Annotated in this window: 71 protein-coding genes; 47 read left to right on the top strand and 24 right to left on the bottom strand. The window is 35.7% G+C overall.

The window, feature by feature from the left end; genetic code table 11:
• The 25 genes from GQR60_RS20160 to GQR60_RS18365 all read left to right on the top strand — a co-directional run.
• Window positions 1–383, top strand: a 383-nt coding sequence (locus GQR60_RS20160; protein WP_225441456.1) for a hypothetical protein, incomplete at its 5' end; no start/stop codon positions are given.
• Between the two features lie 587 nt (window positions 384–970).
• Window positions 971–2923: a polysaccharide biosynthesis protein gene (locus tag GQR60_RS18480; protein ID WP_124994358.1), complete on the top strand. Its 1953-nt coding sequence runs from the start codon at window positions 971–973 to the stop codon at window positions 2921–2923.
• A gap of 313 nt (window positions 2924–3236) precedes the next feature.
• Entirely contained in the window at window positions 3237–5663 is a 2427-nt protein-coding gene (locus GQR60_RS18475) for an SLBB domain-containing protein (protein WP_124994357.1), read from the top strand.
• Window positions 5664–5809: 146 nt separating this feature from the next.
• Window positions 5810–6106: a GIY-YIG nuclease family protein gene (locus GQR60_RS18470; protein WP_124994356.1), complete on the top strand. Its 297-nt coding sequence runs from the start codon at window positions 5810–5812 to the stop codon at window positions 6104–6106.
• A gap of 268 nt (window positions 6107–6374) precedes the next feature.
• Window positions 6375–6776, top strand: a complete 402-nt coding sequence (locus tag GQR60_RS18465; protein ID WP_124994355.1) for a nucleotidyltransferase substrate binding protein — start codon at window positions 6375–6377, stop codon at window positions 6774–6776.
• 145 nt (window positions 6777–6921) lie between these two features.
• Window positions 6922–7191, top strand: coding sequence for a nucleotidyltransferase domain-containing protein (locus tag GQR60_RS18460; protein WP_225441455.1), 270 nt, complete (start codon window positions 6922–6924; stop codon window positions 7189–7191).
• Between the two features lie 68 nt (window positions 7192–7259).
• On the top strand, window positions 7260–7655 hold the full coding sequence (locus tag GQR60_RS18455) for a GxxExxY protein (RefSeq protein WP_124994353.1): 396 nt from the start codon (window positions 7260–7262) through the stop codon (window positions 7653–7655).
• A gap of 196 nt (window positions 7656–7851) precedes the next feature.
• Entirely contained in the window at window positions 7852–9033 is a 1182-nt protein-coding gene (locus GQR60_RS18450) for a GNVR domain-containing protein (protein ID WP_124994352.1), read from the top strand.
• A gap of 243 nt (window positions 9034–9276) precedes the next feature.
• On the top strand, window positions 9277–10701 hold the full coding sequence (locus GQR60_RS18445; RefSeq protein WP_124994351.1) for a UDP-glucose 6-dehydrogenase: 1425 nt from the start codon (window positions 9277–9279) through the stop codon (window positions 10699–10701).
• Between the two features lie 45 nt (window positions 10702–10746).
• Entirely contained in the window at window positions 10747–12027 is a 1281-nt protein-coding gene (locus GQR60_RS18440) for an oligosaccharide flippase family protein (protein ID WP_124994350.1), read from the top strand.
• Window positions 12028–12030: 3 nt separating this feature from the next.
• Window positions 12031–13296 carry an O-antigen polymerase gene (locus GQR60_RS18435; protein ID WP_124994349.1) on the top strand — a complete coding sequence of 422 codons (1266 nt, stop codon included), beginning with the start codon at window positions 12031–12033 and terminating at the stop codon, window positions 13294–13296.
• On the top strand, window positions 13281–14207 hold the full coding sequence (locus tag GQR60_RS18430; RefSeq protein WP_124994348.1) for a glycosyltransferase family 2 protein: 927 nt from the start codon (window positions 13281–13283) through the stop codon (window positions 14205–14207). The genes GQR60_RS18435 and GQR60_RS18430 overlap by 16 nt, the downstream gene beginning before the upstream one ends.
• 1 nt (window position 14208) lies before the next feature.
• On the top strand, window positions 14209–15366 hold the full coding sequence (locus GQR60_RS18425; RefSeq protein WP_124994347.1) for a glycosyltransferase family 4 protein: 1158 nt from the start codon (window positions 14209–14211) through the stop codon (window positions 15364–15366).
• A 2-nt stretch (window positions 15367–15368) separates the two neighbouring features.
• The gene (locus GQR60_RS18420; protein ID WP_124994346.1) at window positions 15369–16136 is read left to right on the top strand and encodes a glycosyltransferase family 2 protein; all 768 of its coding nucleotides are present in this window, start codon (window positions 15369–15371) and stop codon (window positions 16134–16136) included.
• A 229-nt stretch (window positions 16137–16365) separates the two neighbouring features.
• Complete coding sequence (locus GQR60_RS18415; RefSeq protein WP_317163669.1) at window positions 16366–17493, top strand: GHMP family kinase ATP-binding protein; 1128 nt, start codon at window positions 16366–16368, stop codon at window positions 17491–17493.
• A 2-nt stretch (window positions 17494–17495) separates the two neighbouring features.
• A complete protein-coding gene (locus tag GQR60_RS18410; RefSeq protein ID WP_124994345.1) occupies window positions 17496–18080 on the top strand; it encodes a D-sedoheptulose-7-phosphate isomerase in 585 nt (194 codons plus the stop codon).
• Between the two features lie 8 nt (window positions 18081–18088).
• A complete protein-coding gene (locus GQR60_RS18405; protein ID WP_124994344.1) occupies window positions 18089–18787 on the top strand; it encodes a nucleotidyltransferase family protein in 699 nt (232 codons plus the stop codon).
• A complete protein-coding gene (locus tag GQR60_RS18400; protein ID WP_124994343.1) occupies window positions 18784–19278 on the top strand; it encodes a D-glycero-alpha-D-manno-heptose-1,7-bisphosphate 7-phosphatase in 495 nt (164 codons plus the stop codon). The genes GQR60_RS18405 and GQR60_RS18400 overlap by 4 nt, the downstream gene beginning before the upstream one ends.
• 14 nt (window positions 19279–19292) lie before the next feature.
• On the top strand, window positions 19293–20171 hold the full coding sequence (gene rfbA / locus GQR60_RS18395) for a glucose-1-phosphate thymidylyltransferase RfbA (protein WP_124994342.1): 879 nt from the start codon (window positions 19293–19295) through the stop codon (window positions 20169–20171).
• An 87-nt stretch (window positions 20172–20258) separates the two neighbouring features.
• Window positions 20259–20807, top strand: a complete 549-nt coding sequence (gene rfbC / locus GQR60_RS18390) for a dTDP-4-dehydrorhamnose 3,5-epimerase (protein WP_124994341.1) — start codon at window positions 20259–20261, stop codon at window positions 20805–20807.
• 39 nt (window positions 20808–20846) lie between these two features.
• On the top strand, window positions 20847–21224 hold the full coding sequence (locus GQR60_RS18385; RefSeq protein ID WP_124994340.1) for a GxxExxY protein: 378 nt from the start codon (window positions 20847–20849) through the stop codon (window positions 21222–21224).
• A gap of 39 nt (window positions 21225–21263) precedes the next feature.
• Window positions 21264–22142 carry a dTDP-4-dehydrorhamnose reductase gene (gene rfbD / locus GQR60_RS18380; RefSeq protein WP_124994339.1) on the top strand — a complete coding sequence of 293 codons (879 nt, stop codon included), beginning with the start codon at window positions 21264–21266 and terminating at the stop codon, window positions 22140–22142.
• A gap of 241 nt (window positions 22143–22383) precedes the next feature.
• The gene (gene rfbB / locus GQR60_RS18375; protein WP_124994338.1) at window positions 22384–23433 is read left to right on the top strand and encodes a dTDP-glucose 4,6-dehydratase; all 1050 of its coding nucleotides are present in this window, start codon (window positions 22384–22386) and stop codon (window positions 23431–23433) included.
• A gap of 86 nt (window positions 23434–23519) precedes the next feature.
• On the top strand, window positions 23520–24497 hold the full coding sequence (locus GQR60_RS18370) for an MraY family glycosyltransferase (RefSeq protein ID WP_124994337.1): 978 nt from the start codon (window positions 23520–23522) through the stop codon (window positions 24495–24497).
• Window positions 24498–24590: 93 nt separating this feature from the next.
• The gene (locus GQR60_RS18365) at window positions 24591–25064 is read left to right on the top strand and encodes a WbuC family cupin fold metalloprotein (protein WP_124994336.1); all 474 of its coding nucleotides are present in this window, start codon (window positions 24591–24593) and stop codon (window positions 25062–25064) included.
• Window positions 25065–25818: 754 nt separating this feature from the next.
• On the opposite strand, the gene GQR60_RS18360 is transcribed toward GQR60_RS18365, so the two are convergent.
• Together GQR60_RS18360 and GQR60_RS18355 are read right to left on the bottom strand one after the other, a co-directional pair.
• The gene (locus GQR60_RS18360) at window positions 25819–26733 is read right to left on the bottom strand and encodes a carboxypeptidase-like regulatory domain-containing protein (RefSeq protein WP_124994335.1); all 915 of its coding nucleotides are present in this window, start codon (window positions 26731–26733) and stop codon (window positions 25819–25821) included.
• Between the two features lie 2129 nt (window positions 26734–28862).
• Complete coding sequence (locus GQR60_RS18355; RefSeq protein ID WP_154675814.1) at window positions 28863–29000, bottom strand: hypothetical protein; 138 nt, start codon at window positions 28998–29000, stop codon at window positions 28863–28865.
• A gap of 903 nt (window positions 29001–29903) precedes the next feature.
• On the opposite strand from GQR60_RS18355, the gene GQR60_RS18350 reads away from it, so the two are divergent.
• Window positions 29904–31073 (top strand): hybrid sensor histidine kinase/response regulator, encoded by a 1170-nt coding sequence (locus tag GQR60_RS18350; protein WP_160463523.1) that lies wholly within the window; start codon window positions 29904–29906, stop codon window positions 31071–31073.
• A gap of 135 nt (window positions 31074–31208) precedes the next feature.
• Here GQR60_RS18350 and GQR60_RS18345 read toward each other — a convergent pair whose 3' ends face one another.
• The 4 genes from GQR60_RS18345 to GQR60_RS18330 form a co-directional block, all read right to left on the bottom strand.
• Window positions 31209–31562, bottom strand: coding sequence for a four helix bundle protein (locus GQR60_RS18345; RefSeq protein ID WP_124994333.1), 354 nt, complete (start codon window positions 31560–31562; stop codon window positions 31209–31211).
• 125 nt (window positions 31563–31687) lie between these two features.
• The gene (locus GQR60_RS18340) at window positions 31688–33616 is read right to left on the bottom strand and encodes a DUF3857 domain-containing protein (RefSeq protein WP_124994332.1); all 1929 of its coding nucleotides are present in this window, start codon (window positions 33614–33616) and stop codon (window positions 31688–31690) included.
• Between the two features lie 433 nt (window positions 33617–34049).
• Window positions 34050–34712, bottom strand: coding sequence for a DUF2461 domain-containing protein (locus GQR60_RS18335; protein WP_124994331.1), 663 nt, complete (start codon window positions 34710–34712; stop codon window positions 34050–34052).
• 9 nt (window positions 34713–34721) lie between these two features.
• Complete coding sequence (locus tag GQR60_RS18330; protein ID WP_124994330.1) at window positions 34722–35072, bottom strand: DsrE family protein; 351 nt, start codon at window positions 35070–35072, stop codon at window positions 34722–34724.
• Window positions 35073–35374: 302 nt separating this feature from the next.
• On the opposite strand from GQR60_RS18330, the gene GQR60_RS18325 reads away from it, so the two are divergent.
• The 4 genes from GQR60_RS18325 (at window position 35375) to GQR60_RS18310 (ending at window position 40767) form a co-directional block, all read left to right on the top strand.
• Window positions 35375–36547 (top strand): hypothetical protein, encoded by a 1173-nt coding sequence (locus tag GQR60_RS18325; protein ID WP_124994329.1) that lies wholly within the window; start codon window positions 35375–35377, stop codon window positions 36545–36547.
• Between the two features lie 98 nt (window positions 36548–36645).
• Entirely contained in the window at window positions 36646–37935 is a 1290-nt protein-coding gene (locus tag GQR60_RS18320) for a YaiO family outer membrane beta-barrel protein (protein ID WP_124994328.1), read from the top strand.
• Window positions 37936–38131: 196 nt separating this feature from the next.
• Window positions 38132–39325: a HEAT repeat domain-containing protein gene (locus GQR60_RS18315; protein ID WP_124994327.1), complete on the top strand. Its 1194-nt coding sequence runs from the start codon at window positions 38132–38134 to the stop codon at window positions 39323–39325.
• Window positions 39322–40767 (top strand): glycosyltransferase family 2 protein, encoded by a 1446-nt coding sequence (locus GQR60_RS18310; RefSeq protein ID WP_124994326.1) that lies wholly within the window; start codon window positions 39322–39324, stop codon window positions 40765–40767. Before GQR60_RS18315 ends, GQR60_RS18310 begins: the two co-directional genes overlap by 4 nt.
• A 204-nt stretch (window positions 40768–40971) precedes the next feature.
• Here the strand turns inward: GQR60_RS18310 and GQR60_RS18305 are convergent, their stop codons facing one another.
• The 4 genes from GQR60_RS18305 to GQR60_RS18290 form a co-directional block, all read right to left on the bottom strand.
• Window positions 40972–43632, bottom strand: a complete 2661-nt coding sequence (locus GQR60_RS18305; RefSeq protein WP_124994325.1) for an ABC transporter substrate-binding protein — start codon at window positions 43630–43632, stop codon at window positions 40972–40974.
• A gap of 164 nt (window positions 43633–43796) precedes the next feature.
• Window positions 43797–44378, bottom strand: coding sequence for a DUF3332 domain-containing protein (locus GQR60_RS18300; protein WP_124994324.1), 582 nt, complete (start codon window positions 44376–44378; stop codon window positions 43797–43799).
• 171 nt (window positions 44379–44549) lie between these two features.
• The gene (locus GQR60_RS18295; protein WP_124994323.1) at window positions 44550–45791 is read right to left on the bottom strand and encodes an ammonium transporter; all 1242 of its coding nucleotides are present in this window, start codon (window positions 45789–45791) and stop codon (window positions 44550–44552) included.
• 35 nt (window positions 45792–45826) lie between these two features.
• Window positions 45827–46174 carry a P-II family nitrogen regulator gene (locus GQR60_RS18290; RefSeq protein ID WP_101308369.1) on the bottom strand — a complete coding sequence of 116 codons (348 nt, stop codon included), beginning with the start codon at window positions 46172–46174 and terminating at the stop codon, window positions 45827–45829.
• Between the two features lie 816 nt (window positions 46175–46990).
• Between GQR60_RS18290 and hisG the strand changes: the two genes are divergently transcribed.
• From hisG to hisIE, 8 genes are all read left to right on the top strand, one after another.
• A complete protein-coding gene (hisG, locus tag GQR60_RS18285) occupies window positions 46991–47851 on the top strand; it encodes an ATP phosphoribosyltransferase (RefSeq protein WP_124994322.1) in 861 nt (286 codons plus the stop codon).
• A gap of 17 nt (window positions 47852–47868) precedes the next feature.
• Window positions 47869–49161, top strand: coding sequence for a histidinol dehydrogenase (hisD, locus tag GQR60_RS18280; RefSeq protein ID WP_124994321.1), 1293 nt, complete (start codon window positions 47869–47871; stop codon window positions 49159–49161).
• Window positions 49161–50225, top strand: coding sequence for a histidinol-phosphate transaminase (hisC, locus tag GQR60_RS18275; protein WP_124994360.1), 1065 nt, complete (start codon window positions 49161–49163; stop codon window positions 50223–50225). The genes hisD and hisC overlap by 1 nt, the downstream gene beginning before the upstream one ends.
• Window positions 50222–51376 (top strand): bifunctional histidinol-phosphatase/imidazoleglycerol-phosphate dehydratase HisB, encoded by a 1155-nt coding sequence (gene hisB / locus GQR60_RS18270; RefSeq protein WP_124994320.1) that lies wholly within the window; start codon window positions 50222–50224, stop codon window positions 51374–51376. The genes hisC and hisB overlap by 4 nt, the downstream gene beginning before the upstream one ends.
• A gap of 76 nt (window positions 51377–51452) precedes the next feature.
• On the top strand, window positions 51453–52043 hold the full coding sequence (hisH, locus tag GQR60_RS18265) for an imidazole glycerol phosphate synthase subunit HisH (RefSeq protein ID WP_124994319.1): 591 nt from the start codon (window positions 51453–51455) through the stop codon (window positions 52041–52043).
• Between the two features lie 90 nt (window positions 52044–52133).
• Window positions 52134–52865 carry a 1-(5-phosphoribosyl)-5-[(5-phosphoribosylamino)methylideneamino]imidazole-4-carboxamide isomerase gene (gene hisA / locus GQR60_RS18260; RefSeq protein WP_191991651.1) on the top strand — a complete coding sequence of 244 codons (732 nt, stop codon included), beginning with the start codon at window positions 52134–52136 and terminating at the stop codon, window positions 52863–52865.
• A gap of 2 nt (window positions 52866–52867) precedes the next feature.
• The gene (hisF, locus tag GQR60_RS18255) at window positions 52868–53623 is read left to right on the top strand and encodes an imidazole glycerol phosphate synthase subunit HisF (RefSeq protein WP_124994318.1); all 756 of its coding nucleotides are present in this window, start codon (window positions 52868–52870) and stop codon (window positions 53621–53623) included.
• Between the two features lie 20 nt (window positions 53624–53643).
• Window positions 53644–54264 carry a bifunctional phosphoribosyl-AMP cyclohydrolase/phosphoribosyl-ATP diphosphatase HisIE gene (gene hisIE / locus GQR60_RS18250; protein ID WP_124994317.1) on the top strand — a complete coding sequence of 207 codons (621 nt, stop codon included), beginning with the start codon at window positions 53644–53646 and terminating at the stop codon, window positions 54262–54264.
• A gap of 131 nt (window positions 54265–54395) precedes the next feature.
• Here the strand turns inward: hisIE and GQR60_RS18245 are convergent, their stop codons facing one another.
• Window positions 54396–54914 (bottom strand): nitroreductase family protein, encoded by a 519-nt coding sequence (locus GQR60_RS18245; protein ID WP_124994316.1) that lies wholly within the window; start codon window positions 54912–54914, stop codon window positions 54396–54398.
• A gap of 219 nt (window positions 54915–55133) precedes the next feature.
• Between GQR60_RS18245 and GQR60_RS18240 the strand changes: the two genes are divergently transcribed.
• From GQR60_RS18240 to GQR60_RS18205, 8 genes are all read left to right on the top strand, one after another.
• On the top strand, window positions 55134–56165 hold the full coding sequence (locus GQR60_RS18240) for a carbohydrate-binding family 9-like protein (protein WP_124994315.1): 1032 nt from the start codon (window positions 55134–55136) through the stop codon (window positions 56163–56165).
• A gap of 108 nt (window positions 56166–56273) precedes the next feature.
• On the top strand, window positions 56274–57971 hold the full coding sequence (ggt, locus tag GQR60_RS18235) for a gamma-glutamyltransferase (RefSeq protein WP_124994314.1): 1698 nt from the start codon (window positions 56274–56276) through the stop codon (window positions 57969–57971).
• Window positions 57972–58354: 383 nt separating this feature from the next.
• On the top strand, window positions 58355–58894 hold the full coding sequence (locus GQR60_RS18230; protein ID WP_124994313.1) for an NUDIX hydrolase: 540 nt from the start codon (window positions 58355–58357) through the stop codon (window positions 58892–58894).
• Window positions 58884–60368 (top strand): capsule assembly Wzi family protein, encoded by a 1485-nt coding sequence (locus GQR60_RS18225; protein ID WP_124994312.1) that lies wholly within the window; start codon window positions 58884–58886, stop codon window positions 60366–60368. The genes GQR60_RS18230 and GQR60_RS18225 overlap by 11 nt, the downstream gene beginning before the upstream one ends.
• A gap of 20 nt (window positions 60369–60388) precedes the next feature.
• Window positions 60389–62224, top strand: coding sequence for a CDP-glycerol glycerophosphotransferase family protein (locus tag GQR60_RS18220; protein WP_124994311.1), 1836 nt, complete (start codon window positions 60389–60391; stop codon window positions 62222–62224).
• Window positions 62225–62511: 287 nt separating this feature from the next.
• Entirely contained in the window at window positions 62512–62688 is a 177-nt protein-coding gene (locus GQR60_RS20005; protein WP_191991650.1) for a hypothetical protein, read from the top strand.
• Between the two features lie 8 nt (window positions 62689–62696).
• Window positions 62697–63656 (top strand): glycosyltransferase, encoded by a 960-nt coding sequence (locus tag GQR60_RS18210; RefSeq protein ID WP_124994310.1) that lies wholly within the window; start codon window positions 62697–62699, stop codon window positions 63654–63656.
• Between the two features lie 24 nt (window positions 63657–63680).
• Window positions 63681–64475, top strand: coding sequence for a glycosyltransferase family 2 protein (locus GQR60_RS18205; RefSeq protein WP_124994309.1), 795 nt, complete (start codon window positions 63681–63683; stop codon window positions 64473–64475).
• 33 nt (window positions 64476–64508) lie between these two features.
• Here GQR60_RS18205 and GQR60_RS18200 read toward each other — a convergent pair whose 3' ends face one another.
• The 3 genes from GQR60_RS18200 to GQR60_RS18190 all read right to left on the bottom strand — a co-directional run bounded on the left by GQR60_RS18200 (window position 64509) and on the right by GQR60_RS18190 (window position 67418).
• A complete protein-coding gene (locus tag GQR60_RS18200) occupies window positions 64509–65231 on the bottom strand; it encodes an IspD/TarI family cytidylyltransferase (protein ID WP_124994308.1) in 723 nt (240 codons plus the stop codon).
• Window positions 65232–65461: 230 nt separating this feature from the next.
• Window positions 65462–66241: a type I methionyl aminopeptidase gene (gene map, locus GQR60_RS18195; protein WP_124994307.1), complete on the bottom strand. Its 780-nt coding sequence runs from the start codon at window positions 66239–66241 to the stop codon at window positions 65462–65464.
• A 319-nt stretch (window positions 66242–66560) separates the two neighbouring features.
• Window positions 66561–67418 carry a PPK2 family polyphosphate kinase gene (locus tag GQR60_RS18190; RefSeq protein ID WP_124994306.1) on the bottom strand — a complete coding sequence of 286 codons (858 nt, stop codon included), beginning with the start codon at window positions 67416–67418 and terminating at the stop codon, window positions 66561–66563.
• 208 nt (window positions 67419–67626) lie between these two features.
• On the opposite strand from GQR60_RS18190, the gene GQR60_RS18185 reads away from it, so the two are divergent.
• Window positions 67627–70668 (top strand): hypothetical protein, encoded by a 3042-nt coding sequence (locus GQR60_RS18185; protein WP_124994305.1) that lies wholly within the window; start codon window positions 67627–67629, stop codon window positions 70666–70668.
• A 75-nt stretch (window positions 70669–70743) separates the two neighbouring features.
• On the opposite strand, the gene GQR60_RS18180 is transcribed toward GQR60_RS18185, so the two are convergent.
• The 10 genes from GQR60_RS18180 to GQR60_RS18130 all read right to left on the bottom strand — a co-directional run bounded on the left by GQR60_RS18180 (window position 70744) and on the right by GQR60_RS18130 (window position 84170).
• On the bottom strand, window positions 70744–71466 hold the full coding sequence (locus GQR60_RS18180; RefSeq protein WP_124994304.1) for a hypothetical protein: 723 nt from the start codon (window positions 71464–71466) through the stop codon (window positions 70744–70746).
• 139 nt (window positions 71467–71605) lie between these two features.
• Window positions 71606–72709, bottom strand: a complete 1104-nt coding sequence (locus tag GQR60_RS18175; RefSeq protein WP_124994303.1) for a lipid II:glycine glycyltransferase FemX — start codon at window positions 72707–72709, stop codon at window positions 71606–71608.
• A gap of 164 nt (window positions 72710–72873) precedes the next feature.
• Window positions 72874–73443, bottom strand: coding sequence for a hypothetical protein (locus GQR60_RS18170; RefSeq protein WP_124994302.1), 570 nt, complete (start codon window positions 73441–73443; stop codon window positions 72874–72876).
• Between the two features lie 710 nt (window positions 73444–74153).
• Window positions 74154–75776, bottom strand: a complete 1623-nt coding sequence (locus tag GQR60_RS18165) for an alpha-L-fucosidase (RefSeq protein WP_124994301.1) — start codon at window positions 75774–75776, stop codon at window positions 74154–74156.
• A 676-nt stretch (window positions 75777–76452) separates the two neighbouring features.
• The gene (locus GQR60_RS18160) at window positions 76453–76968 is read right to left on the bottom strand and encodes a DUF3124 domain-containing protein (RefSeq protein WP_124994300.1); all 516 of its coding nucleotides are present in this window, start codon (window positions 76966–76968) and stop codon (window positions 76453–76455) included.
• A 483-nt stretch (window positions 76969–77451) separates the two neighbouring features.
• Window positions 77452–78678, bottom strand: a complete 1227-nt coding sequence (locus GQR60_RS18155) for an alpha/beta hydrolase-fold protein (protein WP_124994299.1) — start codon at window positions 78676–78678, stop codon at window positions 77452–77454.
• Between the two features lie 507 nt (window positions 78679–79185).
• A complete protein-coding gene (locus GQR60_RS18150; RefSeq protein WP_124994298.1) occupies window positions 79186–79809 on the bottom strand; it encodes a helix-turn-helix domain-containing protein in 624 nt (207 codons plus the stop codon).
• A gap of 549 nt (window positions 79810–80358) precedes the next feature.
• Window positions 80359–81078: a YARHG domain-containing protein gene (locus tag GQR60_RS18140; protein ID WP_160463521.1), complete on the bottom strand. Its 720-nt coding sequence runs from the start codon at window positions 81076–81078 to the stop codon at window positions 80359–80361.
• 329 nt (window positions 81079–81407) lie between these two features.
• Window positions 81408–82022, bottom strand: coding sequence for a hypothetical protein (locus GQR60_RS18135; RefSeq protein WP_124994296.1), 615 nt, complete (start codon window positions 82020–82022; stop codon window positions 81408–81410).
• Between the two features lie 594 nt (window positions 82023–82616).
• Window positions 82617–84170 carry a hypothetical protein gene (locus tag GQR60_RS18130; RefSeq protein ID WP_124994295.1) on the bottom strand — a complete coding sequence of 518 codons (1554 nt, stop codon included), beginning with the start codon at window positions 84168–84170 and terminating at the stop codon, window positions 82617–82619.
• Window positions 84171–84357 lie beyond the last annotated feature (187 nt).

The raw sequence follows: 84357 nt of genomic DNA, 5'->3' as shown, positions 1-84357 counted from the left end.
GTCAAAGAGTCCAAAGAGTGAAATTTGATTTAAATGCCATGTGGCTTTATGGTTTTGTGAATAGATGTATTGCCAACTGCTTTAGCTGTTGTGAGAAAAAGGTCAATTGTAACAATTCTCCCATTTTCAGGAGAGATCCCGACAGGGAGAGGGGTGTTTGGGGATCGAAAGTTTGGAAGAGTCTGGAAAAGTCCAAAAGTCGAAAGGTCGAAGAGTCGAAAAGTCAAAGAGTCCAAAGAGTGAAATTTGATTTAAATGCCATGTGGCTTTATGGTTTTGTGAATAGATGTATTGCCAACTGCTTTAGCTGTTGTGAGAAAAAGGTCAATTGTAACAATTCTCCCATTTTGAGGGGAGATCCCGACAGGGAGAGGGGTGCTTGAAGATGAAATGTCTGGAAGGGTCTTGAATAGTCGAAAAGTCAAAGAGCCCAAAGAGTCCAAAAAGTGAAATCTGATTTAAATGCCAAGTGGCTTTAACTTATGATTTGGAAAAGAGATGTGTTTTGTGAATCGATGTGTTGCCAACAGCTTTAGTTGTGAGAAAAAGGTCAATTGTAACAATTCTCCCATTTTGAGGGGAAATCCCGACAGGGAGAGGGCTGTCTGAAGATGAAATGTCTGGAAGGGTCTTGAAAAGTCGAAAAGTTGAAGAGTCCAAAAAGTGAAATCTGATTTAGTTGCCATGTGGCTTTAGCTCATGATTTGGAAAAGAAATGTGTATTGCATTAACTTGCTCGAAATGAATACAATGTATTTTTTTTTGAAACTTTCACGCAACCCTTTGCGTTTTATATAATCATATAGTTTTGAGCACCTTTGGATTAAGAGGTCATAATTGTATGTGAATAGGTTATAAAAAACGATAAAAAGTAAAAATGGCAACTTTGACAGTTGCTTTTAGTAAAATAAGAAGGTATTTTTGTACTTTGTATTTATTGTACACACTACTACATATAAAACCAATATCTATGAATTTATCTAAAATTAGTGTCTTCGATCACAATACACCTCGTTGGATCGTTTTTCTAATTGATTTGCTTATTGGGCTGGCTTCAATTTCTGCGGCTTACTTATTGCGCTTCAACTTTAATTTGGAAAGCGTTAATCTGAGTTCCGCGAAGTTTGTTATTCCTCTGGTTTTGTTGGTGAGAGCTATTAGTTTCCTGATTGGGGGAACCTATGCAGGAATTGTTCGGTACACAAGTGCTAAAGATGCCGAACGTATTTTCATGGTGATTTCTATGGGATCTTTACTGTTTGTTCTTACAAACGGATTGAGCTACTATTTTCTGAACGGCGTTTACCTGCTTCCGTTTTCTATTCTGATTATAGAATACATATCAATGGTTTTTTTGATGACCAGCAGTCGTATTATTTTTAAGGCTCTTTATTTTAGGTATTTAACTTATTCTAAAATTCGGGAAAATATACTGATTTATGGAAGTGATGAGTTTGGTATCATGGCAAAGCATGCCTTGGACAGTGGTAAAGAGGTAAATAGTACCATTGTTGGATTTATAGATCACAACAATAGGAAAGTAGGAAGTAAGTTAGAGAATATAAAGATATATAGTCCCAATGATTTGGAGAAATTGTTGGAAAAGCAGGAAATCGATAAGGTTATTATCGCCAAAAAAGATTTAAGTGTTGAGGAACGTCAGGATGTTATTGAAAAATGCCTGAATAAAAATGTGAAGGTTTGGGAGGTTCCTAAATTTGAAAGCTGGGTGAATGGCGAGTTGAGTGTGAAGCAGATCCGGGCCATTAAAATTGAGGATTTGTTGGAGCGGGAACCCATAAAATTAGACTGGGATGAAATCGACAGTCAGGTGAGAGGTAAAACGGTTCTGGTTACCGGTGCTGCCGGATCTATTGGGAGTGAAATGGTGCGTCAGGTAGCACGTTTTCGTCCCAAGAGCATTATTTTGTTCGATCAGGCAGAATCGCCCTTATACGATATTGAATTGTCATTAAAGGAAGAGTTCAATTTTTATGATTTTGAGATTGTAATTGGAGATGTGCGTGATTTGGAACGAACGCGTAAAATGTTTGAGATTTTTAAACCTCAATTGGTGTATCATGCTGCTGCTTATAAGCACGTGCCAATGATGGAAAACAATCCTTCCGAGGCCATAAAAACAAATGTGTTTGGAACCAGGAATATTGCGGATTTATCATTGGAATATGGTGTGGAGCGCTTTGTAATGGTTTCGACCGATAAGGCTGTGAACCCAACTAATGTAATGGGGGCATCAAAAAGAATTGCTGAGATTTATACGCAAAGCATGAATTTCCCGGGCGGGCAAACTCATTTTATTACAACAAGATTTGGAAATGTGCTGGGCTCAAATGGCTCTGTAATTCCCCGGTTTAAGTCTCAGATTGAGAAAGGTGGCCCTATTACGGTTACTCATCCTGATATTACCAGATATTTTATGACGATTCCTGAAGCTTGTCAGTTGGTGATGCAGGCTGGTGCAATCGGTAAAGGGGGGAAAATCTTTATTTTTGATATGGGACGTTCTGTGAAAATTGTTGACTTGGCCTACAAGATGATCAAATTAAGTGGGCTGAAGGTAGGTGTCGATGTGAATGTTCAGTTTACAGGTTTACGTCCGGGCGAAAAATTATATGAGGAATTGTTGAATGTGAAAGAAAATACAGTACCTACCAAACATCCCAGAATTATGATTGCAAAAGTCCGGGCTTATGAACGGGAAGAGGTTGAACTATTGATTAACCATTTTTGTGAATTGCTTGATGAAAATGATAATTTTAAGATTGTTGCGCATATGAAGGCTATTGTGCCTGAATTTAAATCAATGAATTCAATCTATGAACAGTTGGATGCAAAAATTATCCGCAGGAAAGAGCAGATTGGATTGATTGATTTGGCCGAAATCAAAGAAATGCTGCGATAATTATCCGGAGAAATGGAAGTTGTTATAAGGAGACCGTATCTAATTTATTGACACGGTTTTTTTATTTGGCAGGTTTGACAGGCAAATAAATGATTGAGAAATTGTATTATTGCGGGGAATTGCAGTTCTGTAGGCAATGTGTTCATAAAATAAGGGAAGTAAAATGCTCGGAAATTAGGGAATTGTGTATTCGTTCCTTATTTTTGTGCTGCAAAAATAAATCTTTCGTCTTATTGAAATAGGGTTTTGTCACAACAAAACGGATATAGAGGATAGGAATAAAGGTACATACTATATAAATGTTATTGAAATTATGATTTGGTCGGTAAAAAAAATGTTTCTGGTTTGTTTGTTTGCGGTTTTATTCATCGGGACAGCAAACGCTCAAAACACAAATATCAATCCAGCGAGTGTAAATGTGGAAGCCTTGAGTGATGCTCAGATTGAAAAGCTGATTTCCGAAATGGAAAAAAACGGCATGAGTCTGGAAGAGGCAATGGCACTGGCACGGGCCAGAGGAGCTTCTCAGTTGCAGATCGATCAAATGGTGAAAAAAATCAACGAGTACAAAAGCGGTAAACGAAACGGGGAAACTCAGGAGAAAGACCTGAAGGAAGGTTTAAAAGTTCCAAAGGAGGAAGAGTTCACTGAGAAAGAGGAATTTAAAGCCACAGAAAAAAACAAAGAGATTTTTGGGTTTCAGTTTTTCAACTCAAAAAATTTAAGTTTCGAGCCGGCAATAGATGTGCCTGTGTCAGAATCTTACTCATTGGGAATAGGAGACGAGGTGAATATATCTGTTTATGGTGCTTCTCAGCAAAATTATCAGTTAACAGTTCAAAAAAACGGAGCCATAACCATTCCAGATTTAGGGCCGGTTCACGTGTATGGCATTTCGTTTGCCAAAGCACAGGAAAAAATTAAAAGCAGATTGCTTTCCATTTACAACGGCATGGGTGGCGAGCGGCCCAATACCTTTGCTGATGTAAGTATGGGAAGCTTAAAAGGGATTAAAGTGAATGTGATTGGGGAGGTGAATTTACCGGGCACCTATTCTTTACCGGCAACAGCTTCGGCTTTTAATGCCTTATACCTTGCAGGGGGACCCAATGAAAATGGATCTTTCCGAAGTATCGACGTGCAGCGCGATGGTAAATTGGTGTGCAGTATAGATGTTTACGCTTATTTAATCGATGGAAAAACGCAAAACAACATACAGTTGCGCGATCAGGATGTGGTTTTGGTGCGTCCTTACGCAAAAAGAGTGAAAGTAGCAGGAGAATTTAAACGGACCGGATTGTTTGAGGCTCAAAAAGAGGAAACAGTAGCTGATCTGCTGCGCTTTGCAGGTGGCTTTACAGATAAAGCCTATACTCATCGTTTGGAATTGTATCGAAACAATTCCAGGACTCTTAGTTTTAAAGGCGTTTCAGCAGATCAATACGATCAGGTTCAACTGATGAACGGCGACTCTTTGGTAGCAGGAATGCTCACCGAACGTTTCGAAAACCGGGTAAGTATAGATGGCGCGGTGTACCGTCCGGGCAATTATGAATTGACAGAAGGTCTGCAGTTGTCCCAATTGATTAAAAATGCGGAAGGACTCAAGGAAGAGGCTTTCATGGAGCGTGGGGTGATTACCCGAAAATTGGAAGATATGAGCTTGAAAGCCGTTTCCTTTTCGGTTCGTGATGTTGTGAATGGAAAAATAGATTTTGAGCTTCAGAAAGAAGACCGGATTCAGATTTCATCCATATTTGATATGCGCGAAGCCAGAACGGTTGAGATTGTTGGGGAAGTTCAGTTCGAAGGAACTTATGCCTGGGCAGAAAATTTACGCATAGGAGATCTGATTTTTCAGGCAGGAGGTTTCAAAGAGGATGCTGAGGTGGCAGGATTGGAAGTGAGCCGCGTGTTGGATTACAAGGAGACCAGTGAATTGACAAAATCACTGCTGCATACCTTTCAGTTTTCGTTGGATCGAAATCTGAAATTGAATGCGGAAGATGAAGCCTTTTTATTGAAACCTTTCGATAAAGTGTATGTGCGCCGCGCTCCGGGGTTTCGTCCTCAGGGAGCCGCCAACATTCAGGGAGAAGTTAAATATTCCGGGGATTACGGGATTACTCATAAGAACGAAAAAATATCAGATATCATCCGAAGAGCAGGGGGGATCACTTCAGAGGCTTATGTGAAAGGGGCTTCTTTGCGCCGGAGAATAGAATTGAGTGAAGCAGAATATCAGGCCAAAGTGGCCATTGCGGCTCAGGATACCACCATGACCGAAGCGGATATTGAAAAGGTAGCCTATCGGATTGTTGGAATCGATTTGACTGCCATTTTAGGTCATCCTGGCGGTGTGGAAGATTTGCAGGTAAAAGCTGGAGATCAGATTTTGGTTCCTTCTAAATTAGAGACGGTAATGGTATCCGGTTCTGTATTGAGTCCGGTGGCTCATACTTTTACAAAAAAGAAAAAATTAAAAGATTACGTGTACAGCAGTGGTGGTTTTGCCGAACGGGCAAAAAAAGGAAAAGTATATGTCCTGTATGCCAATGGAACCACTCAGGCAACAAAAGGAGGATTGTTTGGCCGTCGTTTTCCGAAAGTAGAACCGGGTTGCGAGATTATTGTTCCTGAAAAACCAGAGGTAGACAAAGCCGGACAGGCAAGCAAATGGTTGGCCATTGCATCTACTTTTGCAACATTAATTACTGCCATTGCGGTGGCTACGCGTTAGGAAGAGGGATTATACGGATGTCATCCCGAGCTTGTCGAAGGATCTAATTATATAAGTGAACAGATTCTTCACTCCGTTCAGAATGACAGCTTTATTTTGCATGTCATCCCGAGCTTGTCGAGGGATCTAAACATTAAAAAGAGAATGTGAAAATATATTACGTCTACATATTGACAAATAAAAACAAAACTGTTTTATATGTGGGTGTTACAAATAATTTACAAAGAAGATTGAGTGAGCATGTGAGTCATGCAGACCACATAAATGCTTTTACAAAACGATATAATTGTCATCATTTGATCTATTTTGAAGAACACGATGATGTGAATTTGGCGATCGGGAGAGAAAAGAAACTAAAAGGATGGCGACGAGAGAAAAAGAATATCTTAATTTCGGAATTCAATCCGGAATGGAAGTTTTTAGAGGATGAGTTCTTTGTTTGAACAGATCCTTACAGTTGAACGTCATCCCGATCCAGATAGCTATCGGGATGTCGAGGGATCTCATTCAAATAGAGAAGAGGCGTAAATGAACAGATCCTTCACTACGTTCCTCCGTTCAGGATGACTTTCAGTTGAACTGTCATCCCGAGCTTGTCGAGGGATCTAATTATATAAGTGAACAGATTCTTCACTTCGTTCAGAATGACAGCTTTAAATGAAAATAAAGTGAGTTGTTAAAAATAGTTGTAACAGTTTATTAGAATTGACGATGAATCAGGAAAAAGACATACGATGGAGGCAGCGTTTTCAGAATTTTGAAAAAGCGTATACGGTGCTGGATAAAACCATGAAGATTATTTCTCCTTCTGAAATTGAAATTATGGCTGTTATTCAGGCGTTCGAATTGAGTTTTGAATTGGCATGGAAGGTGATGAAAGATTATTTGGAGTCGGAAGGTTTTGACCCAAAGACTCCCCGCGAAACAATAAAACATGCTTTTCAGGTAAAGCTTGTTGAGGATGGTCATGTTTGGATGGATGCTTTAAAAGATAGAAATTTAACTGTGCATACTTACGATGAGGCTTTTGCAAAGGAGATGGGACTAAAAATAAAAAACAACTATTATCCGGCCATTAAATGCTTGTATGTAAAAATGAAAGAGTGGCTGTAGTTCACTGGAAGATGTCATCCCGATCCCGAGAATCGGGAGAGGGATCTCAACAAAAAGGATTGTCCTTCCGAAAGTTCGGAAGAGGATATTTAAAGTGAAATGTAATTGGCAAATAAATTGTATGTACGGACTAACACAACAGGATATGATATGGATTCAAGAAGCAATAAAGAAATTGCCCGAAATTCAAGAAACAATTTTGTTTGGTTCCCGTGCAATGGGAAATTATAAAACAGCTTCTGATGTGGATCTGTGCATAAAAGGGGAGAAGATAAATAGTCAAATCGTTTTATCTTTGCGGGAATTGCTGGAGGAAGAGTATTCATTGCCCTATTTTTTTGATGTAGTTCATTATGAGCAAATCACAAATGAAGAACTGAGAAGGCACATTGATGAAAAGGGAAAGAGGTTGTAAATAGTCAATGGTCAGTGGTGAAGCAATCTCTTAATTATGAATTGCACGAATTTAAACTAATTACGCGAATGGTTGACTTGTTACATAAGGATAAGTGTTATGCAATTGTTGGGGCTTGTATGAATGTTCATAGTCAATTAGGATCTGGCTTTTTGGAAAGTGTTTATGCAGAGGCGTTGGGTAAAGAGTTTAAGAAGAGAAATATACCATTTGTTAAAGAGAAGAAACTGGAACTTTATTACGATGGTGAAAAAATGAATAAATACTTCAAAGCAGACTTTATCTGTTTTGATTCAATAATAGTAGAGTTAAAAAGTAAATCTTGTTTGTTGAAAATAGATGAACAGCAAACAGTGAATTATTTAAAAGCGACAAACTACCAATTAGGGCTGTTGGTCAATTTTGGTGAGAAGTCGTTGAGATATAAAAGATTTGTTAATACCGATAGGAAAGAATTCCGCTAATTTTAAGAAGGAATTTCGCTAATGGCAAAGGCTTACTATTATGAAGATGGGCTTGTCCCACTGGTGTAATTAGTTATAATTATTGAGAATTAAAATATAAAAGAATATCACAATAGCTGATAAAGTGCAAATGGACGCATTAGCGTAATTCGCCTTAATTAGCGTAATAAGCTTCTAGCGTAATCAGAATGTAATAATGAGCACAATACAAGAATCCAAACATACAGAAACAACTAGTGCCAACCATGAGGATGAAATCGATTTGATTCAATTGGCAAAGACCCTGTGGAACGGCCGACGTACCGTAATTCGCACCACGCTTATTTTTATGGTGCTGGGTTTATTCATTGCAATCTTCTCTGCCAAGGAATATACGGCAACAACCACCATGGTGCCACAATCTGCCGAAGGTGGATTAAAACTGGGTGGCTTAGGCGGACTAGCCGCCATGGCAGGAATCAATTTGGGAAGTATGGGTGGTGGATCAGATATTCCTCCTTCATTGTATCCAAAAATAATCAGCAGCATTCCCTTCCAAAAAGAATTGATGCAAACCCCTTTGGACATTGAAGGACAAAAGAAACAAGTGACATTCACATATTTTTATGAAGAAATTTACAGCCCAGGTTTATTGGGCAATATGGTAAAATACAGCATCGGCTTACCTGGAGTAATCATCAGGGCGATCCGTCGCGAAGAAGAGACTTTGAGCCCAGATCCTTCCAGCTTGATTTCTATTAATGAAGATGAGAAAAAACTTATCGAAATTATTCAGGAACAATTGTCTATTGAATTCAACGACAAAGACGGCTACGTTACTATATCTGCTCGCATGCCCGAGGCCAAAGCAGCCGCTCAATTGGCAAAAAAGGCTCAGGAGCTTTTGCAGCAGGCCATTACAGCTTTTAAAATACAGAAGGCACAAGATCAATTGGCCTTTGTAGAGGAACGCTATGCCGAAAAGGAAGCCGTTTTTAACGCAGTACAGGATAAATTGGCCCGCTTTCGGGATCAGAACAAAAACGTTAGCACGGCAGTGGCTCAAACTCAATTGGAGCGCCTGCAATCCGATTTTTCCATGGCTTCGTCGGTGTACACCGAACTGGCCAAACAGTTGGAAACTCAAAAAATACAAGTAAAGGAAGATACGCCGGTTTTCACGATTATCGAACCGGTATTCATTCCTATGGAAAAATCAAAACCCAAACGCCCAATGATATTGGTGATCTGGACTTTCCTGGGGGGTATTGTTGGTGTAGGGATGGTATTTGGAAAGGAATTCTTTGCAAGTATAAAGGATAAGTGGAGAGAGGATGAAACTGCTTCTCAGGAATTGTCATCCCGATCCCGAGAATCGGGAGAGGGATCTCAACAATAAAGTGGACAGATCCTTCACTGCGTTCCTCCGTTCAGGATGACGGCAATGAATGAGCAGATGTCATCCCGAGCTTGCCGAGGGATCTAATGCAGGAAGGAATAGATTCTTCACTCCGTTCAGAATGACACTACTCATTGAGCAGTCATTAAAAAAAGGATTGTCATCCTGAGGAACGAAGGATCTCAAACAATTAGTGAATTAGTAAAGGAAATATAGAAACACAACATACAATACAAACTAGAAATGACCAAAGCAAAACAAATAACAAATATCTGCTGCATAGGTGCCGGTTACGTAGGTGGCCCAACCATGGCAGTGATCGCTCAAAAATGTCCGTACATAAAGGTGACAGTGGTGGATGTAAATGAGCAACGCATTGCAGATTGGAACGATACGGATTTAAATAAATTACCCATATATGAGCCAGGATTAGCCGATGTGGTCGCAGAAGCCCGTGGTCGAAATTTGTTTTTCTCTACGGATGTGGATGAAGCCATTAATGAAGCGCAAATGATCTTCATTTCGGTAAACACACCGACCAAAACATACGGGGTAGGGAAAGGAATGGCAGCAGATTTAAAATACATTGAATTGTGTGCCCGTCAAATTGCCAAAGTTTCTAAAGATGATAAAATTATTGTTGAAAAATCAACATTACCTGTTCGTACGGCTGAAGCACTGAGTACGATTTTAAATTCAACGGGTAACGGAGTCAATTTTGACATTTTGTCGAGTCCTGAATTTTTAGCCGAGGGGACTGCTATCAGCGATTTGCATAAACCCGACAGAATATTGATCGGTGGTGAAGAAACTGAAAAAGGGCAAGATGCTATAGAAGCTTTAGTTGCTGTTTATGAGAACTGGGTACCTCGTGAAAACATCATCACCACTCGGGTTTGGTCTTCCGAATTGTCAAAATTGACTGCTAATGCATTTTTGGCGCAACGGGTTTCTTCTATCAATGCCATATCTGCACTTTGTGAAAAAACAGGAGCTGATGTGGATGAGATTTCTCGTGCCATTGGTGCAGATTCTCGTATTGGAGCTAAGTTCTTAAAAGCCTCCGTTGGTTTTGGAGGCTCTTGTTTTCAAAAAGACATCTTAAACTTGGTCTATTTGTGTAGGCAATTTAATTTGCCAGAGGTGGCCGATTACTGGGAACAGGTGATTAAAATGAACGACTACCAAAAGCATCGTTTTGCAAAGAACATTATTGATAGCTTATTCAATACCGTTTCCGGTAAAAAGATTGCTTTTCTGGGCTGGGCTTTCAAGAAAGACACCAACGACACCCGTGAATCTGCTGCAATTTATGTGGCTGACGAATTGTTACAAGACCGTGCAGAAATTCATATCTACGATCCAAAGGTGACAGAGGAGCAAATCTTTTCTGACCTTAAAAGTGTATGTCATCCTGAGGGAAGCGAAGCGACGAAGGATCTGTTGAAAAATGTAATCATCCACACCGATCCTTACTCAGCAATGCAATCCGCTCACGCCATAGCCATCCTCACCGAATGGGACGAATTCAAAACCTACAATTGGCAAAAGGTGTATGAGGAGATGTTGAAGCCCGCTTTCGTGTTTGATGGTAGAAATATTGTTGATAAAAAGCAGTTGACAGAAATTGGATTTGAGGTATATAATATAGGGAAAGGCTTAAATTAGTGTAATGATGAATTGGTTAATAAAGATTATTAAAGCAAAAAAAAATTGAATTATATTATTGTTCGGTTAAAGGATAGAATTCATCGAAATAAAGGTGTTTTGAGGAACTTTAGTTATTTGTCACTATTGCAGGTGTTTAACTTGTTTTTACCTTTAATTACTTACCCTTATTTGATTAGAGTATTAGGTAAAGAGATTTATGGAATTGTAATTTTTGCTCAAGCCATAGTAGGATATCTTATGATCCTAGTAGGATTTGGTTTTAATATTTCCGCAACAAAAGATGTAAGTTTGCATCGTAATAATCGAGATAAGTTAAGTGAAATTGTAAGTAGTGTATTCTTAATTAAAGGATTTCTACTTATTTTGGCAATTCTTATTTTAAGTATTTTAGTAATGGTTATCCCCCAATCAAATGGTTATGAAATGCTGTTCTTTTTGACTCTTTGGATGTGTCTTTATGATGTTATTTTTCCTATTTGGTATTTTCAAGGTATTGAAGAAATGAAATATATTACTTATATCACTTTAATTAGTCGTTTAACGTTTTTATTCCTAATATTTGTTTTCATTCATTCTCCTAAAGACTATTTGTATTTGCCAATTATAAATGGTTTCGGTGCTATTTTAGCTGGAGTTTCTTCTCTAGTTATAGTGTTTAAGAAACATAAAATAAAATTTAAATTTGTTTCGTTCTCTTGTTTAAAGAGCTATTTTATAGATACTTTCCCATTCTTTGTTTCTAATATTTCAACGACCTTATATATGACAACAAGTAAAGTAGTATTGGGAGCATTTGTTGGTATGAAAGAAGTGGCCTATTATGATTTGGCAGAAAAATTATCAACAGTCTTAAAAACTCCTATTCAAATAATAGGACAGGCAATCTATCCTAGTATCGCTAAAAACAGAGATTTGGTTTTTGTAAGAAAGTCTTTTAATTACACCTTGTCTATTGCAATATTGATTATGATTGTTGGAATTGGCTTTAGTGGATACGCCGTAAAGTTGATAGGTGGAATTGAAATGATATATTCGGTGCCCATTTTTCAAATTTTATTAATTAGTATTATTCCTGTCACTATTAGTTTGTTCTTTGCAAATTTAGTACTTGTTTCATGGGGATTTAATAAAGATTTTTTAAGACTTAGGCTATATACCAATGGGTTTTATATGTGTTCAATTTTAATTCTTTATTTAGTTAATTATCTAAATTTGTATTCTCTTGCTATTCTAGCCTTAATCATTGAGTTTTTTGCTGCTTTCCTTGCATTCTTTTTCGCTAAAAAAAGGAATGTTAATTTTTGCTTATGTCCAATAATATAGTATATGGCGGTAATTATAATATTATTCTTTACTACTCTTCTTTATTTGAGTTATTTAGCTTTTTGTAAACGTTTCACCATGATATTAGTAGTGATAGTAGTATGGATGATAAGTTCTTTTTTGATGGAACTTGATTTAATGAATATAGATAGTGTTAACCCTACAACATATTTAATTATTTTCATAGGATTCTTTTCTATGTTTTGTGGTTTTATTGCAAGTAGATCTGTAAGAGTTAATTACAATAGTAATGCGAATGCCATACTCACAAGTGAGGTTTTTTATAGACTAATATTCTTGTTGTCAACTTCAGTTGTACTTATAAATGCTACATTAATGATTTTGAAATATGGAGGTGTTGCATTTATAATATCTAACGCAAATGCATTATATGGAGATAGGATTGCAGGGGAATATCGTTTAGCAATACCATTTTTAGGATCATTAGATTTAATTGTTTGTGCTTTAGGAGGATTTCATCTTGTAAATACTAAGAAAACTATTGGTTCAATATTGTACTTCTGTTTACTTCCCTTATTTATTATTATTCTTGATTCAGCAATTAATTTAGGACGAGCTACAATTTTGATTGGATTTTTTGTTTATGGATCTTCATTTTTTTATAGTTCTTATAAGAAGGGAAATTTTAAATTAAGAATTAATGTTAGGCAAGTTTTAATATTTTCAATTGTATTAATGGGAATATGGTTTTTATTGATAGTCATTAGAGATGTGCGGGGTGGATATGAAAATTATAGATTTAAAAAAGAATTACCTGTTATTCAAGAGCTTGATGAGTTGGGATTGTTCCGACCTTCCATTTATTTGTATTTTGTTTCACCTATTGCAGTTCTAGATAATTCAATTGATTATGATTTTGATGATAGGGTATGGATACCATTTAAGGAAACCTTTGCTCCAATTGTAAGAATCCTTGCCAAACCATTTGGCATAGAAGTTGAAAGATATGAAGCTGATGTTGATATTGGAATTAGAAAAGTTAATACAGGTACTATGTTGAAGGATTTTTATATGGATCTTCACTTACCTGGGGTTATAGTACTGTGTTTTATGTTAGGTTTCATTTTTCACAGATTAACCAAATTATGGATAGTTAAAGATTCTTATATTGTTGAGCTATCTTTAATCTCGGCCTATTTACTTATGTCGATTTTTGTTAATTTATTCCGGTCTGGTCAGTTTTTATTTCCTCTTGTGTTTTTTTTAGTAATCAGAAATATTTTTAAATATAAATGGAAACTACTTTAATCTTTGTATCCTACAATAATTATTTAATTCTTAAAGAATGTTTAGAGAGTGCTATGAAATATGGGATACTTTCTAAAAATATTATTGTTGCGGATAATGGATCTACGGATAAATCTGAAGAGCTAATACCAGAGCAGTTCCCTGGTGTGAAATTTTTAAATTTAGGAAGTAATTTCGGATATGGAGGAGCCGTAAATCGTGCTATTAAAGAGGTAAATACAAAATTTGTTTGTGTTTTAAATACAGACATGGTATTTCTAAGTAATCCTTTCCCATATATTGAATTATTTTTTTATGATAATAAAAATGTTGGAGTGGTAGGAATTCAACAAGTGTATCCGAATATTTCATGGCAATCAAGTTACGGTAACTTTGTAGGGATTAAGCAAATTTTATTTGATTTATTGTATATTACATTTCTGAAAAGGTTTATTACTAAACAGCTTTTTTGTTTTAACTGGACTTTCGTAAAAAAAGTAGAATATATTGATGGGGCATTTATGGTTTTTGAGACACAAACATTGGTTTCATTAAATGGTTTTGATGAAGAGAATTTTTTCTTCTATTATGAGGATACTGATATTGCATATAGGTTGAAACAAGATGGATACAATAATTATTTTATCCCGGAATTAAATATTATTCACTATCGGGGATATAGCTCAACTCAAAATTTTAGTGATCCTTCTGAGTTTTCATTAAACCAATTTTCTATTGGACTAATTAATTATTTGAATAAACATTATAGTTTGCTATATAAGCGTTGTTATATTTTTTTGTTAAAAGTTCATTGTAAAAAGCAATTATTATTTTCTTTCTTATTAGGTTTTTTGCTTGGTAAGGAGAAAATTTTATTTAAACAAAAGAGATACGAAACAATTCTTGAATATGTTGATAAAATGAATAAATAATATGGAAAAAATAAAATATGTCTATTTAATTGATCCTTTTGGTTATGGTACAGACTATAATATTTGTTTAACGAAGAGTTTAAATAAATATGCTTCGCAAAAATTAAAATTTATATATATAACTTCTGAAATTAATAATAGTACTAGTTTTAAATATCAAGTTTCTCCATTTTTCCGTATAACACAAAAGCTTAGACAACGATTTCCTAAAATACAGGTTATGTTCAAGATTCTAGGGATTTTGGAATACTATTATTGTTACTTTAATATTATTTACAGAGCGAAAAAGAAATCTGGAGCTATTCATACTATTTGGATTAAATCTCCTATTGTAGATATTCCTTTGTTTTTATTAATGAAGATTTTAAATATTCCAGTATATCATACAATGCATAATGCATTTCCGCATGATAAAGAATCTTTTTTCACACGTATCATATATTTATATTTCTATAGAATACCAGATAAGCTTATTGTTTTGTCTAATTCTGAAAGAGAAAAGGTGTGCCGTTATAATAATAGACTTGACCAAAAGATTGTGTGTATTCCTCATGGTTTGATGTCAGAAGAAATACCTTGTTTAACCAAATCATCTGCAAGAGGAAATTTAAAGATCGATTATAAAGGATCAATCTTGCTATTTTTAGGCTTAATTCGACCATATAAAGGTATATTTAATCTAATTGAAGCTTGTGCCTTGCTGAAGGATAGGGGTGTTAGTTTTAGATTGATCATAGCTGGGAAGAATAATTTGCATAAAGCAGATTTTAATAGATTTAGTACTTATGTAAAAAAAATGGACTGGATATATTACTTTGAAGGTTATCATTCAAAATTGAAAATGAGAGATTTCATATGTTCTTCAGATTTAGTTGTTCTTCCATATAGCTCGGGAACACAGAGTGGAATTTCTTATACGGCCTTAAGATATTGTGTACCAATTCTACCAACAAGTGTGGGTAATTTATTAGAGACAGTTCCAGATAGATATAAAACGTTATCTCCTCCTCCTCAAGATATTGATTCATTGGCAAATTCTATTTCTGCCTATTTGGATATATCTGACTTTAAAAGTTATTTCAAAGATTTGGATACTTTAAAGAAATATCATTCTTGGGAGAATATTGCAAAATCGCATTTAAAAATGATATATAAATAGTTATGAATCAACCATTAGTTTCTATTATTACTCCAACATATAATTCGGAAAGATTTCTTTGTGAAACGATAGACTCAATATTAAACCAAACATATGAAAATTGGGAATTGTTGGTTACTGATGATTGCTCTACAGATTCGACATGGGTGATTTTGGAAAATTATGCTCGATGTGATTGCCGTATTAAAATATTTCGTTTGAGTAAAAATAGAGGTGCTGGTATTGCACGTAACTCTTCTATTGAAAAAGCAATTGGAAGGTATATTGCTTTTTGTGATAGTGATGATCAATGGACTTCTGTTAAACTTGAGAAACAAGTTCAATTCATGTTCGAGAATAACTATGCCTTATCTTTCTCAAGTTATAGAATTATTGACGAAGTTGGAACTAGTTTAGGATTTGTAAAAGCAAAACATACTGTTGATTATAAAACAATGCTTAAGAATAATTACATAGGATGTTTAACAGCAATATATGATGTGAAGCAACTTGGTAAGTTTTTTATGCCAGAAATAAGAAAAAGACAAGATTGGGCATTATGGTTGTCGATTCTTAAAAAAAATGAATATGCCTACGGTATAAATGAATCGTTAGCAATTTATCGTGATAGGAGAGACTCCATATCTGCGAATAAATTTAGTTTAATTAAGTATAATTGGGCTATTTATAGAAATGTAGAAAAGTTTTCTTTGGTTTTATCTACTTTTTTATTGTTTCAATTTATTTTTTATTATGTGGTAAAAAAAAGGATGCGTTGTTGCTTGAAATAATTTTAATTTGTGGATTTATTAAACACTTTGATTAATATGCACTTATAAATCGGGCCTTTATCTTAAAGTAATAGTTAAAGCAATAAAGTTGAGTATATACGGAATTTTATTTAAACTGAAATTGAAACATGGTTTGAAATACAAACTTAATAATTGAAATGATATAGTTTTCACAAAGTTATAGTTATGTGAGGTAGTTTCAGTTTGTTGCTTAGCTGATAATATATCAGTGGAAGGTGATAAGCTGGTAAATTTATTTTTATTAAATATGATAATAAGATCAAAAGCACCTTTGCGACTTGGTTTAGCAGGTGGGGGTACAGACGTAAGTCCATATAGTGATACTTATGGCGGTGCAATTTTAAATGTAACTATTGATATGTATGCCTATTGTACCATCGATACAAATTGTGATAGTATAATTTCTTTTAATGCTAAAGATCGAAATGAGTATTTTAAGTCTAAACGAACTAATAATTTGATTCTAGATGGTTTGTTAGATCTTCATAAAGGTGTATACAATAGAATAATAAAGGATTTTAATAATGGTCAACCGTTATCATTTTCTATGACAACCTATTCTGATGCTCCAGCAGGAAGTGGATTAGGTTCATCTTCAACTCTTGTTGTAGCGATGGTTAAAGCTTTTGTTGAATGGTTGAATCTGCCATTAGGTGAATATGATATAGCTATGTTGGCTTTCGAGATTGAACGTGAAGATGTTTGTTTAAGTGGAGGAAAACAAGATCAATATGCCGCAACATTTGGGGGATTTAACTATATGGAATTTTATAGTGACAAGAAGGTGATTGTTAATCCTTTACGAGTTAAAAATTGGATCAAGGATGAATTGGAAAGCTCGATGATTCTTTATTATACAGGGGCATCACGTTCATCAGCAGCAATAATTGACGAACAAAAAAAGAATACTACTGAGAAAGTTGATAAAACAATAGCGGCTATGCATGAACTTAAGAAAAGTTCTGTTGAAATGAAGGAGGCTATTCTAAAAGGTGATATTAATGAATTTGCTCAAATCCTTGGAAGATCATGGATTGAGAAGAAAAAAACAGCAAATTCCATATCAAATAAAATGATTGATGATATTTACAAAATAGCTATTAAGGCAGGAGCTAAAGCAGGTAAAGTTTCTGGTGCTGGTGGTGGCGGATTTATGATTTTTGTTGTTGATCCAATTAAAAAACTAGATGTTATTAAAGCATTAAATGAATTTGAAGGAAAAGTGATGAATTTTCATTTTTCGGAAGGTGGTTGTCATGGTTGGAAAATCTTCAAAAATGAAAAAATAAAAAAGGCGGAAATTGAAAATAATCTTATAAGAACTTATAATAACTAAGAATGGAGAATTTTATTAAAGAACAAATAGTAGAATCAATAAATGTTAAGAATAAAATATTAAATAACGAGGAACTAGTAGCATTAATTAAAGAAGTTTCAAAATTATGTGTTGAAATTTATAAGAAAGGTGGAAAAACATTGTTAGCAGGTAATGGTGGTAGTGCCGCAGATGCTCAACATATAGCAGGGGAGTTTGTTAGTCGTTTCTATTTTGATCGCCCAGGATTACCATCTATAGCCCTTACTACAGATACATCAATTCTTACCGCAATTGGTAATGATTATGGATATGAAAAAGTATTTAGTCGTCAGATACAAGCTCAAGGTAGTGAAGGTGATGTTTTTTTCGCTATTTCAACATCAGGTAATTCTAAGAATCTTATAGAAGCGGTTAAAGAAGCAAAAATTAAAAACATGGTAACTATTGGATTAACAGGCTTGACGGGTGGAGAAATGGGTGGTTTGTGTGATTATTGTATAAAAGTTCCATCAAAGGAAACTCCAAGAATTCAAGAGGCTCATATTTTGATAGGTCATACTATTTGTGCTATCGTTGAAGAAGAAATATTTGGAAATCTAAAATAATAGTAATAATGGAAGCTATCATTCTTGCTGGAGGTTTTGGTACAAGATTAAAAGAAATGGTAATTGATGTACCAAAGCCAATGGCTGATATTAATGGAAAGCCTTTTTTGAAATATCTTTTTGATTGGCTATTAAATAATGGGATTGATCATTTGATTCTTGCTGTTGGATATAAAGCAGATGTTATTCAAGATTATTTTAGTGAAAATTATCAAGGAATTCATTTGAGTTATTCTTTTGAAGTTGAACCTCTTGGGACAGGAGGGGCAATAAAAAAAGCTTATGATAAAGTTAAAAATAAAAATAGACCAGTATTTGTTATAAATGGTGATACTTTTTTCAATGTTAATTTGAAAGAGTTCTATGATTTTCATAATAAACAGAATAATCCTTTTTCTATCGTTGTGAAAAAGATGTTTGATTTTGAGAGATATGGCTCTGTAAAAACTAACGATAATTTTGTAGAAGATTTTATTGAAAAAAGATATTGTAAGCAAGGCTTTATTAATGGCGGTATTTATCTTATGAATTCAGTCTGTATGGGAATGATGCCTAAAGATGAAAAATTTTCTTTTGAAAAAACATTTCTCGAAAAGTATGTTAAGTCTGTTTCGTTTGGTGCATTTAAATCTGATGGATATTTTATTGACATTGGAATTCCTGTAGATTATACGAAAGCTAAAATTGAATTACCTTTTAAAATATGAAGAAAGCTTTGTTTTTAGATCGAGATGGAGTAATTAATCACGAATATAATTATGTGCATAAGATTGAGAGTTTTGATTTTATTCCAGGAATATTTGAATTTTGTAAATTTTTTCTGAACCAAGGCTATTTGATTGTAATAATTACAAATCAAGCAGGAATAGCTAGAGGCTATTATACTGAAAAGGAGTTCTGGAAATTGACAAAGTGGATGCTTGCAGAATTTGAAATTAAGGGCATTGAAATTACAAAGGCCTATTGTTGTCCACATCACCCTGAATTCACGGGAGCATGTAATTGTCGTAAACCTAACCCAGGTATGCTTTTAAAAGCCTCTAAGGATTTTGGAATAGATTTAGAGTCTTCAATGTTGGTTGGGGATAAAGAAAGTGATCTAAATGCAGGTATAAACGCTGGTTTATTGAAGGAGAAATGTTATTTGTTTAATGGGTCTTATAAGGATATCATTACAAAATGTAAATTGACGAATTAATACATTTATTTTTTATGAAAGGAATAATCTTAGCAGGAGGCAGCGGAACCCGTTTGTATCCAATTACCAAAGGAGTTTCGAAGCAGCTATTGCCTGTTTACGACAAGCCCATGATATATTATCCACTATCAGTTTTGATGCTGGCAGGGATTCAGGAGATACTTATTATTTCCACTCCTGAGGATCTACCTAATTTTGAGAAATTATTAGGTTCGGGTGAGGATTTGGGATTAAAATTATCTTATAAAGAGCAACCTAGTCCTGATGGTTTGGCGCAGGCTTTCATTCTTGGGGATGAGTTTATTGGAGATGATTCCGTTTGCTTGGTACTAGGTGATAATATTTTCTACGGACACAATCTTACAGGCATGTTGAAAAATGCACGTAAAAATGTAGAGGACGAAGGCAAAGCAACCGTTTTCGGATACTATGTAAGTGATCCAGAACGTTATGGTGTTGCTGCTTTCGATGAAGAGGGAACAGTAACTTCCATTGAGGAGAAACCAGAGAAGCCTGCATCCAATTATGCAGTGGTTGGTTTGTATTTTTATTCAAATGATGTGGTGCAGGTAGCTAAAAATGTGAAGCCATCTCATCGTGGAGAGTTAGAAATTACTACAGTAAATCAGGAGTATTTAAAGCAAGGCCGTCTGAAAGTGGAGTTAATGGGACGGGGTTATGCCTGGTTGGATACGGGAACTCACGAATCTTTATTGGCTGCTGGAAGCTTTATTGAAACCATTGAAACCCGACAGGGATTGAAAGTGGCCTGTTTGGAGGAAATTGCTTACTCAAAAGGTTATATTACTGCCGAACAGGTGAAAAAATTGGCGGAGCCATTAAAAAAGAATGGTTATGGTCAATACCTGTTAAATCTTGTAAAAGAAGCATAAGGGATAATATTTATTAGAATGAAAAAGGGTAAGGTAAAAGTTTTAGTACTTTGAACTTTATCCTTTTATCTTTTAACTTGTGAAACAATGGAATTTATAAAAACAGAAATACCAGAAGTAGTCATTATTGAACCTAAAGTATTTGGGGATGATAGGGGCTATTTTTTTGAATCTTTCAATCAAAAAGAATTTGAAGAAAACATAGGGGTAGTTAATTTTGTTCAGGACAATGAGTCGAAGTCATCAAGAGGGGTACTGCGTGGTTTGCACTTTCAAAAACCACCTTTTAATCAGGCCAAATTGGTACGTTGTATTGAAGGTGAAGTTTTGGATGTGGCTGTAGATCTTCGAAAAGATTCAGCAACTTATAAAAAATATGTAGCGGTGAAATTAAACGGGGAAAACAAACGTCAATTGTTTGTTCCGCGTGGATTTGCACATGGCTTTGTAGTATTGAGTGAGGAAGCAACTTTTGCCTATAAAGTTGATAACTGGTATGCTCCAAGTCATGATGCAGGAATCATCTGGAATGATGAAGAGATTGCTGTCGATTGGCAAATTGCTGCCGAAGAAGTTCAATTGTCGGGAAAAGACAAACTATTGAAGCCATTGGCCGAAACAGAAAATCCTTTTTAGAAAATTTAATGTCCACAAATTACTCAAATGACACAAATTATGAATGAAAAATATCTTTTTAAAAAAGAATGTTATGAAATCATAGGCTGTTGCATGGAAGTACACTCAGAGTTAGGCTGTGGTTTTCTTGAGGCTATCTATCAGGAGGCATTAGAGCTATCGTTTATGGATACTGGAATGCCTTTTGAAAGAGAAGTACAACTTGATGTTTTTTATAAGGGACGTGAGCTTAATAAGAAGTATTTTGCTGATTTTATTTGTTTTGATGAAGTAATTGTGGAGTTAAAGGCGGTGAATGCACTTACTGATGTTCATTATGCCCAAGTTTTGAACTATTTAAAAGCGACAGGAAAACGTGTTGGTTTGCTTGTTAATTTTGGCGCAAAAAGTTTACAGTATAAACGTGTTATTCTTTAATTTGTGTCATTTGAGTAATTTGTGGAAAAAAATAAGGAAATGAAAATATTAATAACAGGAGCAAACGGTCAATTGGGTTCAGAAATAAATGAGCTTAGTGCATCATTTTCAAATTTGGAATTTGTTTTTTCCGATCTACCGGAATTAGACATTTGCAATCGAGAGATGCTTGCACAGTTTGCAAGCGATCATCAAATTAAAGGAATCATCAATTGTGCGGCATATACTGCGGTTGACAAGGCCGAAGAAGATTCCAAAACTGCTGAATTGGTAAACGCCACTGCTGTTGGAAATTTGGTGGCTGTTGCTGAAGCACAGAATTTGAAACTGATTCACATCTCTACTGATTACGTATTTGATGGAACGGCTCATCTTCCTTATTCGGAAGAGTTTGAAGTATCTCCTTTGGGAGTGTATGGAGCTACCAAACGAAAAGGCGAGGAGTTTGTTTTAAATTCTTACTCTGAATCCATCGTGATTCGTACGTCTTGGTTGTATTCCTCCTTTGGGAACAATTTTGTGAAAACCATGCTTCGTTTGGGTAAGGAAAGAGAAGAATTGGGTGTGATTTTTGATCAGGTAGGAACTCCTACCTATGCAAGAGATTTGGCTCAAACCTGTCTTGAAATTCTTTCGAAATCTGATAAGTTGGATACATCTGGAAAATTGTATCATTTTTCCAATGAAGGTGTTGCGTCCTGGTTCGATTTTGCAAAAGCCATCATGGAAATGGGAAATGTAGATTGTATTGTAAATCCAATCGAAACCAAAGATTATCCTACGCCAGCAAAGCGCCCTCACTATTCAGTACTAAACAAAGCGAAGATCAAAGCTGATTATGGAATTGAAATTCCATATTGGAGAGATTCTTTAAAAGAATGTATTCAAAGGTTAAAGGAGTTAAAGGAACAAGTGTAAAGGGTAAAGTACAAAGGTTAAAGTTCAAAAGAGAAAGGGTAAAGGATGAAGAGTAAAGGATGATGTGAAAATTATAAAGGTGATGAAGTACAAGCTTTTTTAACCTTTAATCTTGTTTTACTTTAACCTTTAACCTTGTTAATACTTTAACCTTTATCCTTGTCAGACTTTTACCTTGATTTTACTTTACCCTTGTGCAGAATATCAATAAATAGTAAAAAAACTTAAATAACATACTACAATGAAATCAATCTTAGTTACCGGAGGTGCTGGCTTTATTGGCTCTCACTTGGTTCGTTTGTTGGTCAATAAATATCCTGAGTACCGAATCGTAAATATGGATGTCTTGACTTATGCAGGGAATTTAGCCAACTTAAAAGATATTGAAGACAAAGAAAATTATGAATTCGTAAAATGCGACATTTGTGATTTTGAGAAGGTTCAAAAAGTATTTATAGATTATCAGATCGAAAGTGTCATTCATTTGGCTGCAGAATCTCATGTTGATCGTTCGATTAAAGATCCATTTTCCTTTGCTCAAACAAATGTAATGGGAACCTTGAGTTTATTGCAAGCAGCTAAGTTCGCTTGGGAGGGAAATTACGAAGGGAAATTGTTTTATCATGTTTCTACAGATGAAGTGTATGGTTCACTGGGGGAAGAAGGCTTCTTTTTGGAAACTACGGCTTACGATCCTCATTCCCCTTACTCGGCTTCCAAAGCTTCTTCGGATCATTTCGTGAGAGCTTTTCAGGATACCTTTGGATTGCCAACCGTAATTTCGAACTGTTCGAATAATTATGGTTCTTATCAGTTTCCTGAAAAATTAATTCCTTTGTTCATCAACAATATTTGCAACAACAAAGCTCTTCCGGTTTATGGAAAAGGAGAAAATGTTAGAGACTGGTTGTATGTAGAAGATCACGCAAGAGCGATTGATGTAATTTTTCATGAAGGAAAAGTTGGAGATACCTACAACATCGGTGGATTTAACGAGTGGACGAATATTGATCTGATCAAAGTGATGATTAAAACCGTTGACAGATTATTGGGTCGTGAAGAAGGAGAATCAGAGAAACTGATTACCTATGTTACCGATCGTGCCGGTCATGATTTGCGTTATGCGATTGACTCTACAAAACTAAAGAATGAATTGGGCTGGGAACCATCACTTCAATTTGAAGAGGGAATTGAGAAAACTGTAAAGTGGTACCTCGAAAATAAGGAATGGATGGAGAACATCACCAGCGGGGAATACGAAAAATATTACAAAGAAATGTATTCCAAATAAAAAATAATTGTTTGATTTAAAGCTGTTTTTATCTTTTACAAAGATAAAAAACAGCTTTAAGTTCATAAACCGTAATTGAATCTCAAATGTCTTTTTATCAAATTATTTTCCTAACTGCATGCCTGTTTATAGTAATCAATCTTTACTTCCTACTCGCCGATCGTTTTAATATTATCGACAAGCCAAACCTGCGAAGCTCTCACACATCCATAACACTGCGTGGAGGAGGAATCATCTTTTATTTTGGAGCCTTTGCCTTCTTTGTTTATTCCGGTTTTTCTTACCCATGGTTTTTTCTGGGATTAACACTAATCACTTTAATCAGTTTTCTGGATGATGTATTCACGCTCTCCAATAAGTTGCGCCTTGGCATTCATCTGCTGGCTATGGGCTTGCTGTTCTATCAGTTAAATTTGTTTGAATTGCAGTGGGTTTGGATTGCTGTGGCTTTGGTTCTGTTTATTGGTATTACCAATGCCTGGAATTTTATGGATGGGATCAATGGCATAACGGGAGGCTATAGTTTGGCTGTTCTTTCCGGTTTGTGCTTGATTAATAACTATCATGTAACTTTTATCGAGAATGATTTGATTTATTGCACGGCTTTAGGACTTTTGGTCTTTAATTTTTACAATTTTAGAAAAAAAGCAAAATGTTTTGCCGGAGACGTGGGGGCCATTTCTATTGCTTTTATTCTCCTGTTTATGATCGGGAAATTGATCTTGGCTGAACCTTCCTTTGTTGTGGTCTTGCTTTTGGCTGTATATGGTGTGGATTCTGTGCTTACTATCGTTCACCGATTGATTCTAAAGGAGAATATTTTTGAGGCACATCGTAAACATGTTTATCAGATTTTAGCCAATGAGGCAAAAGTACCGCACTTGATTGTTGCTGCAGGCTATACTTTGGTTCAGATTGGGATTAATTTTATCGCATTGTATTTGTTAGAATCCGATTTTTCTATCGTCTCATTAAGTCTATTTGTTATTGGAATTCTTTTGGTACTGGCATTTGTATATGTTGCAGTGAAACGAAAGTACTTTCACTTGCACCAATTGACCTAGAAGAATTGTTTTGCGGATAAAATTACAGAAGGAGGGATGGGAAGGAATCTTCGGCTCGTCCAATGATTAATTGGTTTTATATCTGATTTTAGAATGAAATACATCAATACCGAATTACTGAACAGAGTAACAGGTGAGGCAAAAAACAGTCCCCGCAAACGCATGAATTACAATTTCCATGAAAATGGAGAAGAGTTGTTGCAAAGAATGTTGAATGCTCTTGAACCTGAAACTTACTTGCCGCCCCACAGGCATACCGAGAATGTAGAGATTTTCCTTTTGTTGCGGGGAAGGATTACTGTAATCCTTTTTGATGATCAGGGAAATATTGTAGAGTCAAAAAAATTAGCTCCCGAAGAGGGTGAATATGGGGTTGAAATTCCAGCAGGAGTTTGGCATACCATTTTAGCAGAGGAGTCGGGATCGGTAATTTACGAGATAAAGGAAGGACCTTACGTACCAAATGCAGGTATGGAGTTTGCTTCGTGGACACCGGATCCATTAAAAGAAAATGTTTGTGAGTTGTATCTTGCGGGTTTAAGAGAAAAAATACTCAATTTGCAGTGAAAAGTAAAAACTTCGGCGTACCATCTCGCAAGAATCTGTTGTTCTTGCGGGGCCGAAGGAAAAAACCCAAAGAAATTGAATTCTTTGGGCTTTTTTTAATGGTTGCACTTTTAATTGTTCGCATTTGGTTTTACTCGGGTATATACAAAAACTCCCTCACCTTCAGGAGAGGGTTGGGGTGAGGTATTTTGATTGAGGAAAGGCAGGGGTGAGGTGTTTTTAACAAGCACTGATGAAAAGCCAAAATGGATGAGATCCTTCACTGCGTTCCTCCCCCGCGATAGCTATCGTGGCAGGATGACCAAAAGTGCAGTACTTCCATTTGGTCTAAACTATTTATGAGGAATTAACAGGATAAACAAAAACAAAGAAAATGAACTCTTTGGGCTATTTTAAGGGATACACTTTTAATTGTTTGCATTTGGTTTTACTAAGGGTTTATCCAAAAAACTCCCTCACCTTCAGGAGAGGGCTGGGGTGAGGTATTTTGATTGAGGAAAGGCAGAAGAGAGGTGTTTCAACAAGCACTGACGAAAAGCCAAAATGGATGAGATCCTTCACTGCGTTCCTCCCCCGCGATAGCTATCGGGGCAGGATGACGATATGCGCAGTATTTCCATTTCGGTGCTAACTCCCTCGCCTTCAGGAGAGGGTTGGGGTGAGGTGTTTAATAGAGGAAAGACTGGGGTGAGTTTTTTTTAACAAATACGGTATAAAACTCAGGCCTGCGGCACTTCTGCCACAGGCCGTTTGTTCATTGCCCGTTCTCAGTTTCCATTTCCACCTGAAGCACATTGGTTTCACCGTAACGGTGCACCAATTCCATGCTAATGGTTTTATAGGTTACGGCTTTAATTTGAATTTGATAGGTGCCCGGGTTCAGTTTATCAATTCGGAATCCTCCTTTTTTACTGGTACACAAATGGTCAATTCCCGCTTCAGGAATCAGGATGTGCGCCTGAAGAACCGCTAGTTTGCTTACCTTATCGGTAATGCTTCCGGATACAGCAGTTTTTCGATGGCCAACTTTCACCATATTTGTAGCTTCCAGATAACTTTGATACAATTCGGGATCGGAACCGGCAAAGAGAGATTGCATCACATTGTCCAGTCTGGTTTTGTTGATGTTGAGAATTTCTGCCCCCACATCTTTCAGTTCCTGATTCGAAATTTTTGTATTGCTCTTTATTTCCCTGGGTCTTGGAGCCAGATCGATATAGCTCGAACGCAGCACCTTAAGATCTGCTAATTCTTCTGTACTCACAGCTGTTTCGGCCAGTTGATCGCCCAAGTTGTCACCAAATCTGCAGGTAAAGTCCAGTTTGCTGATGAATTTTTCATCGGACAGGCTCAGGTAAAACGAAACACTGCCCTTTAAATTGGGAAGATCTTCCAGTTTGTTGCTTTTCAGGCAATAATTGTAGAAAAGAAGATTAATGCGGTTCAGATAATTGGCTGCCAATGCCTTTGTGTTGCGTTTGGTGATGGTGGTACCACTGTAATTCGTTTGGGTAAGCTCCCACAGAACATCGAACCGATCCATTTTATCGATCTGCAGATCAATGATTTCTTTCACAACAGGGACTGCATCCAGTTTAACTTGATTATCACTTATAAAACCTCGAAATGTTCTTTGCATTTCTTTTTGAGTTTCTAATAATTTTTGCATGATTTTTTGTTTTAAATGTTAGAAAACAGGAACAGGACTCCGGGCACTTGAGCGAAGTACAGCTCAAAAATGAAACAAGGCTTGATTCAATGAAAAAACAAAGTGCTTCCTGAACTTCACCAGGTGATCAAATGAAAATACAATGTGATTCCCGGATTTCACCAAGTGATTCCAGAACTTCATCAACTGATCAAATGAAAAAACAAAGTGCTTTTTGAACTTCAGCGGGTCATCAAATGAAAATACAATGTGATTCCTGAACTTCACCGAGTGATTCTTAAACTTCATCAACTGATCAAATGAAAATACAAAGCCGTTCTTAAACTTCATCAGGTCATCAAATGATGCCGGAATTTGCTTTTGTTAATTCACTGATTAGAAATAGAGCCACAGAGAAACATTATTCCTTGTGAGACATTCATTCTTAACCGGAGCACTTCCGTTCCTGTAATCTAACAATGATTTATAAAGAATTTTTAACTGAAAATAAATGAAACGAAGCTGTTTTAATTGTTGAAAAAATAGTTTTGAGTGTTTAATGATAAAGACAATTGCTGAAAGTAAGTCATTTGCAGAAAAAGCTTCGTGCAGATGATGCGGGTTGATTTGCACAAATTAGTTGGCAAATAACTCAGAGAATAATTGGGTCTTGTATCGGGAGACATCCGATTGAGTCCTGATTTTCCATGCTGATCAGGAGACGCTGGTTGTCCGGATTTATACCGGAAAGCTTTTCTTTCGATACGGCATTACATTCAAATTGATATTTTTCTTTGACATATCAATCTGCAAACATAGAATTAAAACAGCTGCAACATAATTGTAAAATAAATGTAAATAAAATTATTTATATAATCCCGTCCAATGTTTAATAAAAAACCAAAACAAATGTGAATAATCGTTAAAAATCACTTATTTGTCAGGATAATTGATCTGTTCATCCATTGTTGGTGTGGTCGAAAGTCGAAAAAGTCGAAAGTCTTGAAGGGTCAAACAGAGGAAAGTCCAAAAGTCTTGAAAGGTCTTGAACAGTCGAAATATTCATTAATTTTGTTCTTTATGGATGTAAGGCTGATTTGTCTGAGCTTAAAGAGGTGGTGAATTCATTGCCACTTGGCTTAAGCCTGTGGATTCAAAGTCGAAATGCCTCATGTAATAATTCTCCCTTTTTTAAGGGGAGATCCCGACAGGGAGAGGGGTGTTTGAAGGTGAAAGGTCTGGAAAGGTCTTGAAAGTCTTGAAAAGTCCAAAAGTCTTGAAAAGTCGAAATATTCATTATTTTGTTTTTTGGATGTAAGGCTGATTTGTCTGAGACTGAAGGACTCAAATATGAATAGCCCTGGGTAAATGAGCGAAGCGAATGTCACCCCGGGATAAGAATGAGGCATTACAAATTGGCGCAGGTGAATAGGTTTCTTTAAAAAGAGCATCATCTTCTGCGCTGCAGGAACCAATAGTCTAAAAAAGAGAATCTTGAATTTCGACATGTTTAGTTTAGTCCATGGTATAAATAGCGATGGATTTGTTTTGCCACTTGGCTTAAGCCTGTGGATTCAAAGTCGAAATGCCTCATGTAATAATTCTCCCTTTTTAAAGGGGAGATCCCGACAGGGAGAGGGGTGTTTGAAGGTGAAAGGTCTGGAAAGGTCTTGAAAGTCTTGAAAAGTCCAAAAGTCTTGAAAAGTCCAAAAGTCTTGAAAAGTCGAAATATTCATGATTTTGTTTTTTATGGATGTAAGTCTGATTTGTCTGAGCCGGAAGGACTCAAATATGAATAGCCCGGGGTAAATGAGCGAAGCGAATGTCACCCCGGGATAAGAATGGGACATTACAAATTGGCGCAGGTGAATAGGTTTCTTTAAAAAGAGCATCTTCTTCTGCGCCGCAGGAATCAATAGTCTAAAAAAGAGAAATTTTGAATTTCGACATATTTAGTCCATGGTATAAATAGAGATGGATTTGTTTTGCCACTTGGCTTCAGCCAGTGGATTAAAGATAGAAAGACAAAAGTCTTGAAGAGTCTTGAAAGATGCAAAAGTCCCCTTCAGGGGATTTAGGGGTAGTAAAAGCATAAATGCAAAAGCTCCAAAAGAAATAATCTTTTGGAGCTTTTTGCATGTCGTGGATTCTTAAATGCAAAAATCCAATACTTTAGCGGCATTTTCCTGATCTCCTTTTTCCAAAAGGCGGGTTGCTATTTTAATCAGTTGGTTTTCTTCCATGCCATTTTTAATCGCATCGGCGATTTCCTTTGGTAAATTGTCCATTGGTAAAAAATTTGTAGTAGTGTATAATTTCGCTGTAAAATTAAACAAAAAAATGAAAAGCCAAGCTGTCAAACTTGTCAAGTTAATTTGTTTGTCTTTATTTCACGAGCTTTGAATATGGATTTGGCTTCGTTCGTGGAATGAGAGGGGGGGGGTGATAAAAGGTCTTGAAGAGTCTGGAAAAGTCAAAGAGTCCAAAAGTCCATTGTAATCAAAAGAGGTAGAGGATTGGATTACCATGTGACTTTGTCCCATGGTATAGAATAAGGATAACTTTACTTTGCCACTTGGCTTCAGCCAGTGGATTCAAAGCCGAATGCCTAATGTAATAATTCTCCCATTTTAAGGGGAGATGCCGACAGGCAGAGGGGTGTTTGATAAAAAGTCTTGAAGAGTCTGGAAAAGTCAAAGAGTCTAAAAGTCCATTGTAATCAAAAGAGGTAGAGGATTGGATTGCCACCTGACTTCAGCCAGTGGATTCAAAGTCGAAATATTCATTAATTTTGTTCTTTATCGATGTAAGGCTGATTTGTCTGAGCTTAAAGAGATGGTGAATTCATTGCCACTTGGCTTTAGCCAGTGAATTAACAGTTGAAAGGGACAAAAGTCTGGAAGTGTCTTTAAAAAGTAAACCTTCTTCTGTGCCACAAGATCCAATAGTCAAAAAAGGTATTTGTTTTGGCCATTCAACCTTTCCAGACTTTTAGACTTTCTACATTTAGAATGTTCGATGATCCAATCTAATAAACAAGCATTCAAAAAAAAACAGTTTTTAGGTTTCTATGTAAAGAATTATGTGTTATATTTATGCGTTAATATTGTGAGGGTATGTGAATGTTAAATATTCTGATTCTTACATTTTCTGTTTCAATGACTACTGACTACTTATATAATTTACCGGAAATGAAGAAATACCAGATTTTAATCGTTGATGATATACCAGATAACATTAAAGTATTACAATCCATTCTTTCCGACGACTCCTACGAAATTAGTTACGCATTAAATGGCAAAGATGCCATAATGCTGTGTGTTGCAAAAAGTTTTGATTTGATTTTGCTGGACATCATGATGCCTGAGATGGATGGTTATGAGGTTTGTGAGTATTTTAAATCAAAAGAAAAAACAAAAGATATACCTGTAATTTTCCTTACTGCCAGAGTTGATGAAGAATCCATAATTAAAGGTTTTGAAGCAGGGGCTCAGGATTATGTCACCAAACCATTCAACCCTCAGGAATTAGTTGCCAGAGTGAATACGCATCTTGATTTAAAAAGTAAAAATCAGAAGCTGAAAATGATGAATCTGGAATTGGAGGAGAGGGTTGCTGCCCGAACCATGGAGTTGGTTGAGTCAAACCAAAGTCTTGAGCATGCAAACCATCAGCTTTCAACTCTCGAGGATGCTAAAAACGATTTTCTGTCACTCATGTCAACAGAACTGAGAGAGCCGCTAAATGGTATTGTGGGGTTTGCTGAAATGTTGGAATTTTCCATTAAAAATAAAACCAATTTAAAATATGTGCGATACATTATTCAGGCTTGTGAAAAACTGACTGGTGTTTCGGATATGGCCTTACTTCTTTCTGCTTTGCGTTTCGATCGTTACGAAATGAAAATTTTGGGAATTTCTGTTTACGAGGTGGTCAAAGACAGCATCGAAAAATTGAAACCATTGATCGCTGAACGAAAGATTAAAGTAAAGGTAGAGATCCCTAAGAATTATATTATTCGTGGTGATGAGAAATTGTTTGGCATCAGCATGGAGAAAGTTATTGAAAATGCTGTTACCAATGCACCTTCGCGTTCCGAAGTTTTGGTTGGCGCTTCGTTGGAAGGTCAAAGTGTCAAGGTTTTTGTTCAGGATTTAGGAGTGCAATTTACTCCATCGGAAGTGAATTACACATTCCACTTTTTTGAACTAAACAAAGAAGACCGAAGACAGGATTTTAAACGTTTTACCGCTGGTTTGGTAGTTGTGAAATTGGTTATGGATTTGCACAAGGCCATTGTTGATGTGGAGAACCTTAGCGAAGGCGGTGTTCGGGTTTCATTTCAGCTTCCGGTGTACTGATTTGAAAGTCTGGAAAAGTATCGAAGAGTCTGGAAGGGTCTGGAAGGGTCTTGAAAAGTCGAAGTGTCAAACAGTTTTGAACAGTCCAAAGGTCGAAAGGTTAAAATAGTATGGAAGTGGCTTATGATTGACTGATTAGGATTTTAAGCTGTTAATTAAATTCTGAATACTACCTGATATCAGCCTGCAGTCTTTCCGTAAATTTTCAGCTGTATTATTATTAAGATAATGGAGATCTTCGGTTAGATAAAGCATACTTCGAACCTCACCGCATGATGCTTTCGAAATGTCCAAAAAACGTCTGAATTCAGTGTCTGAATATCTTTCAAAACCTTCGGCAATATTATTCATGATAGAAACTGAAGCTCGTTGAATTTGGTCTTTGAATCCAAAATCTTTAATCCCATTCATTTCTTTGTATATCTCATTAATCAATTTCCGGGCATTTTGCCAAATCACCAGTTCTTCAAATTTTTTAATTGTACTCATATAATTATTTCGTATTTTTTTTACTCTTTTAAACTTCTGGATTTTTCCAACCTCTTGTACTAGTCTACCTTTTAGATTTTTCCAGAGCCTTCGACATTTCAAGACTCTTCAAGACTTTTTCGACCTTAAGACTTCGTAATCTTTTTTAGTACCAAACTTGCTTTATCAGCTTTTGTGAGTTCTTTCCTAAATGACCGAAACTCTTCGTAGCGGGATGCATTGAATGTGTTTTTATTTTTGCGGAAAATTCGTGTGTAGTAAACTTTATTGCCAACCAATTCAGCATTGCTTTGATAGTATCCGAAGTCCGATTCAATAATTTTTTCCTCAGGAAGGCTTTCTATTTTGTAACCTTCCGGCAGGATAAAACAGATGCTGTCTTTATCTTCAGTTGATCTGATATAGCGAATATCGGTGAGCCTGTTTTCCAATTTGGGAGGAATGTAAGTAATTCTGTTGATTTTATTTAAAGGGATGAATAAACGATCCCCTGTTTGCGAAGCATAGTTTCTTACATCAAGGGTTACGCTTAAAACTGACGATGGAATTTGTTTTTTATCTTCCTGAAAATGATAATCATTAATTGTAAAATCGGGTAGGTTGATGTGTTCTTCGTAAAGGAATTTCTTTTGATCGTCCACACTGCTTCTATGGTAAAGAGTTTCAATGTTTTCATATTGAATTCCAGTAAAAATAGTTGATATTTCAGCATGGGCGTCCCCATTTTTCAATAGGGTAAAAGTACCGTTTTGAATCTGCTGGTTTTGTTCTATGGTATATACAGGAGTATGGCAAAGTTCTCCGCCATCATCATTTACACACAATACATCGCGGTCGTCGGTAAAGGTTCCCAGATAGCCAAAAGGCATCTTCTGACTTGTGCATTCGAGCCAAATGGTGTCCTTCTGCAGCGGAACCCGTAAAATAACATGATTAAAATAGCTGTGCACAAAATCTGTGTACTGCAAATTATTGCTTTCCCCTGCTTTCACTAAAGTGTAATTGGATGGAATATGAACGACTTTAAGCAGGGATTTCATATAGTTCGACAATGCTTTGCAATCACCGTAACCTTTTTCTGAAACCATTTCGGCCGGAAAACTTTGCCAGCCACCTATTCCCAATTGTATGCCAACATAACGTGTTTTCGATTGCATGTATTCATACAATATTTTTACTTTTTCAATATCTGTCTGGCAGTCTTTGGTAAGTTCTATAATATGAGCCTGTTCTTCTTCAGGAATTTGATCGCGTCCTTGATTTAAAACAGCCGACCATTTCCCCAAGCTATTCCAGCTTTCTAAACTGCCTGGGTAATTATCCATTTCAAAATCGAGAGGAGCCAAAAGAATTTGAGGTGATTGCGAGAGCACACCGGTAGAATAGGGCTCACTTTTTAAGGCAGGTAAACTATCGATACCCCATTGGTAGATATTTTGATCATTTATGGTTGTAGTACTGATCGAATCTTTAAAATTAATGCATTTGTATCGTAATTTTTCCTCCGAAGGAATAATGACTTTCATGATGGATTTTTCAACACCTACAAGATAACCGGGATAGGCTTTCCAGCTTGGATAAACAAAAAGACCTTTGTAGTCTGATACCGATTTGTATTCAATAGTATATGGATATTGCTTTTGAACAGGTTCGTAAATTTTGAAACGTGAATCTCCGATCAGTTCACCTGCAGAACTATAGCTGTAATCTTTAATTTCTGATTCTTTTACTTTTTTAATCACTAAGCCAAGCGAATTATAGATGGTGATTTTTAAACTCTCTAAAGTTTCAAATTTGCTGTATCCAAATGGAATTGATGCGTAAACTTCTCCCTTTTTATTTAGAATTGTAATCACCATTTTTTGTGTCAGGCTGGAGCTTTTTCTTGAGTGTACTGTAAATTCGGCTTCATCCAAACGAACTACGGCATTGGCATTTTTTTTAAGTTCGGCAGGGATGGTAAATGCAGGATATTTAAATGTTTCTTTTTTTGCAAAGACAGGTGTAAGAAGTAAAAAGTAAGCAATTAGACTTAGTAGTGTAATTTGTTTCATATGATTATAATTTTAAGTTTTTGCCATATAGCCTGTCCCGAACTTGTTTCGGGAGAACTTACCATGCTGGAATAATCATCCCCCTGTGTGTTAGAATATCTATGGCATGAACGTTTCATTTTGTTCGTTTTTGATCCAATAAGTGTGGCAGGCTGTAAATTTTCAATCTCAATTGGACTTAATCATGTAAATTTTTCTACAGCTCATCTAATATAGTAAACGAACATAAAAGAATGAATCTAAATCTCCGCATGCTTGGTTTTATCAACTTAAATTGAACAGGTAATTTAAATTGTATCGACAGTAATTAATGAAAAAGCCTTTTCTTTTAGGAGACTAAGAGTGGTCTGCTCCGACTAAGAAAAGGTTTTGCTTTGTGGTTTCCCCCGCTAATATTAGTAAGGAAATTTCATCATAAAAAGAGAATTTCGTTTTATAAATCTGCCAGTATTTCGTTTAAATATGCATTAAGCGTTCGCAAACTGGCGAAGCATTCTAAAATCTCATCAGAAAATTGCTCTGATAACACGATTCGATCCGGCACCATTTTCCCTACCGCATAATTCTTGAAATTTAGCAGGTCGATGTATTCAAAATCTTTAGGATAACCACGTGGAGCAGTTTTTAGTTTTTCACCGTACATTTCAGGAAAATGAGATGAGAATTCTTTATTCGTGATGATTTCTTTAAATTCCAGTGGGTTGTGAAATATTTCTTCACGAATGGCTTTAAGAACATTTGGTGCAGGCATGTAGCAGCCACCACCCAAAAAGCTTCCTTCGGGTTCAATATGGATGTAATAACCTCCGTATTTGCTTTTCCGGCCATTTTTTGACAGAAAAGCTCCAAAATGTGTTTTGTAGGGTTGTTTGTTTTCAGAAAACCGAACATCCCGGAATATTCTAAAAATGCAGTCTTTGGCATTTAGTCCTGATAGATCCGGATCAATAACTTTGATTTGTTCGATACTTAGTTCAACGAAAAGTTCAAAGTCCTTTTTGGCCTTATCGTATTTTTTCTTATTCGCATGAAACCAATCCCTGTTGTTATTCTCTCTTAGTTCGAGTAAAAACTCGTAAATACTATTGCTTAGCATGTTGTAATGTTAAAAGGTAATTACTTTATAGTCTTTTTGAAGGTATTCGCTTAGTGGTTCACCCATGAATTTGACATCAATATTTAATTTTTCAAGTTGAGGAGAAACATCATACATATCAGCGCAGGCTTTGCATGCAAAAATAGATATTCCTTCTTGCTGCATTTTTTCAATGTATTCTTGAAGCTCTGCATCTTCACATAACAGTTTTGAGGATGGTCCCCAAACAATAAGGTTAATTTCGTCCCACCAGCCCATTTTCTTAGCATTGTAGGTGTACATAAATACCATTTTAAGGGCCACATCCCGGTCTCCGCTTGTCCAGATGACTGCTAATTTTTGTTTTCTGTTATGGTTCATATCTTGTTCATGAGTATTGGTGATTTGACAATAAGAATCCGTTGAATTGAAACAGATTTCCTGAAAGCGGAAAATGTTACGGCAAGAATATTTCTTATGGAAAAATACTTTTAATTAATAAATGAATATCAGGTTTTTAGCCAAGAAATTTGTATTTTTTATAAAAAGGATGAAATCAGTCAAGTAAAAAAAAGAGCCTTACGTCCTTAAATAAAAATTACTTATCAAAAAAAAGAAACTTAATATTGACTAAGTCCGTTATAAAGATGAATATTGCAGGTAATTTAAAATAAAAAGAGCGAATGTGGAAATTACTACGAATAATAATTCTCTTATTTCTGATGATTCCTGTTATTTCCTGGATCTGTTGGAAGTTTAAAGATAAAGTACAAATGAACCTGTTAGTTGTTGATAAAACAGTTCCAAACGGCAATTATTCTGAGCATCTGTCTTTTTTTTGGGTTGCCAATCAAAAGCGCTGGGTAAAACCGAATGGAGAGGAATATAACTTTGCGGAGGATTTTTACGGCTTTCATCCCGGAGATGATGGCAGGTATGTAATAAAGGATCTGCGCATTTTTGAAAAACAGGGGTTGTCTGCACTTGCTGATTCTTTGGATCTCGCTTTTTTTGCCGATACATATGGAATTTATAATTCCAACTGGAAAGATCATCCGGATTATGGAAAGGATACAATATCCTTATTTTATGGCGGATTACAACCGGCAGAGTTCAACCTGATAAGAGAGATGAAGAGAAAAGGCAAAACGATCATTGCAGAGTTTAATTTTATTGCAGCACCTACTTCGGAATTGGTTAGAAATCAAACAGAACAATTGCTGGGACTAAAATGGAGTGGTTGGGTTGGTAAATATTATCATACTTTGGATACAGTGCTTGATCCGGAAATTCCTCGCTGGTTGCCGGATTTGTATAAAAAGAATTATAAGAAGGAGTATGATTTTAAAAATGCCGGAATCGTTTTGGTTGATAATAAAGAGAGAATAGTTATTCTGGATGCTAAAAAACATTTAAACAGATATTTTCCCATTTTGGAAAGTGAATTGAGTACACAATTGCAATATAATGTACCTGAATCGATATATTATCCATTTTGGTTTGACGTCAATTCAACCGATTCACGCAATCATGTTTTGGCGTGGTTTAATTTAGATGTGAATGAAGAAGGAAAGGCTTTGTTGGATCAGTTTAATTTGCCAAAAAAGTTTCCGGCAATTTTGGAACACGATCAGGATTATCGGTTTATTTATTTTGCCTGTGATTTTTCAAATAACGAAATGGGAATTTATTCTTCCTACTTTAATGGAATTAATAGATTGAGTGGTGCATTTTACAATGCGAATCAGGTTAAAGATAGGAGAATGTTTTTTTGGAAGTATTATCGACCGTTCATGGGGACTGTAATGGATAGTGTATCAGCAAGAAAGGATCGAAAGGTGATGTATGTGGATTAAACTTAAACTAATTTGATATTGTCAAGTATAAATTGGACATTTGTGCTTTGTTTTTCTTTAATTGATTATTTTAAATAAACATAAACAATGTATTTTGGATGGTGAAATTTTTATCTCTCTTAACACTTTTATTATTTTGCATGATTGGGCAAGGTTTTGCTCAGGAAACTTCTGTGCCTAAGAAAAATAGTTTGGATGAATTTAATCGGGCGAGAGAATTGGCTTTTGCAGGGAATCGTGAAGAAGCCAGAAGTATCTGTTATGAAATTTTGAATCAAAATCCAAAGTTTTTTGATGCGAGAATACTGATTGGGAGAACTTATGGCTGGGATAAAAATTTTCAACCGGGAAGAGTGGAGTTGCAGCTGGTTTTGGATGAGGATTTTGATAATAGTGATGCCATTTTTGCTATGATTGATATAGAAAAATGGGCAGGAGATCCTAATAAGGCAATTTTTTATTGTGAGTATGGTTTGTCGTTTTTTCCTAACGAAGAGGCCTTTTTAGTTCAGAAAGTTGAGTTACTGCAGGATGTTGGTGAGGAAAGTAAATCGTTACTTGTTCTTGATGAATTGTTAGAGTTGAATCCTGGCAGTGAAGAGGGATTGGCTCTACTGAAAAAATATAGATCATCCAAAATGGTTTATAAAGCGGTTTATCAGCATGATTATGAGTATTTCAAAGAGCCTTACAATAGAAAGTGGCATTTAAGTTCGTTTCAGTTGGCTCGACGCAATAGTTGGGGTACTGTTATAGGGAAGATAAATTTGGGTGATTTAATTTCTGATGGTGAAAGTTTTTGGTCCAGGGGGGTGGCGAAACAATTTGAAATGGATGCCTATCCGCGGGTGACTAAAATGAGTTATGCTTATTTAAATTATGGATATTCTCCCGATAATTTGTTTCCTAAACATCGTGCAGGCGCGGAATTGTATCATAAATTACCAGAGGAATTTGGTGTGTCCGCAGGCATGCGGTTTCTTCAGTTTAATTCTGATGCAGGGAATAAGAATATTTTCATTTACACAGCTTCGCTGGAAAAATATTACAGGAAATACTGGTTTTCTTTTCGAACATACCTGACCCCTGAAAATGGTAATGTCTCACAAGTGTATTGGTTGGAAGCAAGAAGGTATTTAAGAGATTCGAAGAATTATATAGGTCTTGAATTAGCCACAGGCATTTCGCCTGATGAACCCAGAGGGAATTTTTCGTCACCGGATGTCTACAAATACAAAAGTAGAAAATTAAGATTGTCTTATCAGGACCGATTAGGAACCGATCGTTTGCTTTATCTCCTGAAATTTGGTTATGAACGGGAAGAGTATCGAGTTAATGAAAAGAGGAAAGCATTTTCTTTCTCGGTGAAGTTATCTTATCAATTTTAAATCTTAGGAATAGATTATTCCAGTTAATAATTCATTAAAATGTATACCAACAAAAAGTTCGGGACAAATATTCATTCAGCGATTGGGAATGTGGAGAATTTTGGAGCTTATGTTTCTGGACAGGGATCATTTATTGCGTAACAAATAGAGGCTGTGAAAAAAGAATTGGAAATTAAGAAGGAGAGCAAGAAGTAGGATGCAGATAAAGTTTATATATATAATTTTAATTGAGCTGTTAGAATATGCTGGTCATGTTCAGGGGGTATTACTCGTGTTTGTTGATTTTTTAAAGACATTTATAGAGAAAACTCAGTCAATTGTAAATTATGCATTTGAACGGCTGCCATACAATGCACTGAATGGATTGATCATTTACATGATCATTGTTTTCTTTGTTGTATTGGTTTTTCTTCTTCCATCAATTCTTTTTTCTAAATTATACCTTTCTTATCTAAAGAGGAAAACAGAATTGCTGCATCGAAAGTATTCTAAAATCATTGTTCGGTTTTTGATCGATGATTTGTCGGAGAAAGAATTGTCAGATTTAAAAAATGTCAAGTCTAAATTTCATAGAAAGATATTGACAGCGGTTTTAATTTCAATTGATACGGCAGAGAGTAAGCTGGTAAGCAGTGAAATTAGAAAGTTGTATCTGGATATGAAATTAAATGAGGATTCTGTAAGAAAGCTTAGTAAGGGATGGCACCATAAAATTAGAGGGATTCGTGAACTCAGTCACATGAGAGTGAAGAGTGAGAACAAAAACATTATGGAGTTTCTTAAAAGACCAAATGAAATTCTTCGAATTGAATCTCAGATGGGATTAATTAAGTTGCTGCCTTTTGTACCCTTTGCTTTTCTGGATTCTCAGGAAAAACCATTCACCGTTTGGGAGCAGATTAATGTTTTCGATTTAATTCGCAAAAAGAGAATTGAAATACCAGAATTTCATTTGTGGCTTGATCACTGGAATGACTCTGTGGTAATGTTTTGTTTGGACATGATACGCATTTTAAAACAAAGGGAAGCAGCTCCAAAAGTGATGGAGTTACTATATCATGACAATGATTTGGTGAAAGGAAAGGCTATTAAAACTCTGGTTGATTTGGAGAGTGAGGAGGCTGTTGTTAAATTGAAAAAGCTTTTTTTATTGGAGGAGCTTCCTAATCAGATTAATATCATAAGATCGATTGGTCAGTTGCGTTTGGAGAGTGAGATGAATTTCCTTATTGAAAATATCAACAATGAAGAGTTTAAGATTAGAATGGAATGCTGTAAGTCTCTGGCACTTGTTGGTGTGCCCGGTATTGTGAAGCTGCAATCACTTTCCGAAAACGGGGATGAAGAATTGAAGAGGATAATCAGTCATGTTTTAGATCCAAGAATATGAATTACGATGAGTTTATAAGATTTATAAGTTATTTTTTGGATGGGATTTTTATCTCCTATGCATTTCTTTTGATCTTTAGTTATACTACACTGAGTATTATTTCCGGAGTTGCTTTGAATTATTATTTGAAGAAGAATAGCTTTGTAGATTACAATGTAATTCTTGATTCTCCTTTGGTTCCTTCTGTTTCGGTGCTTGTGCCGGCATTTAATGAGTCCAAAACTATTGTAGATAATGTTGAGTCTATTTATACGATTCATTATAATAATTTTGATGTTATCGTTATTAATGATGGGAGTACGGATTCGACATTTGAGGATTTGCAAACTGCATTTAAATTAGAGAAGGTTGATTTTGCAGTTAATATGGAGATTCCAACTAAAGAGGTGAGAGGAGTGTACAAATCGATTCTTTCTACCTATTCCAATTTAGTGGTTATCGACAAAGAAAACGGAGGGAAAGCAGATGCCTTGAATGCAGGAATTAATGTATCAGATAAAGCTTTATTTATGGCGATTGATGCTGATTCTATTTTGGAGCCGGATGCCGTTTTGAAATTAGTTAAGCCATTCCTGGAAAGAACCGACAGAAGGGTAATTGCTGCCGGGGGCGTTGTGCGGATAGCCAACTCGTGTTTGGTTGAAAACGGACGAATAACCAATGTGAAAGTTCCTCGGAATATTTTAGCCAGAATGCAGGTTTTGGAATATACACGTTCATTTCTAATGGGCAGAATGGCTTGGGCTCAGCTCGATGGACTGATTATTATTTCAGGTGCAATGGGAATGTTCGACAGGGAAGTGGTGGTTCAAAGTGGTGGTTATGCACATTCGATTGGTGAGGATATGGAATTGGTTGTTCGAATTCGAAGATACATGTCCGAGAATCGCGAGAAGTATAAGATCGAATATGTTCCTGATCCTTTGTGCTGGACAGAAGCTCCTGTAAGTTTGAAGGTGTTTGGCAGACAGAGGAGTAGGTGGACCCGTGGTACGATTGAAACACTCACTGATCATTCAAAAATATTTCTTTCACCACAATATGGTGCAATGGGTTTGTTAGGTTATCCTTTCTGGTTTTTATTTGAGTGGTTGGCACCTCTGGTAGAAGTGGTGGGTATAATCTATATGATTGTGTTGTTTTTTACAGATAATTTAAGTGTGAGCTTTATACTGGTTACGTCTTTGTTTGTATATACTTTTGCGGTGTTTTTTTCTACGTGGGCAATTTTGTACGAGGAATTAACTTTTCATCGTTACGAACGAAAAATGGACGTTTTCCGCTTGTGGATTGCGGCCTTGTTAGAGCCATTTATTCTTCATCCAATAAGTTTATTTTTCGCAGTTAAAGGAAATATAGAATATTTAATGGGAAACAGAAGTTGGGGTAAAATGGAGCGAAAAGGATTTCTTCACCAAAAGGGAAAAATTAAAAAAGAATAGATTCAAGTCCTAAATTATACCAATTTAATTTCAAAACAGACTTTAATTAAAATGAATTAATTTTTAGCTGTATCGAGGCAAAAAAGTAAAGCACAGCCATGTTACGATGCATCTTTTTTAACGAAGATATAGCTGAAAAGAAACATTTTATAAGGCATGTTTTGATGTTAATTTGGTATTAGTTTGTGTTTTCTACTTCCAAGGCTAATTTTTTGTCATCTTCTTTTTTTTGTTGATAGGGATGTAAAATTCGAATTTTGAGCCAATTCCGACATTGGATTCGAAAAATATTTCACCACCTAAAAGTTCGATTAAGCCTTTCGAAATAGGTAGGCCGAGGCCGGCACCACCAAATTGACGGGTGTAGGTGTTTTCTACCTGACCGAAACGTTCAAAAATTATATCCTGTTTTTCCTTGGGGATGCCAATCCCGCTGTCTTCAACAGTGATGTAAAGCAAGGATTTTTCAATTCTTGATGATATGGCTATTGTTCCCTTTTCGGTAAATTTTAAAGCATTGTTTATTAAGTTGATGAGTATCTGATTGATTTTTTCATAGTCAGAACTTATTTGATCATGTTCAACGGAGACTGTATTGTTGAAACGAATTTCCAAATGATCTTTTTTGTATCTGTTTTTATCAACAGAAAAAAAAAGCTGCAGATTATCGAATAATTGTTGAATCGAAAAAGCAGAAGAATTTATTTTAAGTTGGTTTACTTCCAGATAAGAAATATCAATAATGTTGTCGATAATCACTAAAAGCTGTTTCCCGTTTTGTGTTAGTATATCAATGTATCTTTCTTTTTTTTCCTGACTTAGATCCTCTTTTAGCAGTAGTTGACTAAATCCCAAAATCCCATTCATAGGAGTTCTTATTTCATGACTCATATTGGCTAGGAATGCAGATTTTAAACGGTCGCTTTCTTCTGCATGTTTTAATGCCAGGGTTAATTTGTTCTCTGCTTCTTTTATTGCTGAAATATCGACAATAAAAGCTAAAAATTCCTGATTGATTAATTGAACAGCACTGATGTATACCGGAATGTTTTTGCCGGATGTTGTTTGAATGAATATTTCGCCTTGAGTTTTTCCTTTGTTTAAAAGCTGATTGAAGAGTTTTTTATTTTGTTGAAGATGTGTGGGAGCAAAAAAATCAGTAATACAAATATCATCTAATTTGGATTCAGAAATTTCCATAAGGTCTTTAAACGCCTGATTAGCAAAATTCACCTTTGTGTTTGAATTGAAAATAACCAAACCGTTTGGAGATTCTTCAATATAAGTTCTGAGTTTATTTTCGCTGGAGATTAAATCATTTTCAGTTTTTAATCTTTCTGTTATATCATTTATCAGCCAAATTTCCTTGTTGTCAAACTTGTAGGCATGAAATTCAATATGCCTGCGATCACCATTTTTACATGTTATGCTTGAGATCGATGCATTCTTAAAGTTGTTGATTTTATTTTCCAAATACAATTGAATGTTTTCTCCCCTGTTCTTTGGATAAAGGGTTGAAAACCATGAGTTGATATCTGGCAGTTCGGAATTGGTATAACCGGTAATTTCAAATGCTTTTTTATTGGAGAACAAACTTTCATCTTCTTCTACTAAAATAGCTCCTGAGGGCAGATTTTCAATCATCTCTCGAAATCTCTTTTCAGATTGCTTTAGTGCAGCTACAGTTTTTATTCTTTCTGATATTTCATTTTGCAATTCGATGTTTTTTTGGCGTAGGTTTGATGTTTGTTTCGAAACGGCTTTTTGCAATTGTTTGTTAAAGAAATACAGATAATAAGATATGGCAATTACGATAGCACTAAGTGATATGGCAATTCCCAGTACCCATTTTAGCCATGCAGGAGTGTTGTATGTTTCTTGTTGGTATATAAAACCGTTTAAGTCGTAGTTTTTTGAGATCATTCCCATCTTAGAGCATGTTTCGGCAATGTTTTCCCATCTGCCGGGGTTGATATGACCAATCTCAACATACTCATTCAGAATTAGCTTTTGAATTTCATTTGCTTCAAATTCTAAATGCTCCCGGGTTTTATTTACTGAATATTTTTCAAGAATTAAATCGATAATTTCATCTTGATTCTTTAGCGCGTATTCCCAGCCTTTTTTGCTTGCCTCTAGAAATGCCTTAACTCTTTTTGGGTGATTTTTGATTTCTTTTTCGCTTGTGAACAGGCAGTCACCATAAAAATCGATACCGTAGGTTTTGGGTGATATTATAGTGTATGGAATGTTTTTTTCCTCCAGATAAAAGGCCTCGTTGGTAGAGTACGCATTTAATGCATCAGTTTTTCCATCAATCAAATCATTAATATTGTAGGTTGTGCTAATCCGGTTGATGTTATTTATTTGAATCCCTTCCTTATAAAAAATGGCCATTAGTTCCGGGTCTCTGTATTCATCCAACAACATTATTCTTTTGTTGATAAGATCATGCGCCGTATGAATGTTTGATTCTTTCAGGCAGATAAATATGGAAGGAGAGCTTTGGAATATGGAGGCTAATAAAACTATTGGTTTGTTGTTAAGTCGTTCTATTAGTAAATCATTAGCAGCGATGCCGTAATCAGCCTCACCGTTTAATACCTTACTTATTGAGTTTATTGTACCCCCTTCAATTAATTCAACTGTTAATCCTGCATCTTCATAAAATCCTTTGTGAAGAGCGGCATAATAGCCCGCAAATTGAAATTGATGAAAGTATTTAAGTTGTAGGGTGATTTTTTTGTTTTCGGGAGATTTACTGAGAGGTAAACTAAAAGAGTATAAATGTGATAAAAGTAAAAGAAAGATAAAAAAATACCTTGAAAAAGCACTTTTGATATGTTCAGTTACTTTTGCGTTCATATTGTCCTAAAGTTGAATCATTACCAAATAAAGTTACATCTATCAGTTCAAGGAAAAAATTTTTAGACTATATAATTTTAGTGTTGAGGCCAATGTAATTGAAGGAAACCCCAAAAGTCAGACACAACAATTGGGGTTTCATTCGTTTTGGCTGGGTTTATCGTTTATTTTCGAGCCCAGTTTACTGATTCTGTTTTTAGTTGGGCTTCAATAGATGCCATATTATTTGTATTCTGATCAAAAGTTACAGTCTGACCATCAGGTTTGTAGATGTGAATCAGATTCGCTTCAACATTTAAATCAACAAGTTTCTGAAGTTCTTTATTGCCATCTTTTAAACTCCATGAGTTATTCTCAGGATTGAAGATTAATTCTGCTGTATCACCTTTGTTGTCACCTTGAAGTTGTTCTATATGAAATTTATTTTGCGTGGCTGTGATACGGTATTTATTACCGTCTTTTTTTACAATTTGAATATCTTTATCATTTTCGCCCATTGTAACAGGATTATCTCCGGTCCAAAATTCAATGGTATTTAGTACAACGCCGTCAACAAAAACAGCAACTTCGTAAACAGGAATTACAATAAAAGCAAAAAATACCAGTGCGTTAATGAATTTGTCACCTACAGTGCCATTCCATTCGTGCAAATTTTTTGTTAGGCGGAATGGTCCGTAACAACCGGATTGTCCAATGCTTAGCACTAGAAAAAAACAGGCTAATAAAAATACATTTACTTTCTTCATTTGATTTAATTTTATTTGGTTAAAAACTTGTGATTATTCATTCTAATCTAACGCAGAATTTCACATGAAATTACAAAGTATCTAGCAATAAAACATGGCTAAGCAAAAAAAAATGGCAAGGAACAAATATTGTACCTTACCATTTATGAGAAACAAGTTTATGAGAAAGTGTTAGTGATATGCTTTTTCTCCATGTTCGTAGATGTCAAGACCTTCTTCTTCGATACGGGCAGATACTCTTAGTCCAACAGTTACTTTTAGTACTTTAAAAATAATATATGCTGTTCCCAGGGCCCATGCTGCAACAGCAACAACACCTAAAACCTGAACTCCCAGTAAACCGAAACCACCTCCGTAGAATACACCGCCTTCTTTGGCGAAAAATCCTACTAATATTGTTCCCAGGGCACCATTAATTCCGTGTACGGTTACAGCGCCTACCGGATCGTCAATCCGTAAAACTTTGTCAATAAATTCAACGCCAAATACAAGTGCTGTACCAGCAATTAAACCAATAATAATAGCAGATTCAGGTGATACAATATCACAACCGGCAGTAATTGCTACCAAGCCGGCTAATGAGCCGTTCAGACTCAATGAAAGAGTAGGACGTTTATAGCGAATCCAGCTAATTAGCAGTGCGGCTAATGTACCTGCAGCTGCAGATAGGTTGGTTGTCAGGAATATATGAGATATTGCTACAGTATTTGCTGTTCCGTTAGCAGCTAATTGAGAGCCCGCATTAAAACCGAACCACCCAAACCAAAGAATAAATACACCAAGTGCTGCAAAGGTAAGGTTGTGACCGGGAATTGCATTGACTTTACCATTATATTTTCCTATTCTGGGGCCAATTATAGCTGCTCCTACAAGTCCCATCCATGCTCCAACGGAGTGAACAACAGTTGATCCGGCAAAATCGTGAAAGCCAAGTTCGCTTAGCCATCCACCACCCCAAATCCAGTGTCCTGATATTGGGTAAACAATAGCTGTAGTTACAATACTAAAAAGTATATAGGCTTTAAATTCGGTTCGTTCAGCTACGGCGCCGGATACAATGGTAGCTGCTGTTGCCGCAAAAACGGTTTGGAACATTAAAAATGACAGGTCAATATCTGGTCTGACATCTTCCATAAAAGGCAGTTTTCCAATCAATCCTCCTATATCTGTTCCAAACATCAGGGCGTATCCAATTAGGAAAAATGCAATGGATCCAACAGCAAAATCAACAAGATTTTTCATTAGGATATTGGCTGTGTTTTTTGATCTTGTAAAACCAGCTTCAGCCATGGCAAATCCTGGTTGCATAAACATAACAAGTGCTGTTGCTATTAAAACCCAAACAATATCAATTGAGTGTCCCGTTTCGGTAACGGCTGCTTGTAAAGTATTTAAAGTAAGTGTTTCTTCCATGATAGGTAATTTAAATAGTGAAAAATGTTTGTTGATTACTCTTCGTCGTATAAGGAACGATCACCCGAATCTCCTGTTCGAATTCGGTAAGCATCCTCAACATTGTAAACGAAAATTCTACCGTCTCCAATTTCTCCTGTGAAAGCATTTTCACGAATGCTTACAATACAGTTATCAACATATTTATCCCGCACAATGAAAGAAATTAATGTTCTTTCAATGCTGCTGGTGTCATAGATTACACCTCGATAAACTCTCTCTTCTACTGATTTTCCAACACCTCTTACATCCCAGAATGACAAGTAATCAATTCCGATATTGTGCAGGCCTTTTTTTACTTCTTCAAATTTTGTTTTGCGAATAATTGCTTCGATCTTTTTCATGAGCTAATTGTTTTAATAGTTTCTCAAATCATACTCTTTCATTTTTGGCTAATTGAAACACCGAGATTCCCCGGATTAAGGAATCTCGGGTTTCGGGTTTAGACCAAGCGTAAATTCGACCGTTGTCGAAAATTTGAAGAAAGGGATTGCTCTTTTTTATCTTCGGAATGCAATGTGGCTTTGTTTCGAAGAGCTAAATAATGTTTTTGCATGTGGTAAAAATTTAGGTTTTCTATAATAGTTAGTAAAAATGGTTTATTTCAATCAGACTATTCGTAATGTGGGGGTGTTGGTTTGTAAAATGTGGTTTTTTTTAATGTAACCCCTATATTTAATAGTTTGATTTTGTAAAAGTATTAAAAAAATCAAAACTACAACAGAAAAACAGGGGGTAATTTATAAAAAATGATGTTTTTAGCATTTATAACGATTACGATAAGGGGTATAAGGAAGAAAAATTGTTTTTTTTTGAGATGACCCCCATATAAGGTTTGGTTTTGCATCGTAAAATGTCATGTAATTTATTACATGCAGCCTAAATCAGGTGTTGTTAATTTAAGTTTATATTATTGTAATTCTTTGAGTCTGAATTTGGATGCTTAAAATATTTTACTAATCTTTGTGGCATATCAAAAAAGAAAAAATGAAATTTACTGCAATTCATCATCATCATCATTATACTTACCAACCGGTGAGCTGAGGATGTTATGCAGTATTTCTAAAGATATTTTAACTAACATTTAAACGCCCGCTGGTAACAGTCGGGCGTTTTTTTATGCCTGAAACAGATACCGTAAGGCACCAAAAATTTTAACCATGGGAGAAAAATTAACAATTGCAGTACAGAAATCAGGAAGACTGCAGGAAGATTCATTGCGGATTTTGAAAGAGTGTGGTATTTCCATCGATAATGGAAAAGATCAGTTAAAAGCAAATGCCTCCAACTTTCCGCTCGAAGTTTTATACCTAAGAAATTCTGATATTCCTCAGTATGTTCAGGATGGGGTTGCGGATATTGCTATCGTAGGAGAGAATGTAATTATCGAAAAACAAAAGGAACTTGAGGTTCTGCAGAAACTGGGATTTTCGAAATGCCGGTTGGCAATGGCTTTACCGAAAGATGTGGAGTATACCGGATTGGAATATTTTAACGGAAAAAAAATAGCCACTTCCTATCCAAATTCCTTGCAGCAGTTTTTAGATGCCAATAATTTAGATTGTGAAATTCACGTAATTTCCGGTTCTGTTGAAATTGCGCCTAATATTGGTTTAGCCGATGGAATCTGCGATTTGGTGAGTTCCGGCAGTACATTGTTCAAGAATGGATTGGTTGAGGTGGAAGAGGTTTTGGTTTCGGAGGCCTGTTTGGTTGCGAATAAAAATATCAGCAATCTGAAGAGTGCAATATTGGAACGATTACTGTTTCGGATGAGATCGGTACTAGCCGCAAAAAACAACAAATATATTTTGCTGAATGCTCCTAATGATAAAGTGGAGGATATCATTAAGGTGCTGCCTGGAATGAAAAGCCCGACTGTATTGCCTTTGGCACAGGAAGGATGGAGTTCTATTCACTCTGTTATAAACGAGAATGATTTTTGGGGAGTCATTGATCAGTTAAAATTGAATGGCGCAGAAGGAATATTGATTATTCCAATTCAAAAAATGGTGTTGTAAGTTTAATTCCTACGAAAATGCAAGTAATAAAGTACCCGGCGAAAGAATCTTGGAATAGTGTATTAACCCGTCCTATCTTTAATGTGGATGAGTTAGAGGATGCCGTAAATCTGGTTTTTGCAGAAATAAAACGGGATGGCGATAAAGCGTTGTTTAAATATACCCTTCAGTATGATGGTGTAAATATTAATAAAACGGAAGTTAACCGAGCTGATATCGATGCATCGGAGAGTATGCTCGATGGTGAATTAAAACAAGCTTTGGTAATTGCAGCAAAGAATATCCGGACATTTCATGAGGCTCAATTTCAGGATTCTGAGGTGATTGAGACAAGTGAAGGAGTTCGTTGCTGGAGGAAATCAACAGCAATCGAAGAGGTTGGTTTGTATGTGCCGGGTGGAAGCGCTCCTTTGTTTTCAACGGTGTTAATGTTAGGCATTCCGGCAAAATTGGCTGGTTGTGGTGAGGTTGTTCTTTGTACACCTCCCGGTAAGAATGGAAAAATTAATCCGGCCATTCTATATGCCTGCAAGTTGGTTGGAATCGATCGGGTTTTTCAGGTTGGCGGCATTCAGGCAATTGGAGGAATGGCATATGGAACCGAATCGATACCAAAAGTTCATAAAATATTCGGACCGGGAAATCAGTATGTGACTGCTGCCAAACAGCGGGCAAATAGAATAGGAGTGGCAATTGATATGCCGGCGGGACCTTCGGAGGTAATGATTTTGGCTGATGAAACAGCAGAATCGGAATTTGTTGCCGCAGATTTATTGTCTCAGGCAGAGCATGGTGCTGATAGTCAGGTGGTATTAGTGACTTGGGCTGAGCAGCTGATAGAAGGAGTTGAACAAGAACTCGAAAAACAATTGCAGGCTCTTTCGAGAAGAGATGTTGCTGCCAAAGCATTGGAGAACTCGAAAATTGTTTTGGTGAAATCAAAGGAAGAAGCTCTTGAATTAAGCAATTCGTATGCGCCGGAACATCTTATTGTATCAGTAAAAGATGAAGATTTGTTGATTGATGGAATCAAAAATGCCGGATCTGTTTTTTTAGGAAATTATACTCCGGAAAGTGCAGGCGATTATGCATCTGGAACCAATCACACCTTACCAACAAACGGAGCCGCAAAGGCGTATTCCGGTGTGAGTCTTGACTCTTTTATGAAGAGTATCAGTTTCCAAAAAATAAGTGAGAAGGGCTTGCTGAATCTGGGGCCTGTAATTGAAATCATGGCGAAAGCCGAACAATTGGATGCTCACAGTAATGCAGTAACGGTTCGTTTGAATAAGATAAAATTAAATTCATGATGGGAGCAAAAATAAAATCAAGCATAGACTTGAATAAATTGGTTCGGGAGAATGTGAAAAGACTGGTGCCGTATTCTTCTGCAAGAGATGAATTTTCAGGAAAGGGATCTGTCTTTTTGGATGCCAACGAAAATCCGTATGAAAATGGAGTAAATCGCTATCCGGATCCTATGCAAAGAACATTAAAATCACGTTTGGGAGAGTTGAAAGCTGTGAATCCTGAAAATATGATTCTTGGAAATGGCAGTGATGAGGTTATTGATCTTTTGTTTAGAGCATTTTGTGAGCCGAATATCGATAATGTAATTATTTGTACGCCAACCTATGGGATGTATGAAGTTGCAGCAGGAATCAATGCGATTGAGAATCGTGAAGTGCCGCTTGATAAGGATTTTCAGCCGGAAGTAAATGCTGTTCTTTCAGTTGCCGATCAGAATTCGAAAATGTTATTTCTATGTTCGCCGAATAATCCAACAGCTAATTTGTTGGATGAGAGTAAGGTTGTTGAATTGCTTGAGAGTTTTCCAGGGCTTGTAATTGTTGATGAAGCGTATATCGATTTTTCTCCGGGTAAAAGTCTGTCGGACAGGTTGGAGAGTTATCCTAATTTAGTGATACTGCAAACATTGTCAAAAGCATGGGGAATGGCAGGAATTCGTTTGGGTATTGGTTTGGCTTCCAAGGAAATCATCAATGTCTTGAATAGAATAAAGCCGCCTTATAACGTGAATTGTCTGACTCAGACCAAAGCTCTTGAATTATTGGAAACTGTTGATTTGTATGACGAGCAAGTGAAGAATATCATCACAGAAAGAGAAGGTTTGATCACATTTTTGAATGGTTTGCCTTTTATTGAGAAAGTATATCCTACTGATGCTAATTTTATTTTGATTCGTGTGAATGATGCAAGAGGCTTATATGATTATTTGCTTACCGATGAAATCATTATTCGGGACCGGTCAAAAATTCAAAGTCTGGGAAACTGTGTTCGCATTAGTATTGGTACAAGTGAGGAAAATGCGATTTTGAAAAATACATTAACAAAATTTGAATTGAAATCATGAAGGATACAACTGCAAAAAAGAAAGTTCTGTTTATTGATAGAGATGGAACATTGATTCTGGAGCCTCCTGTTGATTATCAGGTGGATAGTCTGGAGAAATTAGAGTATTATCCTGGTGTTTTTAATGGACTGGCGAAAATTGTAAAGCAACTTGATTTTGAACTGGTGATGGTTACCAATCAGGATGGTTTGGGAACCGGTTCATATCCTGAGGATACCTTTTGGCCGGCTCAGAATAAAATGATGCAGGCATTTTCCAGTGAAGGAATTGAATTCGCAGATGTATGCATTGATAAAACTTTTCCTCATGAAAATGCACCAACAAGAAAACCCGGTACCGCTTTGTTGACAAAGTATTTTTCGGAAGAGTATGATTTGGAAAATTCGTTTGTGATTGGTGATCGTTGGACTGATGTTGAATTGGCTAAGAATTTGAATGCAAAAGCAATTTTTATTTCATCAAGTGGAAATATTGGTGATGATGAGTTGTCGGAATCGAAACAGGAACTGGAAGCTTGTATTGAATTGCGCACAGAATCGTGGGAGAAAATATATGAGTTTTTGCGCTTAAGTGAACGAACCGCAACGGTTGAAAGGAATACGAACGAAACAAAGATTAAAATTGTTTTGGATCTGGATGGTGAAGGAAAAGGCTCGTTTAATACAGGAATCGGATTTTTTGATCACATGCTCGATCAGATTGCCAAACACTCCGGAGTTAATTTGAGCGTTACCGTAAAAGGAGATTTGGAAGTTGATGAACACCACACCATAGAAGATACTGCAATTGCTTTGGGAGAAGCATTTAAGTTAGCTCTTGGCAATAAATTGGGATTGGATCGTTATGGTTTTTGTTTGCCGATGGATGACTGTTTGGCGCAGGTTGCTATTGATTTTGGAGGTAGAAACTGGTTGGTTTGGGAAGCTGAATTCAATCGCGAAATGATAGGAGGAATGCCAACTGAAATGTTTTTTCACTTTTTTAAGTCATTCTCCGATGGAGCTTTATGCAATCTGAATATCAAGGCCGAAGGACAAAATGAGCATCATAAAATAGAAGGCATTTTTAAAGCTTTGGGCAGAGCCATCCGCATGGCGATTAGAAGAGACGCAAATTGTTTGCAATTGCCATCTACGAAGGGGAAGCTTTAAAAGTTTAAATAAATGTGTAAGGGAAGTGATTTATCTAATCCCGGGAATTCGGGACTCTCATCTTAGTCTAAATAAAATGAAAGATCAGAAAATTGTTATCATCGATTATGATGCAGGAAATATTCAATCGGTAAAATATGCTTTTGAGCGATTGGGAATTACTCCTGTTGTTTCAAATGATGAAGAAGTGATTCGCAGTGCAGATAAAGTGATATTTCCCGGAGTTGGTGAAGCCGCCTGGGCCATGAATTCGCTTCGGAAGAATGGCTTGGATCAATTGATTCCTCAATTGACACAACCTGTGTTAGGTATTTGTTTGGGAATGCAGCTGATGTGCGAAAGCTCCGAAGAAAGTGATACAAAAGGATTGGGTATTTTCCCTCTGCAGGTAAAACGCTTTACCAATGAACGTAAAGTGCCGCATATGGGATGGAATGAGTTGGATGAGCTGAAAGGAAGTTTGTTTGATGGTGTGCAGGAAAAAGAGTATGCTTATTTTGTACATTCTTACTATGTGCCAAGTTCTTCGGAGACTGTTGCATCTTGTAACTATATATTGAATTTCAGTGCTTCACTTCAGAAAGATAATTTCTATGCCTGTCAGTTTCATCCTGAAAAATCGGGAGAAGTAGGAGTTAGGATACTCGAAAATTTTATCAATCTGTAAAAGGAATTGGAATTTATTGTGAGAAAATAGGAGGATGTGCGCTAATCTCGTATATCAAATCTCACATCTCATGTCTTATATCTAAAAAAAATGACTAAAATAAAAATAATACCAGCCATCGATACCATAAAAGGGAGATGTGTTCGACTAACAAAAGGAGATTATGATACCGAAAAAGTATATAGTGAAGATCCGTTACAGGTAGCAAAAGGCTTTGAAGAATTAGGAATTACCCGTCTGCATTTGGTTGATTTGGAAGGTGCTAAATCAGGACATATTTGCAATTCGGAAGTGTTGCGGAGAGTGGCTTCCGGAACCAATTTGAAAATCGATTTTGGTGGAGGAGTGAAATCTGATGAAGATATCGAATTGGCTTTTCAGTGCGGAGCGAATCAGGTTACAGGTGGCAGTATTGCCGTTTCGAATCCTGAGATGTTCGAAAAATGGATGAGTAAATACGGATCTGAAAAAATGATTTTGGGAGCCGATGTTCGAAACGAAATGGTTTCAATTTCCGGATGGAAAGAAGATTCTGATTATCATCTTTTCAAATTTTTGGAGAATTATCAGAAAAAAGGAGTGAAAACTGTAATCTGTACCGATATTTCGAAAGATGGGATGCTGCAGGGACCAGCTGTTGAGTTGTATCAATCGGTAATGAAAGAATTTCCCAATTTAGAACTGGTTGCAAGCGGAGGAGTTGGTAACATCGAAGATATTCGCATTTTGAATGAGATTGGCTGTTGGGGCGTGATTATCGGCAAAGCGATTTACGAAAAGAGAATTGATATGAACGAATTGGTTAACGAATTTATCCTGTAAATATGCTGTCGAAACGAATAATACCCTGTTTGGATGTAAAAGACGGAAGAACGGTTAAAGGAGTTAATTTTGTCGATTTACGAGACGCCGGTGATGCTGTTGAATTGGCTGCGTATTATGCAGAGCAAGGAGCGGACGAATTGGTCTTTTTAGACATTACAGCCACTCATGAAAAGAGGAAAACACTTGTTGATTTGGTGCAGAAAGTAGCAAAAGAACTAAATATACCTTTCACTGTTGGTGGAGGAATTTCTACACCGGAGGATGTTGGCATTCTGTTGAATGCCGGAGCCGATAAGGTGTCCATAAATTCTTCGGCTGTCCGAAATCCAAAGTTAATATCAGATTTGGCTTCCCGATTCGGCAGTCAGTGTGTTGTTGTTGCCGTAGATGCCCGCTTTGCCGACGGCAAATGGGAAGTCTATTTAAATGGCGGAAGATTAGCTGCCGGAATTGATTTGTTCGATTGGATTCTGGAAGCAGAGAGATTGGGTGCAGGAGAAATCTTGTTTACGTCAATGAATCACGATGGAACCAAGAATGGATTTGCGAATGAAACTTTGGCGAAACTATCCGAGATGATAAATATTCCAATTATAGCTTCGGGCGGAGCTGGAAATATGGAACATTTTGCAGATACATTTACCGAAGGGAAGGCTGATGCCGCTTTGGCAGCCAGTGTTTTTCATTTTAAGGAAATAGAAATTCCCAATTTGAAAACATATCTAAAAAGTAAGAATATACCAGTAAGAATATAAACGAACCACAATTATAAAAGATGAATTTTAAAGATCTGACAAACCAAATTGATTTCGAAAAAGGAGAAGGACTTGTGCCTGCAATTATTCAAGATGTTAAAACACAAAAGGTGTTGATGCTGGGATACATGAATAAGGAATCGTACGAAAAAACAATCGAGACTGGAAAAGTGACTTTCTATAGCAGAAGTAAAAAAAGACTTTGGACCAAAGGAGAAGAAAGTGGTAATTTTCTTGAATTGAAAGATTTAAGTTTAGATTGTGATAATGATACTTTGCTGATTAAAGTGGATCCTGTTGGACCGGTTTGTCACAAAGGAACAGATACTTGCTGGCAGGAAGAGAACAAAGCGTCTTCCATTGATTTTTTACTGCAGCTGCAGCAGGTAATTACCGAAAGAAAGAAGAATTTGTCTGAGAAATCTTATACCGCAAGTCTTTTTAATAAAGGAATTAATAAGATTGCCCAAAAGGTAGGAGAAGAGGCTGTTGAGCTGGTGATTGAAGCCAAAGATGACAATAAAGATTTATTTATGGGTGAAGCTGCTGATTTGATGTTTCATTACCTGGTGCTCCTTGCAGCTAAAGATTACAAGTTGGAAGAAGTCGTTAGCCTTTTGGTAGAACGCCACAGCAAATAAAAATTTATTTGAAAGAAAGAAAAGAGGGTGTCTAAAAAATTTTGTTCTATTGTCATTCTGATCCCAATGAATCGGTTAACATGACAATCCATTACAAAATATTCCTTTTTGGACACCTTCTTAGTCGTATTTTAAAATGTGTTCATATGAATTTTTTCTTTTTTGAGAAAAGTTTCATCGCGACCTGCTTTCTCGCCATCTTTATAGCCGATAGCAATAATTGCCAGTATTTTTATGTTGGCAGGCATATTTAAAATCTCATGAATATAGGATTCTGCTGATTGCTCATCCTTGTATTCTCTTTCTCGTATCTGAATCCAACAGGTTCCCAATCCCTCCTTTTCCGCTTGTAACTGAATAAAAGTGGCTGCAATAGCACAATCTTCTATCCAAACATCACTTTTATCAGCATCGCCTGCTACTACAATAGAACAAGCTGCATTTTTTAGGAATCCAGCTCCAAGTGGTTTGCAAACTGAAAGTTTTTCATTGATTTCCTTTTGGTCAACAATTACAAATTCACATGGATATGAACTTTTTGATGAAGGAGCCAATAAGGCAGCTTGCATAATGCGCTCAAGTTTTGCTGCTTCGATAGGTTTGTCGGTAAATTTTCGAATGCTTCGTCGTTTGTAAAATAATTCTAACATGAGTTTGATTTTTAGCTTCGTTCCAAAAGTAGGAATAAATGTTTTTTTTTCATCCTGCTAAACCAGATTAGTACTGATGATGTAGCGGAATTCCATTTTAAACTCCCGTAAATGTTGCAAAGTCCGGATTTTAATGCTGAAAATTATCCTTAGATTTGAAATTAGTTAAACACTTATTTTATTACTTAATTTTAAATAAAAATAAATACACTGCTTGATATGAGAACAACATTGCTAATCGTTTTGATGCTAACTGTTATTGCTTTGGGAAAGGCTCAGGATCAGGCGAGATCATATATGTGCTATAAAACTTCTAATCCAATAAATATAGATGGAGTTTTAAGTGATTCGGAGTGGGGAGATGTAGATTGGTCAGAATATTTTGTGGATATAGAAGGAGATAAAAAACCTTTGCCTACCTATAAAACTCATGTTAAAATGGCATGGGATGAGGATTATTTTTATGTGGCTGCAGAATTGGAAGAACCACATGTTTGGGCAAAGTTAAAACAACGCGATACAGTAATATTTTACGATAATGATTTCGAGGTGTTTATTGATCCTCAGGGGGATAATCATAGGTATTATGAGTTTGAAATGAATGCTTTAAATACCATTTGGGATTTGATGTTGGCAAAACCATATCGTGATGGTGCTCCTGCAATTAATGCATGGGATATAAAAGGATTAAAATCGGCAACAGCCATTTACGGAACAATAAATGATTCTTCGGACAAGGATGAGAAGTGGACATTGGAAATTGCTTTCCCTTGGGAAGTATTGAAGGAGTGTGCTCCTGAACAACGAAAGCCGAAAAACGGAGAACAATGGCGGGTCAATTTTTCTCGGGTAAATTGGGATGTGAAAGCAGATAAAGGAACGTACTTAAAATGTATTGATCCAGAAACTGGAAAAACTTTCCCGGAACACAATTGGGTATGGTCTCCACAAGGAGTTATTGCAATGCATCAGCCTGAAACATGGGGATATGTACAGTTTTCAACAACAAAGGCAGGCGAGGGAAGTGTTGTGTTTAAAATGGATGAAGATTATCCTTTAAAAAGGGAACTGATTAAATTGTATAAGCAGCAGAAGCAGTATTGCAGCGAGAAAGGATCTTATCAAAAAGAACTGAAATCACCTTTCGCAATTCAGGTGGAAGTAACGAAAAAGCAATTTATAATTTATGCCAAAGGAAAAACGGGGAAAACTTGGTATATCGATCACGAAAGTAAGATATGGAGTGAATAAGAAAATTTGAGGGTGTCCGAAAAGGGCACCTTTTTTTTTGTATTAAGTGTATGGTACTGAATAAATCCTATTTATCTTTAGAATTCTGAATCATTTAGCAAATTTAACATGAGCAAAACAAAATTAACTTCAATCCTTTTAGCCTTTATTCTTTTGGGTTTTTCATGTAATGTTCCTCTTGAATCAAAATCCTATAAAAACGGGGTCGTGGTAACAGCTCATTATTTGGCTTCTGAAGTTGGGAAGGATATATTACAAAAAGGTGGAAATGCTTTTGATGCGGCTGTTGCCGTACAATTTGCGTTGGCAGTTGTCTACTCACGAGCCGGAAATATTGCCGGAGGAGGTTTTGCCGTTATCAGAACTTCTGGCGGAGATTATAATTCTCTTGATTTTCGGGAAACAGCACCAAAAGCTGCATATGAACAGATGTATTGTGATGAGGATGGAAGAGTTAATTCTGATTTGAGTAAAAATGGGGATTTGGCTGTTGGAGTTCCGGGTACCGTAGATGGAATGGTAAAGTTGCATCAGAAGTATGGGAAAATGGATTGGAAGGCATTGTTAGAACCAGCAATTAAACTGGCTGAGAATGGTGTTGCTTTAAGTTTGTTGGAAGCAAATAAATTAAATGATTACCACGATCAAATACAAAATCAAAACAAAGGGAAGAGTTTAGTTCCTTATTTAAGGGAAGGTCTTTTTAGAGAGGGAGATACCTTGAGAAATATTGCATTGTCAAGAACATTATCACGAATAAAAGCAAGTGGGCGCAATGGATTTTATGAAGGGGAAACTGCAGGATTGATTGTTTCAGAGATGGAAAAACATGGCGGTATTATTACAGCTAAAGATTTACAGGATTATCAATCTATCTGGAGAAAGCCATTGTTAGGTGAATATCGGGGACATAAAATCATTTCAATGCCTCCGCCATCAAGTGGAGGTGTGGCATTGGTTCAGTTGCTTAAAGGAGCCGGGATGTATAAAATGAATAAGTATAGTTTTGGATCTTTTGAGCACATTCATTTAATGGTCGAATTAGAGCGAAGAGTGTATGCTGATCGAGCTGCATGGCTTGGCGATCCCGATTATTACGAAGTTCCTGTTAATCGATTAGTTGACGATGAGTATTTAGAGAATCGATTTGCTGGTATTGAAATGAATAAGAAAACAAATTCGCAGGATATAAAAGCAGGAAGTGTTGAGCTGATAGAGAGTTTTGAAACCACTCATTTTTCAATCGCCGATTCGGAAGGTAATGCAATTGCTGTAACCACTACGCTAAATGGGAATTACGGTAGTAAAGTGATGGTTGAAGGAGGCGGTTTTTTTCTAAACAATGAAATGGATGACTTTAGCAGCAAACCCGGTTTTCCAAATCAGTTCGGATTGGTTGGCGGTGAAGCCAATTCAATTCAGCCCGGGAAACGAATGCTGAGCAGTATGACACCAACAATTATTGAGAAGGATGGGAAGCTGTTTATGGTGTTGGGTTCTCCCGGAGGATCTACAATAATAACCTCAGTCTTTCAAAATATCATTAATAAAATCGATTTTAAGATGAACCCACAGCAGGTTGTTGATGCGCCTCGCATTCATTCGCAATGGTTACCCGATGAAATATATGTAGAAACGGATTTTCCATCGAAGGAAGTTGTAGATAAACTTAAAGATCTGAAACATATAGTGAAACCTCAATCGAAAATTGGAACGATGGCCGATATTTTTGTTTCGGACTCGGGAGAATACATTGGTGTTGCAGATACTAAAAGACATAAGGACAGCCGGGCGTCTGGTTATTAGTAAAAAAGGCAAATTTCATTTGAAATTTGCCTTTTTTGAACTTATGGTAATTGGGTTAGAAATTTATTCCTGTTTAAACAGCAAAAAAAATGGGAGGCCTGAATATCTTTTCTTAATCAGTAATAGCGACTTAATGAAACATGAAAAAGATAAACCTCAAAAAGTGTCAGGATAGAAACGAGTTTGGCTCGTCCCATTAATAATTTGCTTCGTTTTAAAAGTAATAACTTTTTCAAAATATCAAACAGCTAGATAGGAATCACAGGCTTATTTTTTGTCAATCCAAATAAATGCAATACCAATATTCAGTTAAAAATGTCGTTTGATTATTGTGAAACAAATTTCATTCCAGTAGATTTGCTGTTCATAAAAAAAAGTAGAAGATGAGTCCAACATTCCCTCAAAAAGTAATTAAATATTGTCCCAAATGTGGTGGAGCAGAGTTTCTTTACAAAAGTGATAATTCATTTTTGTGTGAGAACTGCCATTTTCATTTGTATGTAAATGCCTCTGCTGCAGTCGCTGCTTTAATAGTTAACGAAAAAGGAGAGTTGTTACTTGCCAAACGAGCTGTTGAGCCCCAGAAAGGGATGCTCGATTTACCAGGAGGCTTTGTGGATGTAATGGAAACAGCAGAACAGGCACTCTGTCGTGAAATTAAAGAAGAGTTGAATTTAGAAGTTGCAGAATTGTCCTATTTTATGTCTTATCCAAACGAATATGTTTTTGGTGGATTATCTGTATTTACCTTAGATTTGGCCTATATTTGCAAAATAAAATCTTTTAAAGAAATTGATGCAAATGATGATATTTCTGGATTTAAGTTTTATGAGACAGAATCTATTCCTTATCAGGAAATAGGATCTGTTTCAATGAAGGAAATTGTTAAATCTTTTGTAAAAAAATACAAGCATGATATTTAAATATTTTAAAAACGTTTTTGTTCTTTCCATATTGTTACTTGGTGTTGTTTCCTCTTATAGTCAAAAAAGAGAGATAACTTATGAAGCTCAAGTGATGAGCCAGTTTTCCGATAAGGGCACCATGCCTTTTTGGTTGGTTAGTAATAAGTATGGTATTATACCAAATGAAAATAGTGGTGTTGTAAATTTGCGAATTTACAGTGATTCACATGTAAATAAACAAGGACTGAAATTTAATTATGGGACATCAATTATAGGAAGTCAAGGTGGAGAATCGGAGGTTTTTATTGATGAACTGTACGCTTCAGCAATATGGAATGGAGTAAGTGTTGATTTAGGAATGCAACATCGGGATGTCCAATTTGATGGTTTGTCTGTAACTAATAATGATTTGCTTTATTCAGGTAATGCCAGAATGTATCCGGAATTAAAATTTCAGTTAAAAGATTTTATCTCTGTTCCATTTACGAATAATTTGTTGTGGGTGAAGGGTAGTTTTTCTAATGGAATTATGCTGGATGATAGATATGTTGACAAAACTAATGTCCATCACAAGAATGCGTTTTTAAGAATTGGTAAAAAGGAAGGATTGTCATTTACGATTGGGTTGGATCACTATGCTCAATGGGGAGGAACCTCTCCTAAATGGGGTAGTTTAGGAGGTTTTGATGCGTTTGCAGATGCTGTTTTCGTAAGAGGAGGTAAAGTGTTAGTTGACGAAAACGGGAATCAATCAATAAACGAGAGTTACAACAAATCAGGAAATCATATCGGACAAAATATGTTTGAGTTTTCATATTCGACTTCGAAAATAGAATCGGTGTTGAGTTTTAAAAATATGTACGAGGATAAGTCAGGTGATTTTAAGCATATCAATAAGGTGAAGGATTGGAATATGAGTTTCTTTCTTAAATTCAAAGAATCAAAATTGATTTCATCCTTTATTTATGAGTATTATTATACCAAAGACCAAGGGGGCTACAGCATTCGTCCAAATCATCCAATTGAACCGGTAATTGGGTTTGATGGGTACTTCTCTAATGGTATTTTTCAATCAGGTTGGACAAATCATCAACGAATTATTGGTTTGCCTTTGTTTACACCATCTCTTGCAAATGGTGAGGTGAATGGCATTACAAATAATGCTATTGTGGCTCATCATTTAGGAATTACAGGTTTTATAGGGAAATTGAAGTACAAAACCCTGCTTACTTTTTCAGAGAACTATGGACGGGCATTGCTTGTAAATGATGGGCAGGGGAATCAGGAAGAAAACTATTCAAAAAGTTATACCTATCCTGATGGTCTTGCTCAGCAATCTTATTTAATGGAGGTAATTTTTCCAAGATGGAAAGCAGTACCATTTGAAGTATTAGCAAGTATTGCCATTGATCGCGGTAAATATTTAGACAATAATATTGGTTTTCAAATAAAGTTGGTTAAAAAAGGGATTTTGACCGGAAAAAGATATTAACTATTAAATGATACCAGAGAATGGTTTTGACATATTATGTTGTAAAATTCCCTTATAAAATAGTCTGGAATTTTCTTAATTTACTAAAGCGAAGAACAGAAATTGTATTCTATTGTGCCAATGAATTGGATTTAGAGATTTTTAAGAACGTACAAAGACATCTGAAACCAATTACTATCGTTGCAAAGAATCGCAGCCTACAAAAGAAATTGCTTGAAAAAGGAATAAAAGCAAGGGTGATGCCCGTATTTCCCAAGGCAGTGATAATGTGCCGTCAGGCATGTTATTTATTTCCGGAATCAAAAATTATTAGAATTGGGATTGCGCATGGAGCATATCATTTTAAACCTTTTGCCAATGTAAATGGACACAATATGTTTAATCAATTTCATTTTACCAGTTCAAAAGAGGTGGAGGAAGCCCGATTGATTGGAATTACATCTGGGGTTGGCTTAGGTTTCCCAAAAATGGATGATGCTTTTAATGGTACTTACTCTGAAGAGGTTCTTGGTAAGTTGAAGGAGGAATTAAATATTGATCCTAATAAAAAGACTGTTTTGTTTTCAGCTACTTGGGATGGCTCGCAAATGTCAGCAGTTCACGAATGGTACAATAAATTATCCAATTTCACTAATGAATACAATGTTTTGGTTACTCTTCACGTTTGGACTTCAAAAAAATATAAAAGTGTGATCAAGAATACTCCGGAAGTCATTTATATTGAGTCGCAGGATATTACGCCGTATATCATGATTTCGGATATTTGTGTTGGAGATACAAGTTCAATATTATCAGAAATGAGTGCTTTATACAAACCAATAGTTTCTTTTAAAGTCCCGTCTGTAAAAAGAACTGTTCCTGAAGTCCGGGAAATTATTAAATCGATTAGTTTTCAGATTGAGAAAGTTAGCGAATTGGATGAAATGTTAGAATATGCCTACCAAAATATAAACCAAAAGAAAATTGATCAGGAGGTAGCAAATAAACGAATGTTTGAAACATTAGATGGACGGGCGGGAGAACGTGTGGCAAATAAAATTATTGAGTTATTGCCTGAACTTGACAAAAAAGAGGGACGGAAGATTTCGGAACTAAAAATACGTTGCAAAGTAAATAATGATTATTCGTTTCTGTCAGATTTTGTTAAGGATTTGCCATATATTTTTGAAAAACAGGGGACTTGTATTTATGAAGGGCGAAATACAATCAAAACTTTTAATTGTGGAGGGCTCTTGGTTAATGTAAAATCTTTTAAAATTCCACATTTAATTAATAAAATTGCCTATGCATGGCTGAGAGGTTCAAAAGCCAAACATTCCTATTTGTATGCAATGAAATTGATTAAAAAGGGAACCAGTACTCCAGAGCCGGTTGCTTGTGTAGAAGTGTTGAAAAATGGATTATTTAACCGCAGTTTTTATGTGAGTATTCACCAAAAATACGATTTTACAATTCGTGATTTAATTGGATTTGAATTTCCAGATAAAGAAAATATTCTTAGACAATTTGCAGTCTTTACTTATGAGAAATTACATAAGAATGGTGTTCATCATCTGGATTATTCAAGAGGGAATATATTAATAAACCGATTGGCTGATTCTAAATATAAATTTAGTATTGTCGATATTAACAGAATGAGATTTGAAGAAATGGGCTATCAAAAAGGTCTTCAAAACTTTTCTCAGATTTGGGCAAACGAAGATGAATTGGAAATTGTTGCTCGGGAATATGCAAGAATAAATGGTATGAATGAAGATGAAGCAGTAAGACTCTTAATTGAATTTGATGAAAGTCACAAGACAAAAATTAAGCGGAAGAATGCTATTAAAGCAAAGTTTAAAGGACTTTTTTATTGAAAGACCTGATCATTGTAGATGAAAATATTTATCAAGGAATCCTCATTGGAGAATATAATTAATTGAAGACGTACTGGAAGGTGTTGAGGTTAGATCTGATATTAACTTTGTTGAGAACAAAGAAGAACTTGGTGTTCTGGGAGAGAAAATATTATATACTGGTAAAATTGATGAATTTCTTGATTGTTAACTAGGTAAGCTGGAATATAGAAGTTTTAATTTTGAGTTTGGGTCTCAGAATAAAACTGTTGTAACAAAAGAATATCTGCATGAATTTGGTAGGGATAATGAGCCTTACTATCCTATTTAATGATGATAGGAATAATAAATTACTGAAAGAATATCAGAAATTGGCGAAAGCTTCATACGAAAAGTATATTTTTGGTGGGCGTTTAGCTGACTATAAATATTACGATATGAACGATACTATTGAAGCAGCCTTATTACTTGAAAAAAAAATCTAAAATATAACATGAATATATTATTGGTTTGTGATCAAAAAATTCCAGCCTTACTTTATGGAGGTACAGAGCGTATTGTTTGGTGGCTAGGAGAAGAACTAAATAAAAGAGGACATAAGATAAGCTTTTTAGCAAAGTCAGGTTCCACTTGTCATTTTGCCAAAGTATATACTTATGATCCTGATAAGATGATAGGAGAGCAAATACCTGAAGGCATTGATATGGTTCATGTTCATTTTCCTATTGAGGAAGAGTTGTCTATACCCTATATTTCGACTTTACATGGAAATAGCAAGCCTAGCCAAGAGTACGATCTCAATACTGTATTTATATCTAAAAATCATGCAGAGAGGCATGGAAGTTCTGCATTTGTATATAATGGATTAGACTTTGATGAATATGGTTCTGTAAAATGGAAAATGAAAAGGGATCATTTCTTGTTTTTAGGGAAAGCGAGCCGTAGTAAGAAAAACTTAAAGGGTTGTGTAAAGATTGCAAAGGCCTTAAATGAAAAATTAGCAGTAATTGGAGGGAGAGGCTTACCTCTTTCTAAAACGGTACGTTATAAAGGATTTATTGGAGGAGAGAAAAAAAGCAGGGTAATTAATCAGTCAAAAGCACTTCTATTTCCTGTAATTTGGCATGAACCATTTGGTTTAGCAATTGTAGAAAGTTTATATTTTGGAGCACCTGTATTTGGTAGTACTTATGGTTCATTACCAGAATTAATACCTTCAGAGGTTGGGGTAACATCAAATTCATATTCGAAATTAATTGATGCAGCGAGAAATTATGAAGAATATAATGCAAAATATTGTCATGAATATGTTTGCGATAGTTTTTCTGTTAAGCTAATGTGTGATGGTTATCTGAAAATGTACGATAAAGTATTGAATGGTCATACTATAAACATGAGTATACCAATACATCAAGAGAGTGTTGATATAAGGCATTACTCAATGGATGATTAAATAAATAGATTTTCAAGGAAGCATATGGAATTTACAGTTACGTTACTAATTACCACCTATAATAATCCTAAGTTTTTAGATTTAGTTTTTCGCAGTATTTTAAAACAGACTGTGATGCCTAACGAGATTGTTGTAGGAGATGATGGCTCGAAAGAAGAAACAAAGCAGGTTATTGATCAGTATAGATCCATGTTTCAATGTAATGTAAAACACATCTGGCATGAAGACAATGGTTTTCAGAAATGTAAAATTTTAAATAAGACCATTGCTCAAGTTAGTTCTGATTATATAATTCAAATAGATGGGGATATAATGATTCATCCCAGATTTATTGAGGATCATATATCTGTAGCAAGCTCAAGACAATTAATTTGTGGTAATAGAAGCTTTGTACGTAAAAAAAGAACGATGAGATTACTTGATAATCCATCGAGTAATAATTTGAATCTGATAGATATTAAAAAGAGAAAGAGATTCTTCAGAATTCCAAAACTATCTCTGCTGTATCGCAACAAAAGGAGTGATACCTCAAGAAAAGGGTCTTTAGGTTGTAATTTTGCTTATTGGAAAGAAGATATTGTAAAAATAAATGGCTACAATGAAGATTTTACAGGATGGGGTTATGAGGACATAGAAATGGTAGAGCGATTAATGAACTCAGGTGTAAGAAAAACAACCTTATTGTTTATGGCTGTTGAATATCATTTATATCACCCTAAGAGTGACAGGGCAAGTTCTGAAAAGAATAAAAGGATGTATTATGATTGTGTTGATGGTGATATTGCATTCTGTGTTAATGGAATAGATAAGTATTTGTAGTTGAGTATAACGTAGTAAAGTATAAGTGATATTTCAAGGGTTAAATTTATAAGAGTTTGCCCTTTTTTTTTTCATAATCTGCTCCCCCAACACCAAATCTCCTTCAAAAGTAATTTTGATGTTGGATTCATCACCTTCAACAATGTAGATAGCTTCTCTTGGTAGATATTTCAATACAACACCACAATCATCTGTTGCCACAAAATCAGGATCTTTTAAAGCAATTTCATAAGCTGATTTAATTGCATTGTAAGGGAAGGCCTGTGGCGTTTGTGCTCTTCTTAAAAAACTTCTTTGTGGAACAGAAACAATTTTGTTTTTCTCGTCAACTTCAAAAATGGTATCAACAGTTGTTATGGCAACAGCAACTGATTTTCCAGCATTAAGTTCTCGAATTACATTAGAAATAATTTCGCTGGAAACAAAGGGGCGTACAGCATCATGAAAGATTAAGTTGATATTTTGTTCTTCTTGATAGGCATGAATAGCGGCGAGACTTGAATCACTTCTTTCTTTACCTCCCGGCAAAATGTATCTCACTTTTTTGAAGTTATTCTCTTTCACAATGCATTCAACTTCATGAATAAAATCGGCATGAATAATTATGCAGATTTCGTCGGTTTGAGGATGATTTTCAAACGCTTCAATAGAATGCTGAATGATTGGTTTCTCTCCAAGAATCAGGAATTGTTTAGGTAATGATCCTCCCATACGTTTTCCGCTTCCTCCGGCCAATATAACAGCAATATTTTTCATCTGTTTATAATTTTTATTCAGTTGTCAGATGGAACTTACCCTTTGCAAATAATTATTTACTTACGGACGTTTCGTTTTTCTGATTTAAATTAATGTATCGAAATTACAATTAAATCGGCGTTTTAAAAAGCAAAAAAGAACCGCTCCAAATGGAAGCGGTTTGTTTTTTTTAGTAGAGCAGGAGAATTGTATTTTACTGGAAGTGCCCTTTAATGTCTCATTTCTAAAGTCTATTTAAAAATATCGTATTCTCCAACATCCGAAAGAATTTCATATCCATCTTCAGTTACTAAAACGGTATGTTCAAATTGAGCGGATAATTTCTTGTCAATCGTGCGTGCTGTCCATCCATCTTTTTCATCAACAACGGCTCTTGGTTTTCCGAGATTAATCATTGGTTCAATGGTGAAAATCATGCCTGCTTTCATTTTTGGTCCGGAATTTTTGGGAGCGATATGCTCAACCTGAGGTGCTTCGTGAAAGTCGATACCAACACCATGACCACAAAATTCGTAAACAACACTATATTTTTTTCCTTTCGCAAATCTTCCGATCATAAATCCGATATTGCCAAAGTAGTTGCCCGGTTTCACTTGCTCAATTCCCAAATACAAAGCATGTTCGGTATCTTCAACTAATTTTGCTGCTTCCTGCGAAACCTCACCAATTGTAAACATGGTACTGGTATCACCATAGTAACCATCCAGAATTGTAGTTACATCAATATTCAAAATATCACCATTTTTAAGAATGGTTTTTTCATCCGGAATACCGTGGCAGATCACATCATTTAAAGAAATACAACATGATTTTGGAAAACCATGATAATTCAACGGAGCTGGTATTGCACCATTGTTTCGAATGTAGTCTTCAATCAACTGATTTAAGTATTCTGTGCTAACTCCTTCTTTAACGAAATCGCTAATATATTTTAGAGTATTTCCGGCTAGCTGAGCACTTTTTCGAATCCCCTCAATTTGCTCCGGAGTTTTAATAATAATTTTACTCATAATTTTGTGTTCGCAACAACCTGATTGTTTTGCATATTTAGAAAGGCAAAGGTCTGCATAGAAATCGAATTATGCAAATCAAATAAGACTCAAATTTCAGGTGATTTGTTAATCCGACCGAGTTGGATATCTGATGGAGTTAACGCTGCCAGGAGCTTCGAACTCATATCACTTAAATCAATCATTAGGTTTGACATGACTTCAGTTTTTAGTTAACTGACTACTAAGTACCGGTTACTAATTACTTTTTAGATTAATGAACTAAATAAAAATAGAAGAGTTTAGATTGTTCAAAGAGGTAGTAAGCGAATTCGGCTTATTAATCGTTTTTGAGTTGCTTTTTAAATTCATCTAAATGAGATAAAGTTTCTTCGTCGAGGCTTGGTTCCACCATGTCTTTGTAAGATTGCAGGTTTTGAAGTATTGTTTCAGCTACAATCAATCTGGCAGTTGCTTTATCGTCTGCAGGAACAACGTACCAGGGAGCAAAGTCTTTCGATGTACGATTAATAGCATCTTCGTAACATTCCTGATAAGCACTCCACGATTTTCGTTCTTTTAAATCATCTTTGGAAAACTTCCAGTTTTTTTCTTTTCGGCGAAGTCTTCGAAACAATCTCTTTTTCTGTTCGTCTTTTGAGAGGTGTAAAAAGAATTTTAAAATAATGGTACCACTCTCGGCAATGTGCTCTTCAAAATTTATTATCCGTTCCATGCGCTTGTGATAAAAGGCATCGTCCAAATCGTTAAGACTGGTCACCGAAGGAATGTTTTCACCCAAAATATATTCCGGGTGTACCCGTGTAACCAAAACATTTTCGTAATGGGTGCGGTTAAAAACACAAATTTTGCCCCTTTGCGGCAACGCAATGTAATGCCGCCATAAAAAATCATGTTTTAATTCTGCAGAAGTAGGAGCTTTAAAACTATGTACCACAACACCTCTGGCGTTTACATCTTTAAACACTTCTCTCACCAAACTATCCTTTCCGGATGTGTCCATTCCCTGCAGGCAAATAAGCATATTGTATTTTCCATGCGCATACATAGTGTCCTGCAATTCGCTGATTTTTCTGCGGATGTGTTTTAGCTTTTCTTTAGCACCTTCAATTTCTTTGAACGTGTCTGTTTGTGCTAAGCTTATTTTTTTTGAGATTTTATATTGATCGATATTCATAGGGAAGTTTATATTCAATTAAAAATAAGTATTTTTAGTGGCTTATAAAATTAATATTTATTTGGAATTGTGAGCTTACATGTACTGTTTTGGTGGTGTTCAGTTTAATTGTTATTCTTTGTGCATGAGGTTTTGTTCCTATGGATCAATATTATAAATTTTCCCAATACTATTTTAAAAGTACAATCAATATTATTACTCTTTTGATATGATGAAATTTGTTAGAATATGTTTTGTTTTCTTTTGTTTGATAACAACTTACAGCCTTGCCAAGGGGCAATATTTTAGTACGGGACAAGACCCTGCTTCCATAAACTGGAAACAAATTAATACGAAGGATTTTCAAATTATATTTCCTGAAGGTTACGAACAAAAGGCCGGATATATGGCAGCCATTTTTCAGGATTTACTCTTAAAGGGAGGGAAGGATCTCCAACATCAACCTAAAAAGTTTTCTGTTGTAGTGCATACCCAAAGTGCAACCACAAATGGTATGGTAGCTTGGGCTCCGAAGCGAATGGATGTTTATAATACTTCTGCACCCGATAATGATGCTCAGGTTTGGATTGATCATGTAACCACTCATGAATTCCGGCATGTTATTCAGATGGATAAATTAGAACAAGGATTTACGCGCTTTTTGAACTATGTATTTGGTCAGCAATCTACCGTAGTTGTGGTTGGGCTGTATTTGCCTCCCTGGTTTTTGGAAGGCGATGCGGTTTGTACTGAAACTGCTTTAAGCGAATCGGGGCGGGGACGCCTGCCGTTTTTCGAGCAGGAACTGCGGGCTCAATTGATTGAAAAAGGAAATTATTCTTACGATAAGGCAATCAACGGATCGTATCAGGATTATGCAACCGATCGTTACAAATTGGGTTACTATTTGGTGGGTAAAGCAAGAATACATTACGGAGATGAATTGTGGGAAAAAACACTGAATAGAGTTGGGCGAAGACCTATAGGGATTACCAGTTTTGCTGATGGAATTAAGCAGGGAATGAATGGGAAACGGGATGCTGTATTCGATTCGTTATCAGAAAAACAAAAAGAGATTTTTGCCAAAGGAATAAAGGTAGAGGATATTGATTGGGAACAGGTAAAAGAGAAAAATACCCGGGCCGACGGCAAGCTGATGTTGTATTACGATACCATGAAGGAATTGCAATGGGAATGGGAAGTGCAGGATGCTCAATTGAATTTGACTGATTTTGTGCCATTGGCAAATCGTGAGGGAATATATACCAACAAACGCTTTCCCCATGTTAACGAATCGGGTGAAGTAATTGTACTGAAAGAAGGTTTGGCTGATGCTGCTTATTTTGAGAAAATCAGTAAAGAAGGAAAACAAGAGAAATTGTTCGTGCCCGGATACGATTTTAATACAGGGTTTGACTACAAAAACGGAAAACTGATTTGGTCGGAACGGAAAGAGCATTTGCGTTGGGAAAAAGCCGATAAAAGTGTTTTGGTAATTTATGATACCAAATCAAAAAAGAGAAGCAAAATTAACAACAAAAACTCTTTGTTTGCACCGGCTTTTTCAAAGGATGGGAAGCAGATTGCTGCAGTTGAAACAGATGAATTGGGTGATAATCATCTGGTAATAATCGATGCTGAAAGTAAGCTGATCGAACAACGAATTGATGCTGGAAAAGGTGAGTTTATTTTATCACCAAAGTGGGATGGGAACCAATCGATAGTATGCATTTTGTTGAATAAAAAAGGAAAGAAATTGGTATCTCTCGATGTAAATACAGGAAACAGAACCTGCTTGTTTTCTTCAGGGAAACAGGAAATATCTCAGCTAGAGGTAAGTCATGATCATATCTTTTTCACTGCAAGTTTCACGGGAATCGATAATGTGTTTGTTTTTGATAAATCGAGTAGAAAAGTTTATCAGGTAACATCATCAAGGTTTGGTGCACGCGATCTGCATGCGAATGGTAATCAACTTTACTATTCCGATTACACATCCGATGGCTATTTGCCTGTAAAGACAGATTACCGGGTTAGTAATTGGAAAGAGTGGGAGAGTGATTATTCGTCATTCGAATTGGCAGAAAGTCTATCTGAGCAATTGAGCGAAAAATTAGCTCCTGATACAACAAATTTGGGCCGTTTCGAGGTGAAGAACTATTCGAAATTGGGCCATTTGTTTAATTTTCATTCCTGGGCACCTCTGTTTATCGATGGACTGGAACAGGAATCTGATATTGGCGTATCTGTGGCTTCTCAAAATAAGTTGAGTACTTTGTTGACTACCGTAGGGTATAAGAAAGAACAGGGCTATAAAAACGGGCAGTTTTATGTGAACATGTCTTATCAGGGATGGTTTCCAATTATCGACTCAAAACTGACTGTGGGGAATAAGGAAGCGCAGTTTGCGATGGAGGCAAATAGAATATCACCTCTTCAGAAAGACACAATCTTAGTGTATCGCACATTAAAACAATGGGGATGGGAGAATAGTATCAAGTTGCCGTTCGATCTTTCAGGAGGAAAATATTCCACACGCATTATCCCTAAGGTAACCTACAATTTGGCAAAGCTGGCCAATATAAAATATACTCCTTTGGCTACTACCCAAACGAATTCATTAGGATTAGGGGAGTATGATTTTGGCGGTAAAAATATTACTCAGGAGATCATGGAGTATCAGATTTTTGCCTATAACATTTCAAAAACGGCTCCGCGCGATGTGCAGTATCAATGGGCACAAGTATTGGAACTGAACTATCGTCACACACCATTTGGCGATTCAAAACTGGGTGAAACCTGGTCGGCCGAAGGGCACTTGTATTTCCCTGGATTTGTGAAGCATCATGGTATTAAATTGTATGGCGGATACCAAAACCGTTCCAGCTACAATTCCCGTTTTTCAAATATGATTAAAAGTCCGCGAGGAATGACTGATATTTATGGTAAGGATATTTTTTCGACAGGCTTTGATTATGCATTGCCTCTGTTTTATCCAGACTGGAATATGGGACCATTGGCTTATTTTAAACGAATAAAGATGAACGCTTTTGTAGATTACGGATATCAGAAAGGAAAAGTATCAGATGTAAATCAGAATCTATTTGCCTATAATGATGCATTCACATCTTTTGGTGCTGAGCTAAGTACCGATTTGCATGTACTTCGCTTTTCGGCTCCTGTCGATTTGGGTATTCGTGTCGGATATGAGGATCAAACGGGTAGCATGTTTGCTAATTTGTTGATATCCTTTTCGTTGAGTGCGTTTTAGCAGAGGGTGATCCGGAATGGTTGAACTTGAATAAGCGTATGCAAATACGGCTGTAAATGTGAGTAATTGTTCCGGTCAATACCAATCAATAGTTTGCTTGAAACAAACTGTATCCGATTGGTTTCCAACAGGCAAAATTATTTGTATTTGACTTGCCTTTGTTTCAATTGGGAAAAGTATTTTGCCACCAATTGTCTTATTGGGAGGCAAGGTTGTTTTCAGCAATGCCTTGTTCTCCAAAAAATCAATATTCGCAGCAATTGATTTTAATTCACTTTCCTTTTCTTTGTTCCAGGCAAGCTCTTTCTCTTCCCAGGTTTCATAGTTTTCATCATCTGTATCGATCCCAAAAATAAGATTAATTGAGCCTTCAATTAATCCATCGGTTAGTATATCTCCAATACTCTTATCTTTTAAGCTATATGGATTTTTTGCAGCGATTAAGTTTGTCTTGTTTTCCCGCATTTGTTCAAGTGCTGCATCCGGATTGACACATTGCACATGTATTTGATCTGTAGAAACGTAATTTTTTGGATAAACAGGACAATATGTAAATTGTGAGGGATCAATAATCAGGCTATCTGCTGAGGTGTTTTTGAATTGCACATCGAACACCATTTGCCGTTGAAACATTCCATCGGGAGTCATTTGTAATTCGTACGAATCACTTTGCAGTATAGTTCTTCTCAATTCCTTGTTTATGGGCTTTACGTTTAATTGTTTGATGTTATAGACTCCCTGATGAGCACATCCCGTTAGCAGAAAGAACAGGATGAGGGCAAGGCTGTTTGTATTCATTGTGATTTGGTTTAATGTAGATGTCGTAAGCATGTTAATCTTTACTTTCATATCTTACGACAATTATCTGCACGCTCACACGTACTATGCTTGGCAACTATTCTTAGTATCCATAGCTGAGAAAATACATAAACACAAATTATTTTTTGATCTCTTGTACCCGATATAAATTATACAACTTTTTATTGTACGGATAATCCCAACATCCCATTCTATGGTATATATTTCCACCAAATCCTTTCTTGTAAATATGAACTCCATGTAAAGGATGAGCCTGATTTAAGTTAGGAGCAGAACCAAACATATCATATTCAGAACATCCCCATTCTTTTGCAATTCGTATCGACTCCCATTGCAAAGAATAGCTTGCCATTAAGTTATTTTTACAGGATGTAGATGCTCCATATAAATATGTTCCCCGTTTTTTTGATAAAACCAAAAACATTGATGAAAGAAAACTACCGCCAAAATCAGCCATTAACATTTTAACGCTTACTCCTTTTTTACTGTTGTCCTGATTTTTTAATATGGCCGCAAAGTATTCTTGATTTTGCAACGGCATGTTATGACGCATAGCTGTTTCTTGATACAATTTATACCATTGTCCCATATGGTCAATACCATATTCAAGTACTCTGATTCCTTTCTTATTTGCTTTTTTTACGTTATACCTAGTATTGTATCTCATATTATTGAGCAAATCCTGGTCTTTTAAAGTCAAATCAAGAAAAAAGGTATTTTTTGGCAAATTGTCCTCTATGCTTTTGTGTAAATTCCAATTAGCCGTATTAAAATTTAGTCGGTATTCCTGAGTTGCACTTGGTGGTGGTCCTATCCAATTTCCATGATTGTCAAAATACTCCTCTTCAAGTGCCCACTGATTCTCCCAAATCAAATCGTAACGAATAAAAATGCAGTTTGGTGGAAGAAATGGTTTTATAGATTCAGATAATTGTTCTAAAAATAATCCTTGATTTTCAAATGCAGGTTCTAATTTTGGCCCGTATGGGATGTATGCAAAACAATTAACATTATCTACGTACTTGATTAAAACCAATAAATCTTCACTTTTTTTTTCCAAAGAGTTAGCTGTGCTAAATAATAAATCCTTTGAGATTGTCAACTCAAATCCCTTTGGAATAAATCCTTGATTTCTTTTTACGCGTGCCCAGAAAGGAGTTTGAGGTAATATATTTGTAGTCTTAAATTCTTCTATATCTTTCTTCTCTAAATTACAAATCATCCTTTTTTTGTTACAAAATTAAATAATAAAATACTTAATATGAAACGCCCGTGACAGGAATTTGTGACACACACAGGAGGATGATTATTCCAGTATGGTAATCCCGAAAGCTTTCGAAACCATATCACCACTCATTTTAAGTTTGTGATTTATTCAATTCTTTATCAATCCTGAAATTTTATCTTGTATTTGCAACTATCATCTCCTCTTCTAATTGATGAAATAACTTCTGCCGATGCAGGAATCCCGGCGACAGTAGAAAACATTTTTTCAGCAAATCCCTCAGAACAAAAACACATTGCAGATGAATTAATTCCTTTTTCATGATTCGAGATTGGACAAACACAATGGTTCTTATTTTCGTCTGCAATTAATGTTTTAGTAGTTTTATTGTAATCAATCTTCCAATTCCATTTATCCTCAATAAAATTAATGAATTTGTCTAAATCACCGATATAATTGGATAGCATTTCATCCATTTTCAGGTTGTTATAATGTACAATAGATGATTTTTTTAGAACTCCTCTTATTAACTCTTTATCTATTTCTATATCTAAGTTTGATAGTACATTCGATATCCATTCTTGAATTAATTGATTGCCTTCATTTTGACTTGTTGTTTCGGTATTTGTGTTGTCGTTACCCTTAGCTGTTAGCATAATAGAACTAAATCCGCATAGACAAGTTCCAGATACACAAAGTTTTTTGATGAAGTCTTTTCTACTTGTTGACATGTTTTCTCTTTTTTTTTAATGTAAGCTATAATAATTTCAGGAATTCTCAATTTGACTTAACATGACGTTTAACGGTAAATTTTATAAGTAGAGGCAAATTTCGTAGTAATTCCCTGTCAAACTACTACGCTGTTTGAGCGGACTACAAACCTTGATATTTACACATCACCTGCCATTACTTATACAAAGTGTGTGTGCCTTGAATGGTAAATTTAGTAAAAGTTCTTTTATGTTGTTAAGTTTTATAGAAAGCAAGTATAGAGGGTGCAAGTCTCTTATGCACTGGGGTGATTCCTTGGAAGCATTAGAGCAGGAGGTTGGGTTGCGGCGAAGCTCTCATGAACGCCAGAAATAATACACATGGTGAATAGTCCAATTTTGAGAACGACTATTATTCTGGAAAGGTTGCTGAAACGCGGTTATGAATCTATGCCCGACATTTACAAACAAATCATGCCAAATAGACTTGATTCCTTATTCCCCATAACTTAATGAACCGCCGAATACGAGATCTGCATGGTTCATGCTGAGCTTGCGAAGTATCCGGTGGAGTGAAAGCCTCTCCCTGCTAGTGATTACCAGCGGGGCGGGCTATTCAATTAGGCACTGACGGTTTAATTCTCCAGCATATTTATACTGTTATCAATCCATTGTTGTATCAAGGTCACAGTGGATTTTTTAATTGGTAATAACCTCAAGAAATATTGATATTATTGGATTTTAAATGCAATAGGAGCAATTAAATCCATTTTGTCAGGAAGTGTAATACTTAATCCTTCTTTATCAAATTTATATGAAATAATATTCCCTCCGAGTATCTCAACTTGATCAAATTTTTTGCTGTAATATTGGTTATTAGGCGACAATGATTTAATCATTACCTCCTGTCCTTTGCTAGGTAGTTCCATGACCACAGCATAAAGAACATCTCCTTTTTGGGTAAACCTGATATCTTCTGAAGTGTAAGGTTCTCCTTTACCTTCATTAAATCCCTGTGCATTAATGGGATTTGCATTTTCTGCATTTGGTCCTTCACCATAAATTTGCCAAGGACGGGTTTCGAAAATACATTCGCTGTTAATATCCATCCATTTTGTAATATCCTCCACAACTTTCAATTCCTTTTCATCAATAGAACCATCGCCGCGAACAGGAATATTCAGTAAAAGATTACCATTTTTACTGACAATATCGACCAATAATTGCATGACTGTTTTTGCTGACTTGTATCCACCTCGGTTGTATATCCCGCGGTCGTAGTGCCAACCTCCAATACATGTGCACGATTGCCATGGTTTCTCCTGAATAGTATCAGGTGCACCACGCTCTACATCCCAAACCATGCATTCTTTTTGTTCATCGGAAAGTATTTTACCAAAAAGAACAGCCTCCAGCTTACCCTCATGTCGTTTAATATTTGAGTTATAATAATGTGCAGCTATTTCAAGTCCAACATTACTTACAGGCCATAATGGTAATGCGGTGTCATCAAAATAAATTAGGTCGGGATTAAACTGGTTAATCATGTCTACGGTACGGTTATAAAAATTTAAGCAATATTCCTCTGAAGGAGGAGTAGCACCATTTTCCCAATTCCATTGTTTATGAATGCTTCCAATATCGGCACTCTCAGCACTTGACAGGTGATTCTGCGCATATAAATTTTGAGGATCCAAACCTTCCCACCATTTACCTTTGCCATCTTCTTTCGTCAATTTTCCATCATAAGGAATGCCTGCATATTCTCCTTCGCTATCAGCCATCTGAGATGACTCATACCACCTCCAGGCATGAGCTGAATGAATACTCACTCCAAAGGGAAGATTATTATTTTTGGCAGCTTTAGCCCAACCTGCCAATATATCTTTTTGGGGGCCAATAGCAACAGAATTCCATTCCTGATATTTACTGTCCCACAAATCAAGATTATCATGATGGTTCCCCATTGCAAAAAAGTATTTTGCGCCAGCTCGTTTATATAAAGCAACTAATTTTTCAGGATCCCACTTCTCAGCTTTCCATTCATTTATAACGTCTTTAAAACCGAACTCGGATGGATGACCATAATGCTCCAAATGGTATTTATATTGCCAATGCCCCTGAGAATACATATGTCTTGCATACCAATCTCCGGCTTCGGGTTGACATTGGGGACCCCAGTGTGCCCAGATACCAAATTTGGCATCACGAAACCATTCAGGTATTTCGTACTGTTTTAAAGATTCCCAATTAGGTTCAAACTTTCCTGTCTGCATTTTTTCTTTTACATTCTCTTTACATGAAATCGTTGAGATAATGCAAATGAATATTATAATAATACCTTTCATTTTCATGATTCATTCATTTTAAAATATTTAGTAGCCATGTTATTTTATCGATTAAGTTTCATTGTGCACGGATCGCCACTTGTGACTAACGGATTTTGGCTATGAAGCGTGGCTCGTGTTGCGCCCACGGCAAGCCAATGATTCATAAGTCAATGTGTGCTTTGAGTGGTAAATTTAGTAAAAGTCCTTTTATGTAGTTAATTATTATGGAAGAAAGTCCAGAGGGGGCAAGTCCCTTATGCACTGGGGTGACTCCTGGAAGCATTAGTCCCGAGGCCTCGGGAGCAAGGTAGTTTGATGAGCCATGGATAGTTGGGCTCCTGCGAAGCCTTTTCAAATACCTTACTATAAATGATTTTATGAGTCATCGCTCTACGGCGAAGTCTTAATGAATACCTTATTGTGAAATTATTTTATGAATAAATCCGCTTGGTTTATGCTGAGTTTGCGAAGTATCCGGTGGCGTGAGAGTTTTTCCGCTAGACTAATAACCTAGTGGCTGGTACTCGATTGTGTACCGTTATTACTTAATTCATAAAAAATAGTATGGTGTTGATTAATTCTTTCATATGATTATAATTTGTTTTTTAATTGCCATATGGTCCCGAAAGCTTTCGGGATTACCATGCTGAGATAATCATCTCCCTGTGTGTCAAAATCGCTTTGGCATGGACGTTTCATATTATTCAAATATCGGTACTCCTCTTGTTGTGAATGACAATCCTTGTTGACCATATGTTGAAATCATTACAGCCTCAAACAATGGCGGATTTTTATCATTTATTTTTGCCCAGTCAAAAACGAAATTTGCTCCTGAACCTCCCTCGATATCTTGTTCTTCTATTATTATTTCTAAGGTTTCTAGAGGTTTTAAATAAATGGGGTTTTTAATATACTGTCTAATGTTTTCTCCAATGGTATTAAAATAATCAGCTTTTAAAATATAAACTGAATCGGTTAGTGAAATATTTCGAATACCAACAGTAATTGTAAGGTCAAATGTCCTATGCTCGTGAACATGATATATATGAGAGTAAACAGGGAGATAGGTTTTCCCCTGAAAATAGTCATCAAAGTTGCCGATATTAGTTTGTTTACTTTTCCAGTCAGCCTGCTTAATCGGATATTTATCGGTTTCCTTTCCACTACAAGCATTAATAATCAATGCGATAGCTAATATTTTAAATATATTTCTCATTTATATAAGTTTCTATTTCTTGGTCATAAATTTACAATAAATTTTCATGTATGAAGTTCTGCCTAATGGCACACAACGGCAGTCTGTCTAAAAACTCATTTGACTACCCATTTAGGATCTAAATATAGCGGTTTTTAAGGATATTTAACCAGTACAAAGGCTTTAAGCGTAGCAAAGTGAAAGCTATGAGATGGCTAAGGCGTATCTGTAATTGTTATCCCAATCTATTTTATCATTGGACATTAGGCTATCAGTTAACCTAAAATTGAATTGACTGCATAATAAGAGCCGTATGAAACGAAGTTCGGCGAAGCCAATTGAGAGATTTATTGCCTGTCCCGATTTTTTTCGGGATACGGTTCTGTGAGAAGTTAGGGGTGAATTGAAAATCGACGAAGTCAAATTCCCCTAGCTTACTCGACTAGCTTCCGTATTTAATTCATATTTAGTTAAAATGAGCAATTTTAATAATAGACCTGACAATTATTTTGATTGTAATAGATTGTTCAACTTTCTTTGTACATTCTCTGTCTCTTCAATTTCAAGGGATTTCTCATAAAATGTGATTGCCATTTCTGCTTTACCCAGGTTGCGATAGCAATCTCCCATAGCATCATATACTCGAAAACTGTTTGGGTAATTCTTGACATTTAGATCATACAGCGCAGATGCTTTGTCATACTGTTGCTCAGACATTATAATGTTTCCAAATCGGTTGATGGTGGTTTCTGGTGGCAAAAAGGTATACCCAAAGTGATCAGAGATGTTTTCAAAGTGCATAGTGATTGTATCCATCAATTCCTGTACCCCTATATCTGTCCCTTCCTGAAACAAAAACTCCTCATCAAAATTATACCATTCGAACAAGGACCGAAGCGCATCATAGATGGCAATAAAAGGCACGCCATTATGATTGTCATTTGGGTAAAATCTCCAATCAAAATTAAGTCCAGATGATTTAGAGCAAATTTGATTGAACTGCAAGATCGTTCTCATGTGTTCAGATGATTTCAAGGTATCATTTACAACCGAGCTTAGATCTAAGCCCTTTGGAAGCCTGTTAGCTACTGCTAAGTAGAGGGACTTTCTATCAAATCTTTCATTTTTTAATATTTGGCTTGCCTCTTTAAAGAAGTTCATATGATCCCATTTGATGCTTGGGTCAATTGTTACGTAGTTATCAAAAAACTCAGAATGGTGAATTAAGGTATTAAGCACAAATAAACCTCCCCAGGAATGACCAATAAGTGTACGATAGGGTGTAGTAGGATATTTTTCATCAATATAAGGGACCAACTCCTTTTCCAAAAAGTCAGAGAAATTTTCGGCTCCCCCTGAATTTGGGAGATAAGATACTTGACTCGGGGTTAAATCTCTTATTCGATTGACATTTGGAATCGCTACAACAATCATTTCAGGAAGAATGGTATTGCCATTGGACACACTTAGCTGATGAAGCATACCTACCGTTGAGTAAAAATGGGCTCTTCCATCAAGAACATACAAAACCGGAAATTTCTTTTGTGAATCTTCAGCACTTCTTGGTATGGAAATCCATATTGGTCTATTCTCTTTAAGTATTGCCGAATAAATGCTATCGACAATCCCTATTCTTATTTCATTTTCTCCTAATCCAATTGTCGGGGTTTGAGCATAAGTATTAAAAACCAATAGAAATAGGATACTGCTAATTATTAGTATTTTCTTCATAATTTTTATAGTAGCTAACGTCAGTCTGTCTAAAAACAAATCAAACTGCTGGATTGAATTTTAAATATAGCGGTTTTAAGGATACATAAAAATTGAAAATGCTTTTATTTGGAAATAGAATTGAGGCTCTTATTTGGGCGACACTTAACTTTAATAGCAGTATTAATTCAAGAAAACAGGATAAAAGACGATGCATAAAACCCGTGTTTTATTACCTACATCATCGTCTGATAAAGTGGATATTGAACAAATACAAAGGCTTTAAGCGTAGCAAGGTGAAAGCTGTGAGATGGTTAAGGCGTATCTGTAATTGTTATCCCAATCTATTTTATCATTGGACATTAGGCTATCAGTTGACCTAAAATTGAATTGACTGCATAATAAGAGCCGTATGAAACGAAGTTCGGCGAAGCCAATTGAGAGATTTATTGCCTGTCCCGATTTTTTTCGGGATACGGTTCTGTGAGAAGTTAGGGGTGAATTGAAAATCGACGAAGTCAAATTCCCCTAGCTTACTCGACTAGCACCTGTTTTTTTTCCATTCTTCTTGTAGGCTATTACCAATAGAATTGTTGCAATTACAATTATAAATAAACCTGGTCGCAATTCAATAGCCTGTCTATGACTCCACCCCCAAAAGCCTATTAAGTATAGAACTAAACACACTAATTGAACTATAATATATTTACTTTTATTTTTTATTAGTTCAAGTGAATTACCAATTACAATTAATCCAAGAGAGATACTGGTAATACTTAGAATCCAATTATGAAAATGATAATCATTTAAAAAAGTATATCCCGTCCAGCCAGTAAATGCTCTGTATGTTCTTTCTCCATCAACGAACATTTTAAAATGTCTAATCCATCCCAAAAAAGTGCTAATAATTATCAATAATGTCAAAAACGAAGACCATATCAAGTACTTGTTTATCACAGATTTGTTTTGTTCAATAAGCTCGATGTCTAAAACTTCAAATATTAAGTCAAGAGTTTTTCTTCTTGGTGTAGCTTCATTATTTTCTATTCGTTGAATTGTTCTCAAATTCACTTTTGCTTGTTCCGCTAAATCATCCTGAGTCAAACCTTTTTTTAATCTTCTTTCCTTTATTCTTTTTCCAATTTCTTTCATGAATCTTAAAATTTAATTATTCAGGTAAAAGTATTCATCAAGTCCTCAATTTGTAGCGATTTCTATACGACATTTTTACGGCATTTACTGATTTATACGGATTTTGCTTCAAATTGGTGCTAACGGTAAATTCTATAAGTAGAGGCAAATTTCGTAGTAATTTCCTGTCAAACCGCTATGCAGTTTGAGCGGGCTACAAATCTTGATATTTACCATATCGCCTGCCATTACTTCTACAAAGTGAGTGTGCCTTGAAGTGGATATTGAACAAATACAAAGGCTTTAAGCGTAGTAAGGTGAAAGCTGTGAGATGGTTAAGGCGTATCTGTAATTGTTATCCCAATCTATTTTATCATTGGACATTAGGCTATCAGTTAACCTAAAATTGAATTGACTGCATAATAAGAGCCGTATGAATTGAGAGATTTATTGCCTGTCCCGATTTTTTTCGGGATACGGTTCTGTGAGAAATTAGGGGTGAATTGAAAATCGACGAAGTCAAATTCCCCTAGCTTACTCGACTGTGCACAGTAATTTATTCATATACTGCTATTTACTATCCTCAATTTCTTTAATCAGATTAATATTGTAAATCTCAAAAGCTGTCAATTTATCTGAAACATCTTTAAATCTCGGATTATACCAATCCATTTGAGAAAAATAATCAGTAAGCTCTTTATCTTTGAAGATGTATCCATAGCGTGCAAAGAACTCATTTCTCAACAACCTCAATGTCTTTTTATCAAGTTTAAGTAAATCTTGTCTACTAAATATTTCCTTTGTAGTTCTTACTTTCTCAAATGTTCCGTTAGTTTTCAGGATATAATGTTCATAGTTGATTTTTTCTTTAGTCTCAACACCGTCCAATCCATCAACAGAATCTGGAAGAGAATATTTGTAATCAACAGCCTGAGTTGTATGCTTATAAGTCTCAATCAAAGTATCTGCAAATATTTCATAATCATTATATGAATAACTAGCTGATGACATATCCGCATCACAATGTTGAGCCACATCCATACTCGAAATCCATTTACCTTTCTTATCGAATGTTGTTAATATAATATTAGAACAAGCTCCTCCTGTCGACATATTAAATGTAAGTACTGTGTTTTCGTTGATTAAAAAGTGTTTGAATTCATTATCACCGTAAAATGCACGATATGCGTCTCTCTCATCATACCAATCTGCACCTATAAATGAATCTACCATATACTTTGACAATTCTCCGTATTCATCAGTTTTTGACACAAAATAATCAAAGCTCAATGTATCAAGTTGTTTATTAAGTGAACTTGAAGCATTAGGTTTTTCAATCTGTAATATTTCTTTATTCAGAACGGTCCTAGAATCACTACTATCATTTTTGTTGCTTTGACATAATATGATTATTATCAAGAATCCAATCGTAAAAAAATGTCTCATAATCAGTTCTTTGTTTGCAGATGGTCTGCGATTATTGTGCACAACGTTTTACAATATGAAACGGTTGGGTTTTCGGGCAGCGTTCTTGTCCACCGAAAAGAACGATTAAGCGAGAACCAAACTCTCGCAAACCACTGAACCCCAACTGTTTTGTATTGTGTGTTGTACGGCGTTTATTTTTTATATATCTCTTTCAATTCACTATCAATATCAGTATTGCTCCATAAGACTGGATTATCAAACCCATTAAATAGAATCAAGCCCCAGGCATCTTTCATTTTTGTCAAATCAACCATGAAGTTTGATTTATCCTCTTTTATAAAATTGATAAATCTTTTCTCTCTCGGAGCAAAATATGTTGGAATATCCAGACTTTTTAAAGTATCTATTGCTAACTGGTCATAATATTGATTGTCACTCACTACTTCATTCCAATCATCCCCCATCTCTTTTTGTTGCTTATTAATCCATGAAGTATCAGGAATCACTGAAATCGCACAAATTTTATTAATCAATCGAATTTTAGACGTATCCTTTATTTGAACCTTTGCCAATGCAAAATCCAGCTTAATATGACTATGAAAATTTCCACCTTCCAATTTTCTATCTTGAACAGTCAATGTGTCAATCTCTGTAATCTCAACCTCTTGTTCATACACAGTTTTAACATCGTTATCAATACTATCTTTGACATTTAATTTATTCTCTTCAGATTTATTTTGGTTTGATTGACAAGAATTAAAAATCAGGATGATACTTAATCCTATTAAAAATGGAAATCTAGTCATAGTTTATTTTTTAAATCAAGTTAAAAATTATTCATGTTTGCAGTCTACCCAAATGCCCTACGGTAAATTCTATAAGTAGAGGCAAATTTCGTAGTAATTTCCTGTCAAACCGCTATGCAGTTTGAGCGGGCTACAAATCTTGATATTTACCATATCGCCTACCATTACTTCTACAAAGTGAGTGTGCCTTGAATGGTAAATTTAGTAAAAGTCCTTTTATGTAGTTAATTATTATGAAAGAAAGTCCAGAGGGGGCAAGTCCCTTATGTGGGGTTACTCTTGGAAGCATTAGAGCAGGTGGTTGGGCTACGGCGAAGCCATCATGAACGTCAGAAATAACAAACATGGTGAATAAAGTCTAATTTTGAGAACGACTATTACTCTGGAAAGGTTGCTGAAACGCGGTTATGAATCTATGCTCGACATTTACAAACAAATCACGCCTGTTCGACGTGATTCCTTATTCCCCATAACTTAATCCCGATTCCTCGGGACTGTATACGAGACCCGCTTGGTTTATGCTGAGCTTGCGAAGTATCTGGTGGTGCGAAAGCCTCTCCCTGCTAGTGATTACTAGCGGGGCGGGCTATTCGATTAGCAAACGTTTTTCGTTAATATGTCAATTTTTTGAGTTTCTAATTCTGCAATTTCTAATTCACATTTTATCACATTATCATGTGTTGCCTTTTGTAATTTAAGCATTTCACTAATACTAAATTTAATATTATCGAGTAAATTTTCCTTTGTTTTTTTTTCTACAGTTAAATCTGCGACTAAGTTTTCATTTTCAGTTAACTTAGAATTGGCTTTTAATGAAAGGGTAGTATTTACATACTCCCTTAAATCATTTATTTCATTTTTCAGATTGGATAGTTTTACATTTAAATTTCCTAAATCATTTTCAAGGTCTATTTGATTTTGTGACATCTGTTTAATTGTTATTGTACTCTTTGCCTCTTTTTCATCTAATTTGATTTTAGTGTCAAACAATGAGCCAATTCTTGACTCTAAAGAGTTAAGATTCTCATTCTTCAAAAGAATAAAACGGCTCTTTATATAAGGTACATATATTGTATCAAAAAATTCAAAAAATGAATGGGTTGTCATACCTTGTCGTGCATTCCATTTTACATAACCGCTAATCAAATGGTCTAATTCACCTCTTTTATATTCCAGATATGCATCTTGCATACGATTATTGTAATAGTTTGAAATATTTTTGGGTTGAAATATTTTTAAGAGAATCAAACTTGCAAAGATTAATACAATAAAAAGTTTACTCAATGTAGCTAATTCTTGATTTTCTTTCTTTTTCATTACTTCTTCAAAAGCCTGTTCGCGAATTGAGGCAGTTTGCTCTCTATCTAAATATATATTGTATTTACTTTGTAGAAATTCAGTTTTACCATTAGCTAAATCAGCTAGTTCTTTATCTTTATTTTTTCTTAAATTGTTTAATTCCACTAATTTGTCATCTTTCCTCTTCTCTATTGACTTTGCTATTTTACCATACCCTTGAATATTCCCTGTTTCACCTCTTGTTCCTCCTACTTCTTTTTCAAAGTCTTCAGATAATCTATTATACTCTTTATTACATCTAGCAATATCTTGATTATAATACTGTTCGATTTTCGTAACAAGTTGACTTTCAAGATTTATTTTATTAATCTTGAATTGTTCATTAATTTCTTCACTAAGTACTAATTTTGCAGCAGCAGGTGCAGTGTAGAATACACTAATTGAGACTAATGCTATTCTAGATGTCAAAACTAATGTTGGTTTGCTGAAAATGTATTTTAATAAAAAACTTGTGATAATCTGAAATCGTCTTTTTTTCTTTTCGTCATCCTTTTTTTCGTAATTTGATAAATCCAAGTTTATTATTTGAGCATCAATGAACCATATTGTAAGTGCAATAATTAGCCCTATTAAAATTGGAAATAGGAAACTCTCTTGTTTAAAAAAATATTCTCGTAATAAATACCCCCAAATTATACCTTCTGAAGCAGCAACGAAAATTGCCAAAAAGCACATGCCGACTAACCAATTTTTAGAATCAGTTGTTAACAAATTACTCCTATATGGTCTTAAAATAATGAAGTTCAGAAATGAAATTCTATTATCAGTTTTTAAATGTTTTTCTTTCATAGATCTATATGTTTTAGGATCAGATTTCGGTCATTTTCTATGCTGCTGTTAAATGTTTGCTAACGTCAGTCTGTCTAAAAACTCATCAAACTGCTCAATTAAGTGTTAAATATAGCGGTTTTAAGGATACATAAAAATTGAAAATGCTTTTATTTGGAAATAGAATTGAGGTCTTATTTGGGCGACA

Origin of the sequence: Labilibaculum euxinicum (assembly GCF_009795715.1) — a bacterium.
GTDB classification, from domain to species: domain Bacteria; phylum Bacteroidota; class Bacteroidia; order Bacteroidales; family Marinifilaceae; genus Labilibaculum; species Labilibaculum euxinus.
The sequence above is the reverse complement of the archived record's forward strand: the minus strand, read 5'-3'. Positions and strand labels throughout refer to the sequence as shown.

Coding starts and splice junctions, on each gene's coding strand:
- GQR60_RS18465 (WP_124994355.1), top strand. CDS start 6,375: ATGAATCAGGAAAAAGACATACGATGGAGGCAGCGTTTTCAGAATTTT.
- rfbB (WP_124994338.1), top strand. CDS start 22,384: ATGAAATCAATCTTAGTTACCGGAGGTGCTGGCTTTATTGGCTCTCAC.
- GQR60_RS18450 (WP_124994352.1), top strand. CDS start 7,852: ATGAGCACAATACAAGAATCCAAACATACAGAAACAACTAGTGCCAAC.
- GQR60_RS18190 (WP_124994306.1), bottom strand. CDS start 67,418: ATGAATATCGATCAATATAAAATCTCAAAAAAAATAAGCTTAGCACAA.
- GQR60_RS18360 (WP_124994335.1), bottom strand. CDS start 26,733: ATGCAAAAATTATTAGAAACTCAAAAAGAAATGCAAAGAACATTTCGA.
- hisIE (WP_124994317.1), top strand. CDS start 53,644: ATGAATTTTAAAGATCTGACAAACCAAATTGATTTCGAAAAAGGAGAA.
- GQR60_RS18295 (WP_124994323.1), bottom strand. CDS start 45,791: ATGGAAGAAACACTTACTTTAAATACTTTACAAGCAGCCGTTACCGAA.
- GQR60_RS18165 (WP_124994301.1), bottom strand. CDS start 75,776: ATGAAAATGAAAGGTATTATTATAATATTCATTTGCATTATCTCAACG.
- GQR60_RS18180 (WP_124994304.1), bottom strand. CDS start 71,466: ATGAATACAAACAGCCTTGCCCTCATCCTGTTCTTTCTGCTAACGGGA.
- GQR60_RS18355 (WP_154675814.1), bottom strand. CDS start 29,000: ATGGACAATTTACCAAAGGAAATCGCCGATGCGATTAAAAATGGCATG.
- GQR60_RS18300 (WP_124994324.1), bottom strand. CDS start 44,378: ATGAAGAAAGTAAATGTATTTTTATTAGCCTGTTTTTTTCTAGTGCTA.
- map (WP_124994307.1), bottom strand. CDS start 66,241: ATGAGTAAAATTATTATTAAAACTCCGGAGCAAATTGAGGGGATTCGA.
- GQR60_RS18405 (WP_124994344.1), top strand. CDS start 18,089: ATGGAAGCTATCATTCTTGCTGGAGGTTTTGGTACAAGATTAAAAGAA.
- rfbA (WP_124994342.1), top strand. CDS start 19,293: ATGAAAGGAATAATCTTAGCAGGAGGCAGCGGAACCCGTTTGTATCCA.
- GQR60_RS18425 (WP_124994347.1), top strand. CDS start 14,209: ATGGAAAAAATAAAATATGTCTATTTAATTGATCCTTTTGGTTATGGT.
- GQR60_RS18205 (WP_124994309.1), top strand. CDS start 63,681: ATGGAATTTACAGTTACGTTACTAATTACCACCTATAATAATCCTAAG.
- ggt (WP_124994314.1), top strand. CDS start 56,274: ATGAGCAAAACAAAATTAACTTCAATCCTTTTAGCCTTTATTCTTTTG.
- hisD (WP_124994321.1), top strand. CDS start 47,869: ATGCAAGTAATAAAGTACCCGGCGAAAGAATCTTGGAATAGTGTATTA.
- GQR60_RS18385 (WP_124994340.1), top strand. CDS start 20,847: ATGAATGAAAAATATCTTTTTAAAAAAGAATGTTATGAAATCATAGGC.
- hisB (WP_124994320.1), top strand. CDS start 50,222: ATGAAGGATACAACTGCAAAAAAGAAAGTTCTGTTTATTGATAGAGAT.
- GQR60_RS18155 (WP_124994299.1), bottom strand. CDS start 78,678: ATGAAGAAAATACTAATAATTAGCAGTATCCTATTTCTATTGGTTTTT.
- GQR60_RS18230 (WP_124994313.1), top strand. CDS start 58,355: ATGAGTCCAACATTCCCTCAAAAAGTAATTAAATATTGTCCCAAATGT.
- GQR60_RS18475 (WP_124994357.1), top strand. CDS start 3,237: ATGATTTGGTCGGTAAAAAAAATGTTTCTGGTTTGTTTGTTTGCGGTT.
- rfbC (WP_124994341.1), top strand. CDS start 20,259: ATGGAATTTATAAAAACAGAAATACCAGAAGTAGTCATTATTGAACCT.
- GQR60_RS18220 (WP_124994311.1), top strand. CDS start 60,389: ATGGTTTTGACATATTATGTTGTAAAATTCCCTTATAAAATAGTCTGG.
- hisC (WP_124994360.1), top strand. CDS start 49,161: ATGGGAGCAAAAATAAAATCAAGCATAGACTTGAATAAATTGGTTCGG.
- hisH (WP_124994319.1), top strand. CDS start 51,453: ATGAAAGATCAGAAAATTGTTATCATCGATTATGATGCAGGAAATATT.
- GQR60_RS18420 (WP_124994346.1), top strand. CDS start 15,369: ATGAATCAACCATTAGTTTCTATTATTACTCCAACATATAATTCGGAA.
- hisA (WP_191991651.1), top strand. CDS start 52,134: ATGACTAAAATAAAAATAATACCAGCCATCGATACCATAAAAGGGAGA.
- GQR60_RS18330 (WP_124994330.1), bottom strand. CDS start 35,072: ATGAACCATAACAGAAAACAAAAATTAGCAGTCATCTGGACAAGCGGA.
- GQR60_RS18430 (WP_124994348.1), top strand. CDS start 13,281: ATGGAAACTACTTTAATCTTTGTATCCTACAATAATTATTTAATTCTT.
- GQR60_RS18135 (WP_124994296.1), bottom strand. CDS start 82,022: ATGACTAGATTTCCATTTTTAATAGGATTAAGTATCATCCTGATTTTT.
- rfbD (WP_124994339.1), top strand. CDS start 21,264: ATGAAAATATTAATAACAGGAGCAAACGGTCAATTGGGTTCAGAAATA.
- GQR60_RS18175 (WP_124994303.1), bottom strand. CDS start 72,709: ATGATTTGTAATTTAGAGAAGAAAGATATAGAAGAATTTAAGACTACA.
- GQR60_RS18200 (WP_124994308.1), bottom strand. CDS start 65,231: ATGAAAAATATTGCTGTTATATTGGCCGGAGGAAGCGGAAAACGTATG.
- GQR60_RS18240 (WP_124994315.1), top strand. CDS start 55,134: ATGAGAACAACATTGCTAATCGTTTTGATGCTAACTGTTATTGCTTTG.
- GQR60_RS18455 (WP_124994353.1), top strand. CDS start 7,260: ATGGTTGACTTGTTACATAAGGATAAGTGTTATGCAATTGTTGGGGCT.
- GQR60_RS18435 (WP_124994349.1), top strand. CDS start 12,031: ATGGCGGTAATTATAATATTATTCTTTACTACTCTTCTTTATTTGAGT.
- GQR60_RS18320 (WP_124994328.1), top strand. CDS start 36,646: ATGGTGAAATTTTTATCTCTCTTAACACTTTTATTATTTTGCATGATT.
- GQR60_RS18210 (WP_124994310.1), top strand. CDS start 62,697: ATGAATATATTATTGGTTTGTGATCAAAAAATTCCAGCCTTACTTTAT.
- GQR60_RS18225 (WP_124994312.1), top strand. CDS start 58,884: ATGATATTTAAATATTTTAAAAACGTTTTTGTTCTTTCCATATTGTTA.
- GQR60_RS18305 (WP_124994325.1), bottom strand. CDS start 43,632: ATGAACGCAAAAGTAACTGAACATATCAAAAGTGCTTTTTCAAGGTAT.
- GQR60_RS18185 (WP_124994305.1), top strand. CDS start 67,627: ATGATGAAATTTGTTAGAATATGTTTTGTTTTCTTTTGTTTGATAACA.
- GQR60_RS18345 (WP_124994333.1), bottom strand. CDS start 31,562: ATGAGTACAATTAAAAAATTTGAAGAACTGGTGATTTGGCAAAATGCC.
- GQR60_RS18170 (WP_124994302.1), bottom strand. CDS start 73,443: ATGTCAACAAGTAGAAAAGACTTCATCAAAAAACTTTGTGTATCTGGA.
- GQR60_RS18410 (WP_124994345.1), top strand. CDS start 17,496: ATGGAGAATTTTATTAAAGAACAAATAGTAGAATCAATAAATGTTAAG.
- GQR60_RS18350 (WP_160463523.1), top strand. CDS start 29,904: ATGAAGAAATACCAGATTTTAATCGTTGATGATATACCAGATAACATT.
- GQR60_RS18335 (WP_124994331.1), bottom strand. CDS start 34,712: ATGCTAAGCAATAGTATTTACGAGTTTTTACTCGAACTAAGAGAGAAT.
- GQR60_RS18460 (WP_225441455.1), top strand. CDS start 6,922: ATGATATGGATTCAAGAAGCAATAAAGAAATTGCCCGAAATTCAAGAA.
- GQR60_RS18130 (WP_124994295.1), bottom strand. CDS start 84,170: ATGAAAGAAAAACATTTAAAAACTGATAATAGAATTTCATTTCTGAAC.
- GQR60_RS18400 (WP_124994343.1), top strand. CDS start 18,784: ATGAAGAAAGCTTTGTTTTTAGATCGAGATGGAGTAATTAATCACGAA.
- GQR60_RS20005 (WP_191991650.1), top strand. CDS start 62,512: ATGAGCCTTACTATCCTATTTAATGATGATAGGAATAATAAATTACTG.
- GQR60_RS18245 (WP_124994316.1), bottom strand. CDS start 54,914: ATGTTAGAATTATTTTACAAACGACGAAGCATTCGAAAATTTACCGAC.
- GQR60_RS18310 (WP_124994326.1), top strand. CDS start 39,322: ATGAATTACGATGAGTTTATAAGATTTATAAGTTATTTTTTGGATGGG.
- GQR60_RS18480 (WP_124994358.1), top strand. CDS start 971: ATGAATTTATCTAAAATTAGTGTCTTCGATCACAATACACCTCGTTGG.
- GQR60_RS18370 (WP_124994337.1), top strand. CDS start 23,520: ATGTCTTTTTATCAAATTATTTTCCTAACTGCATGCCTGTTTATAGTA.
- GQR60_RS18445 (WP_124994351.1), top strand. CDS start 9,277: ATGACCAAAGCAAAACAAATAACAAATATCTGCTGCATAGGTGCCGGT.
- hisG (WP_124994322.1), top strand. CDS start 46,991: ATGGGAGAAAAATTAACAATTGCAGTACAGAAATCAGGAAGACTGCAG.
- GQR60_RS18315 (WP_124994327.1), top strand. CDS start 38,132: ATGCAGATAAAGTTTATATATATAATTTTAATTGAGCTGTTAGAATAT.
- GQR60_RS18290 (WP_101308369.1), bottom strand. CDS start 46,174: ATGAAAAAGATCGAAGCAATTATTCGCAAAACAAAATTTGAAGAAGTA.
- GQR60_RS18340 (WP_124994332.1), bottom strand. CDS start 33,616: ATGAAACAAATTACACTACTAAGTCTAATTGCTTACTTTTTACTTCTT.
- GQR60_RS18150 (WP_124994298.1), bottom strand. CDS start 79,809: ATGAAAGAAATTGGAAAAAGAATAAAGGAAAGAAGATTAAAAAAAGGT.
- hisF (WP_124994318.1), top strand. CDS start 52,868: ATGCTGTCGAAACGAATAATACCCTGTTTGGATGTAAAAGACGGAAGA.
- GQR60_RS18160 (WP_124994300.1), bottom strand. CDS start 76,968: ATGAGAAATATATTTAAAATATTAGCTATCGCATTGATTATTAATGCT.
- GQR60_RS18325 (WP_124994329.1), top strand. CDS start 35,375: ATGTGGAAATTACTACGAATAATAATTCTCTTATTTCTGATGATTCCT.
- GQR60_RS18365 (WP_124994336.1), top strand. CDS start 24,591: ATGAAATACATCAATACCGAATTACTGAACAGAGTAACAGGTGAGGCA.